The sequence below is a fragment of the Serratia sp. 2880STDY5682894 genome, assembly GCF_001537385.1.
GTDB lineage: Bacteria > Pseudomonadota > Gammaproteobacteria > Enterobacterales > Enterobacteriaceae > Serratia > Serratia nevei.
The window spans coordinates 276,828-383,986 of record NZ_FCJA01000005.1 but is presented as its reverse complement, the minus strand read 5'-3'; the positions used below and the strand labels follow the sequence as shown (position 1 = coordinate 383,986).

Below are 107,159 nucleotides of genomic sequence, written 5' to 3'. Positions count from 1 at the left end.
GAGTTAGGCGCTTTCGCTTGCTAACTCGAGGTGGCGTATATTACGCTTTCCTCTTTCAGAGTCAACCCTAATTTTCAGGATTTTTTCTCTGCGACCCCCCGGATACTCTGTGAAGTTGTTCACATGTTCCGTGTCGATGGAGGCGCATTATAGGGAGCCGGTTCAGAATGACAAGCGATAATATGCATTTTTTATCTGACCGCTCACTATTCATTCGTAACGCCTATTAAACCCGCTTTTTGATGGCTGCCGGCAGGTCCGCCAGGCTATTTAGCACCCAATCGGCCAGCTGCTCGCCCTGCTCCGTCACCGGCTTACCGGTACGCACCAGCACTTTGGTGCCGACGCCGGCTGCGATCGCCGCCTGCATATCTTCCGGTTTATCACCCACCATATAAGAAGCGGCCATATCGATGTTCAATTCCTGCTGCGCTTGTAGCAGCATGCCCGGCTGCGGTTTACGGCAGTCACACACCTGACGATACTCTTCTATTACTGCCTCCGGATGGTGCGGGCAGAAATAGATGCCGTCGAAGTCGACGTCGCGATCGGCCAGCGACCAGTCCATCCACTCGGTCAGGTACATAAATTGGTCTTCGCTGAACTTGCCGCGCGCAATACCGGACTGGTTGGTCACCATCACCAACGCGAAGCCCATCTTTTTGAGTTCGCGACAGGCGTCAATCACGCCGTCAATAAAGTGGAAGTTGTCGATTTCATGGACATAGCCATGGTCAACGTTAATCGTACCGTCACGATCGAGAAAAATTGCTGGAACGCTTTGTGTCACCGCTTTGCTCCTGAGGGCCTGTATACGCTGACAGTATCGCATGTTTTGCCCCGCACTGAGAACGCCGGAGAACGTCGTTGGCCGTTGACTTAGACGTCTAGACGCCTTAACATCTGATCCATACCTTGGTTCCACGCCGAGGTTTACTTTTATCTAGCCACGGGCAACCACGCTAAAATAAGAAGAATATGATTAAACTTTCTAACATCACTAAAGTGTTCCAGCAGGGTTCGCGCACTATTACCGCGCTCTCTGACGTGACCCTTCACGTCCCTGCCGGGCAAATCTATGGCGTTATCGGGTCTTCCGGTGCCGGCAAAAGCACGCTGATCCGCTGCGCCAACATGCTGGAGCGCCCAACGTCCGGCCAGGTCCTGGTCGATGGTCAGGATCTGACTTCGCTGTCGGAAAGCGAACTGACGCGCGCCCGTCGCCAAATCGGCATGATCTTCCAGCACTTCAACCTGCTCTCTTCCCGCACGGTGTTCGGCAACGTGGCGCTGCCGCTGGAGCTGGACAATACGCCGCGCGCCGAGATCAAAAAGCGCGTGACCGAACTGCTGGAGCTGGTCGGCCTGGCGGACAAGCACGACGCCTACCCGGCCAACCTGTCCGGCGGCCAGAAACAGCGCGTGGCGATCGCCCGTGCGCTGGCCAGCAATCCCAAAGTGCTGCTGTGCGACGAAGCCACCAGCGCGTTGGATCCGGCCACCACCCGTTCCATCCTGGAACTGCTGAAAGACATCAACCGCCGTCTGGGCCTGACCATTCTGCTCATCACCCACGAAATGGACGTGGTGAAACGCATCTGCGACCAGGTCGCGGTCATCAGCCAGGGGCAACTGATCGAAAAAGACAGCGTCAGCGAAGTGTTCTCACACCCGAAAACCCCGCTGGCCCAGCAGTTCATTCAGTCCACGCTGCATCTGGATATCCCGGACGACTACGCCGTGCGCCTGTCGCCGGAACGTCAGGGCGACCGCCAGCCGCTGCTGCGCCTGGAATTCACCGGCCAGTCGGTCGATGCGCCGCTGCTGTCTGAAGCCGCTCGCCGCTTCAACGTGAACAACAACATTATCAGCGCCCAGATGGATTATGCCGGCGGCGTGAAATTCGGCGTGATGCTGGCGGAGCTGCACGGCAGCGACGAAGACGCGCTGGCGACGATTAAGTTCCTGCAAGAAAATCAGGTAAAAGTAGAGGTTCTGGGTTATGTCTGAGGCAATGATGTGGTTGATGGCGCGTGGCGTGTGGGAAACCGTCATGATGACCTTTGTCTCCGGCTTCTTCGGTTTCGTGCTCGGCCTGCCGGTCGGCGTGCTGCTGTATGTCACCCGCCCGGGGCAAATCATCGCCAACAACTCGCTGTATAAAATCCTGTCCGGGCTGGTGAACATCTTCCGTTCCATCCCGTTCATTATCCTGCTGGTTTGGATGATTCCGTTTACCCGCATGATCGTCGGCACCTCTATCGGTCTGCAGGCGGCCATCGTGCCGTTGACCGTGGGTGCCGCACCGTTCATCGCGCGCATGGTGGAAAATGCCCTGCTGGAGATCCCGTCCGGTCTGGTGGAAGCGGCGCGCGCCATGGGTGCCACGCCGATGCAGATCATCAAGAAAGTGTTGCTGCCGGAAGCCCTGCCGGGCCTGGTCAACGCCGCAACCATCACGCTGATCACCCTGGTGGGCTACTCCGCCATGGGCGGCGCGGTCGGCGCCGGTGGTCTGGGCCAAATCGGTTACCAATACGGTTATATCGGTTATAACGCCACAGTGATGAATACCGTATTAGTATTACTGGTAGTTTTGGTTTATCTGATCCAGTTCTGCGGCGATCGCATCGTCAAAGCCGTTACCCATAAATAGTTTCACAGCATGTTAATGCGAGTCTAATGAGGAAGGGATATGTCGTTAAAATTTAAATCCATCGCGGCAATTGGCGCACTGATCGGTACTCTGGCTCTGGCGGGCTGTGGCCAGGATGAAAAGAATCCAAACCACATCAAGGTCGGTGTGATCGTCGGCGCTGAGCAGCAAGTAGCTGAAGTCGCTCAGAAAGTGGCGAAAGAGAAATACGGTCTGGACGTTGAGCTGGTGACCTTCAACGACTACGTGTTGCCTAACGAAGCGCTGAGCAAAGGCGATATCGATCTGAACGCCTTCCAGCACAAGCCATACCTGGATCAGCAAATCAAAGATCGCGGTTACAAGCTGGTGCCGGTCGGCAGCACCTTTGTTTACCCGATTGCCGGTTACTCCAAGAAAATCAAATCGCTGGACGAACTGAAAGACGGCTCTCAGATCGCACTGCCTAACGATCCGACCAACCTGGGCCGTTCGCTGCTGCTGCTGCAGAAAGTCGGCCTGATCAAACTGAAAGACGGCGTTGGCCTGCTGCCGACCGTGCTGGACGTGACCGAGAACCCGAAAAACCTGAAGCTGGTTGAGCTGGAAGCGCCTCAGCTGCCACGTTCCCTGGATGATCAGCAGATCGCGCTGGCGGTAATCAACACCACTTACGCCAGCCAGATCGGCCTGACGCCGGCGAAAGACGGTCTGTTCGTGGAAGACAAAGACTCGCCTTACGTCAACCTGCTGGTTGCGCGCGAAGATAACAAAGATGCGGAAAACGTGAAGAAATTCGTGCAGGCCTATCAGTCTGACGAAGTCGACGCCGCCGCCAACAAAATCTTCAACGGTGGTGCGGTGAAAGGCTGGTAAGCGCTTATTCGCCAATTTTATTCCTATAATTGCAAGACGGGCCAAGGCCCGTCTTGTTATTTCCGCCATAGATTGCTTCAATAGCGCCACTTTCATTAAGGCAGAGGAATCTCAATGCGTGTTTTACCTCTCTGTTTGTTAGCGCTCGCGCTGGCCGGATGTTCATCGCAACGTATCGCGCCGTCCTCAACAAACAGCACCAGCAAGCCGACCACCACCAGCCCGGCCAAGACCACGCCGGCCGCCCGCCCTGCTCCGGTAAAACTGTACAAAAGTGCAGAAGAGCTCGTGGGCAAACCGTTCCGCGATCTGGGTGAAGTGTCCGGCGAATCGTGCCAAACCACCGTACAAGACTCCCCACCGAATCTGGCCACCGCCCGTAAGCGCATGCAAATCCGCGCGTCTTACATGAAGGCCAACGCCGTGCTACTGCACGACTGCCAGATTGTCAGCGGCGTCGCCGGTTGTTACCAGCAGGCCGTCTGCCAGGGCTCGGCGCTTAACGTCTCGTCCAAATGACCGAATTCGTTTTCGAGCAGATCGGCGTGATCCGCTCGCCGTATAAAGAAAAATTCGCCGTTCCCCGCCAGCCGGGGCTGGTCGAAGACGGTGGTGGCGAACTGCTGCTGCTGCCGCCCTACAACCAGGCGGAGGCGGTACGCGGCCTCAGCGATTTCAGCCATCTGTGGGTGATGTTCATTTTCCATCAAACCCTGGAAGGCGGCTGGCGGCCGACGGTGCGACCGCCGCGTTTAGGCGGCAATGCCCGCATGGGCGTGTTCGCCACCCGCTCCACCTTCCGCCCCAACCCGCTCGGCATGTCCCTGATCGAACTGAAAGGCGTGCGGGTAAAAAACGGCGAAGTGGTGCTGGAGCTGGGCAGCCTCGATCTGGTCGACGGCACCCCGGTGGTGGACATCAAGCCTTATCTGCCGTTCGCCGAGAGCCAGCCGCAGGCCCGCGCCGGTTTTGCCCAGGCCGCGCCCACCGGCGACATGCCGGTGCGCTTCGCGCCACAGGCCGAACAGCAGCTGCAGCAACATCAGGCGCGTTACCCGCAATTAAGGCGTTTTATCAGCCAGGTGCTAGCGCAAGACCCCCGTCCCGCCTATCGTAAAGGAGAGGACGTCGAACGGGATTACGCCGTCTGGCTGTTGGATTTCAACGTGCGCTGGCGCGTCGTGGACGGTCATACCGAAGTGTTGGCGCTCGACCCGCGTTAAAATTCCGCCGCCTCTCTTTTGGCGACCCGCTCGCGCTGGTAAACTAAACCACTTTTGTCACTTTTGGCCGCCACTCTGGCAGCCCGATGCAATTTGCAGTTCTAACGGAACCAAAACACCATGCGTACTAGCCAATATCTGCTCTCCACTCTGAAGGAGACACCTGCCGACGCCGAAGTGATCAGCCACCAGCTGATGCTGCGCGCCGGGATGATCCGCAAGCTGGCCTCCGGTCTTTACACCTGGCTGCCGACCGGCCTGCGCGTTCTGAAAAAGGTTGAAAACATCGTTCGCGAAGAAATGAACAATGCTAATGCGATCGAAGTGTCTATGCCGGTGGTTCAGCCTGCCGACCTGTGGCAGGAAAGCGGCCGTTGGGAGCAATACGGCCCCGAGCTGCTGCGCTTTGTCGACCGCGGCGACCGTCCGTTCGTGCTGGGCCCGACGCATGAAGAAGTGATCACCGATCTGATCCGCAACGAGATCAGCTCGTACAAACAGCTGCCGCTGAACTTCTTCCAGATCCAGACCAAGTTCCGCGATGAAGTGCGCCCGCGTTTCGGCGTGATGCGTTCCCGTGAGTTCCTGATGAAGGATGCCTACTCCTTCCATACCTCACAGGAGTCTCTGCAGGAGACTTACGACGCGATGTACGAAGCGTACAGCAAAATCTTTAGCCGCATGGGCCTGGATTTCCGCCCGGTGCAGGCCGATACCGGCTCGATCGGCGGCAGCGCCTCGCACGAATTCCAGGTGCTGGCAGACAGCGGTGAAGACGATATCGTGTTCTCCACCGGTTCCGACTTCGCCGCCAACATCGAGCTGGCGGAAGCGGTCGCACCGGCGGCTCCACGCGCGGCGGCCGGCGAAGAATTGCGCCTGGTGGATACGCCAAACGCCAAAACCATCGTTGAGCTGGTCGAGCAGTTCCAGTTACCGGTGGAAAAAACCGTGAAGACGCTGATGGTGCGCGCCACCGAAGAGAGCGGCCACAAGCTGGTTGCCCTGCTGGTGCGCGGCGATCACGAGCTGAACGAAATCAAGGCCGAGAAGCTGGCGCAGGTTGCCGCGCCGCTGACCTTCGCCACCGAAGAAGAAATTCGCGCCATCGTCGGCGCCGGCCCGGGTTCACTCGGCCCGGTCAACCTGCCGATGCCGGTGGTTGCTGACCGCAGCGTAGCGGCGATGAGCGACTTTGGCGCCGGTGCCAACGTTGACGGCAAACACTACTTCGGCATCAACTGGGAGCGCGACTTGCCGCTGCCACAGGTGGCCGATATCCGTAACGTGGTGGAAGGCGACGCCAGCCCGGACGGTCAGGGCACGCTGCTGATCAAACGCGGCATCGAAGTGGGCCATATCTTCCAGCTCGGCACCAAGTACTCGGAAGCGATGAAAGCGACCGTGCAGGGCGAAGACGGCCGCAACCAGGTGCTGACCATGGGTTGCTACGGCATCGGGGTTACGCGCGTCGTGGCCGCCGCCATCGAGCAGAACCATGACGAACGCGGCATCATCTGGCCGGACGCCATCGCGCCGTTCCAGGTAGCGATCCTGCCGATGAACATGCACAAGTCGTTCCGCGTGCAGGCGCTGGCCGAAGAGCTGTACAACACCCTGCGCTCCCACGGCATCGACGTGATCCTCGATGACCGCAAAGAGCGTCCGGGCGTGATGTTCGCGGATATGGAGCTGATCGGCGTGCCGCACTCTATCGTTATCGGCGACCGCAACCTCGACAACGAAGAGATCGAGTACAAGAACCGCCGCGTCGGCGAGAAGCAAATGATCAAAACCGGCGAAATCGTTGATTTCCTGCTGGGCCAGATCAAACGCTAAGCGACGAACGTCAGAAAATAAAAAACCCGCTCAGGCGGGTTTTTTTATATCCGAAATTGCTTATTTGCTGCTGCAGTTCTTGCTGCGGTCGAACGCGATTTTACCGTCCGGCACCAGCGCTTTTTCGGTCAGACCTTCCTCCATCGACGGCTGCACGCTGAAGTGCGCGCTGAACGTCAGGAATACCGGCTCGCCGGCGGTCTTATATGCTTTGGCGTAACCTTGCTCCAGCGCGATGTTGTTGTCTACCGGGAAGGTTTTGCCGGTCGCGCAGTCCTTGAAGACGGCCGCGTCCGCCATATAGGTGTAGCTGCCTTTCAACGTCATCGGCGTTTTAGGCAACGGCTTCTCAACCGGATCCAGGCGGTAATTCAGCTTGGACTCGATCGGCACGCCGCTGCGATCCAGCATTTCCAGGCTCTTGCCCACCGGGCGGAAGTAGCGTTTTTCGCCGTTGCTGTCGGTCAGCACCAGTTTATCCGCCGTGCGCGCCCATTTACCGTAATCGGCAAAGGTCTGATCGCCGTCTTTGGTGCCGCGATAGGTTTCCTGCAGCACGAAGGTGCCGTCCTCATCCAGGAACAGCGCCGTATCCAGACCGCCGCAATCGGCGCAAGGCAACACCCCTTGATAGCTCTGCGGCATCGGCTGCAGCGGTTGTTCCTTCGGTTGATAATGATTGTTGCATCCCAACAACGAGAGTGCGCCTGCCGCGAGGAACAGGGCTACCGTAATTTTTTTCACAGTTATTCTCCTACTGTGTTCATGTATTCCTAAGTGCGAACCTTGCCACGCAGCGCCTTGGTGGCGCCTTTACGCGCCTTGCCTTCCAGGCGACGCAGTTTGGCCCCTTTCGTGGGCTTGGTCGCCTTGCGCGTTTTTTCCACCACCATCGCCTGCCGAATCAGCGCGGCCAGCCTGGCCAACGCCGCTTCGCGATTCAATTCCTGGCTGCGATACTCTTGCGCCTTGATAATCACCACGCCATCAGCGGTAATAAGATGATGATTCAGCGCCAGCAGCCGTTCCTTATAATACTCTGGCAGGCTGGATGCCCGGATGTCAAAGCGCAAATGGATCGCCGTTGAGGTTTTGTTCACGTGCTGGCCGCCCGCGCCCTGCGCGCGGATCGCCGTCAATTCCAGCTCATTATCCGGTATGGCTACGTTTCTTGACAGTTCAAGCACCGGTCACACCTGTGCCTGCTGCCACTCGGCAAACTGGATTTCCAGACTATTCTGAGCATCGGACAGCCAAATAGTTCCCTCTTGCAACGTCGCCTGCAGCGTCATGGTGCGACTGGCCAATGCCGTCAGGCGCGCCAGCTGTTCGTCGTCGAGGAAACGCACGCTCAGGTTCTTGTGGCCGGCCACCTTGCCCTGCATTCCCTGCCACCATACGTGCGCGGCGCGCTCGCCGTAAGCGTACAGCACCACGCGCGGTGACTGGTTGCAGGCCTTGCGAATACGCTTCTCGTCGGGCAATCCCATCTCGATCCACATTTCCAGGCCGTTGTGGTCGTTGCGCTGCCAGATCTCCGGCTCATCGTCGGCGCTCAGCCCTTTGGTGAACACCAACCGCTCGTTGGCATGGCAGATCCAGGCCAACAAACGCAGCATCATACGCTGCTCGTTTTCGGACGGGTGTTGCGCCAGCGTCAGCGTGGCGTCGTGGTAGAAGTGACGATCCATATCAGCGATATTGACCGCGGCTTTATAAATGGTTGCTTTCAGCGCCATGGGTGACCTCGTTATTATCCGGCGACAGTGTACTTGATCAGTGCCGAACGCCGCCAGCGCAGCCCGGCCCGGCGCAGAACGAAAGGCGTGCCAGGGTGCTGATAACTCCATAACAGCTGTGCTATAGTCGTCTAGGATAGGATAAAACTCCGAGAGCCTGCGCCTCATCGCGAGAGCGGTCTTGATGATGCAGAGGTTCTTAAGGGAGGAAACTGTGCAACAATACTGTGAGTTAGTACGCCGTACTTACGCCGAGATTGGCAGTGGAGATCTTGGCTACGTGCCTGATGCGCTGGCTTGTGCGTTAAAGGCATTGGACGATGTCGCAGCGAACGACGCGCTACCGTCCTCCGTTAGGGAACAGGCGGCCTTTGCCGCCGCTAACTTATTGGTGAGCGACTATGTTGATGAATGATGAGTACCAACCCATCAATTGCGATGACTACGACAACCTGGAACTCGCCTGTCAGCATAAACTTATTCTGAAGCTGGAGTTACGCGACGGAGAAGTGATCGAGGCCAAGGCGATCGACCTGCTGCAAAAGAAACGCGTTGAGTATCTGACCATCGAACAGAACGGCCAACAGCGCGACCTGCGCCTTGACCATATCAGCAGTTTCAGTCATCCGGAAATCGGTACCGTGGTCGTCAGTCTGTCGGACTGAGCAGCGGTAACCCCATCCCAACAGGGCAGCCCAACGGCTGCCCTCGTCATTTAAGGCTTCAGGCTGGCGTAAAAGGCCGCCAGATCGGCGATATCGTCATCCGACAGCCCCGACACATAGGCCTTCATCACCTCAGCCTGGCCGCCGTTGCGCTCCCCTTTCTTATACGCCTGCAGCGCGTGCTGCAGGTACATGGCGTTCTGCCCGGCCAGATTCGGGTACATCGGCACCGTCACCTTGCCCTGCGCGCCGTGGCACGCCGCGCAGGCGGCGGCTTTCGCCTGGCCGGCGGCCGCATCCCCCGCCGCCAACGCCGGCAGGCTGAACAGGCCGGTGGCCAACAGCGTGATCCCCACAAACTTCATCATTGCTCCTCGCTATTATGATTTTTTTCCCAGCGCAGCCGCCACGGGCGTTCGCCTTCCGGCACCTGCCCCGCTTCACAGACGAATACGCCCAGCGCGGCGATCAGCTGCTCATCATAATAAATCAACGGGATGCGTTCACGCTGCCAGGGCGGAATACCCAGCTCCTGCCACAGTTTTTTTATCGGCCGCGAATGGGCGCGCCCCACGATGCGCACCACACCCTGCACGCCGCCGAACCGAACGCTGACCTGTTGCGATGGCTGCGGTGCGCGCAGCACCAGCTCGCCCTCACCGGGAATCAACTGCCCCAGCCCGTCCGGCAACGTCAGCGGCTGGTCAGGCTGCCAGGGCAGATGCACATCGCGCAGCGCCGCCAGCGGCGGCAACAGGTGCAACCGGCCGCGGAAACGGCGAATCTGATAGGCGCCGAGCTGCAGCTGCGGTTCGGCATCCTCCCGGCTGAGCGCCACCTCTTCCCACAGGCGCTGAAGCTGCTCACGCGCCGGCATAGTGACGTTAAACAATGCGATCCAGCGCCGCAGCAAGGCGAAGCGCCGCACCGGCGAACAGTCCGTCAGGCCGTCAATCGCCAATGAGCGATCCGCCGCCAACAGGCTTTGCAGCGGTTCCGCCAGCAGTTCGTCCAGCAGTTGCTCCTGCTCGGCGCACAGGCCGGCGCTGCGCGACACCGCCGAGGCGAAGTGCGGCCAGCGTTGATTAAGCTGCGGCAGCACCTGCAAGCGCAGGAAATTGCGATCGAAGCGCGTGTCCTGATTGCTGTCGTCATCTATCCAGGTTAAGGCGTGGCGTTGCGCGTAGCTTTCCAGCGTCTGACGCGAACAACCCAACAGCGGCCGCAACAGCAGGTGCTCGCCCAACGCCGCGCGTGCCGCCATCGCCGACAGCCCCGCCGGCCCGCTGCCGCGCTTGAGCGCCAACAGGAAGGTTTCGCTTTGATCGTCGAGGTGTTGAGCGGTGAGCAGCGCTTCGCCCTCCGTCAGCGCGGCGCTGAAGACGGTATAGCGCGCCGCACGCGCCGCCGCTTCGATACCGCCCTGGCGGGCGTCCACCTGCACGTGCGTCACCGTCAGCGGGATCTGCCAGTCGGCACAGCGGCTGCGGCAATGCTCAACCCAGCGGTCGGCAAAGGCGCTCAGGCCGTGATGCACGTGCAGCGCACGCAGCTGCAGCGCCGGACGCTGGCGGCGCAAGGCCGCCAGCACATGCAGCAGTACGCTGGAATCCAGGCCGCCGCTGAACGCCACCAGCAGCCGCTGCTGCGCGCCCAACTGGTCTGCCACCCGCGTCGTTAATTGATCAGTATTCATCGGTAGGCTTTGTCACTTCTACATAGCTGCACGTTAACCCCGCCTACCGTCATCAATCAAGCATTAACCGTCCGGGCCTGGCGCCGCGTCAGCAACCACCAGCCGCCCAGCACCGCGATCACAGCCAGCGCGCATCCGGCCGCTCCCCAGCCGATCTGAGCGAAAATGCGGCCATACGCCTGCATCGCCGCCCCCTCGATGTGATCCTCGGCGGTCTGATTGGCGATAATGCCCGCCAGGTAGTTGGCGATCGAGCCGGTCGCCAGCATATAGATACCGGTCAGCACGCCGGTGGCGCCGGGGATATTCAGCCGGGTGATCTGCGCCATCGCCACCGGATCGATAAACAGTTCGGCGAAGCCCATCACCGCCAGGCCGGCGATCATCAGCCCCATCGATCCCGGCCCGTGCAGCCGCGTATTGAGCGCCATCAGCGTAAAGCCGACGCCGATCAACAGCAGACCGAAGGCGAACTTGCACCAGATGCGCAGCGTGCGATCGCCCGTGCCGTCGCCGCTCGCCAGCCATGCCAGCGCCACGCCGCCCAGCATCACCGCGCAGGCGTTAACCGACTGGAACAGCGCGGTCGGCACCGTCCAGCCGAACCAGCGCCGATCGACGAAGTGATCGATAAACAGGCTGATGGAGCTGCCGCCCTGCTGGGCGAAAGCCCAGAACAGCGTGCCCAGCAGCATCAGCACAACGATCTGCCACAGCCCCCGGCGCTGGCCGGCGTCCGCACGCAGCATAATGCGCGCCACCAGCACCACCGCCGCCACGCATACCAGCCCGAGCAAATAGCCGGCCCAGTCGTGCACAAACAGCAGCGTGAAGAACAGCGGCGATGCCAGCAGCGCCGCCAACAGCCAACCCCAGTGCGGCAAACCCAGGCTTTTGGCACGCATCAGCGGTGCATTCACGCCGCGGGTATGGCGGAAGTGGCGCCCGCCGAGCAGGAAGATCGCCAGGCCGGCGAACATGCCGATCCCGGCCAACGCAAAGCCGACGTGCCAGCCATAGCGCTCGGCCGCCAACCCGCAGGCGATCGGCGCCAAAATGGAACCGACGTTGCCAGCGGCGTACAGCAGCGAGAAGCCCCCTTCGCGGCGCGAGTCCTGCGCCGGATACAGCTCGCCCAGCAGGCAGCTGATATTGGATTTGAACAGGCCGTAGCCGCAGATGATGATGGCCAGCGCCAGATAGAGCGACTGGGCGGAGACCGCACTCAGGCCGAGCACGATATGCCCCAGCGTCATCAGCGCCGCGCCGGCAATCACCGCGACGCGATTGCCCAGCAGGCGGTCGGCGAGCCAGCCGCCCAAAATAGGAGTGACATAAACTAACGAAGCGTAAGCGCTGTAGAGATCGATGGCGTGGCTGTCGGTATAGCCGAGTTGGTGGGTCAGATAGAGAATCAGTAACGCACGCATGCCGTAAAAGCTGAAATATTCCCAAATTTGTATGGCTACGACATAGTAGATTGCGCGCGGCTGTGAGGGTGTTTTCATGGAGGTCTCCCATCAGTCGGTGAACGACAAAGGGGAAGCGCGAGCGCCTCCCCTGTTATTGGCTGCGGTTATTTCGCCTTCAGCACTTTCACCCGATAACGTCCGTCGGCCTGACGATAGGCGCCGTGAATGTCGGTTTCAAAGCCCGGATAATGCGCGCCGATTTCGCACAGCATCTGCAGGAACTCCAGCACCGGCCGGCTCTCCTCGGTCAGCATTTCGCCCGGCATCACCAGCGGCACGCCCGGTGGGTATGGGAGGATCATATTGGCGTTGACCTTGCCGACCATCTCTTCCAGATAGACTTCTTCCACTTCGCCGTGCAGCTCTTTCTGGAACGCCTGGTACGGGTTCATCACCATGGTTGGCAGCACTTCGAACGCGCGATACATCAGGTCCGGCAGGTTGTGTTGCTCCACCAGGCGGTGAATGTTCTGCGCCAGATCCTGAATGCGCATGTTTTCATAGAAATCAGGCGCTTCCTGATACAGCGAAGGCAGCATGTTTTTCACCCGCAGGTTCAGATCGAACGAGCGTTTGAAGTCGGTCATCGCGCGCAGCAGGCTGAGCGCCTTGGTTTTGTCGATGCCGATGCTGAACAGGAACAGCAGGTTGTACGGCCCGGTTTTCTCGACGATGATGCCGCGTTCGTCGAGGTATTTCGCCACGATGCTGGCCGGGATCCCGAACGGCTGCATCTCGCCTTCCTTGCTCATCCCCGGCGTCAGAATGGTGACCTTGATCGGGTCGAGATACATGTGTTCGTTATCGATGTTCTTGAAGCCGTGCCAGGCGCTGTCGGAACGCAGCGGCCAGCATTCCGGCTCATCGATATGCTCCGGCTGCCAGACGTCGAAGAACCAGCCGTCGGATTCGACTTTCAGGCGTTTGATCTCTTTGCGGAACTTGATCGCGCGCTCGATAGAGCCGTTGATCAGGCGCTTGCCGGCGTTGCCTTTCATCATCGCCGCAGCGGTTTCGGTCGACGCCACGATGCCATAGTGCGGCGAGGTGGTGGTGTGCATCATGTAGGCTTCGTTGAAGGTCTCTTCGTTGATGTCGCCCTTCACGTGAATCATCGAAGCCTGCGAGAAGGCCGCCAGCAGTTTGTGGGTGGACTGGGTTTCATAGATTACTTTGCCCTCCACGCGGCCGCCGCTCATGCCGCACTTGCCTTTATAGATCGGGTGGAAGTTGGTGTAAGGCACCCAGGCGGAATCGAAGTGGATAGATTTCACGTCCAGGGTGTTCTTGATAAAGTCGGTGTTGTACAGCAAGCCGTCATAGGTGGAGTTGGTGATCACCGCGTGCACCGGCCAGGTGGCGTTCGGGGTCTCCTTCACGCGTTTGGCGATGGTGGCGCGCTGGAACTCGCTCTGCGGAATACCGCCGAGGATGCCATAGGCGTTGCGGGTCGGACGGAAGTAGATCGGCGTGATGTCGCTCATCATCATCAGGTGAGTCAGCGACTTGTGGCAGTTACGGTCAATCAGCACCGTGCTGCCCGCCGGCGCCGAGTACATGCCGACGATCTTGTTGGCAGTGGAGGTGCCGTTGGTCACCATATAGCTGCGTTCGGCGTTGAATACGCGGGAAATGTACTCTTCCGCCTCTTTGTGCGGGCCGGAGTGATCCAGCAACGATCCCAGTTCGGACACCGAAATCGAGATATCCGACTTCATGGTGTTCGGGCCAAAGAAATCGTAGAAGATACTGCCCACCGGACTTTTCTGGAACGCGGTACCGCCCATGTGGCCCGGCGTACAGAAGGTGTATTTGCCTTCGCGCACGTATTTGAACAGCGCCTTGGTCAACGGCGGCAGGATGGTGTCGATATACTCGTCGGTATTCTGTTTGATCTTGGCGGCGATGTCGGTTGCCGCGCCGAGCGCATATTCGAAGAAGCGCACCTGCATGCGCAGATCGTTCAGGCTGACGTCCAGCGTCGAATAGGTGTTGGCGAACGCGTACAGCGGCATGTACTCGTTCAGCTGGCTGATCTCTTCGCACAGCTCCAGGTTGTATTTGTCCCAGTCGAAGATCACCCCGCACAGACGGGCGTTGTTCTCGATCAATTTCAGCAGGTCTTCGCGATCGTTAGGGTAAACGATGCGGAAATCCAGACTTTCCAGCGCCTGATGCAGTTCACGGATAGGCTCTTCTTTGAAGTAGACACCCATGTGATTCATGATGGCGATAACGTTCATATGCATTTCTCCTGGCAAAGCAAGCCCCTTCCCGTCGCGGCTGACAGGTCGGAAAGAAAGGGGCTGGGTAAATTCAGTCGGTCAGCGGACGCGAATCAGTGCGCTTTGGCCGTGGTGTTTTCATCGACCGCCGCTGCGTTGGCAGCCTGGCGGGTATTCATTTTCCGGGCGTAGAACATCAGGATAATCAGGCTGATGATAAAGGTGCCGGACAGTTCGAATGAGTTGGCGCCCATCAGCGCGATGAAGCAGAAGCCGCAGCCGCACACCGAAGCGATCAGGCTCAGCAGGTTGCGCACGTTGACCCCTTCGAAGCGGATCAGGTCTACGCAGGAGTAGAAGTAAGGCAGCATGGTCAGCAGCACCGCGATGCCGGTCAGCTCGCCGAACAGGTCGGACGCTTTACCGCCGGCGGAGCTCATCAGGGTGATCAGCACCATCAGCGCGGTCATTTTGCAACCGGCCAGCAGCAGGCCTTTCTTCGGAATGCCGTTTTTATCCAGCTCGCCGTACACTTTCGGGAAGTTGCCGTCGTTGGCGGCACGGACCCCGGCCTGGCCAACCAGCATCATCCACGAACCCAGTGACGTCAGGCAGGCGAAGGCGGTGAAGGCGGAAACCATCGGTGCGGCCCAGTTGCCCATAATCGCCGAGGCGCTGATGGCGAACGGCGCGCCGCTGGCGGCCATTTCAGACGCCGGGAACATACCGCTGATCACCTGGGTGGCAGCGATGTAGATAATGCCCGCCAGGCCGGTGCCGAGCATGGTTGCCAGCGGCACGGTGCGTTTCGGGTTTTTCACCATGCCGGTGCTGACCGCCGCGGATTCCACGCCGATAAACGCCCACAGGCACAGCAGGATACTTTTGATGACCGCATGGCTGTCGGTGGTGCCGGAGGTATTCCAGTTAGCCTGATAGGTGGCGACGTCAAACCAGTGCCAGCCGACGGTGGCCGTCACGATCACCGGGATCAGCACCAGCACCAGGCCCAGGGTGGTCAAACGGCTGACCCAGGTTCCGCCCAGCATGTTGACGAAGGTGAAGACCCACACGATGGCGATACAGGCGATGCCGGCAGGTACCGGGTTGTTCAGCGCCGGGAAGAAGGTGGAAAGATAAGAAACGGCGGTAATGCCGATGGCCAGGTTACCGATCCAGTTGGCATGGTAATAAAGCACGCCGGTCTGGAAACCGAAGGCCGGGGAAATTTCACCCGCGTAGGCGATAGGGCCGCCCTGCTGCGGGTTTTTGGTGGCGAGGCGGGCATACACATAGGCCAGCGACATCGCCCCGATAATCGAGATCACCCATCCCCAGATGGCGATAGATCCGAGACTCGCCAGGTTGGCGGGCAATAAGGCAATCCCGCTCCCCATCATATTACCGGCGACGACGCCGGTGCAGGCAATAAGCCCTATTTTCTTGGGTGAAGCCATGGTCAGTTTCTCCTGATTTACGTTTCTTATAAGCCACACCCATAAATAAAAGATTTTAATGAGCCGGCTTGATAGTCAGGATGCTAACCATCGGGGGGAATAAAGTCCTAAAGATAAAGTGAGATTACGCTCATGATCATACAAATGATAACCTGAGGTTTTTCATTAACACATCAAGATAAAAAGGTAAGCTAAAGAAAAGATAAACATCATTTAAAAACAACAACATGACAAGGTTAATGACGCATAACAAACGGCAAAAAAGAAATAATATCGCGCAGCAAAATAATACATTCACGCAACATGCCTTCACCAATAAATAACGCCGCCATGATTCCCGGAGAATAATGGCGGCGTGATATCGGTTAATTATTGGCGCTGATAGTTATTTAAATAAGGCACCACGTTGGTCAATGACGTTTGGAATACGCCATTGGTGATCCAATGCAATGTGTCTTCGCCGGGGCGAAGATTAAATGCGGTAATATAAGAATCCGCCGCCAAATGGTTCTGCCCCTGCATTTCATACACCTTGCCCAGCAGCACATAATTCAGCCACGACATTTGCAATTCAATCCCCAGATCGATCGCCCGGTGCGCCTCGTCAATGCGCCCCTGCGTCAATGCATCTACCGCCAGAACTTGCTGCATGATTGGCGTGTTTTTCAATTCGGGGATCGTCGCCAGATGGCTGATATCGGCGCGCAATTGCGCCAGGGCCTGGCTGTCGAACGGTTGATAAGAATTACGCAGCAGATCCACCAGCGCCTTTTCGGCCAGCAGGTAATGGAAGTTCGGCGCGCTTTTAATCAGCTCGCTCAGCTGGGCGCTGGCGCGGGTCAACGAATCGGCGTCGCCGTGGATCAGCAACTGGTGCGTCTGGTAGAAACGCTGCAGCAACGGCCCGTTGTCGGGCAGCAGCTGCGCCAGGCGCTGCTCCAGCTGTGGCGGCCAGGGCTGCTTCAGCGCAGCGGACAGGCTGGAAAGGAAGTCGGTCTGGATCTTCAGCTGGTTATCGGCGGTAATAAAGTAACGCTTGTCCAGCATGACTGAGCTGTCGGCGTTATCCACCAGCCGCACGGACAGGAAACACTGCTGGGCGCGGTAGTGGCGCTGATTGACGAACTCGATATACAGCGACTTGCCCGAGTTGCTGGGGCCGGAATAGTTGTAGTTGGTCTGGTCGTGTACCAGGAAGGTCGAGTAGGTGTTCAGCGAATCGGTGATCAGCTCGCTGACGCCCACCACATAAGAGAGCTGCGGCATCCAGTTGCTGCAGCTCTCGCCGCCCTGGATGCGAATATCGATATCGCGCGGGTTGAGCAGCACCGGCATGGTGGATACCGGCACGCGCTGCGACAGCGTGGCGATGCCGACAAACGCCACGCAGACGCTGAGCGCCGCCAGAAACGCCAACCACACCCAGAAGGTCGAGCGGCGATAAAAACGCGGCTTCTTTTCGCCGGGCGCAGCAGGCGGTGCGCTTGCCCGCCGCGGCGGTACGTACGGCGTCTCGTCTTCCTCGCTGCCGTCTTCCGGCTCATGCATGATCACCGCGATCTGCGGCGCCTGTGCGGGAGCGGGTTGCGTCTCCCCTTCTTCACACCAGATCACCGACGTCGCCAGCTTATACCCGCGCTTGGGCACGGTGATAATGTATTCCGGGCTGTCGCTGTCACCGTCTTTCAGGTATTTGCGCAGCTCTGAAATACATTGGGTCACCACATGGTTGGTGACGATATTGCGCTTCCAGACGTTGTCGATCAGCTCGTCGCGGCTCAGCACCACGTCGGGATGCCGGGCGAAATAGCACAGCATGTCGATCAGGCGCGGTTCCAGCGTTTTTTGGCGTCCGTCGCGGCTGATGGTGTTGTCGGCAGGGGTAACCAGCCACTCCCCGACGCGAAAAGCAGGCTCTTGCATGGCGGAAATAACTCTGTAGGCATGTAGGGCAAGGGCGCGATCATAGCATAACCGCCCCCGGCTGTGGCCGCCGGGAGGCGATTAAGCCGTTAACTCTCGTATAATTCTAACGGTAAACCATCGGGATCGCTGAAAAAGGTAAAACGAGATTGGGTATAAGGATCGACGCGTACCGGTTCGCAGGCGACGCCGGCCGCCTGCAGATGGGCGATGGCCTGGCCAATGTCGTCAACGCTGAACGCCAGATGGCGCAGGCCGCAGGCCTCCGGGCGGCTGACGCGGGCCGGCGGCGAAGGGAAAGAAAACAGCTCGATAGTGTATTGCCCGTTGAGCGCCAGGTCGGCTTTCCAGGAGCCGCGCTCCTCGCGGTAGACTTCGCTCAGCAGGGTAAATCCGAGAACGTCGCAGTAAAAATGCTTACTGGCGGCGTAGTCCGCGCCAATGATCGCGATATGGTGTACCTGACGTAACGCCAGCATGGCGGCCTCTCCTGTTCGGTCTGATGAGGCAAGGTATCCGGCGGCGGCGATGCCGTCAATGAGAACGCCCGGCATATCTTCCAAACCGCCGGGCGTGTTATGCATTACGGCTGCGGGGCCTTCAACACCTTCACCAGATAGCGTCCGTCCTCCGTCAGTTTGGCGCCGTGAATGTCGGTTTCAAAACCGGGATAGCGTTCGCCGATCGAGCACAGCATCAGCAGAAAGTCGAGCACTGCCCGGCTCTCTTCGGTGATCATTTCCCCCGGCATCACCAGCGGCACGCCCGGCGGATACGGCAGGATCATATTGGCCGCCACCTTGCCCACCAGCTGATCCAACTCACAGGTTTCCACGTTGCCGCGCACCTGCTCCTGGAACATCTGGTGCGGCGTCAGCTTCATTTCCGGCAGCACGTCGAACGCCCGCTGCATCAGGCGCGGCAGATCGTGCTGGCAGATCAGGCGGTGAATGCCGGCGGCCAGATCCTGAATGCGCATGTTGCGGTAGAAATCCGGATCCTCGGCGTACAGATCCGGCAGCATGTTCTTCACCCGCAGGTTGAGATCGTAGGCGCGCTTGAAATCGGTCAGGCCGCGCAGCAGGCTCATCGCCTTGGTTTTGTCGATGCCGATGCTAAACAGGAACAGCAGATTGTACGGCCCGGTCTTCTCCACCACAATGCCGCGCTCGTCGAGGTACTTCGCCACCAGCGCCGCCGGGATCCCCTCCTCCTCCAACGTGCCCAGCTCGTTCATGCCCGGCGTCAGGATCGTCACCTTGATCGGATCGAGGTACATGTGATCGCGATCGGTCTGGCCAAAACCGTGCCAGTTGTCGTCCGGATCCAATGGCCAGCATTGCGCCTCATCGATCTCTTCCGGCTGCCAAATGTCGAAGAACCAACTGTCGCTCTCCTCGCGCAGCCGCTGCACTTCACGGCGAAAATGCAGCGCACGCTCCACCGAACGGTTGATCAAGCGGCGCCCCGGGTTGCCGCGCAGCATGGCGGCGGCGGTCTCCATCGATGCCACGATGCCATAGTGCGGCGAAGTGGTGGTATGCATCATGTAGGCTTCGTTGAAGGTGCTCTCGTCGTAGTCGCCCTTGATATGAATCATCGAAGCCTGCGAGAAGGCCGCCAACAGCTTGTGCGTCGACTGGGTTTCGTAGAAAACCTTACCGGGCACCCGCTCGCCGCTCATGCCGCTTTTGCCGTCGTAAATCGGATGGAAGTTGGTGTAAGGCACCCAGGCAGAGTCGAAGTGGATCGATGGCACCTCCAGCATCTGCTTGATGTAGTCGGTGTTGTACAGCAGGCCGTCATAGGTGGAATTGGTGATCACCGCATGCACCGGCCAGGTGGCGTTCTCGGTCTCCTGCACCCGGGCGGCGATGCTTTCGCGGGTAAACTCGCGCTGCGGAATGCCGCCGAGGATGCCGTAGGCGTTGCGCAGCGGGCGCAGATAGATCGGCACGATATCGCTCATCATCAGCAGGTGACACAGCGATTTGTGGCAGTTGCGGTCGATCAGCACCGTGCTGCCGGCCGGCGCCGAATACATGCCGACGATCTTGTTGGCGGTGGAGGTGCCGTTGGTGACCAGATAGCTCTGCTCGGCGTTGAAGGTGCGCGCGATATACTCTTCGGCCTCCAGGTGCGGCCCGGTGTGATCCAGCAGCGAACCAAGCTCGGTAACCGAAATCGAGATGTCGGCCTTCAGGGTATTGGCGCCGAAGAAATCGTAGAACAGGCAGCCCACCGGGCTTTTTTGAAACGCGGTGCCGGCCATGTGGCCCGGCGTGCAGAAGGTGTACTTCCCTTCGCGCACATAGTTGAATAACGCCTTGGTCAGCGGCGGCGTAATGGTGTCGATGTATTCCGCGGTGTACTGCTGGATGCGCTGCGCGATATCGTCCGCCGCATTCAGGCCATACTCGAAGAAATAGAGCACCATGCGCATTTCATGCAGGCTGACGTCGAAGGTGGAGTGAGTATTGATAAAGGCGTACAGCGGCAGGTATTCGTTCAGCTCGTTGATCTCGCTGCACAGCTCCAGGCTGTAGTCGTCCCAGTCGAAGATCACCCCGCAGATGCGGGCGTTGGCTTCAATCAGCTTCAGCAGGTCGCCGCTGTTTTTGGGGTACACCAGCTGGAATCCCATGGCGGCCAGCGCCGCGTGGAGCTCGCGGATCGGCTCATCTTTATAGTAGACGCCCGTCGGGCCCATGATGGCGATGATATTCATCGGCAGCTCCTGTCAGTTAACGGCCAAGTCTCTATAACACCACGAAAATCCGGCGGTGTGTAGCCAAAAAAAAACCGCCCGAAGGCGGTTTCTTGCAGCGAAGCGCAGAACTCAGCAGTAGCCGTAGTTCATCAGACGCTGGTAGCGGCGGTTGAGCAACTCTTCGTCGTTCAGACCGTCCAGATCTTTCAGATCGGCCAGCAGCTGCGCTTTCAGCGCGGCCGCCATCGCCGGCACGTCACGGTGCGCGGAACCCAGCGGCTCCGGGATCACCGAGTCGATCAGCTTCAGCTCTTTCAGGCGCGGCGCGGTGATGCCCATCGCTTCTGCGGCCAGCGGCGCCTTGTCGGCGCTCTTCCACAGGATGGAAGCACAGCCTTCCGGCGAAATCACCGAGTAGGTGCTGTACTGCAGCATGTTCACCTTATCGCCCACGCCGATCGCCAGCGCGCCGCCGGAGCCGCCTTCGCCGATGACGGTGCAGATGACCGGTACGTTCAGACGCGACATCTCACGCAGGTTGCGCGCGATGGCTTCGGACTGGCCGCGCTCTTCCGCGCCCACGCCCGGATACGCGCCTGGGGTATCGATAAAGGTGATGATCGGCATCTTGAAGCGCGCGGCCATTTCCATCAGGCGCAAAGCCTTGCGGTAGCCTTCCGGCGCCGGCATGCCGAAGTTGCGGCGGATCTTCTCTTTGGTTTCACGGCCTTTCTGGTGCCCGATGATCATCACCGGGCGGCCATCCAGGCGCGCAATACCGCCGACGATCGCTTTGTCGTCGGCGTAAGCGCGATCGCCCGCCAACTCTTCGAAGTCGGTAAAGATGTGTTTGATATAATCCAGGGTATAAGGACGGCGCGGGTGGCGTGCCAATTGGGCAATCTGCCAAGCCCCAAGATCGGCAAAAATCTTGCGCGTCAGCTCAACGCTCTTTTCACGCAGGCGCTGAACCTCTTCGTCCAGATTAATATCTAATTTTTCGTCTTGACGGCTGACTGCAGTCAGCGAGTCAATTTTCGCTTCCAGCTCTGCAATCGGCTGTTCAAAATCAAGAAAATTCAGACTCATAGCATTCCTATTTTAGTCAAATTCCAAGTCCACCTGCTCATTGCCTACCAACGTCCGCAAGTCGATCAACAAGCGGTCGGTGGGCGTCACGCGCCAGGTTGCGCCAAAACGCAGCTTGGCTCGCGCATCTTCCCGTTGATAGTAGAGATGCACTGGAATCGTCCCCGATCGATGGGGTTCCAACGACTGACGGAGACGGTTCAAAAGCTGGTCATCAATTTGCCTGTCAGTCAGCGAGATAGCAAGCCCGCGAGCGTATTTTTCCCGGGCTTCACTGATGTCCATTACCTCGCGGGCCATCATTTTAAGCCCGCCGCTAAAGTCATCAAAGCTGACCTGTCCACTGGCGATAAGGATACGGTCTTTTTCCAACAAATGCTGGTATTTTTCTAACGCTTCGGTGAATAACATCACTTCCAGGCGGCCCGAACGGTCATCCAATGTACAGATACCGATGCGGTTGCCGCGCTTGGTCACCATCACCCGCGCGGCGACCACCAGCCCGACGGCGGTGGTCATTTTGCCCCGATCCGTCGGGTGCATGTCTTTCAAACGCTGGCCACCGGCGTAACGTTCGATTTCCTTCAGGTACTGGGTGATCGGGTGGCCGGTCAGGTACAGCCCCAGCGTCTCCCGTTCACCGTCCAGCACCACCTGCTCCGGCCAAGGGGCGATATTGGCGTAGGACTGCTCCACCTGCTCCGGCGCCTCCGCCAGCACGCCGAACATATCTACCTGGCCGATAGCTTCGGCTTTCGCATGCTGATCCGCCGCTTTCAACGCGTCGCCGAGCGAATTCATCAGCGCGGCGCGGTGCGGCCCGAGGCGATCGAACGCGCCGGACATGATCAGCTTTTCCAGAATGCGGCGGTTCAGTTTCTTGATGTCGGAGCGCGCACAGAGATCGAACAGGTCTTTGAAGTAACCCTGTTCGCCGCTGTTGCGCGCCTCGATGATGGCCTCGATCGGCCCTTCCCCCACGCCTTTGATGGCGCCGATGCCGTAAACGATCTCGCCGTCGTCGTTGACGTGGAAGTGATACAGGCCGCTGTTGATATCCGGCGGCAGGATCTTCAGCCCCATGCGCCAGCATTCGTCCACCAGCCCCACCACTTTGTCGGTGTTGTCCATATCGGCGGTCATCACCGCCGCCATAAACTCGGCCGGATAGTGCGCCTTCAGCCACAGCGTCTGATACGACACCAGCGCATAGGCGGCGGAGTGCGATTTGTTAAAGCCGTAACCGGCGAACTTCTCTACCAGGTCGAAGATTTTCACCGACAGTTCGCCGTCGATGCCGCGTGATTTTGCGCCGTCTTCAAAGCCGCCGCGCTGCTTGGCCATTTCGACCGGGTTCTTTTTACCCATCGCACGGCGCAGCATGTCCGCGCCGCCCAGGGTATAGCCGGCCAACACCTGGGCAATCTGCATCACCTGTTCCTGATACAAGATGATGCCGTAGGTCGGTTCCAGCACCGGCTTGAGCGACTCGTGCTGCCACTGGATATCCGGGTAGGAGATCTCTTCGCGGCCGTGCTTGCGGTCGATGAAGTTATCCACCATGCCCGACTGCAGCGGCCCCGGGCGGAACAGCGCCACCAGTGCGATCATGTCTTCGAAGCAGTCGGGCTTCAGACGTTTGATCAGGTCTTTCATGCCGCGCGATTCAAGCTGGAACACCGCCGTGGTTTCCGAGCGCTGCAGCATGTCGAAGCTTTTCTTGTCGTCGAGCGGAATGGCGGCGATATCGATCGGTTCCAGCCCGGTCTTGGCGCGCCGGGCGTTGATCATCTCCAGCGCCCAGTCGATGATGGTCAGGGTACGCAGACCGAGGAAGTCGAACTTCACCAGCCCAGCGTATTCCACATCGTTCTTGTCGAACTGGGTCACCGGATGGTGCCCTTCGGCGTCGCAGTACAGCGGCGCGAAGTCGGTGATTTTGGTCGGCGCGATCACCACGCCCCCGGCGTGTTTACCGGCGTTACGCGTCACCCCTTCCAGCTTGCGCGCCATGTCGATCAGCGCCTTGACCTCTTCGTCGGCCTCGTAAATTTCCGGCAGCTGCGGTTCGGCGGCGAAGGCTTTTTCCAGCGTCATGCCCGGATCCGGCGGCACCAGCTTGGAGATGCGATCAACGAAGCCGTACGGATGCCCCAGCACGCGGCCCACGTCGCGGATAACCGCTTTCGCCGCCATGGTACCGAAGGTGATGATCTGCGATACCGCTTCGCGGCCGTACATCTCCGCCACGTGCTCAATTACCTGGTCGCGCTTCTCCATGCAGAAATCGACGTCGAAGTCGGGCATCGAGACACGTTCCGGGTTCAGGAAGCGTTCGAACAGCAGGTCGAATTCCAACGGATCGAGGTCGGTGATTTTCAACGCATAGGCCACCAGCGAACCGGCACCGGAGCCGCGCCCCGGCCCCACCGGCACGTTGTTGTCCTTCGACCACTGAATAAACTCCATCACGATCAGGAAGTAGCCGGGGAACCCCATCTGGTTGATCACCTTCAGCTCGACGTCCAGACGCTCGTCGTATTCCGGGCGGCGCTGCGCGCGCACTTCAGGATCGGGGAACAGGAACTCGAGACGCTCTTCCAGCCCCTCTTTCGATTTGAGTACCAGGAAGTCCTCGGTGCTCATGTCGCCGGTCGGGAACTGCGGCAGGAAGTATTCGCCGAGGCGAATGGTGACGTTGCAGCGCTTGGCGATCTCGACGCTGTTCAGCAGCGCTTCGGGGATGTCGGCGAACAGCTCGCACATCTCGTCTTCGCTGCGCATGTATTGCTGCGGGCTGTAGTTGCGCGGCCGCTTGGGATCGTCCAGCGTAAAACCGTCGTGGATGGCGACGCGAATCTCATGGGCGTCGAAGTCGTCTTCCACCAGGAAGCGTACGTCGTTGGTGGCCACCACCGGCAAACCGCGTTCGGTGGCCAGCGCCACCGCCGCATGCAGGTAGTTCTCTTCGTCCGGGCGGCCGGTGCGGATCAGTTCCAGGTAGTAACAGTCCGGGAAGTGCTGCTGGTAGAAGTCCAGACACTGATCCACCTGCGCCTGGTTGCCGCGCAGCAGAAACTTGCCGACGTCGCCCTGACGCGCGCCGGAGAGCAGAATCAGCCCTTCACGATGTTCAATCAGCCAGTCGCGATCGATGGTCGGGCCGGCGGCCCCGTAGCCACGCTGATAGGCGCGGGAAATCAGCAGCGTCAGGTTCTGGTAGCCTTCGTTGTTGCTGGCCAGCACCGTCAGCTGAGCCAGCTCGTCGCCCAGCTCTTCGCTTTGCACATGAAAATCCGCGCCGATGATCGGTTTGATCCCGGCGCCGTGCGCGCTGCCGTAGAACTTCACCAACCCGCACAGGTTGGTGAAATCGGTGATTGCCAGAGCAGGCATGGCTAACGCGGCGGCTCTTTTCACCAGCGGCGCCGTCTTGGCCAATCCATCAATCATGGAGTAGTCACTGTGGACGCGCAGGTGAATAAAACGAGGTTCGGCCATCTCCAGATACCTGATTGAAGGGGCTCAGCAGGCTGAGCCCGGGTTAATGCTATCGTCGAGCCTGGTCAACCAGGCCCGCAGACTACAGCGCCAGCGCCCTTTTCACCGGCGCGAAGCTGCGGCGGTGATGCTCGGTGGCACCCAGCGCGGCCAGCCGCTCCAGGTGGAGGGCGGTCGGGTAGCCTTTATGCTGCGCGAAACCGTAGTCCGGGAACTCGCTGTCCAGCTCGGCCATTTCACGATCGCGCGTGACCTTTGCCAGAATGGAGGCCGCGCTGATCTCCGCCACGCGGCTGTCGCCCTTCACCACCGCCTGCGAACGCATCGGCAGCTTCGGGCAACGGTTACCGTCGATTAAAACCATGTCCGGCGCGATATGCAACCCGGCCACCGCGCGCTGCATCGCCAGCATGGTGGCGTGCAAAATGTTCAGCTGGTCGATTTCCGCCGGCTCGGCGCGCCCCAGGCTCCAGGAGAGCGCCTTGGCGACGATTTCGTCATACAACGCCAGGCGGCGTTTTTCACTGAGTTTCTTGGAGTCCGCCAGCCCGACGATCGGCTGCGCCGGATCGAGGATCACGGCGGCGGTAACCACCGCGCCAACCAACGGGCCGCGGCCCACTTCGTCCACACCGGCAATCAGCGTGGCAGCGGGATAGATAAAGGGTTCAATCATGCTTTCGCCAGCTCCAACACAGCCTGAGCGGCCTGTTCGTCCGCACCGCAACGGATGCTTTGGTGCAAAGTAAGGAAAGTCTGTTTCAGCGCTTCAGTTTGCGGGCTCTCTTCAAGCAGCGGCATCACGGCGGCGGCCAGTTTGTCCGGCACGCAGTCATGCTGCAGCAGCTCGGTGACGATCTCGCGCCCCGCCAGCAGATTCGGCAGCGAAACGTAAGGCGTTTTCACCAGCTTCTGCGCCAGCCAGAAAGTGAACGGCTTCATGCGATAGCCTACCACCATCGGGCACTTGGCCAGCATGCACTCCAGCGCCGCCGTGCCGGACGCCAGCAGCGCCGCGTCGCTGGCAATCATCGCCTCGCGCCCCTGGCCGTTCAGCAGGTGTACGGTCAGGTCCGGCGCCACTTCCGCCTTGATGCGCTCAAACTGCTCGCGCCGTTTGGCGTTAACCAGCGGCACCACCACTTCAAGCTCGGGATAACGCGTGCGCAGCAGCTGCGCTGTTTTGAGGAAGTCGGCGCTAAGCATCTCGACTTCGGCGCCGCGGCTGCCCGGCAACAAGGCCAGACAGCGCGCCTGCGGATCGATGCCAAGCTGAGCGCGCGCCGCCAGCCGATCGGGTTGCAGCGGCATGGCATCTGCCATGGTATGGCCGATAAACCGGCAAGGCACGTTGAAGCGATCGTAAAACGCTTTTTCGAAAGGGAGAAAGGCCAGCACCAGATCGGTGGCTTTGCCAATTTTGAAAACGCGCTTTTGCCGCCAGGCCCACACGGAAGGGCTGACGTAGTGAATGGTGCGGATGCCGCGCTGCTTGAGGCGGCCTTCCAGCGTGATGTTGAAGTCCGGCGCGTCGATGCCGACAAACACGTCCGGCCGCAGCTCGCCGAAGCGGCGGGTGAGATCCTTGCGGATCTTCAACAGGCGTGGCAAGCGCTCAAGCACTTCCACCACGCCCATGACCGCCAGCTCTTCCATTTCGTACCAGGCTTCGCACCCTTCGGCCTGCATCAGCGGGCCGGCGACGCCAACGAAACGCGCGTCGGGGATCTGCGCCTTGAGCGCGCGGATCAAACCGGCGCCGAGAATGTCACCGGAGGTTTCTCCGGCGACCAATCCGATAGTCAATGGACGATTCGACATAACTCAGCGAATGATGCCACGGGTGGAACGGGTGAAGAAATCGAGGTACAGCTGCACCACCGGCTGCTCTTTGGCCAGGGCTTCGATTTCCGCTTTCGCTTCATCCAGCGTTTTCTCGCTGCGATACAGGATCTTGTAGGCGTTACGGATCGCCTGCATTTCATCCTTGTCAAAACCGCGACGCTTCAGGCCAATAGCATTGACGCCGAACGGCGTCGCGTGGTTGCCCTGAGCGATGACGAAAGGAGGCACGTCCTGAGCGACGCCGGAACAACCGCCTACCATCACATGCGCACCGATAACGCAAAATTGGTGGATCGCCGTCATGCCGCCGATGATGGCGTGATCGTCGATTTCCACGTGCCCCGCCAGCGTGGCATTATTGGCCAACACGCAAGAATTGCCGACCACGCAGTCGTGGGCAACGTGCACGTTGACCATCAGCAGGTTATCGTTGCCCACTTTGGTCAAGCCGGTGCCCTGCGCGGTGCCGCGGTGAATGGTGACGCTTTCGCGGATGCGGTTGCGATCGCCCACTTCAACGCGCGTCGGTTCGCCCGCGTATTTCAGATCCTGATTCACTTCACCGATGGAGGCGAACTGATAAATCTGGTTATCGCAGCCGATCTTGGTAATGCCGTTCACCACCACGTGGGATTTCAGCACCGTGCCAGCGCCGATTTCCACCTGGGAGCCGACGTAGCAGAAAGGGCCGATATGCACGTTGGCGCCGATCACGGCGCCTTCTTCGACTATCGCGCTAGGATGGATAAAGGCGGTTTGGTCAATCACGGATTAAGCCTCCCGGCTGCGGGCACACATCATGGTTGCTTCGCAGACAATTTTACCGTCAACGGTCGCCACGCCTTTGAAGCGAGTCAGGCCGCGGCGAGTTTTCTCGAAGGTGACTTCCATGACCATCTGATCCCCTGGCACCACAGGACGCTTGAAGCGTGCTTCGTCGATACCGGCGAAGTAATACAGCTCGCCCGGCTCCAGTTTGCCGACGCTTTTAAACGCCAGGATACCGGTGGCCTGCGCCATGGCTTCCAGGATCAATACGCCTGGGAAAATCGGTTTGCCAGGGAAGTGGCCCTGGAAAAACGGTTCGTTCACCGATACGTTCTTCACCGCACGCAGATATTTGTGCTCTTCAAACTCGAGGACGCGGTCGACCAGCAAGAACGGGTAACGGTGAGGAAGCAGATCCAAAATTTCTGCAATATCCAGAGTATGAGTGTCAGTAGTCAAAATACTCTTCCTGTCTCTAAAAACTGATGGCATCAACAACACGGCCTGCGCTGACCCCAAAAGGAGATCATCATGCAGGCCGCAAATTAACATCTCTTTGCGCTTTTGGTCTCACGACCAACGCGTTTCGTTTTGTCCCCGCCAGGGCGGGCGGCAATGATTAGTCTTTTCCGACTTTACGTTCGACAGCTTTCAAGCGCTTGCTGATCTCATCGATATTCATCACCAACGCAGCGGTTTTACGCCAAACCTTGTTAGGCTGCAACGGAATGCCCGAAGAGTATACCCCAGGTTCGGTGATTGGTCGCATAACCATTCCCATTCCGGTAACAACAACCTTGTCGGCAATCTCCATGTGACCGTTGATCACGCTGGCACCGCCGATCTGGCAGTAGCGGCCGATTTTCAGGCTGCCGGCCATGATCACGCCGCCGGCGACGGCGGTATTGTCGCCAATCACGACGTTATGTGCAATCTGGCATTGGTTGTCGATGATAACACCATTCCCGATTTGGGTGTTATCCAAAGCGCCGCGGTCAATGGTGGTGCAAGCGCCGATTTCGACGCGATCGCCGATAATCACCGTACCCAACTGAGGGATTTTGATCCACTCGCCGCGCTCGTTCGCATAGCCGAAACCGTCCGCGCCGATCACGGTGCCGGACTGGATCAGGCAGCGCTGGCCGATTTCAACCGCATGATAAATCGTGACGTTCGCCCACAGACGCGTTCCCGCGCCGATGCGTGCGTGTTTGCCAATGAAGCAGCCCGGGCCGATAACCACGTTATCGCCCAGCACCGCACCCGACTCGATCACCGCGTTCGCCCCAATGGCGACGTTGTGCCCCAGCTGCGCCTCAGGCGAGATCACCGCGCTTGGCGCGATATCCTGCGCCGGTGCCGGCGTGGTGTCCATCAGCTGCGCCATGCGCGCGTAGGTCAGGTAAGGGTTCTTAACCACCAGCGCCGCAGCACGGCAGTGTGGTAAATCCGCTTCGGTAAGCACCACGGCGCTTGCCTGGCAGGAAGACAGCTGCTCTTGATAGCGGCTGTTTGACAAAAACGTGATTTGGCCAGGCTGTGCCGAATGCATAGAAGCAATGCCGGTGATGACGAGATCGCCATCACCGTGCAATTGTGCATCCAACTGCTGCGCTAAATCAGCCAGTCGAATTGAAAGCATGTGTTATTTAACCTGTTTCAGCACGTCAGCAGTGATATCTTTGGAAGAGTCTGCATAGGCAACGGCGTTGGCGTCGATCACCACGTCATAACCGCCTTTGCTGGCAACAGATTTCACAGCGTCCTGGATACGGCTCAGGATCTTGTTACGCTCTTCCATCTGGCGACGACGGTTGTCCTGCTCGAAAGCCTGCGCTTTCTGAGAGAACTGCTCGCGCTGTGCCATCACGTCTTTTTCCAACTTGCTGCGGTCGCTGGCTTTCATGGTAGCGCCGTCACGCTGCAGACGTTGCATTTTGGTCTGCAGGCTACGTTCCATGTTCTGGAGTTCGCTTGCACGGCCTTTAAACTCGTTTTCCAGCTGTTTAGCGACCGCTTCGCGGGCCGGCAGCTGTTGGAAAATGCTGGAGACGTTAACGACAGCGATCTTATCTGCTGCCTGAACGCCAGCTGAAGCAGCCATTGCTAAACCGAGGCCTGCGGCACACAACCACTTTTTCACTATAAACTCCTTACCATCACCCATTTGTGTCATATGACACTGAAGTACACAATTTGCCAGACTTATCCCACCAAACAATGAGAATCATCTCCCTCTGCCGGCGGGCGCCTGGCCATTGCGATTCTTAATAACTGTTATGCCCAGAGGCGAGACCCGTTACCAGGTCTTACCGATGTTAAACTGGAACTGTTCGGACTTGTCGCCTTCGTATTTCTTGATCGGATTGGCGTAAGAGAACACCAACGGCCCCAGCGGCGACATCCACTGCAGCGCGATACCGGCGGAGGAACGAATATTGCCCGCTTTACTGTAGTCAGGCACGCCGTACATCAGCGTTTCGTCAGTATTCTTCCACTTGGTATCCCACACGGTACCGGCATCGATGAACAGCGACGTCCGCACGGAGTTGGCGTATTTCTCGCTGATGAACGGCGTCGGGGTGATCAGCTCCAGGCTGGCCACCGCCATGGCGTTACCGCCCACCGCATCATCCGAGCTACAGATGCTCTGACGCGTGGTGGTGCTGCCGGCGTTGAACTGGCACTGGTACGAGTTGGAGTTGTAATACACCGCCTTCGGACCGATGGTGTTCGACTGGAAGCCACGCACGGTGCTTGAACCACCAGCATAGAAGTTCTCATAGAACGGCATTTCCTTGCCGCCCAGCCCATCCGCGTAACCCAGACGGCCACGGCCCAACAGCACCCAGGTGCGATCGTCGTTGATCGGCACGTACTGAACGCTGTCCAGCGTCACCTTGTAGTATTCGTTGTCCGAGCCCGGAATGGTGACCTTGCCGTTCAACGTGGTGCGGTTACCCGACGTCGGGAAGTAGCCGCGGTCCAGGTTGTTGTAGGTCCAGCCCAGGTTCAGGGTAAAGTCGTCCGTCGAGTAGCTGGCGCGGTCAGTCTTGTTCGCATCCACGCCCATCGAGTCGAGATAACGCCACATGGCGATCTGCGGCTGCATGTTCGACAGACCGTTGTGGACGTAGCCCAGGCCGGTACGCAACGAGTTGTTTTCGTTGATCGGGAAGCCCAGCGTGCCGTCGACACCGTAACTCTTGTTGGTGTAGTCCGACAGATCCGCATTATCCGCTTTAAAGTCGTTGTAGAACACGCGGCCGCCCAAGCTCACACCGTCAACGGTGAAGTACGGGTTAGTGACCGACAGTTCAGTATAGGTTTGGTAGTCGTTCTTGGTACCGCTGATGCCGACCGAGTAGCCGGTACCCAACCAGTTGTCCTGCTGCACGCCGGCCTGGAAGCTGACGCCGCTCTCGGTGCCGTAACCGACGCCGAAGTTAAAGGTACCGGTGTTGCGCTCTTTCACCTTGTAGGTCACGTCGACCTGATCGGCGGTGCCCGGCACGCGCTGGGTTTCCACGTCAACCGTTTCGAAGTAGCCCAGACGGTTCAGACGCTCTTTACCCTGCTCGACCTGCTCGTTACCCAGCCAGGCGCCTTCCATCTGGCGCATTTCGCGACGCAGTACGGAATCCTTGCTGGTGTCGTTGCCTTCGAACTTGATGCGACGCACGTAGAAGCGGTTGCCCGCGTCGACGTTGACGTGCAGCTTGACGGTTTTATCCGCGTCGTTGATCTCCGGCTGAGTGCCGACGCGCGGGTAGGCGTAACCATAACGGCCCAACATCGTTTTGATGTTGTCTTCCATTTTGGTCACCTTGCTGCCGTTATACAGCTCGCCCGGTTCGATCTTGGTGATCTGAGCAACTTCCGCCGAGTGGCCGGCCAGGTTGCCGTTCACGACAACATCGGAAAGCTTGTATTGATCGCCTTCGGTGATGTTGATGGTGATGTAGATGCCTTTTTTATCCGGCGTCAGGCTCACCTGGGTAGAATCGATGTTGAAGCGGGCATAGCCGCGATCCAGATAGAAGCTGCGCAGGGTTTCGAGATCGCCCGCCAGTTTTTGCTTCTGGTATTTGCGATCGCCGACCAGGTTCCACCACGGCACCTCATCACGCAGTTGGAAGCGCGAGATCAGTTCGTCGTTGGTGAAGGCATGGTTGCCGACGATGTTGATTTGTTGAATCTTGGCGGAGACCCCTTCCGTGAACACCAGCTTCAGGTCGACACGGTTGCGCGGAAGCGGCGTGACCACGGCTTTCACCGAGGCGCTGTATTTACCGACGCTGTAGTAGAAGTCTTCCAGCCCTTTTTCAATGCTGGAGATCGTGGTGCGGTCGAGCGCCTCGCCCACCCGGACGCCGGAGGCTTCCAGGTTCTGCTTGAGCATGTCATCCTTCACCGACTTGTTGCCGGAGAAGGTGATGCTGGCGATGGTAGGACGTTCCTTCACCTGCACGATCAACGTATTACCATCGCGCAGTACGCGCACGTCCTCGAAGTTGCCGGTGGCAAACAAGGCTCGGATGGTATTACTGATGTCATCGTCAGTGACGGTATCGCCGACGCGAACCGGCATGTTGAGTAACGCCGCACCGACGGCGACTCGCTGCAGGCCTTCGAAATGAATATCTTTCACTACGAACCCGTCTGCACCGTATACGGTGGCGCTGCCAAACAGCAGCGACGCTATGAGCAACTTTTTCATCGCCATCGTTGTTATGCGTTCTTCCTAACCTATCCCCGCCCCTAGAGGCGGGAAAAATCATTGAAAAGTGCAAGACCCATCAACAACACCAGCACGATCGAACCTATGCGGTAGCTGTAGTCCTGTACTCGCTCGGAAACCGGCCCACCCTTCAGCTTTTCTATCGCCAGGAAGAGGAGATGCCCACCATCTAACACCGGTAATGGGAACAGGTTGATGATCCCCAGGTTGACGCTAATCAACGCCAGGAACATCAGATAATACACGAACCCGACTCCGGCTGACGCCCCTGCTCCCTGTGCAATCGAGATCGGGCCACTCAGGTTGTTCAGCTTTACATCACCGGTTATTAATTTGCCCAGCATGTTAACCGTCAGCCGCATCAGCTGCCAGGTCTTGTCGCCGGCCTGATACAGCGCCGGGAACGGTCCATACTGGCGAATCGTCTTATACTCGTCCGGCAGCGGCAGCACCTTTGGAATGATGCCTGCAAAACCCACCGATTTGTCTTTTCCCACCGGCTTTGTATCCGGTATCAGCGTCAAAGACAAGGGGGCGCCGTTTCTTTCAATCTCCAAAACCAGCGGTTGCCCCGGGCCATCGTGGATACGCTTCACCAGCGTCTGCCAACGACCCAACGGCTGACCATCGACTTTAACGATCCTGTCCCCCGCTTGTAAACCCGCCTTTTGCGCCGCCGAGTCAGGCTGCACTTCCGCCAACACGGATTCAATCTGCGGGCCGCGCGGCATAATGCCCAGCGCGACAACGGGATCCTGCTTGTCCGGCTCAAAGTTCCACTGGCGCAAATCCAGGGTTTTGGTCACTACCTGCGAAGAGCCGAATGGCGCAACGCCGACTTCGGTTTGTGCATCGCCAATCTTCGCCACCAGCGCCAGACGAACTGACTCCCAATCAGGCGTTTCGATGCCGTCAACCGACTTTAGTTCCATGCCAGACGAAATTTCGGCCTTGGCGGCGATGGATTGCGGCGCGATTTCGCCGATCACCGGGCGGAAACTCGGCACGCCGATGATGAACACCAGCCAGTAGGCAAGGATAGCAAACAGGAAGTTGGCGATGGGGCCGGCGCTGATGATGGCCGCGCGCTGCCAGACGGTTTTGTTGTTGAAGGCCTGATGGCGCATTTCCGGCGCCACCGACTCCACGCGCTCGTCCAGCATCTTCACGTAGCCGCCGAGCGGAATCAAGGCAATGACATACTCGGTGCCCTGGCGATCGGTGCGGCGCCACAGCGCGCGACCGAAGCCGATGGAGAAACGTTCAACGCGCACGCCGCAACGGCGGGCAACCCAAAAGTGTCCGAACTCGTGCACGGTTATCAAGATACCGAGCGCAATCAGAAACGCCACCAGGTTCCAAAGCACGCTGACCATCATCCCTCACTTTCCGTCATCGACGGATTAAAACACCAACAGCATCAGGCAGGCAAACACCGGCACCGCCGCGGTCAGGCTGTCGATACGATCCAGTATGCCGCCATGACCGGGGATCAAATGACCGCTGTCCTTGATGCCCGCTTCGCGTTTGAACATGCTTTCGGTCAAATCGCCCAGTACCGAAGCCAGCGCGGCGAGCACCGAACAGGCCAACAGGGTGGTCGGCACCACATTCAGTGGCGCATAGCGGCCGAACAGCCAGGAGATTACCGCCGACGTCAACAACCCGCCGATCAGCCCTTCCCAGGTTTTGCCCGGTGAGACCTTCGGCGCCAACTTATGCTTGCCGAACAGCTTGCCGAACATGTAGGCGCCGGAATCCGCGCCCCACACCAGCAGCATCACGTACAGCAGCCACCAGGCGCCAGTAAACGGGTTTTGCTCGTAGCCGTACTGGCGCAGCGCCAGCATGCCCCAGAAGAACGGCACGATGGTCAGCAGGCCGAACAGCAGGCGCAGCGGGCGCGAGTTGCGCCAGATAGCGGCCGAGCCGGGGTAGAACAGCACCAGCAGCAGCGCCGCCAGCCACCAGACCAGCGACAGCCACAGCGAGCCGCTCACCTGCGGCACGGATTGATGGTACGCGGGAACGCTGAGCATCATCAGCGCCAGCAGAAAACCGCACAGTATCGCCAGCCAGATGCGCTGCGAACGGGAGGTAAAACCGGCCAGTTGGCCCCACTCCCAGGCTGCTAACATGCACACGACGAGCGTTACCAGAGCAAAGGCCAGCGGCGGCAACAGGAACAGCGCCGCGATAACGATCGGGATTAAAATCAGAGCAGTTATGAGGCGATACTTCAGCAAAAGTTCTCCCTAGGACGCATCGGCGCCGATAGGTGTTGTTCCCCCGAAGCGGCGCTCACGTTGTGCAAATGCATTCAGCGCACCTTCAAAGACAAGTTCATCGAAATCAGGCCAGAGCACATCCGTAAAGTAAAGTTCAGCATAGGCGATTTGCCACAGCAGGAAGTTACTGATGCGATGCTCGCCACCGGTGCGGATAACCAGATCCACCGGCGCCAGGTCGCTCATGCAAACCCGCTCGCTCAATAATTCCTCGCTGATCTGATCCGGGTGCAACTCTCCCACCCGTACCCGTTCGGCCAGCTCCCTTACTCCCTGAATGATATCCCAACGGCCGCCGTAGTTGGCAGCGATATTGAGCGTCAGGCCATCGTTATTTTCCGTCAGCGCTTCAGAGCGGCGGATCCGCTCCTGCAAACGCGAGCTGAACCGGCTGATATCGCCGATCACCCGCAACCTGACGTTATGTTTATGCAGGCTTTTTACTTCACTATCCAGAGCACGGACAAAAAGCTCCATCAGGGCGGAGACTTCCTGCACCGGACGGTTCCAGTTTTCGCTGCTGAAGGCATAAAGCGTGAGCGCATCTAAATGGTGGCTGGCGGCAAAACTGACCGCGCGGCGAACCGATTTCACCCCTGCTTTATGACCGAAGACACGTAACTTGCCCTGACGTTTGGCCCAGCGTCCGTTACCGTCCATGATGATGGCGACATGGCGCGGCCCCGGGGAAGATGGATTAGCCTCTTGTTGGTTTGCGGACGACATAACTCGTACTTATTTCCTCAATAGAAATATAACTGCCTTTCCGGAACATCAGGCCCTTACGCGCAAAAAAAGCCGTGTGCCCGACACGGCTTTCAGCCTGCCCTCGCGATGCCCGGCGCAGCCGGGTCGCCATTGACGCACAGGGCGCCAATCGGGCCATAATTCAACGGTATAACCGCTGACAGGTGGCGCAGACTATACCACCTCAGCGGAGCATGAACAAACGGCCCCGCTGCGGCATACGCGAATTACGAGCAAAATCGGATAATCGCCGTGCTCAACCGCGCAACGCGCGAACGCGCTCCTCGGCGGCGGCGCGCGCCTGGCGGTCAATGTCTAAGACCGCTTCGATGCACGTCGGTTCCTGCAGCGCGAGGCGCTCGACGACCTGCCGGTTGACCGCGGCAATGTCGGTAAAGCGAATCTGCTGCTGCAAAAATGCCGCCACGGCGATTTCATTCGCTGCGTTCAGTGCGGTGGTCGCCGCCTGGCCGGCGTCGAACGCTTCGATCGCCAAATACAGGCAAGGATAGCGCTCGCGCTCCGGTTCGGCGAAGGTCAGCGAACCGATGCGGCAGAAGTCCAGCGCTTCCACGCCGGAGTTTACGCGCTGCGGATACGCCATCGCATGGGCGATCGGCGTGCGCATATCCGGCGTACCCAGCTGCGCCAGCACGCTGCCGTCGGCATAGCGCACCATCGAGTGAATCACCGACTGCGGGTGCAGAATCACTTCCATTTGCTCGGCCGAGGCGTTAAACAGCCAGCGGGCCTCAATGTATTCCAGACCTTTGTTCATCATGGTGGCGGAGTCCACCGAGATCTTGCGGCCCATCGACCAGTTCGGGTGGGCACAGGCTTGATCCGGGGTCATCGCGGCGAACTGCTCCAGCGGCGTGGTGCGGAACGGGCCGCCTGAGCCGGTAAGCACGATGCGCGAAACGCCATGACTGTCCAGGGAAGAGTATCCCAACTGACGCTGAATGCTCTCAGGCAAACTCTGAAAAATCGCGTTGTGTTCGCTGTCGAGCGGCAGCAGCTGCGCCTGGCTTTGCCGCACTGCGTCCATAAACAGACGGCCGCAGGTGACCAGCGACTCCTTGTTGGCCAGCAACACCTGCTTGCCTGCGCGGATCGCCGCCAGCGTCGGCAGCAGCCCTGCGGCGCCGACAATGGCCGCCGTCACTTGATCGACGTCATCCAACGCCGCCAGTTCGCAGGCCGCTTGTTCCCCGGCCAAGACCTCGGTAGCGACGCCGTTTTCCGCCAGAATGGCGCGCAGCTCGCGAGCGGCGCTTTCCTCAGCCATCGCGGCGAAGGCGGGCCGGAATTCCATGCATTGCTGCGCCATGACCGCGACGTTGCGGCCGGCCACCAGTGCTTTGATCGCAAAACGGTCGGGATTCGCCCTGACCACGGCCAGGGTGCTGGTCCCTACCGAGCCGGTCGAGCCAAGAATGGTCAGTTGCTTCATGAGTTCACTCTGAATAACTGTCTGATGAGATCGGAGGTGCTCCAGTGTGGAACCTTGGACACCGCTTGTCCATGATCTTTCAGTACGATGAAACGGGATCTGCGCCACAAAAAACAAAGCGCCGCCCAGGCGACGCTTTTTTTCTGCGCGATGCTGATTAGAAATCCATCAGCTCTTTTTCTTTCTCTGCCAGCGCGGCATCGACCAGCTTGATGTAAGCGTCGGTCATTTTCTGAATCTCGTCTTGTGAACGACGTTCTTCGTCTTCGCTGATCTCTTTGTCTTTCAGCAGCGCCTTGACCTTGTCGTTAGCGTCGCGACGCACGTTACGCACCGCTACGCGGCCCTGCTCGGCTTCGCCGCGTACGATCTTGATCAGATCCTTACGACGTTCTTCGGTCAGCGGAGGCAGCGGAACGCGAATGTCAGAGCCGGCGGAAGACGGGTTGAGGCCCAGATCGGAGCTCATGATCGCTTTCTCAACGGCCTGGCTCAGGCTGCGGTCGAACACGTTGATTTTCAGCGTGCGGGAGTCTTCCACGGTCACGTTGGCCAGCTGGCGCAGCGGCGTAGCGGCGCCGTAGTATTCCACCATGATGCCGTCCAGAATGCTTGGAGAAGCGCGGCCGGTGCGGATCTTGCTGATTTGGTTTTTGAATGCTTCTACGCTTTTTTCCATGCGTGAATCAGCATCTTTTCTGATTTCATTAGTCACGTTGCAAACCCTTGGAAGCTGGTTACTTGGCAGGCGATACTCAAGTATAGCCCGTAATCGTACTCGGAGAGCGCGCGGCGCCTGGCGTCACGCGCACCGAAAAAGGGGTGTGAACAGCCTTATTTGCTGATCAGCGTACCTTCATTCTCACCCATCACCACGCGGCGCAGCGCGCCCGGCTTGTTCATGTTGAACACGCGGATCGGCAAGCCGTGATCGCGGGCCAGCGTAAACGCCGCCAGATCCATCACTTTCAGCTCGCGCTCCAGCACGTCCTGATAGGTTAATTGTTCATACAGCGTCGCATCCGGGTTTTTCACCGGATCGGCGGAGTATACGCCATCCACTTTGGTGGCTTTCAGCACCACGTCCGCTTCGATCTCGATACCGCGCAGGCAAGCGGCGGAATCGGTGGTGAAGAACGGGTTGCCGGTACCGGCGGAGAAGATCACCACGCGGTTGTTGCGCAGCAGGCTGATAGCCTCTGCCCAGCTGTAATTGTCACATACGCCGTTCAGCGGGATCGCCGACATCAGGCGGGCGTTCACATAGGCACGGTGCAGTGCATCACGCATAGCCAGGCCGTTCATCACGGTAGCCAGCATTCCCATGTGGTCGCCCACTACGCGGTTCATGCCGGCTTGCGCCAGGCCCGCGCCGCGGAACAGGTTCCCGCCGCCAATAACTACACCGACCTGAATTCCCAGTTCGACCAGCTCTTTCACTTCCTGAGCCATGCGATCCAAAACGCTGGCGTCGATACCAAAACCTTCTGCACCTTGCAGGGCTTCGCCACTCAGTTTAAGCAGAATACGCTGATATACGGGTTTTGCATTGGTTGCCATGGTGTTCTGTCCTAAGAAGCAGTATTAGTATTGGGGATTTCAGCCGATGAAATGCGCCTGAGGTGAGAATCACGCTGCAGGGCCTGCCACCGGTGTAATTCTGGCTGGATAGTATGGAACCGCCAGACGGCGGTTCCATCGACAGTCATTAAGACTGTTTGCTCATCGCGGCAACTTCAGCAGCGAAGTCGGTTTCGACTTTCTCGATGCCTTCGCCCACTTCGAAGCGAATGAAGTTGGTCACGTCAGCGTTGTGCTCTTTCAGCACCTGAGCAACGGATTTGCTCGGATCCATAACGAAAGGCTGACCGGTCAGAGAAACTTCGCCGGTGAATTTCTTCATGCGGCCTTCAACCATTTTCTCTGCGATTTCTTTCGGCTTGCCGGACTGCATGGCGATGTCCAGCTGAACCTGGTACTCTTTTTCTACCACTTCAGCAGACACGTCTTCTGGCTTCACGAACTCTGGCTTGCTTGCCGCAATGTGCATTGCGATTTGCTTAACCAGCTCTTCGTCAGCGCCTTTAGCCGCAACCAGTACGCCGATACGCGCGCCGTGCAGGTAGCTGCCCAGCACTTCGCCTTCCAGGGAAGCAACGCGACGAATGTTGATGTTTTCGCCGATTTTTGCCACCAGCGCTACGCGCTCTTCTTCGAACTGTGCTTTCAGCACGTCAACGTCAGTGATTTTGCCGGCCATAGCGGCATCCAGCACTTTGTCGGCGAACGCCTGGAAACCGGCGTCTTTTGCTACGAAGTCAGTCTGGCAGTTAACTTCCAGAATGATGCCGTAGTTGCCTTCGATCTTGGTTTTGATCACGCCGTCAGCAGCCACGTTGCCTGCTTTTTTAGCGGCTTTGATCGCACCGGACTTACGCATGTTTTCGATTGCCAGTTCGATGTCGCCGTTGGATTCAACCAGCGCCTTCTTGCAATCCATCATGCCAGCGCCGGTACGCTCGCGCAGTTCTTTTACCAGGGCAGCGGTAATATCAGCCATTTATTTTTCCTCGGTTATCTCGCGTGGAGACAGTTCTCATTCAGATAAGCAAAGGGGGCCTTTACAGGCCCCCCTAACCAACATATGTCAATACCTGGTTAATAAGGGCTCAGTGACGAGCTTGCCTTATTATTCAGCTTCTACGAAGCCTTCTTCCGCCTGAACGGCCAGATCTTGAGAACGACCTTCACGCACAGCGGCAGCAACGGCAGTCAGGTACAGGTTTACTGCACGGATTGCGTCGTCGTTACCAGGGATGATGAAGTCAACGCCGTCTGGGTTGGAGTTGGTATCAACGATAGAGAATACCGGGATACCCAGGTTGTTGGCTTCTTTGATCGCGATGTGCTCGTGATCGGCATCGATAACGAACAGTGCGTCTGGCAGACCGCCCATATCTTTGATACCGCCCAGGGAGTTTTCCAGCTTGGCCAGTTCACGAGTGCGCATCAGCGCTTCTTTCTTGGTCAGCTTGTCCAGGGTGCCGTCTTGAGACTGGATTTCCAGATCTTTCAAACGCTTGATGGACTGACGAACGGTTTTCCAGTTAGTCAGCATGCCGCCCAACCAGCGGTGGTTCACGAAGAACTGGTCACAGCTGTTAGCAGCGTCTTTTACCGCTTCGCTTGCTGCGCGCTTGGTACCAACGAACAGGATCTTGCCTTTACGGGAAGAGATCTTGCTCAGTTCAGCCAGAGCGGCGTTGAACATTGGTACAGTCTGCTCCAGGTTGATGATGTGAACCTTGTTACGAGCGCCGAAGATGAAAGGCTTCATTTTCGGGTTCCAGTAACGGGTCTGGTGACCGAAGTGAACACCAGCCTTGAGCATGTCGCGCATGGAAACAGTTGCCATGATTAAACCTCTATAGATTAATTGGGGTTATGCCTCCACGTATCCCATAACGCCGACCCTGGCGGCGACAAGTCACCTCAGGGCACCCCGGCGGATGTGCCGATACGTGTGTGTTATTTACACAAAATGAGTGCAGTTAAAGTATTTTCGGCCAATTCCTGCCAGGTCACAAGAACCAAGTCGCGGATCGCCGGCGCGCTTTATACCATAAACCCGCTGCAGACACCAACTTTTGTTGCTTTGCGCCGGGCATCGGGAAATGAAATTTGGCAGCCTCCGGCCGGGCTGATACCATAAGTCACTGCTTCTTATTGTCGACGATAACGACACCTGCGGACGAATTTCATGGCAATCTCAATTAAAACACCTGATGACATCCAAAAAATGCGCGTGGCCGGCCGCCTGGCCGCCGAAGTGCTGGAAATCATCGAGCCGCACGTCAAACCTGGCGTGACCACCGGCGAACTGGACCGTATCTGTCACGAGTACATCACCAACGAGCAGCAGGCCATTTCCGCCTGCCTCGGCTACCACGGCTTCCCGAAATCCGTGTGCATCTCGGTGAACGAAGTGGTGTGCCACGGCATCCCGAGCGATGACAAAACGCTGAAGGACGGCGACATCGTCAACATCGACGTGACCGTAATTAAAGACGGTTTCCACGGCGACACCTCGAAGATGTTCATCGTCGGCAAACCGACCATTCTGGGCGAGCGCCTGTGCCGCGTCACTCAGGAAAGCCTGTATCTGGCGCTGAAGATGGTCAAGCCGGGCATCCGCCTGCGCACCCTGGGCAAGGCTATCCAGCAATTCGTCGAGGCCGAGAAGTTCTCCGTGGTGCGCGAGTACTGCGGCCACGGCATCGGCGAAGTGTTCCACGAAGAGCCGCAGGTGCTGCACTATGATGCCGATGACGGCGGCGTGGTCCTGCAGGCGGGCATGGCCTTCACCATCGAACCGATGGTCAACGCCGGTGACTACCGCATCCGCACCATGAAAGACGGCTGGACGGTAAAAACCAAAGATCGCAGCTTGTCGGCGCAGTATGAGCATACTATTGTGGTCACTGATAACGGCTGCGAGATAATGACGTTGCGCAAGGATGACACCATCCCCAACATCATTACGCACGAGATGTAAGCACCGCGGCGAACGCCGCGTGCAGAATATCACCAGGCCGGCTTTTGCCGGCCTTTTTTATGGGCTGCGCACTATGTCTGACAATCTCCTTCAACAAGCGGCCCCGGCCGTGCCGATGCCGCCCGCCTCCCCCAGCACCTACGGCAACGACGAGCTCACCTGTCCGGTGCTGAAACAGCGGCTGGAGCAGTTCCAGCTGTGGCTGGCGGCAGCGTTCGACGCCGGTGCCAGCGCCGAAAGCCTAGTGGCGGCGCGCAGCGACTTCATCGATCGCCTGCTGCGCCGGCTGTGGACCTTCTACGGCTTCGAAGATATCCCGGAAACTGCGCTGGTGGCGGTCGGCGGCTACGGTCGCGGCGAGCTGCACCCGCTGTCGGACATCGACGTGTTGGTGCTCAGCCAGCGCCGGCTGACGGAACAACAGTCGCAGCGAGTCGGCGAATTCATCACCCTGCTGTGGGATCTCAAGCTGGAAGTGGGCCACAGCGTGCGCACCCTGGAAGAATGTCTGCTGGAGGGATTGGCGGACCTGACCGTGGCCACCAACCTGATCGAGTCGCGCATGATCTGCGGCGACGTCGCGCTGTTCCTGCAGATGCAAAAACATATCTTCAGCGACGGCTTCTGGCCCTCGCCGCAGTTTTTCCACGCCAAGGTCAACGAACAGCAGGAGCGCCACCAGCGCTACCACGGCACCAGCTATAACCTGGAGCCGGATATCAAAAGCAGCCCTGGCGGCCTGCGCGACATCCACACCCTGCTGTGGGTGGCGCGGCGCCACTTCGGCGCCACCTCGCTGGACGAAATGGTCGGCTTCGGTTTCCTCACCCAGGCCGAGCGCAACGAGCTGAACGAGTGCCAGAGCTTCCTGTGGCGCATCCGTTTCGCATTGCATCTGGTGCTGCCGCGTTACGACAACCGCCTGCTGTTCGATCGCCAGCTCAGCGTGGCGCAGCTGCTGCGCTATGAAGGCGAAGGCAACGAGCCGGTCGAACGCATGATGAAAGACTTCTACCGCATGACGCGGCGCGTCAGCGAGCTGAACCACATGCTGCTGCAGCTGTTCGACGAAGCCATCCTGGCGCTGGACGCCACCGAGAAGCCGCGCCCGCTGAACGACGATTTCCAGCTGCGTGGCGATCTGATCGATCTGCGCGACGAAACGCTGTTTATCCGCGAGCCGCAGGCCATCATGCGCATGTTCTACCTGATGGTGCGCAACCGCGAGATCAAGGGCATTTATTCCACCACCGTGCGCCAGCTGCGCCACGCACGCCGCCATCTGAAACAGCCGCTGTGCACCATTCCGGAAGCGCGCGATCTGTTTATGGCCATTCTGCGCCATCCCGGCGCGGTCTCGCGCGCGCTGGTGCCGATGCACCGTCACAGCGTGCTGTGGGCCTATATGCCGCAGTGGGGCAAGATCGTCGGCCAGATGCAGTTCGACCTGTTCCACGCCTATACCGTCGATGAACACACCATCCGCGTGCTGCAAAAGCTGGAGAGCTTCGCCGATGCGCAAACCCGGCCACGCCATCCGCTGTGCGTAGAGCTGTACCCTCGCCTGCCGCACCCGGAATTATTACTGTTAGCGGCGCTGTTCCACGATATCGCCAAAGGGCGCGGCGGCGATCACTCGATCCTCGGCGCGGAAGACGTGGTGGAGTTCGCCGAACTGCACGGCCTTAACTCGCGCGAAACCCAACTGGTGGCCTGGCTGGTTCGCTGGCACCTGCTGATGTCGGTCACCGCGCAGCGCCGCGATATCCAGGATCCGACGGTGATCCAGCAGTTCAGCAGCGAAGTGCAGAGCGAAACCCGCCTGCGTTACCTGGTGTGCCTGACGGTGGCGGATATCTGCGCCACCAACGAAACCCTGTGGAACAGTTGGAAACAGAGCCTGTTGCGCGAGCTGTACTTCGCCACCGAGAAGCAGCTGCGCCGCGGCATGCAGAACAGCCCGGATCTGCGCGAACGCGTGCGCCATCACCGCCTGCAGGCGCTGGCGCTGCTGCGCATGGACAACATCGACGAAGAGGCGCTGCACCGCATCTGGAGCCGCTGCCGCGCCGATTATTTCCTGCGCCACTCGCCGAATCAGCTGGCCTGGCACGCCCGTCACCTGCTGGCCCACGACTCCACCCAGCCGCTGGTGCTGGTCAGCCGGCAGGCGACGCGCGGCGGCACCGAGATATTTATCTGGAGCCCGGATCGCCCCTACCTGTTCGCCGCCGTCGCCGGCGAGATGGATCGCCGCAACCTGAGCGTGCACGACGCGCAGATCTTCACCAACCGCGACGGCATGGCGATGGACACCTTTATCGTGCTGGAGCCGGACGGCAGCCCGCTGGCGCAGGATCGCCACGCGGCGATCCGCCAGGCCTTGCTGCAGGCCATCACCCAGCGGGAGTACCAGCCGCCGCGCGTGCGCCGGCCTTCTTCCAAGCTGCGTCATTTCAGCGTGCCGACCGAGGTGACCTTCCTGCCGACCCACACCGATCGCCGCAGCTACCTGGAGCTGATCGCGCTTGACCAGCCCGGCCTGCTGGCGCGGGTGGGCGAAGTGTTCGCCGACCTGGGGCTGTCGCTGCACGGCGCGCGCATTACCACCATCGGCGAGCGGGTCGAGGACTTGTTTATCCTGGCCGACGGCGAGCGACGCGCGCTCGATCAGGAAACGCGCAGAAAGTTGGAGCAACGGTTGACAGAGGCCCTCACCCCAAACGATAAAATGTGATACAAGTAACTTTTTACCGACAACATCAGGAAAGAGAACAGCATGCAGCAATTACAGAACGTTATTGAAAGCGCCTTCGAGCGCCGTGCGGACATCACCCCGGCGAACGTAGACACCGTAACGCGCGAAGCGGTAAACCAGGTGATCGGCCTGCTGGACAGCGGCGCCTTGCGCGTCGCCGAGAAGATCGACGGTCAATGGGTCACCCATCAGTGGCTGAAGAAAGCCGTGCTGCTCTCTTTCCGCATCAACGACAACAAGGTGATGGACGGCGCGGAAACCCGCTACTACGACAAGGTGCCGATGAAGTTCGCCGACTACGACGAAGCGCGCTTCCAGAAGGAAGGTTTCCGCGTCGTGCCGCCGGCCACCGTGCGCCAGGGCGCGTTCATCGCGCGCAACACCGTGCTGATGCCGTCTTACGTTAACATCGGCGCCTACGTCGACGAAGGCACCATGGTCGACACCTGGGCCACCGTCGGTTCTTGCGCGCAGATCGGCAAAAACGTTCACCTGTCCGGCGGCGTCGGCATCGGCGGCGTGCTGGAGCCGCTGCAGGCCAACCCGACCATCATCGAAGACAACTGCTTCATCGGCGCGCGCTCCGAAGTGGTGGAAGGCGTGATCGTGGAAGAAGGCTCGGTGATTTCGATGGGCGTATACCTCGGCCAGAGCACTCGCATCTATGACCGCGAGACCGGCGAAATCCATTACGGCCGCGTACCGGCGGGTTCGGTGGTGGTTTCCGGCAACCTGCCTTCGAAAGACGGTTCTTACAGCCTGTACTGCGCGGTGATCGTCAAGAAAGTCGACGCCAAAACGCGCGGTAAAGTCGGCATTAATGAGTTATTGCGCACTATCGACTAAATTGAAATAGCGGGTGATTCACCCGCTATTTTTTTGTCTGCGTTTCGCTGGCAGTCACAGTCGCAGATCTCGCTTTCCGCCATAATTGCAGTCGTGGAATATAACGATCACATCTAAAGAGGGCGCAGTATGTACGATAACTTGAAGAGTTTGGGCATCAATCAACCGGAAGACGTCGATCGCTATAGCCTGCGTCAAGAGGCCAACAACGACATCCTCAAGATCTATTTCCGCAAGGACAAGGGCGAGTTCTTCGCCAAGAGCGTGAAGTTCAAGTACCCGCGCCAGCGTAAAACCGTGGTGGCGGACAACGCCGGCCAGGGCTACAAGGAAATTCACGAGATCAACCCGAACCTGCGCTACGTGATCGACGAACTGGATCAGCTGTGCCAGCGCGATCAGGTGGAAGTGGATCTGAAGCGTAAAATCCTCGACGACCTGCGCCATCTCGAAGGCGTGGTGTCGCACAAGATTGCCGAGATCGAAGCCGATCTGGAAAAACTCACCCGCGGCAAATAATGCGGATCGGTTGACCCGCATCATCGCCAAGGCGCCCTTTCGCGGCGCCTTTTTACTTTACGATTGCAGCAGCGTGCCCCACTGCTCGACCCACGGGCAGGCGGCCACTTCCGGCTCCGGCTGTTCCATCGCATCGATCTCCAGCACTTCGCTCACACGGGTGGCGCCCTGCTCTTGCAGCAGCGCGTCGAACGCGCGCCCGGCGCCGCAGAAGTTGTCATAGCTGCTGTCGCCGAGGGCGATCAGCCCATAGCGCAGCTCCGGCTGGTAGCCGACCTGATCGCGAATGGCGTGGAACAGCGGCGCGATGCTATCCGGCAGATCGCCCTGCCCGGTGGTGGAGGTGATCACCAGCGCGTAGTGCTGACGATAAAACTGCCAGGCCTCCAGCGTGCCCTCTTCGAACAGTTTGACCTCATGGCCCTGCTCGCTGAGGATGTTTTGCGCCTCTTCCGCCACCAGCAGCGAATTGCCGTAGACCGTTCCCACGAAGATACCAACCTGAGCCATGGCTCCTACTCCCTTCATTACCTTTAAAAATTGTCAGCTATCCTGACCGTTAGCCGCGCTAAACTCAACCCCGGCAAGTTCAGGGAATACCCCCGCCCAGCCGAACTGTGCCATCACCCCTTGCCAGTCTTCGTCCCAGCGCGCCGTCACCCGCAGCGGCTCGCCGGTCATCGGGTGCGTCAGCTGCAGATGACTGGCGTGCAGCATCAGGCGCGGGCAGCCGAAATGCTGCGCCATACCGCGGTTCTGCCGCAGATCGCCGTGCTTGCTGTCACCGATGATCGGATGGCGAAGATGCGCCATGTGGCGCCGCAGCTGGTGCTTGCGGCCGGTTTCCGGCTGCAGCTCCACCAGGCTGTAGCGCGCGCTGTCGTAGCGGCCGACGGCCACCGGCATCTCTACCTGCGCCAGCGGCCGGTAGTGCGTCACCGCCGGCTGCGGTCCCTTATCGGCATCGGCATGTTTATCGGCGATTTTGTCCAGCTCAGCCGTCAGCGGGTAGTCGAGGGTCGCCCCCTCCTGCACGTAGCCGCGCACCACCGCATGGTAGGTTTTCTGCACCTGATGCTGCTCGAACTGCTGCGACAGCAGGCGCGCCACCTCGCTGGAGAGCGCCATCAGCAGCACGCCGGAAGTCGGGCGATCGAGACGGTGCACGGTAAAGACGTGCTGCCCGAGCTGATCGCGCACCGTCTGCATCATAAAGCGAGTTTCATGACGGTCCAGCCAACTGCGGTGCACCAACCAGCCCGACGGCTTGTTCACCGCCACCAGGTGTTCATCCTGATACAAAATCTCAATCACATCGCTTTCCCAGGTAAATAGCCGTTTCGGGCGCGAGTATAACAGGCGTGCGGCTCAGCGCTAGTTCACCCATTCGATGGTCACCAGGCGCGTATCGGCGCGGCCGCGATCGTCCACCGCCCGAATGCGGTAGCGCCCGTTGTTGATCGGCCGCCAGTCGATCGGCTTTTTGCTGGCGCTGCTGCCGAGATAGATATCGTCGACGAACCAGTACACCGTCTTGCTGTCGGCGTCCGTCACCGCGTTGAAGGCGATTTTATCTCGCCCCTGCTGCGACTGGCGCAGGGTATAGGTGGTGTTTTTCAGCGGCGAAGTGATGCGCGGCGCGTTGCCGCCGACGGCGACGCCGTTGTCCTTGCAGCGGTTGACCGGCGGCGCCCGCTTCGGCAGCCCGGCCTGGGCGAACACGTTGGCCAAATCGGAAGGCCAGAACTCAAAGATTTCGGTGCGGGTCTGCGCCGCGTCATACGGCGGGCAGACGACCTCGCCGCTGTGAATATCCAGCACCACCGGCCGATAGACGCTGTCGACCTTGATCGGCGATTTGCCGGGAATAAACCAGGTCTTGCCCTTCTGCTGGCACCACGGCGTGGGCAGATCGCCGCTGGCGAGACAGATCTCCACCCGCCGCAGCCGTTGGGGGAACGGGTGCTTCGGTTCACGCAGGCCAGGATAGCTGGCGTTGACGCTGTCGATGATGTTGAAGAACAGCGGCGCTGCCGCCTCGGCGCCGACCAACGCATTGTTGCCGCGCCCGTCGAAGTTGCCTTCCCACACCACCAGCACGTAAGGGCCGAAAATCCCGACGCTCCAGGCGTCGCGAAAACCCCAGGAGGTGCCGGTCTTCCAGTACACCGGCAGTGAAGAAGAACGTTGCGCCAGCGTATCGCCCGGCCGCCGATGCTGGCGCAGCATATCCAGCGTAATGAAACTGGCCTCCTCGCTCAGCAGCCGAACCGGCGTCGATTCGGCCTCGTTCAGCTGCATACGCAGCGGCCGCAGCTCGCCACGGTTCGCCAACAGCGCATACAGCTTCGCCAACTCCTGCGCCGTCACCTCGCCGCCGCCCAGCACCAGCGACAACCCGTAGTGGCTCTCACTGGCCATATTGGCCACGCCGGTCAGACGCAAAAACTGATAAAAGGTCGGCTGGCGCAGCTGCGAGGCGACATACACTGCCGGGATGTTGCGGCTGAAATTCAGCGCATCGGTGGCGGTCACCGGGCCGAGAAAGCGCCGGTCGAAGTTTTCCGGCGCATAGGCGCCGAACGACGAAGGCACGTCTTTCAGGATGGTCATCGGATGCAGCACGCCCTGCTCCATGCCCAGCGCGTAGATAAACGGCTTCAGCGTCGAACCCGGTGAGCGCTTGGCGTTGGTACCGTTTACCTGCCCCTGGATCGGCCGATTGTAATAGTCCGCCGATCCCACCAGCGCACGCACCCCCATATCGCGGCTGTCCACCAGCAGCACCGCGGCGTTTTGGATGCCGCGGCTGCGGTTGCGGGCGATAAACGCGTTGACCTGCCGCTCGACCAGCCGCTGCAACCCGGCGTCCAGCGTGGTATCGACGCGCGTATCGCGCTGCACCAGTTGCTGCGTCTGCAGCCGTAACTGCTCGATAAAGTGCGGCGCGATATAGGGCACTTGCTCAGGCTGTCGCAGCGCCAGCGGCAGGCGGAACAGCGTTTGCTGGCTGGCGTCGGTGGGGTAAACCCGCTGCCAGCGCTGGAACAGACGGTTGCGCGCCTGCGTCAATGCAGCGCCGAGCACGCCGGTTTTCGGCTCCAGACGGTAGCTGGGCGACTGCGGCAGCACCGCCAGCGTCAGCGCCTCCGGCAGGGTCAAATCCTTCGGCGACTTGGCGAAATAGATCAGGCTGGCAGCGCCGATGCTTTCGATGTTGCGGCCGTAGGGGGCATAATTCAGGTAGGCTTCCAGGATATCGTGCTTGGAGTAGCTGAGCTCCAGCTGCACCGCGCGCAGCACCTGCAGCAGCTTGCCGCCCGGCGTGCGGGTGTTGAGATGCCAGCGCATGCGCGCCAGCTGCATGCTGATGGTCGACCCGCCCTGCATTTTGCCGCCGGCGACATAGCTGCGCCAGAAGCCACGCATCAGGCTAACGGGGTTAAAGCCGGGGTTGTAGTAGAACCAGCGGTCTTCGTGCAGCAGCAGCCCACGCACCGCCAGCGGCGACACCTGCTCCAGCGGGGTCCACAGCCGGTAGCGGTCGTCGTTGGCCAACGTGATACGCAGCAGCGCGCCGTGCCTGTCGTAATAGACGGAAGACTGCGGCAGCCCCTGCCACAGGGACGGATGCGGCCACAGCCGAATCGCGGTCAGCAGCAGCGCCAGTAAAAACGCCGCCATCAAGCCGTTTTGCAGCACGCGCCCGGTCAGGATCTTCATACGTTCTCACCACCCCGGCGCCAGACGCTGGCCTGGCGCCGGATCCGGCCTAGTCGTTGCCCGCCGGCACTACCACCAGCTTGCCGCCGCCGGCCGACATCGCCTGCACTTCACGGTCGTACATGGCTTCGCCGTAGGCCGGTGGAACAATAAAGCTGCCGGTATTGGTGGCCTTGATCTGATAGACGAACTCCTGCACCTCGGTGCCGGCGCTGCCGTAGATAATCACCCGATCTTCACGGATATCGCTGTAATCCGGCGCCCAGGTGGAGCCGGTAGCGGCCAGCGGCGACTGCCAACCGCCGCGGTCTTCGCTCTCCTCGCCGGCGTCGGCCGGTTCCGGCGGCGTCTGCTGCACCACTTCGAACCCGCCCGGCAGCAGATCGACGATCGCCAGGTTGCTCTGCCCCTCTTTCGAGTTGGCGCGCACCTTCAGATGGACGTTGATCTTCTGCCCCAGCGTCACCTGCGTTACCGGTTTGCCCTGTTCGTCGGTGTAATCGCGAACGATCTCAATCCCGCGCGACAGCGCTTTTTGCGGCGCATTCAGGTCGTAACCGGCCTGCGTCACCACATACCAGGCCGGCGCATTGCCGCCGTTGGTGAAGCGCACAGCGGTAGCATCGGCGTTGAACTGCCCCTGCACGAACAACCCCTGCAGCTCACTGATGCGCTGCGGCTCGCCGCCGGCTTTGCCTACCTGCACGATGCCCAAGGCATCCGCATTGGCGGATTGCGCCGCCACCTGGGCCGAATAGCTTTCCAGCGCCAGAATGCTCATCGCGGAAGAGTAGGTGGTGTAACGCTCTTCTTTCAGCGCCTTGACCATATTCTCCAGCACCTGCGGCGGGATCGACGCCACTTTCTCCGGGAAGTGACGGGTAATCAGATACAGCCGAGTCGCATCCTGCACCAGCGGATCGAAATAATTCTGCGTCCACCAGGCACTGTCATACGCCTTGCTCAGCTGCTGCCAGCTCGGTTGCAGCAACGCGGCGGCTTCGTCGTCCATCTTCAACAGACGGTAGGAAGAAGCCAGATACAGCGCGCTCAGATCGGTTTTCCACCCTTCGCCATAGCGTTTTTGCAGCGTATCCTGCACCGCCGCCAGCGAGTTGGTGGTCACTTCGCCCTGCAGCGTCAGCAGGTAAACCGCCCAGCTGCGCAGGCGCAGCAGATACAGATCGTCGAATCCGCTGGCCGCCAGCTCGCGCAATGCGCCGTTGGCCTCGTCCAGCATGCCTTCCGGCAGGGCGTAGCCCGCCGCTTTGGCTTCGAGCAGATACTGCACCACATAAGGCGTGACGAAAGGATCGGCATCCGGCGACGAACGCCAGGCGCCGATCGCCCCGCTGTCGTTCTGGCGCGCGCGCAGCACGCCAAGCAGGTTGCGCAGCTGCTTGCTGACTTCCGCCTGGCTCAGGCTGCTTTTCATCTCTGGGTGGCGGCTCTGCAGCATCAGCGGAATGGAGCGGCTGACGATCTGCTCGGAACAGTAATACGGGTAATCCGCCAGGTATTGCGCCAGCCCGCTGGTCAGCACCAGCGGCGAATTCGACACCGCCGCCCGGCGCTGCGCGAAAGCGTCGAACATCTGGCGCAGGCCATCGACATTCTGGCTGCTGCCGCTCATGCGCCCCATCACCGACTGGGTGCGGTACGGCGCCGCCGGCCGCACCGAGGTGCTGACGGTGCGGCGGCTGGCCTGGTCGCCGTAACGGGCGTCGAACACCAGCGGTGCATCGCCCAGCGCGGATTTGGCGCGCAGACGGAAAGTGATCACACCCTCGCGTTTTTCCGCCAGCGTCAGGCTTTGCGTCGCGTTGCCCACCACCTCCAACTGCGGCGGCGGCGTCAACAGAACGTTGATGGCCACCGACTGGCCGTTCAACCCTTCGAGGTTGTTGCTGACGCCCACGCTGACGTCGAACTCGTCGCCCGGCGCCACCATCGCCGGCACGTTCGGCGTCATGATGAAGTTGTCGCGCACCGTGGCGGCGGTTTGCGCCTTGCCGATTTTCTCCGGCGTCACCGAAATCGCCATCACGCGGATCTTGCCGTTAAAGTAGTCCGGCACCGGGTAGACGAACTGCTTCTCGCCGCTGACCTCGGTAATGCCGGACCAATAGGCCACCGGCTTGTCGCGTTTGCGCTTGAACGGGTTGAGGTTGAGATCCAGCCCTTCGCCCGCGTCGCCGCCCGGCGCCGCGGTCAGCGCCATCAGCTTGCTGAACTCCGGCAGGATCAGGTCGAGGATCTGCGAGCTGCTCACGTTCAGTTCACGCTTGCTGAAGAAGAACTCCAGCGGATCCTTCAGGCGGTAGCGCGCCACCTGCAGAATGCCCTCATCGACGGCAAACAGCGCCACCTGCTGCGGCGCGTCGGTCTTGACCGTCATCGTCAGGTTTTCACCCGGCTTGATGACTTCCGGCGCCGTCACCTCGAGGCTGTTTTGCCGCGCCTGGGTACTGATCTTGAACGGCATCACGCCATAGCTCAGCGGGCTCATGAAGATTTCACTGGAGTTGATGTCGCGCACGAACTGCACGTTGATGTAGCCGTTGCCCTCCATGCCGGCCGGCACGCGGATCTTCTGCACCGAGCTGGTGGTATCGGTGTGGAACCACTGCCAGGCGTAAACCTTGTCCTTCTCGATGGTGATCAAGCCGCTACCGGTATAAGGCGCGTTGATCGCCACCTCGATCTCCTCGCCCGGCTGATATTCCGCCTGGTTCAGTTTCAGCTTCAGTTCGGCGTTGCGATCCAGCGAACGGCTCAGGTTGGCGTTGCCGGCCACGCTGTAGGCGACGCGATTGAGCGTTTTGCCCTGCGCATCTTCAATCACCAGCACGAAGTCGCCCGGCTTATCGCTCGCCAGCCGCAGATCCGCGCTCTGCTCGCTCAGCGCCAGCGGCTGTTCCGACAGCTGCACTTCCTTCATCTTCGACTGGTATTTGTAAACGCCCGAATCCTGTTTGGTCAGCACCGAGATGTATTTCTGCTCGATCAACACCTGCTTCAGGTTCGGCATGGCGATCTGCTGCAGATTCGGATCGATGGCGATCACGTTCAGATGCCGCTCCGCGTCGCGGTTGATGTAGCCCAGATCGCCGTCCGCCTTCACCCCAATCAGGTAATCGTAAGGCGAAACCAGCGTGCGGGCGGTAGCCGCCACCGAGCGCCCGCCGCCGGCGACGAACGCCTCCGACAGCAGCTGCAGCTGATAGGTGGCGTCGGCGTAGGATTTCAGATCGAGCGGGATTTCGGCCGCGCCGTGCTCATCGGTGGTGCGATCTTCCAGCTCGGTTTCGAACCCATCGCTGTTTTGCCGGTTTTCATAGAACGCATAATCCGGGAAGCGATCGAAGCTCGGATACATCGGCCGCAGCGTCAGCCTGGTGGTCACACGGCGATCCTGCGCCGGGGTACCGAACAGGTTCTGCACATCGATGCTGGCCTTCAGCTCGGACGGTTTGACCCAGCCTTGCTGGCGATTCGGCGTCAGCGCCAGCTTCACTTTCAGCTGATCCGGCTCGAACTCCTTCACATTGACCGCGGTATGGCCGAGCAGCGTGGAGGTATCGTTGTTTTTGCCGATCAGATACAGATAGACGTTCCACTCGCCGGTGGGCGAGTTTTCATCGGTGGTATAGCTCAGCTCGTTGAAACCGCTGGCGCCCAGCGTCAGCGGCACGGTGGTCATCAGCTTGTCGCGCGGATCGCGGACTTCGGCGCGCACCGGCACGCCGGCCAGGCCAACGCGCCAGTCGGCGGCGCGGGTGATCAGGCCAATATTGAAAGTATCCCCCGGTCGATAAACGCCGCGATCGGAGAACAGGTAGCTGCCGAGCGTGCGCGGATCGGTCGGCGTTTGTTCACCGGCGACGTCGAAGCGCGAGAAGTCCAGCCCGCGATCGTTATAGCTGCCGGTCGGCAGGAAGGAGACATCCCCTTCCTTTTCCACCAGGAACATCACCGGCTGGCGCTCGTTGGTGTACACGTCGAGCGCCGGGAAACGCACGTGGCCGTCGGCCCCGGTGGTTTGGCTGAGCAGCGTCACGCCGTTTTTGGCCACTACCGACACGTTGGCGCCGCTGACCGGCGCGCCGCTTTGAATCGACTGCACGAAGACGTCGCGCGTCTTATCCTGCGAGCTCTTGGCGACGATGCCCAGATCGGTCACCACCACAAAGCGCGAATCGCCGACGTCGGGCTGATCATCCCCGGTGCTCTCGTCCGGTTCCTGTTCTGGTTCGGCGCCCGCCTCTTCCGCCGCCGGTTTCCGGTTCGGCTGCCATTCAGACAGCGTCAGCAGGAACACCCCGCGATGGGAACTGGCGTTGGTGGAGAGATAACGGGAGAGGTCGATGCCCTGATAGTTCACTTCCCCCGGCCGCTCGTTATTGAGCGCCGTCTGGTATTTGAAATGCTCGGTGAAATATTCGTCGTTGAGCCGGTTGAATTCCGCGGACGAATATTCCCGGCTTTTGAAGGAGACGATGTGTTGCAGCTGGCTCGGGATCACCCGCTTGATGTCCAGCCGCAGGCCCGCCACGTTGCGCGCCGCCACGCTGATCTGTTTGTCGCCGTTGACCGACAGCAGCGAGCCTGCGGACATGAACTGCAGCGATTTCGGGAACTCCGGCACTTCGACCACCCGATAAACCTTCTTCGGCATTTTGTAACCGCCGACGGAGACCAGTTGGTTGTCTATCTCGATCAGCACGAAGCGGTGCGCCGGAGCTTCAAAGCGGAAGCTGAACTGCGGCTGGTAGGCTTCTTCCGCCTCGTTAAGCGTCAAAGGCAATGCCGTCGCCTGCGCCAGCACGTTTTTACCGACGCTGTCGACCGTCCATTGATAGAAATCTTCGGCATCGTTGGCGGCCTCGGCGTCGCTCGGATCGTGCTGCGGCAGCAGCCAGGCTTTGGTGGCCCGCGCCAGCTCTTTATCCTTCACCGCATCGCTGAAACCGACCACCAGCGCACGCTGCCCTTGGCCGCCGTCGGTATCCACAACCTGTGCACTGGCGTCGCTCAGCGCCAGACTGTACAGCGTCGGGACTTTGACCCAGTTGCTTTTCGCCTCTTCGACCGCATTGCCGGCCGCCGTCGATTTGACGCCCTTGCCGACGGTCAGATGCACAGCGCCGCCCTGATCCAGCGCCTGCAGCGGCTCGGAATGCACCCAGGCGTTCAGTTTTTTCTCGTCATAGACCAGAGAGAAGTTCAACTTTTTCTCGGAGGAAGTGCTGCCTTCTTTCAACCCCAGCGAAATCTGTTTTTCAAAGCTGGCGACGTCGACCGGCGCGTTGAACTTCAGATTGAAAATCGCGCTGCGTTTCTGCGCATCTTGCGGATCGCGGTAATACTCAGCCTGCCCCAGGCGGTAATCGAACGCGGGCACGGTGAAGGCATAGCGGGTTTTGGCCAGTTTGATCTGCGGTGCCAGCAGGGTGGCGGGCTCAAGGGTCACGTCATACTTCGCGCCCATCGGCAGCGGCTTTTTCGGCGTGAACAGCAGCGTCGACTCATTGCTCCATGCCCACTGCCCTTCCGCCGTCGGCTTCAGAGTGATGCCGGCGCTCACGGTTTTACCCACTGCGGCGATCGGCGCGACCGACCCGCTGAAGGTCAGGCTCACCGTTTGCGGCGCCTGCCGGGCGGCGGCGTAATCTATCGGCTCGGGGTTGGCAAGCGATGCGCTGACCTCCTGAACCACCATCGGTGCAGGTTCGATAGGCTGAGGCCGGTTTTGCCACCAGTGCCAGCCGTAAAATGCGCCGCCTGCGGCGCCAGCCAACAGCAACAGGCCTAAACCGATCGCTTTCGGGTGTTTATCCACGCCGCTTTCGAGCCGCAAAAAACCGCGCGGCAGCGCAGCCCACCAGGCCGGCGCACGCCAGCTGAGGTTGCCGACCAGCGGTCTCAGCAACCGCCCCAACAGCGACAACGCCCCACCCAGCAGACGACAAACGCCCTTAACCAGGGTAAAAGGCAAACGCAGGATAAACCTTAATAAATCCATTATTGCAGCACCTCATCATCCTAATGCAGCCCCCGGTCAACCGCCGCGGTTCAACCGAGCCGAAAGACGCCGTCGGCTCTCCTGCCCGGCATCCGCGCGAGTACTCTACACTGCCGGGCGGCAAAAATCTGCGCGCCGCCGGCGAATTACGGCTCTTTATTCAACATCAAATCCAGCTGTTGCAGCAGCACCAGCAGCGGCAGGCTGCTCGGTTCACGATCTTTCAACGCCTCTTCGAAATAAGGCGTGATGGCGAAGCGCGTCGGCAGCGGCGCTTCGGCATCCAGCAACGCATACATGCGCGGCAAGAACACCCACTGCAGCCAGGCTTCGGCCGACATGCTATCGATGCAGAACGGCTCGGTGCTGGAGAAAGCCTCATGATCAGGCGGCGCGGCCTGCCACAGCGCCAGATCGCGCATGGATTGTTCAATCGCCTGCAAACTGCGGCGCACCTGGTTATGTATACTCATCTGCATTCCCGATCTCTTGTCATCATGGTATTCAGCGCGCTGGCTGAAAGGCGGCAAAGCATAGCATTTTTATAGCCCAAATTCGGCGCGCCTGAGACAGCTCACCGTTTTTATCTGGTGGCGTTCGCCGCCGCGCGGCACAATAGGCCCACCGAATTCACCACACAGATAAAGATTCATGTCCGTAATAACAGAGAAAAAAAACCACGCGACGCCCGGTAAGGCCATGCTGGCTTCGGTCACCGGTTATGCCATGGACGGGTTTGACCTCCTGATCCTCGGCTTTATGCTGCCGGCCATCAGCATCGAATTGGGATTAACCTCATCGGCCGCCGGCTCGCTGGTCACCTGGACGCTGATCGGCGCGGTGCTGGGCGGCGTGATTTTCGGCCACCTCAGCGATCGTTTCGGCCGTATCCGGGTGCTCACGATCACCATCCTGATGTTTTCCCTGTTCACCGGCCTGTGTGCCGTGGCGCAAGGGTATTGGGATCTGCTGGCCTATCGCACCCTGGCGGGCATCGGACTGGGCGGCGAATTCGGCATCGGCATGGCGCTGATCGCCGAAGCCTGGCCGGCGGAGAAGCGCAACCGCGCTTCGGCTTACGTCGGCATGGGCTGGCAATTGGGCGTGCTGGCGGCCGCCTTCCTGACGCCGCTGCTGCTGGAACACATCGGCTGGCGCGGCATGTTTTTGGTCGGCCTGCTGCCGGCGCTGGCGTCATTCCTGATCCGCCGTACCCTGGGCGAACCGGAAGCATTCGTGCGGCAGAAAGATGCCGGGCAACCGCTCTCCTTCCTGCAGCGTTTGCGCCTGCTGTTTAAGGATCGCGCCACCAGCAGGGCCAGCATCGGCATCTTCATTCTCTGTTCGGTGCAGAACTTCGGTTACTACGGCCTGATGATCTGGATGCCGACTTACCTGGCGAAAAACTTTGGCTTCTCGCTCACCAAGTCCGGCCTGTGGACGGCGGTGACGGTGGTCGGCATGACGTTCGGCATCTGGCTGTTTGGCATGCTGGCCGACCGCTTCGCCCGCTGGAAGATCTTCGTGCTTTATCAGATCGGTGCCGTGGTGATGGTGATCGGTTACGCCCAGTTGAGCGACCCGACGCTGATGCTGTTCGCCGGCGCCGTGATGGGCATGTTCGTCAACGGCATGATAGGCGGCTACGGCGCGTTGATTTCCGATACCTATCCGGTGCAGGCGCGCGCCACCGCGCAGAACATCCTGTTCAATCTGGGGCGCGGCGTCGGCGGCCTGGGGCCATTGGTGATCGGTGCGCTGGTGACGCAGGTGTCGTTTACCGCGGCCATCAGCCTGCTGGCGGCAATTTACCTGCTGGATATCTACGCCACGCTGTTCCTGCTGCCGAAAAAACAGAGCGCAGGCGATACGCTGGGCGCGATTGGTTAACGCTGAAGAGGGATTAAGGCGGGGCGCACGCGCAGCGGGATAAAACAAAAAGTTGGGGGCACTGCGTTAACAGTGCCCCCGGTTCGTTTTATAGCTATCCCGCTACACAGCGTGCTCCCTGCTCAATCCTTGAAAACTTTTCCTGCGGCCATCCTGACCAAGTGGTCCTTGCATCATCCTGCAGCATCGTCCTGACGCGGTTCCTCAGCCTTCCTGACCCGCCGACAGTCCTGTGCCGGCTCTCAATCTCCGTCCTGGAGGTGTCCCTGGTTTCTATCCTGAAACATCCTGGGCATCTCCTGACACCATCCTTCGCTCTTGCCTGAGCGCATCCCTTTCTTCTTCCTGAAGCTGCATCATCCTGATGCTTTCCTGCTCCGCCGGTTCCGTTCCGGTAACGATAAGATCGCTTAAATTCCCCGGAATCACAAGGGTTTGGGAGGTGTCTCACACTAAATTAAGACTAAGAGTTATCCTAAAGAAATTCTAACCAATTGATCTGGATAACAATAATCTCATAGCCTGGAGAAAGGCGGGAAAAATTAAGAGCGATCTCTCACAGGCCGTGTGAGAGATCTCTCACACGGGCGACGGCGAATCCGTCGCGATTCAGTCCAACACCGGGCGCAGCGCATCGAGGAAATTCCCCAGCGTCGCCGCCAGCAGGGTGCGCTTATCGCTGCCGAATTGTTCCAGCACCACGTTGCCGCTGACGTTGCACAACGACACCATCGTCATCTCGGATTCGGTGGTCGCCAGGAACAGCGTTGGCGACAGCTTGAGACGTTTTTGCGTCACCAGATGGCCGATCAGGTTCTCCTGCAGGCGGATAAAATCCTCTTCGCTCCAGACCTGCAGCAGGCTCAGGCGATGCTCGCCGAACTGCGCGCTCATGTCGCCGGCGTATTGCTGCGTGTAGAAGCGGTGCGCATCCGGCTGCAAACGCAGCTCCAGCGCGGTTTCTACCTTTTCCAGCGTCGCCGTCGGTTCGAAAGGCCGCGGCAACCACAGCACTTCGTCCTCGCGGTTCTCCACGATGCAGGGCGACGGCACGCCGTACAGCGCCTGGCTGGCCGGCGCGTGGCCGCGCTCTTGCTGCCACAACTCGACATAACGTTGAGTGAATTCACGCAGAGCGTGCGATACATCATGGTCCATATTCTTTCTCGCATACGTTAAACTGACGGCCATTGTACCTATCTCTGACCGAGGTGACAGCAGATGTCCTCATATCAAGACCACCAGGCCCTGTCGGGGCTGACGCTGGGCAAACCCACCGCCTACCGCGATCGCTACGACGCCACGCTGCTGCAGGCGGTGCCGCGCAGCATGAACCGCGAGCCGCTGGGCCTGTATCCCGATAATCTGCCCTTCCACGGCGCGGACATCTGGACGCTGTACGAGCTCTCCTGGCTGAACGCCAACGGCTTGCCGCAGGTGGCGGTCGGTGAAATCAGCCTCAACGCCGACAGCCTGAACCTGATCGAATCGAAAAGCTTCAAGCTGTACCTCAACAGCTTCAACCAAACCCCGTTCGCCGATTGGGAAACGGTGCGCAGCACCCTGCAGCGCGATCTGTCCGCCTGCGCCCAGGGCGAAGTCAGCGTCACCCTGTTCAGCATCGAGCAGTTGGAAGGCACGCCGATCGCCCGCCTGGCCGGCGACTGCATCGACCAGCAGGATATCCGCATCGACAATTATGAGTTCAATGCCGACTACCTGCTGAACGCCGCCGGAAAAGAGGTGGTGGAAGAGCGCTTGGTCAGCCACCTGCTGAAGTCCAATTGCCTGATCACCCATCAACCGGACTGGGGCTCGGTGCAGATAAGCTACCGCGGCGGCAAGATCGATCGCGAAGCGCTGCTGCGCTACCTGGTCTCCTTCCGCCACCACAACGAATTCCACGAGCAGTGCGTCGAGCGCATCTTTAACGATCTGATGCGCTATTGCCGGCCGCAAAGCCTGACGGTCTACGCTCGTTATACCCGCCGCGGCGGGCTGGATATCAACCCGTGGCGCAGCAACGTCGAATTCGCCCCCGAGCACGGCCGCCTGGCGCGCCAATAAGTGCGAAACATTGCTCAACAACTGAGCTAACGAGCGGTTTGTGTTGGTAAAAGCACAGGGACGGCGGTAAGGTTAAAACGAGGCTGCGGCCGGGCAGAGCGCCCGCTTCGCCGCAGCACGCCAACCATAACGAGATGCTGTTTTGCTGCGTATGGATTACTACCGCCCCGCACCGGGTGCAAAGGAGTTACCTTGATTACACACATCAGCCCGCTTGGCTCTATGGATTTATTGTCGCAGCTGGAAGTAGACATGCTGAAGCGCACCGCCAGCAGCGACCTGTACCGCCTGTTCCGCAACTGTTCGCTGGCCGTGTTGAACTCCGGCAGCCAAACCGACAACAGCAAGCAGCTGCTGTCGCGCTATGAAACCTTCGACATCAACGTGCTGCGCCGCGAGCGCGGGGTGAAGCTGGAGCTGGTCAATCCGCCGGAAGAGGCGTTCGTCGACGGCCGCATCATCCGCTCGCTGCAGGCCAACCTGTTCGCCGTGCTGCGCGACATCCTGTTCGTGCATGGCCAAATCGCCAGCGCCGGCCGCTTCCAGCACCTGAACCTGGAAAACTCGGCCCACATCACCAACCTGGTGTTCTCGATCCTGCGCAATGCACGCACGCTGCATCTGGATGAAGATCCCAATATGGTGGTGTGCTGGGGCGGCCACTCGATCAACGAAAACGAATACCTGTACGCGCGCAAGGTCGGCAGCCAGCTGGGCCTGCGCGAGCTGAACATCTGCACCGGCTGCGGGCCGGGCGCCATGGAAGCGCCGATGAAAGGCGCGGCGGTCGGTCACGCGCAGCAGCGTTACCGCAACAGCCGCTTCATCGGCATGACCGAGCCGTCGATCATCGCCGCCGAGCCGCCTAACCCGCTGGTCAACGAGCTGGTGATCATGCCGGACATCGAAAAACGCCTGGAAGCCTTCGTGCGTATCGCACACGGCATCATCATCTTCCCGGGCGGCGTCGGCACCGCCGAAGAGCTGCTGTACCTGCTGGGTATCCTGATGAACCCGGAGAACAGCGAACAGGTGCTGCCGCTGATCCTGACCGGGCCGAAAGAGAGCGCCGACTACTTCCGCGTGCTGGACGAGTTCATCATGAACACGCTGGGCGACGAAGCGCGCCGCCATTACACCATCATCATCGACGATCCGGCGGAAGTGGCGCGGCAGATGAAGCAAGCCATGCCGCTGGTGAAGGAAAACCGCCGCAACACCGGCGACGCCTACAGCTTCAACTGGTCGATCCGCATCGCGCCGGATCTGCAGCTGCCGTTCGAGCCGACCCATGAGAACATGGCGAACCTCAATCTGTATCCGAACCAGCCGCCGGAGCAATTGGCCGCCGCGCTGCGCCGCGCGTTCTCCGGCATTGTGGCCGGTAACGTGAAGGAAAATGGCATCCATGCCATCGAGCAGTTCGGCCCGTACAAGCTGCACGGTGAACCGCAGATGATGAAGCAGATGGACAGCCTGCTGCAGGGCTTTGTCGCCCAGCACCGCATGAAGCTGCCGGGCAGCGCCTATGTGCCCTGCTACGAAATCGTAGCCTGACCCTCAATCCCGGGCGGCGTAACAGCCGCCCTGTTTTTTCTGACCTTACCGCCCATGATGATACACCTACTGATTGTCGACGCCCTGAACCTCATCCGCCGCATTCACGCCGTGCAGGGCTCCCCTTGCGTCAACGCCTGCCGCCACGCGCTGCAGCAGCTGATCCAACACAGCCGCCCAACCCATGCAGTGGCGGTCTTCGACGAGGACGATCGCCGCGACAGCTGGCGCCACCAAATTCTGCCGGACTACAAGGCCGGGCGCTCGCCGATGCCGGAAAATCTGCAGCAGGAGATGCCGCAGCTGCGCGAGGCCTTCGCCGAATTGGGCGTCGCCAGCTGGCATTCTCCCGGCAACGAGGCGGACGATCTGGCTGCCACGCTGGCGGCGAAGGTCGCCGGCGGCGGCCACCAGGTGACCATCGTCTCCACCGACAAAGGCTACTGCCAGCTGCTGGCGCCGAACGTGCAGATCCGCGATTACTTCCAGAAACGCTGGCTGGACATGCCCTTCGTGCAGCAAGAATTCGGCGTACAGCCGCAGCAGCTGCCGGACTATTGGGGGCTGGCGGGGATCGGCAGCAGCAAGATCCCCGGCGTGGCCGGCATCGGGCCGAAAACCGCCGTGCTGCTGTTGCAGCAGTCGGGCAGCCTGGATGGGCTCTATCAGCACCTGGAGCAGGTGCCGGAGAAATGGCGCGGCAAGCTGGAGCAACACCGCGAGCTGGCCTACGTCAGCAAACAGGTCGCCACGCTGCGCACCGATCTGTCGCTGGACGGTAACCTGCAGCAGCTGCGCCTGCCGATACAATAAGGGCGCTGCAAGCAGCGCCCTTCATCAGGCTTAACGCGATTAATCGCGCTCGTCGCGCCGGCCCGGCACCGCCGACCACATGCGGCGCACGTGTACGGTGATCTCTTCGCGGTCGTGATACAGCTGCTTGGCGTGCACTTCGACGCTGATGCCGGCGGCGCCCAGCGCTTCGCGGATGCTCGTCAGGTTTTGCGACACTTCCTCATAGCGCTTTTTCATCGGCAGCTTGAGGTTAAAGATCGCTTCGCGGCACCAGCCTTTCACCAGCCACTGAATCATCAGGCTGGTCACCTTCGCCGGTTTCTCCACCATGTCGCACACCAACCAGTAGATCTTGCTGCTGTTCGGCTCGAACTTGAAGCCGTCGGCGCGGTGGTGCGTCACCTGGCCGGTTTCCATCAGGCTCGGCGCCATCGGGCCGTTATCCACCGAATGCACCATCATACTGCGTTTCACCAGCTGATAGGTCCAGCCGCCCGGGCAAGCGCCCAGATCGACCGCGTGCATGCCGCTGGCCAGGCGTTCGTCCCACTCGTCGGCGGGGATGAACACGTGGAACGCTTCTTCCAGCTTCAGCGTCGACCGGCTCGGCGCATCGGCCGGGAAGCGCAGACGCGGAATGCCCATGTAGAACGGCGAGTTGTTGTTGCTGTAGGAGTAACCGACGTAGCAGCAGCCCGGCGCGATGAAGAACACGTGCACCACCGGGCGAGTCGGGTTCTCGCGCGCCATCAGCACCTTCTGCTCGCGCATCGCGCCGCGCAGCGGCACCGTCAGCTTGCGGCAGAACTTCATCAGCTCTTTGCTTTCGTTGGTGTCCGGCACTTCCACCCGCAGCTCGCCGCCGCGATCCACCACGCCGATCAGCATGCCGACGATCGGCGATACCCGATCTTCCGGCGGCAGATCGCGCAGCAGCTCACCCACCACGATCATCTGGCGGGCGAAAATCAGTTCGCGGAACGGAATTTCCCGCGCCAGGCGGTCGGCATCGTCCGGCTGATAGCATTCGAACAGCACGTAACCGCTGTGCTCTTTTACCCGCGCAAAGCCGTAAATCTCCAGTTGGGCGGCTTTGTCGGTGATCTCCGCCGCACACTCTTTTTCAAAGCCGGGACGGCAGTACAACGCAATCTTATTCATGGCGCTCGGCCTTTTTCCTCAGACGCAAAGCGCCAATCAACATCAATATCCAGCCGATCAGGAAGCACACGCCGCCAACCGGCGTGATATAAACCCAGACCTTCAGGTGCGACAGCGCCAGGCAATAGAGGCTGCCGCTGAACAACACGGTGCCGAACGCCAACAGCGCTCCGCTCCAGTAAAACCACAGGCTCACGCGGCGCTGCATCGCGACCGCCAGCGCCAGGATGGCCAGGGTGTGGAATCCCTGATATTCCAGCCCGGTGCGGATCCAGGCCATTTCGTTGGCGCCGAGCGTACCGCTTAACACATGCGCGCCGAATGCGCCCAACGCGACAAACACAAAGCCGCTGATAGCGGCGAAAACCAGCATGGAACGGCTGCTCATCGTGATCTATCCCATTAAAAATCACCGGCCGCGGCAAGGCGGCGGCCGGCCTTATTGTTCGTAGCGGAAGCGGAACTTCTCTTGTTCGCTGGCGGCACGCGCCAGGATCCACTGCCGGAAGGCGGCTATTTTACCCAGTTCTGCCTGGCTGTCATGACATACCAGATAAAAAGCGTTTTTACTGACCAGCACATCGTTGAACGGGCACACCAGGCGACCGGCTTCAATCTCGGTTTGCGCCATCACGTTGTTCACCAGCGCCACGCCCTGGCCGTGTACCGCCGCCTGCACCACCATGGCGCTGTGGCTGAAGATAGGCCCCTGCTGCACGTTGATGTGCTGCAACCCCAGTTGGCGCGTATAGGCTAGCCAGTCGCGGCGCGAAACGTCGTGCAGCAGCGTATGATAAGCCAGATCCTCGGCGGTTTTCAGCGGATGATCGCCGGTCAGCAGGCTAGGCGAACACACCGGCAGCAGATATTCCGCATACAGGCGCTCGGCACGCAGCCCCGGCCAGTTGCCACGGCCGTAGAAAATCGCCACGTCAACGTCGTCCGCCAGCTTGTCTTCTTCGCGGTCCACCGCCTGGATGCGCACGTCGATCCCCGGATAAGCTGAGTTAAAGCCGGACAGGCGCGGCACCAGCCACTGAATGGCGAAGCTCGGCGGCAGACTGACGGTCAATGCCCCCTTGGCGCTGCGCGCCTGCAGCTTGCGCGTCGCCTCGTTGATCGAAGAGAAGATCTCCTTGATATCAAGGTAGTAACTTTGCCCCTCTTCGGTCAGCAGCAGCGAGCGGTTGCGCCGGCGAAACAGCTTCAGCCCGAGGAAGTCCTCCAGCGACTTGATCTGGTGGCTCACCGCGGCCTGGGTCACGAACAGCTCTTCCGCCGCCTTGGTGAAACTCAGGTGGCGAGCGGCCGCATCGAACACGCGCAGCGCATTGAGGGGAGGTAAGCGTTTAGACATTAAATTAGCTACTTTTGTGTAACATTAATCCGAATGATTCGGTGCCGAAAATCGGGCGGCTTTGCGTGGCAAGCCATCGGTAAACGCTAACGGCGTATTGCCATTAGTTTTTTTAATCCGAGCCATTATAATTTGTCCGTTGAGGATGCGCCAGCAAATACCTATAGTGGCGGCACTTCCCGGGCCGGAACGAAAAGGGAGTGGGTGTCGAGGACGCCGATGAACTTTTGGCTTGTGGTTGTGATGTTGTGTTTGCAAATTGTCCGGCGATTCCGGACATGGTAGCTAGGCTACTGTTTTTTCACTTCCTGTACATTTACCCTGTCTGTCCATAGTGATTTTATGCAGCACCGCAAAACTTGCGGTGCTTTTTTTTGCCTGACGGTTACTGGTTGCTTTCAACCATCTCTTTCACATCGGCGCGGTTGATCTGCTGCTCGACGCCGTTGGCGTCTTTATAGCTGATCATGCCGGTGTCGTTGTCCACTTTAGGCTTGCCGTCAGCGACAATGGTGCGTCCGTCATTGGTATGCATCACGTAGTTGCTGGAACAGGCGGCCAGGGTGAACGTAAGCATCAGAGCAGAGAGAACTGCGGCTGTTTTCTTCATTGAGGACTCCTTTGTAGTTTTAAATGCTGGTAAATACCTTTTATCTGTATAGATGCGATTAATTAGCGCACATTTAATAGCATAACAAACTTTCCCAATTTTGCCAGGCGATAAGTCCTAATAGGCAGGATCGCTTGTCTCCGGCGGCAAAATAGGACAGGATCACCCATCGACTCAAGCCAGTGACAATCAGGGTATGACGCCTTTTAACCCTAGCCTTTTTCGCCAACAGTTTCCCGCGCTCGCGCAGGACGGCATCTATCTGGACAGCGCCGCCACCGCGTTGAAACCGCAGGCGGTGATCGACGCCACGCAGCAATTTTATCGCGATGACGCCGCCACCGTGCACCGCAGCCAGCATCGGGCAGCGCAGGATCTGACCGCCCGTTTCGAACGAGCGCGCGTCCAGGTAGCGCAGCTGATCAATGCGCCGTCGGCCGACGACATCGTCTGGACGCGCGGCACCACCGAGGCGATCAACCTGGTGGCGCAGAGCTACCTGCGTCCGCGCCTGCAGCCGGGCGATGAAATCCTGGTAAGTGAAGCGGAACACCACGCCAACCTGATCCCCTGGCTGATGGTGGCAGAGCAAACCGGCGCGCGGGTGGTGAAACTGCCGATCGGCGCCGATCGGTTGCCGGATTTGACGCAGCTGCCCGCCCTGCTCAACGACAACACCCGCCTGTTGGCGCTGGGGCAAATGTCCAACGTCACCGGCGGCTGCCCGGATCTGGCGCCGGCGATCGCACAGGCGCATGCCGCCGGCGCACGCGTGATGATCGACGGCGCTCAGGGCGTGGTTCACGGCCCGGCCGACGTACAGCGGCTCGACATCGATTTCTACGCCTTCTCCGGCCACAAGCTGTATGGCCCGACCGGCATCGGCGCGCTGTACGGCAAAGCCGAGCTGCTGGCGCAGATGGCGCCGTGGCAAGGCGGCGGCAAGATGCTGACCCAGGCGTCGTTCGACGGTTTTACCCCGCAAAAACCGCCGCACTGCTTCGAAGCCGGCACGCCGAACATCGCCGGCGTGCTGGGGTTGGCCGCGGCGCTCACCTGGCTCAACGAGCAGGACATGGCGGCGGCGGAGCGCTACAGCCGCGAGCTGGCGGACCAGGCGGAACAGCGGTTGGCGCAGCTACCGGGCTTTCGCAGCTTCCGCAGCTCCGGCTCCAGCCTGCTGGCGTTCGATATCGCCGGCGTACACCACAGCGACATCGTCACGCTGTTGGCGGAGCAAGGCATTGCGCTGCGCGCCGGCCAACACTGCGCGCAGCCGCTGATGGCGGCGTTAGGCGTCAGCGGCACGCTGCGCGCATCGTTCGCCCCCTACAATACGCAACAGGACGTCGATACGCTGGTCAGCGCGTTGACTCACGCCCTCGATCTGCTGGCCGACTGACTTGATTCCCGGAGACGCTATGCTCGCCCCCCATCCTTTTGGCCGAGAGGTCACCGCCGAAGCGTTGATCGCCACCTTCAGCACGCTGAAACAGTGGGAAGACCGCTACCGCCAGCTGATTATGCTCGCGAAACGGCTGCCGCCGCTGCCGGAGGCCTTGCGCAGTGAAGAAATAGCGTTGAGCGGGTGTGAAAACCGCGTCTGGTTGGGGCACCAGTTGCTGGAAGACGGCACGCTGCACTTCTATGGCGACAGCGAAGGCCGCATCGTGCGCGGCCTGTTGGCGGTGCTGCTGACCGAAGTGGAAGGGAAAACGCCGCAGCAGATCGCCGCATTGGATCCGCTGGCGCTGTTCGACCGCCTGGCATTGCGCGCGCAACTGAGCGCCACCCGCGCCAGCGGCCTGGCGGCGTTGGCCGCCGCCGTAAAGGCCATCGCCGCCCGTTACGCCTGACGCGCCGCCTTCGCCACCATCTTTTTCAGCGCGTGCGACACGGCGACGAAGCCGAAGGTCGCGGTGACCATGGTCGCCGCGCCGAATCCCGCGCTGCAATCCATTCTTTTCGGCCCTTCCGCCGTGCTGCGCGAAGCGCACACCGAACCGTCCGGCTGCGGGTAAACCAGCGGCTCGCTGGAGAAGACGCAGTCGATGCCCAGCTTGCCCTTGCCGTTTTTCACCACGTTGAAATCGTGCTTCAGCCGCTCGCGCAGCTTGGCGGCCAGCGGATCCTGAATGGTTTTCGCCAGATCGGCCACTTCGATCTTGGTCGGGTCAATCTGCCCGCCGGCGCCGCCAGTGGTCACCACCGGGATCTTGAAGCGGCGGCAGTATGACAGCAACGCCGCCTTCGGCCGCACGCTGTCGATCGCGTCGATGACGTAGCTGAAGTTATGGTCCAGCAGCTCGGCGACATTGTCCGGGGTGATGAAATCGTCGATGCAGGTCACCCGGCATTCCGGGTTAATCGCCAGGATACGCTCCGCCATCACCTCGGTTTTCGATTGCCCGACGTGTTGGCGCAACGCGTGGATCTGGCGGTTGGTATTGGTGACGCAGACATCATCCATGTCGATCAGGGTGATGGCGCCGATGCCGGTGCGCGCCAGTGCCTCAGCCGCCCAGGAACCCACGCCGCCGATGCCGATCACGCAGACGTGCGCCTGCGCGAACACCGCCAACGCCTGCTGGCCGTACAACCGCGCCGTGCCGCCGAAACGCTGCAGATAGGCTTCCGAATAAGCTGTGCTCATAACGCTTTAATTACCTTCGTAATGCAAATGATAAGGGCCGGAAAATCCGGCCCTTGCGGGTCACTCTTTTCACGCCGTATGCGTTTACCGGGTGGCCAGCAACGAACCGCTGCCGTTTGACTGATTCGCGCTGAACAGCTGGCCACCGCCGTTGTTCTTCAGCACCCAGACGCGGCCATAGTGGTTGTAGTACCCCGCCGAGTGGCCGGCTTCCGGCCCGATGCCCTGATACATGTCAAAGTGCTGGCCCTTGATGGCGCCGCCCACGTCGAGCGCGACCATCAGGCGCATCTCGTATTTTCCCGTGAATTTACCCTTGTTGTCCAGCAGCGGCACTTCGGCCAGCAGCGTGGTGCCCGCCGGGATCAGCGAACGGTCGGAGGCCACCGAGGCTTTAGCGATCAGCGGCACCGCGCTGGCACCCTTCACCGGCGCAAAAGCTTCCGGGCGGAAGAACACGAACGACGGATTTTGCTCCAGCAGCTCACGCACCTCTGCGGCGCTGTGGGTATCCGCCCACTGACGGATCGCCTGCATCGACATGTCCGCCTTGGCCACTTCGCCGCGATCGATCAGCACCTTGCCGATGCTGCGATAGGCGTGGCCGTTCTTGCCGCCGTAGCCGAAGAACACCAGCGGCTGGCCGTTGCCGTAGTCGACGTAGCCACTGCCCTGGACTTCCATCATGAAGTTGTCCATCAGCGAGTTGGTGTAAGCGATGATATAGCGATCGTCAAGCGCGCCGGAATAGATGCCCGCGCGATCCGGCAAGTGGCCTCTGCCCTTCGGCGGCATGCGGTACAGCGGATAGCGGAACTCGCCCTGTTGGGTATAGCGCGCCTGCACCACCGGCGTGTAGTAGCCGGTAAACTGCACGTTGCCGTAATTGTCGACGCCTTCCATCTGGTAAGCGCTGAGGCCGTACTGGCTCAGCATGCGCGTGTCGGCGCCGGACGCCATCCAGCTTTGCACCGCCTGATAGGTGCTGTTGTTGCGGTTAAACAGCGAAGGCGATGCGTACTTGATCTCCATCAGCTGATCCGAGTAGTCCTTGGCGTTGACCGGCGAACCTTTGGCGTTGGGCTGATTGACCAGCTCCAGCGATTGATCCAGACGGCCGTCTTTATATTGCTGACCCCGATCGGTCGGCTTGGACGAACAGCCCGCCAACACCGCCACCATCAACCCGCCCAGCAGGTATTTGCCCCAACGTCCTTTCATCGCGCACACTCTCAAACTGATATGATCTACCGGCTGAACGATAACAAACGCTCATTGATAAAGGAATCGCTGCAAATAAAAAAAGCCGCACGGAGGATGGTGATGAAAAAGAAGGCAAATTGCGGGCAAATCCAGCAGAAAAACGGGTTTAGGCCAATAAAATGCAAAAAGGGTTTGCAACAAAACGCACGGAGAGTATAGTGCGCATCCATCGGACGCGGGGTGGAGCAGCCTGGTAGCTCGTCGGGCTCATAACCCGAAGGTCGTCGGTTCAAATCCGGCCCCCGCAACCAACCGATGCCGCATTGGCGGTATTTGCGTTTGGCTTCGATAACAAAGTATTATACGGACGCGGGGTGGAGCAGCCTGGTAGCTCGTCGGGCTCATAACCCGAAGGTCGTCGGTTCAAATCCGGCCCCCGCAACCAACCGAATGTCGTACCAGCGGCATAACATGAAACGGTGGTTTCGTAGTAATACAGCATCAAGACGGACGCGGGGTGGAGCAGCCTGGTAGCTCGTCGGGCTCATAACCCGAAGGTCGTCGGTTCAAATCCGGCCTCCGCAACCAACTCTTGATGACAACAGACAAGCACCCTGACGGGTGTTTTTTTGTATCTGCAATCCGCAAAAATAGCCGGACTCGCGCCCGGCCCTGCTTCTATCGGCTCGCCAGCGCGCCGCCGTTGGCGAAATAAGCCTTGATGCCCGCCAGAATCGACTCCGCCACCTGCTGCTGGAAATGGCTGGTGCGCAGCTTGCGCTCCTCTTCAATGTTGCTGATAAACGCCGTTTCCACCAGGATCGACGGGATATCCGGCGCCTTCAACACCGCAAAACCGGCTTGATCGACACGATTCTTGTGCAACCGGTTGATTTTCCCCATCCGATTCAACACTTCCTTGCCGAACTTCAGGCTGTCGTTGATGGTCGCGGTCTGGATCAGATCAAACATGGTGTGGTCGAGATAGCGGTCGCCACTCTTGCTGACGCCGCCAATTTGGTCCGACGCGTTCTGCGTCTGCGCCAGGAACTTGGCCGCCGAGCTGGTGGCGCCCTTGGTGGACAACGCGAACACCGATGAACCGCGCGCCGCGCGGCTGGTAAAGGCGTCGGCGTGAATCGAAACGAACAGATCCGCGCGCTGCTTGCGCGCCTTGGCGACGCGCACCTTGAGCGGGATAAACACGTCTTCGTTGCGCGTCATGAACACCTTCATGTTCGGCTCACGCTTGATCATGGCGCTCAGCTTGCGGGCAATCTGCAATACGATGTCTTTCTCGCGCGTCTTGTACTTGCCGATAGCGCCGGGATCTTCGCCGCCGTGGCCAGGATCCAGCATGATGACGATCGGCCGATCGCGCCCCGCCTTGCCGGCCTGCGGCGCTTCCGGCGGCAGCGTGCGCTCCAGATCGCCCTTGTTGTAATCTTCCAGTAACGCCAGTAGCGGATCATACTCCTCGCCGCCGCTGCCGGCCTTGGTCGGGTAGAGATCCATGACCAGACGGTTGCGATACTCCGGCACCGGCGCCAGCGTGAAAATATGCGGGCTGACGCTCTGCTTGAGCTCCAGCACCAGCCGCACGGTATTCTGATCGAACTGGCCGACGCGCGCCTGCTTGAGATAAGGGTCGTCGGCACGTACCTGCCCGGCGATGCCTTTCAGCACGCTGTTAAGGTGAACGCCTTCGATGTCCACCACCACGCGATCGGGATTGGTCAGGGCAAACTGCTTGTATTTCAGCTCGACGTTGGATTCCAGCGTGACGCGGGTATAGGTGGAGGATGGCCAGACGCGCACGGCGATCACGTGCGATGACGCGGCGAAGCCCGTACGACTCACACTCAGCAACCAGCTGGCGGCAACGCCCTGTAATAAACGACGGCGGCCCAGATTGTGATTAGAGTTTGGCATGCGGCTCCGGCAGTAATAGCTGTTTACAACAGATGAAAAAAACACCAATAAAATGGGGATGCCGAAAACTTTAACCAATCATTCCAGCCCTGTCATCAGAAAATCTTTTTATGGTTTTTCAATTTATTAACGATTTAGCACCCTTAGCGCACTCTTCGTGACGATTTCTCGCTTGCCATCGGCGCAATAAAAGAATAAAAATACAAAAATACCGTATAAATATGCAAAAGAGGTTTGTCGTGAAGGAACGTAGTACAGAGCTGGTGCAAGGATTCCGTCACTCAGTCCCCTATATCAATGCCCACCGCGGCAAGACGTTTGTCATCATGCTCGGCGGGGAAGCCATCGAACACGAGAATTTCTCCAATATCGTCAATGATATCGGGCTGCTGCATAGTCTGGGCATTCGCCTGGTGGTGGTTTACGGCGCACGGCCGCAGATCGACGCCAATCTGGCGCAGCACAACTATGAGCCGCTCTACCACAAACACACCCGCGTGACCGACGCCCATACGCTCGAGCTGGTTAAGCAGGCCGCCGGTTTGTTGCAGCTCGATATCACTGCCCGGCTGTCGATGAGCCTCAACAACACGCCGCTGCAAGGTGCGCATATCAACGTGGTCAGCGGCAACTTCATCATCGCGCAGCCGCTGGGCGTCGATGACGGCATCGACTACTGTCACAGCGGCCGCATTCGCCGCATCGATGAAGACGCAATCCACCGCCAGCTCGACAGCAACGCCATCGTGCTGATCGGCCCGGTCGCGGTTTCGGTCACCGGCGAGAGCTTCAACCTGACTTCGGAAGAAGTGGCTACCCAGTTGGCGATCAAGCTGAAAGCGGAAAAAATGATCGGTTTCTGCTCCTCGCAAGGTGTGACCGACGCGGAGGGTAACATCCTTTCCGAGCTGTTCCCCAACGACGCGCAAAAGCGCCTTGAAGAGCTCGAGGAAGGCGGCGACTACCATTCCGGCACCGTGCGCTTCCTGCGCGGCGCGGTAAAAGGCTGCCGCAGCGGCGTGCGCCGCAGCCACCTGATCAGCTACCAGGAAGACGGCGCGCTGGTGCAAGAGCTGTTCTCGCGCGACGGCATCGGCACCCAAATCGTGATGGAGAGCGCCGAACAGGTGCGCCGGGCGACGATCAACGACATCGGCGGCATCCTGGAACTGATCCGGCCGCTCGAACAGCAGGGTATTCTGGTGCGCCGTTCGCGTGAACAGCTGGAGATGGAGATCGACAAGTTCACCATTATCGAACGCGACAACCTGACCATCGCCTGCGCGGCGCTGTACCCGTTCTTAGAGGAAAAAATCGGTGAGATGGCCTGTGTCGCGGTACATCCCGATTACCGCAGTTCTTCGCGCGGCGAGATGCTGCTGCAGCGGGTGGAAAACCAGGCGCGTCAGATGGGGCTGAAGAAGCTGTTCGTGCTGACCACCCGCAGCATCCACTGGTTCCAGGAACGCGGATTCACCCCGGCGGAAGTCGACGTGCTGCCGATGCAAAAGCAGGCGCTGTATAACTATCAGCGCCGTTCCAAAATCCTGCTGGCCGATCTGTAATCCCCACGGCGCGGCCGTTGCCGCGCCCCTTCAACGCTTATTCCGTCGCCTGCAGCCGTTCAGCCAATCCGCTGCGACGCTGAGTCGGCATGCGAATGGCCCGCAGCAACACCGCCTCCGTGGCATACAGCGAGAGCTGCTTACGCGCGCGAGTGATCGCGGTATAGACCAGCTCACGCGTCAGCACCGGCAGAAAGTGATTCGGCAACACCAGGACCGTATGGTCAAACTCCGATCCCTGAGATTTGTGCACCGTCATGGCATAGGCGGTTTCATGCGCCGGCAAACGGCTCGGCTGCACCGACTTGATGCTGCCGTCCGGCAGTTGGAAATGCACGCGCAAATCGCCGTGCTCATCCGGCAGCGTAATGCCGATATCCCCATTGAACAGCCCCAGCGCGCTGTCGTTGCGGCCGATCATCACCGGCCGCCCCCGGTACCAGCGGCCGAGCATGCCCGGTTTGCGGTCGATCAGACCGGCACGCTGCAGCCCGAGCTCAATACGATCATTCAAGCCGGCGACGCCGAATGGCCCTTCACGCAGCGCGCACAGCACCTGAAAACGGCCAAAGGCCGCCAGCACCGCCGCCGCGTCCGCGCCTTCGGCGGTCAGCCGCAAATAGTCGCGATAGCCCGCCACGCAGGCATCCAACAGCGCCTGATACTCTTCGCTCGTCGCCAGCGCATAGCCCGTGACATCGCCGAAACTGCCATTTAATGCCGCCAGCGCGCGATCCCCCGCACCGGCGTTGACCGCCAACGCCAGCTGACCGATGCCGGAACGGGCATCGAAACGGTAGCTCTTGCGCAGCAGACACAGGCTGTCGCGCACCGCCGCTTCCGCATCGGCCTGCCGCCCTGCGAGCGAACAGCCGGTCAGGCGGCTCAGCTCTGCGGCACGCGCGTCGCTGTATCCCTGCTCGGCAAAGCGGCAAATATCTCCCAGCACCGCGCCGGCCTCCACCGAGGCCAGCTGATCGCGGTCGCCGAGGAAAATCACCCGCGCCCGATCGGGCAGCGCGGCAATCAGGCGCGCCATCATCGGCAGATCGACCATCGAGGCCTCATCCACCACCAGCACATCTAAATGCAGCCGGTTGCCACGGTGATAGCGCATGCGCTGACTGTTCGGTTGCGCCCCCAACAGACGGTGCAACGTCGCCGCCTCCGTCGGGAACAGCGCCTGCTGCGCCGGGGTCAGCGCCAACTGGCGGCTGGCGCTGCCAAGCGACTCCGTCAGGCGCGCCGCCGCCTTGCCGGTCGGTGCCGCCAGCTGAATGCGCAAGCGTGCGCCTTCATCCAGCTGCACCAGCGCCGCCAACAGCTTGGCGACGGTGGTGGTTTTACCGGTGCCAGGCCCGCCGGAAATGACCGCGATACGCCGCGTGGCGGCCACTGCGGCGGCGATCTTCTGCCAATCGGGCTCGTCACTCGCCGCGCCGAACAAGCGGTCGAGAATAATGCGCAGCTCAGCCTCCGGTACCGCCAACGACTCGCCTTCACCGCCGATAAACGCCGCCACTTCACCTTCGTTTTGCCACATGCGCTGCAGATACAGGCGCGGCCCGCGCAGCACCAGTGGCGTAGCGCTACTGCCGTCCCCGACCGCTGCGCTGGCCGCCAAACGCTGCTGCCAACGCGCGCTATCCGGTCGCCCGGCCGCCTCCCACACCGCCAGCGCCAACGCCGGCTGGCGCCCTTCAAACAGCGTGTCCGCCTGCAGCTGTTCCAGCATCAGACAGACGTGACCGGCCCCCGCCTCTGCGCTCAGGCAGGCGGCGGCCAGCAAAATATCGGGCTCGTCTTCGTTCGCCACCACGTGGGCGAACTGCACGTCCAGCGGGCGCAGCACGCCAAGCGCCACCGCCTGCTCCAGCAGTGCGATCATAATCCTTCCTCCGTCGCCGCAGCTTCGCCGCTGAACAAGCGATCCATCCCCTCCATCAGCTCAAACTCGGGGAGACAGGTGAAAATGCCGTTGCCCGGGTGCGCCGCATCCACGCCGCGCAGGAACAGATAAATCACCCCGCCAAAATGGCGCCGATAATCGTAATCCGGCAACCGATGACGCAGATAACGATGCAGCGCCAGCGTATACAGCTGGTATTGCAGATCGTAACGATGCTCCGCCATCGCCTGCTCCATCGCCGGCCGGGTATAGGCGCTACTGTCTTCCCCCAGCCAGTTGGACTTGTAGTCCAGCAGGTAGTATTTGCCCTGCCAGCAGAACACCAGGTCGATAAAGCCTTTCAGCATGCCCTGTACCTGATGAAAATCCAGCGCCGGACAGCGGGCGGAAAGCGGATCGTAACGCTTCACCAGGGCATCGAGCTCCTTCGCCTGCAACAGCCGGTTGATCGGCAAATAGAACTGCAGCTCGGCCTGCTTGTGCTGCGGCGTCAGCGCCGCCAGCGTCACGCCGCTGTCGGCGAGCGGCGTATTGAGCAATACCCGCATCCACGCCAGCAAAATCGGCTGCCAATGTTCGGCGAACCCGTGCTGTTGCAGCTGTGCCAGCAGCCACTGTTCGTCCAGCGGCTGAGTGAAGTCCAGCGTTTCGAACAGGCTGTGCAGGAAGGTGCCGGGCGTTGCGCCGCGCGGGAAGGTATGCGGTGTGAGCGCTGGCTCACTTTCTTCCCCGCGCTCGCCCGCGGCGTCGACATCCAGACGCGGCAGCAGATCTTGCATCAGGCTCGCGCCGTGCTGTTGCAAACCGGTATAGCTGGTCACTCGCCAAAAATCCTGGATCCGCCGGGTAAAACTTTTCGCTGCCAGCGCTTCAGCCAGCGCCGCCTGGGGCTGCCAGGGCGCCTCGTCCGGCGGTTCCACCAGCGACAACGCAATGCCGCCGCCCGCCAGTTGCTGCAGCCGCTCCTGCAGATACACAGCGTCGCCGGCCCGCCCGCCCTGCACCAGATAGCCCAATGCGCTGCGGTGCAGATCGGTCTCGCCCTGTTTCTTGCGCGTGCCCTGGAACAACGGCGCAATGCCGATGCTGCAGTGGTACACCGAGCGGGTCAGCGCCACGTACAGCAGACGCAGGTCTTCCGCCAACCGCTCCTCCTCCGCCCAGGCCTGGCTCTCTTCATTGGCGTCGAGATCCAGCAATGCCTGGAAGCTGTGGCGATCGTGATACAGCGCCTGTTGCTGCTGGCGGAAATTGCCGACGAACGGCAGCCACACCAGATCGAATTCCAGCCCCTTGGACTTGTGGATGGTGATCACCTGCACCAGATGCCGGTCGCTCTCCAGCCGCAGCTGTTGATTGTCGGACTTGCGATTAGGCTGGGCAATCTGCTGCGCCAACCAGCGAACCAGCGCATGCTCGCTGTCGAGCTGCGCCGCCGCCTCTTGCAACAGCTCCCCCAGGTGCAGCACGTCGGTCAAGCGACGCTCGCCGCCGGCGCTGGCCAGCAGGTTCTCCGCCAGCTGGCGCGCTTTCATCACCTCGCTCAGCATCGGCAACACGCCGCGGCGCAGCCAGAGCGTGCGGTAGTTGTCGAACTCGTTAACCAGCGCGTCCCAGGCGCGCTCATCACGGCTCAGGCCGTCCAGCGTCGGCGCGTCCAGCCCCATCAGCCCGGTAGCCATGGCGCTGCGCAGCGTGCGCTCCTGTTCCGGCGCCAACACCGCCTGCAACAACCACAGCAGGTCTTTGGCCTCCGGGGTGTCGAACACGCTGTCGCGGTTGGACAGATACACCGACGGAATGGACAGCGCGCTCAGCGCATCGCGCACCAACGCCGCCTCATTCCGGCTGCGCACCAGCACTGTGATATCGGAGGCTTGTACCGAACGAGGCTCCTTGCCGCCCTGCAACCATGCCTGGCCCTGCTGCCCGGCGCTGAGCCAGTCGCGAATTTGCGTGGCGCACAGGCGCGCCATCAACTGTTGGTAATCACTTACACCGGCGCCTTCCCCCTGCTGCAGCCAGAACTGCATCGCCGGTTGCGGCTTGCCGTGCAGGTCAAACGCCAACCCTTGGTTCTTTTCCGCCGCGCTGACCTCGATAAAGGGGATTTGGCCGAACAGGAAAGGCTTTTCTACCTGAGAAAACAGGTGATTGACGCTGGCGACCATCGACGGCGACGAGCGCCAGTTGGTCTCCAGCGTATAGTGGGCGCTCACCTCTGAACGCGCCCGCATGTAGGTAAAAATGTCGGCGCCGCGAAAGGCGTAAATCGCCTGCTTGGGATCGCCAATCAGCAGCAGGCCGCGATCGGGCCGGCCGACGTAAAGCTTTTGGAAAATACGGTATTGCTGCGGATCGGTATCCTGGAATTCATCGATCATCGCCACCGGGTAGCGCTGACGGATCGCCTGCGCCAGCTGTTCACCACCGCCGCTTTGCAGGGCGCCGTCCAGCCGGCTGAGCAGGTCGTCAAACCCCAGCTCGGCGCGCTGGCGCTTTTCCTGCTGAATGGAAGTGCGGATCTCGCTGAGCGCACGCGCCATGATCAGGTCGCGCAGCGTCAACGGCTCATCGAACAGCTCGTCGATCGCCGTGAACAGCACATGCCGCGGCGGCTCGCCTTTCTTGGTCTTCTCCAGCAGCACCGACTGGCGAAATTTATCCAGTTCCTTCGGCAGCTGATAGTCCTGAGTCTCCTGCCCGCTCCATTCGCCGACCTTGTTCAGCCAGTTCGGCAGGTGCTTGCTGCTGTAACTGCGCTTATCGACGCCGGACTGGGCGATCAACGCCTCCAGATCGCCCGCCGCCGCCCGCCATTGCGCCTTGATGGCGTCGATACGCGCGACGATCTGCTCGTGGCGCATCAGGACGGTTTCTTCGTCCTTCGGCGGGCGACGCAGCGCCGGCGCCTCACCGTGCAGATAGCCGGAAAGATCGGCCAGCAACGCTTCCGGGCCGCTCCACTCTTGGCTGACCGCACGCGCCACGCCCAGCGGCAACGGATAGCAGTGGCGACGCCAGAAGTCGGCACAGGCCTGCCGCCGCAGCGGCAGTTCGTCCTGCACCAGCGTTTGTTCAAACAGCATGCCAGACTCGAAGGCGTTGTGCGTCAGCATTCGTTGGCAAAAGCCGTGAATGGTGTAGATCGCCGCTTCGTCCATCTGCCGCTCCGCCGCCAGCAGCTGCGAGGCGGCGTCGGTCAAATCGTCAATTTCAGCCATCAGCGCCGAAAACAGCGGGTTGGCGCTGACACCCCGTACGCAGGCGATGCGTAATCCGTGAATATTGTCGCGGATACGCCCGCGCAGCTCCTCGGTGGCGGCCTCGGTAAAGGTCACCACCAGGATTTCTTCTACCGTCAGCGGACGAGGAAACGCCGCTTCACCGCCCAATCCCAGCAGCAAACGCAGGTACAGCGCGCCGATGGTAAAGGTTTTGCCGGTGCCCGCCGACGCTTCGATCAGGCGTTCGCCGAACAGCGGCAGCGTCAGCGGCTCCAGCCTCTGCGGGGCCGTTTCCGTCATGGCGTCGCCACTTTGCGCGGCAGGATCTGCTGCAATGCAGACGCGTTCGGATAGGTGACCCAGTCCTTAGGCGCCGCGTAATCCGCCTTGTCTTGCCCGCTGCCGCTCACCTGTGACAGCACCGCCAGCCCCTGTGGCTGGATCACCGCCTGGTGGAAATAATCCGCCAGCTTGGCCGGCGTCAGCTGCTGCACCTGCGCGATCAGCTTCTGACGGGTATCGAAGGCGAAATTGCCGCGATCGAAATCGTTGGCGAACCGGCTGGCCTCTTCGCTCAGGGTTTGCGGCCGCTGCTTCAGCTCATTGATGAGCGCCTGTTTGTACTGCTCAAAGTCCGCCTCGCTCATGTCGCGCAAGCGCTTCTCGGTTTTCGGGTAGAAATCCTGATAACGCTGGTACAGGTAGGCCGGCTGCTTGCTGTTGCTCTGCAACAGGAAGCCCACGCCCCACTGGCGCCCCACCGACATCGGGAAGGCAAAGACCGCATACCCCAATTGCTCCTGAGTGCGCAGTTGGCTATAGAACCACGGCTGAATAATCTGCCCCAGCAGCGAGCTGTAGGCCATGCCGGTCACTTCGTCGTAGCCGGTCGGCACATAGACCGCCGCCAGCGCCGAGTCAGTGCTGCTGCCCACCTGTTGCAGGTTGGCCAGCTGATTCTTGTCCACCACCACGTCTTCGCCGTGCCACCATTCGATGCCGGTACAGCCCAGGCGATGTTTCAGCGTCGACGCCAGCGTGTCGACCTGCTGCTTGCTCATGTTGCCCACCACCAATAGCTCTGGCGTGGCCTCGGCCAGCAGGCTATCGCGATAGGCCAGCACGTCTTTCAGCGTCAGCGTCTTCAGCACTTCGCGGCGCTCGCTGCGTTCGGAATACGGCACGCGGGAAACCATCTGCACCGGCTGAATGGCCAGCTCAAACGCCTTGCCCTTCTCGGCGGCGTCCAACTGTTCCAGATACCAGGATTTGGCCTGCGCCAGCTGATCTTCCGTCGGCGTGAAGCTGGAATAGCCCTCGATCAGCGCCGTCAGCAACTGCGGCAAACGCTGGGTAAAACCGTTGGCGTTAAACATCAGGCCGTTGTTCGGCGAGGTCGAGAAGCTCAGCCCGCCGACCGATGCCTGATAGCTCAGCTGATCCAGCGCGAGGCCGGCCAGATAATCCGTCAGCGAGAACAGCACCTGGTTACGCGCGGAATCCATGGTCTTGGCGTTGCGGAAAGCGACGGTGACGTCGGCCTTCGGCTCGTCGGCGAAGTAACGGCTCGGCATGTACAGCACGCGCAGGCCAGGTTTATCCACCACCATTTCCGGCTTTTTGAACTCGTGCGACGGCTTGGTCAGGGTAAAGTCATCTGGGATGTACGGATTGAGCGCCGGCAACGACAGGGAAATGCCGCTGCCCAGCTGCTGCCACTGCGTAAAGCGCTGCGGCGTGATTTTGTCGACCTGGTAAGGCGCGTTGACGAAATAGGCCGTCTTGTTGTGCGGCTCATCCGGGCTGACGAACCAGATGCGCGCGTTTTGCGGCGTCATGGCATCCAGACGTTCGGCGATCGCCTTAGGATCATAACGATCGGCCAGGTAAGGCGCGTCCAGCGCATGCTCAACCGGCACGCGCAGCATCGTGTCCACCAGCCATTCGATGTAGTCCATGTCACGCGTGATCGACGGATAACGGAAATCCAGGTTCAGAACATGCGAGATTTCATCGAAATAGCTTTGCTTGATACCTTCGCTGCGCAGCATTTTCAGGTAGTTGAAAATGGCGGCGACGACTTCGTCGCGCTGGGCCAGGCCTTTGTCGGTCAGGGAGACACTGATGGCGAAGACGCCGCCGTTGCGATCGACCATCGGGTCGGCGCCAGCATTGATGGCGTCCGCCAGCCCCTGCTTCTGCAACCAGTCAGACAGGGTGTTCTTGCTGCGGTTGCCGATCAGGTAGCTGATGTAGGTATCGGTTTTACTGCGAAACGCGGCGCTGTTGTTATCGATGCGGAACTCGACCTTCAGCTGCTTGCGCGGCTGCGCCGGCACATAGTGAATGATGATGCCCTGCTGTTCCTGCGTCACGGCCGGCACGGTGATCGGCGGCACGCTGGCGTCGTGATTCGGCACGCGGCCAAAGGTTTTCGCTGCAATATCAGCCAGCTGCGGCAGCGGCTGATTGCCGTACAAAACGCCCATCATCAGGTTGGCGGAGTAGTAGCGTTTATAGAAGCCGGTCAGCTCATCGTGCAACTTGCTGTCCGGCTTGTCTTTCAGCGTATCGAGATTACCGCCGGAGAAGCGCGCGCTCGGATGCGCCGGGTTAAGGGTTTCCGCGCCGACCTGCGCCATACGCATGCCGTCGCGCGAACGCGCCATCGTCAGTTCGGCGTTCACCGCGTTGCGCTCGCGATCGGCATTGCCCGGATCCAGCAGCGGCTCGGCAATGGCGTCGGCCATGCGATCGACCGCCGGCTCCAGCGCGTCATTTTCCACTTCCAGATAGAAGGCAGTGCGATAAGAGGCCGTGCTGGCGTTGTGGCTGCCGCCGTGCTTTTTCAGGAATTCGGACAGGTTCTCCGGCTCTGGGTAACGTTTGGAGCCCATCAGTACCATATGCTCCAGATAGTGCGCCAAGCCCAGTTGGCTGTTCGGATCTTCGAGTGACCCGACCGGCAATGCCAGCGCCGCCAGCGATTTCGGAGCCTGGGCATCGGACACCAGCAACACCGTCATGCCGTTAGCCAACTTGATCGCTTCATACTGACGTGGATCGTGTTCGCTCTTGTTGATCTTCTCCGCCAGCGGTTGCCATCCTTGCGCGGCCCAACTCAACGGTGCCCAACATATAGCCAATAATACCAGCCCGGCGATACGGGCCAACTGTCTGCGCATATCCAAAATAAACCCCTATTCTGACGTCGCTACGCCCACTCCCTGACGTTGGCGACGTGCATCAAAACCACATAACCAAATCTGTACTCGCCGGGTTCTTCGCCAATGTGGCGGCCCGAAGCACGGCGGGTATATGCCTGTACGTTATGTAAGACCGGGAATTACCCCAATGGTTGAATATAACCTTCGTTATTTTTACCACCTCCCGCCGCACAGCACCACCGGGGGATTGTTACCCCAGGTTATGCCGCGCCACCGGCAACAGATAACGCTCTGTTTCGGCCAGTATTTGCGCCAAGTATTCATTATCCAATTGGCGGAACACTCGCTGCACGTAGGGATCTTCCCCTTCTCCGGGAATGCGCTGATCGCCCTGCCAGGTCTGCAGCAGTTTGGCGCGTGCCTTAATTTGCGCTTCTTCCTCCCAGTCGATTTCCTGCGTTTCCGGCAGATAGCACTGGCTTAGCCACGCCCAGCCGCTCTTGTTCAGCAACAGCAGCGGCTGACTCAGACCGCGCTGATAGCCCGCCAGCAGTTCCGCCAGCTGCGCCTGTGCCTCTTCTGGCGCCAGCGCGGCAAAGCGCCAGGCGGAATTCTTGCGGCCATACATGCGGCTTTCACCGGTGCCGCCGGCGCAGCAGTACACCAGGTGCTCCAGCCACAGCAATATGCCGTCCACCGCCGACAGCGTAGCGGGCCGCCAGCGCAGCAGGCCGTCATCCTGCACCTGATGCAGCCAGCCGCTGAGACGTACGCCGGCGATATCGATATCCAGCTCCAGGCTATGGCTCTCTGCGCGTTCCGCACGCACCTGCTCGGCCAGTTCGCTCATCTCCTCCTGCTGCTTTTGCCAATAGATTTCGCCGAAGGCGCCATAGGGCAAGCCGCCGGCGGCGCGCACCCGCTGGAACAACCGTTCGGGATCGTCGCCGTCTACCAGCGTATTCAGCAGCTGGCTGTTGAACTGGTAACGGCTGAGGTTATCCAGCGTGAAGGGTTCTTCGTCGGGCAGCTCGGTCTCTTCCAGGATAAAACTGACGCCCAGCCGCAGTTGGAAAAACGCGCGAATCGGATGGCGGTAAAATCGCAGCAGCTCATCCAACGATATTTGCTGCAGCGCTTCGGCAGGCAGCGGCTGGTTGAACGCCGGATGCGCCGCACCACGCCCATCGGCGGCGGGCAGCCACTCGGCGGCATAGCTTTGCGCCTCCGAGCCCGGCAAGAAATTCTCGGCGGCGAACGGCATGCGCGCGTGCCACTTCAGCAAGTGCTCACCAACCCGCCGGGCGCTGTCGTCTGCGCTAAGTTCCTCATCTCCCGGCAGATAATAGCTTTGCTCCAGGTACTCCAGCAGCTCGGTGACCAGCACCGAAGGGTAGCGCGGGCTGTTGTCCTGAATGGAACGGCCGATGAAACTGATATACAGCCGCTGCTGAGCGGACAAAATCGCTTCCAGGAACAGATAGCGGTCGTCATCGCGACGGCTACGGTCGCCGCGTTTGACCTGCTGCGCCATCAGATCGAACCCCAGCGGCGGCAGCGTGCGCGGATACACGCCGTCGTTCATGCCTAGCAGGCACACCACCTTGAACGGAATGGAACGCATCGGCATCAGCGTACAGAAGTTGATTTGCCCGGCGAGGAAGCGCTGGCTGATGCGCTCCTGATCGAGGCGCGCCGCCAGATCGTCGCGCAGAATGGTCAACGGCACCTCGTCGGGATAGCGCGCCGCCAGGCCAAAATTGATGGCCTGCTGCCACTGCTGTTCGATCAGCGCCAGCACAACTTCGGTGTCGCTGTCCGCAGCGAAGAAGGCATCCAGCAGTTGCCGGCACAGCGGCAGCCACGCTTCGAGCGGGCGCGCTTCGCTCAAGATTTGCCGCCAGTGGCTGAGCTGCGCCAGCAGATCCGCCAACTGCCCCGCCAACTCGGCGACCAATCCGCTCGATTCGTCATAAGGTAAAATGCCCTGCCAATCGCCGGCATTGCTGTCCATCGCGTAGCCGAGCAGCATGCGCGTAATGCCGAAACGCCAGGTATGCTGGCCGGTGGCGGGCAGATCCAGTTCGCGCACGTTATCGTCGTCCAGGCCCCAGCGCACGCCGGATTCACCGACCCAATGACGCAACAGGCGCAGCCCCTCTTCGCCAATGGCGAAACGGGCGGCCAGGGCCGGCACCTCCAGCAGCGCCAGTACCTGTTCTGAGGTAAAGCGGCTTTGCGGCAGATCGAGCAGTGAAATGAACGCCTGCAGCGCCGGATGCGCCTGGCGCGCTTTACGGTCGGAAATGGCGAACGGCAGGTAGCGCTCGGCGGGGGCATTGCCGAACACCGCCTGAATGTAAGGCGTGTAGCTGTCGATATCCGCCACCATCACGATGATATCGCGCGGCGTCAACGACGGATCCTGCGCCAGCATGCTCAGCAACTGATCGTGCAAAACCTCTACTTCCCGCTGCGGGCTGTGGCAGGCATGCAGGCTGAGGGAGCGGTCGTTCTCATCAAGCGGACGTTTGCTGAAGCTGCTTTCCAGCGTTTCCGCGGTAATACCGATTACCGCATGGTCTTCCAGCTCCAGCATATCGCGCTGAACGGCGTGCAGCATGGTATCGGCCGGGATATCGACAAAGGCGTCGACCTCTTGCGCCCCTTCCATCTGCGACAGCAGATAGAGGTGATCGCGCCCCAGCTTGCCCCAGGAGGCCAACAGCGGGTTGCTGAGCTGCTGCTGGCCTTCGGCGTCAAACAGGCGCGCCGCGTCATCCGGCTCGCGGAACAGCCCCTGCTCACGAGCCTGGTGGTAGTGACGGCGCTTGCGGCTCTGCAAGCGAGCCAGGAAAGCGTAATCCTGAATGTCGCCCCAGTAATAGCGACAGGGGTTGGTGAACATCAGGTGGATATCGATATGCCGCCCCAGCGCCTGCAGCGCCTCCAAATAGACCGGCGGCAACGCCGAGATGCCGCAGATAAACACCCGCGGCGGCAAACCGGGCGGGCACGTTTTTGCCTGCTCCAGCGCGTGGATAAAGCGGCTGTACAGATTGGCACGGTGCCATTCCGGCTGCCCCAGCTCTTGCGTGTACTCCACCAATCGCGCCCAGAGCGGCGCCTGCCATTGCTGAGCTTCCGCCAGACCGTCGATATGCTCACCGCGCTGCCAGCTCTCCAGCCACTGCGGGCGATAAACCAAATACTGGTCGAACAGGTCGGCGACCCGGCCGGCCAACTGGTGGATCTTGCGCTTGTCGCCGTCATCGGTCAGATAGTGCTGCAGTGGCGCAAACGCCGGCTGGGTCAGCATCTCCGGCAACAACCACATCAGCTTCCAGGTCATGGCGTCCTTGCTGAAGGCGCTCTCTTTCGGGATATCCGGCAACACCCGGGTGAACATGTCCCAAATAAAGGTCGCCGGCAGCGGAAACGCAATATTGGCGGCGATGCCGAACTGTTCCGCCAGCTGCATCTGCAGCCATTGCGCCATGCCAGGGCTCTGCACCAGCACCACTTCCGGTTGAAAAGGATCGGCCAACGGATCTCTGGCTATCAGCGCGCTGGTCAGCGTTTTCAACAAATCCAGCTGATTGGAATGATAAACCGTGAACATCAAGGCTCCTTTAAAACAAAAGACATACCGGCTTAAAAGCGAGTGCAATACCAGCGGCTCAGCGTTGCCCACTGCCGCTGCGGCGTTTGGATCCTGACCGTCAATCGGCGGCAATCACTCTCGGCATCGTCAAGCGCCGTCTCGCGTCGCCACCCTTCCGGCAGCGGTTCAGCCTCGAGCCGCCCGGTGACGGCAAACGCCTCCAGCTGCTGATGCGCCAGCCCCCAGGCTTGCCGGTAGTGCCACTGGCGCTGAAACGACTGCAACAGCACCTGATGATACTGTAACAAGCCCAGCAGCGACACCGAGAACAGCAAGGCCGCCACCAACACTTCCGGCAGGCTGAAGCCGTTGCGGGATATCCGCCCAGCCCGAGTGTTAACCGTCACAGTCGGCCAGCCTTTTCTCGGGGCAAAAATCCAGCCGACCGCCCGGCTGTGCTTGCACCTTGCCAGCGGCCTCCGCGCCGTTAAAGGTGCCCCATTGATACAACCATAGCGGTTCACCGCCGCGCATCTCGCCAAGCCCGCGTACCGTCACAACGCCCGATCTGGCAGACAGCCGAGCGCAGGCCGTCAGCTCCGCGCGCTGCCTGCATAACCAGGCCGCCGCACTCAGCTCGGCGCGTGGCCAGTGCTGGTTCATGCCCCAACTCAGCGCCGAAGCGGCCTGATTGTAAGCCTGAAGGTAACGCTGCTGATCGGCAGCCAGTAACAGCGCGTTATCCAACTGCCGATGCTGAGCGTTAAGCAACATCAGCCCCAGCGCCAACAGCAACATCACCGCCGCCAGGGTGCTACCGCCTCGCTGGGTGCGCCGGTTCATGGCAGCGCCGCCATTTCGACGCTCCCGCTCAGGCTGCGCCCGATACGTGCATCGCTGGCGGAGCGCCCCGCCAGCGTCAGGCGAGCCAAGGTCGCGCCGTGATTGCCCCGCTCTATCGCCACATGAAACCGCTCAATACGCACCTCGTCATGGTCGAGTAGCCGCTCCCAGCCACCGCCATCGCATTGGCTCACGCCGCGCTGCCCTTCCAAGCCGCCATTGCGCAGCCGGTAACCGAAATAGCCTGCATCCTCGCCCGAAGTGAGCCATTGCCCGCTGCGAGCAATGTCGTAGGCGACGATAACGCAGCTGCCCGCCGCTTCTCCCGCAGCCTGGCCGATCAGCAGCGGCCGGCCGGCGCACTGCCCGGCGCAAAAACCGGCGCGGCGCAGATCTTTCTCAATGCCGAACGCCAACTGCCGCAGCGTTGACTCCAGCCGAAAGTGCTGGCCGACGGCCACGCTTTGCTGGCGCAACAGCGGGTAAGTTTTCGCCGCGCCGAGCGCGATTACGCTGCCGAAGACCAACGCCAACATCACCTCCGGCAAGGTAAAACCGCGTTCTGGAGTCAACATAGCGCCATGCCCCTGAGCCGCTGCCCTTCGCTGCACAAACGCAGCCGCCCACGGGCGGACAGCACCAGCCGCAGGCTGCCTGCGTCGTTGCTGAGAAGGATGTGCCCCGCCTGAGCGGTATTGCGCAAACCGTAAAACCCAATCTCTTTGCCGGTGTAGCCGCTCAGCGCAACGTCGCGATAAGACGGCGAGAAGGCAGAGCCTTCGGCGGAAGCGCAATCCGGCGGCGGCACGCCACCGCCCAAACACCAGGGCGTGCCGTTCTTGAACCACAGCAGCGTCGTGCGGTTACGCCAGTTGGCGTCCGCCTGCAAGCGCAGCAGAAACGCCAGCAGCTGTTGGGCCGTGTGTTCCAGCCGCAGCGCTTGCTGATGATAGCGCCATTGCCCGACGCCCCAGCCGGTCAGCATGGCGGCGATCAATATCGCCGCCAACAGCTCAATCAACGTCATGCCACGCTGGCGATCATCAATGTTCGAGAGAGTATTGTCGTTCATGCCGCCAGTGTAAGGGCCGTAACAACGAGGTAAAGCCGCATGCGCAAGCGCTGCGGCAAGCTGCGCAATGTTTCCTCTACGACGGCAGGCGGCGACAAAAAAATGCGGCGCGGTGCGCAATGCGGATAAAAAAAGGGGCGCAATCGCTGCGCCCCTGATGTGATGCGGTTAAGGTCAGATCGCGACCGGCGCCTTGATGGCCGGATGCGGATCGTAACCTTCGATCTCGAAGTCTTCGAAACGGTAATCGAACAGCGAAGCCGGCTTGCGTTTGATCACCAGTTTCGGCAACGGACGCGGTTCACGCGTCAGCTGCAGCTGAGTCTGTTCCATGTGGTTGCTGTACAGGTGGGTATCGCCGCCGGTCCAGACGAAATCGCCCACTTCCAGATCGCACTGCTGCGCCATCATGTGCACCAACAGCGCGTAGCTGGCGATGTTGAACGGCAGGCCGAGGAAGACATCGCAGGAGCGCTGGTACAGCTGGCAAGAGAGCTTGCCGTCCGCTACGTAGAACTGGAAGAACGCGTGGCACGGCGCCAACGCCATCTGATCCAGCTCGCCGACGTTCCAGGCGGAAACGATGATGCGGCGCGAATCCGGATCCTGCTTCAGCTGTTGGAGCACGTTGCTCAGCTGATCGATCTGACGGCCGTCCGCTGCGCCCCAGGCGCGCCACTGTTTGCCGTACACCGGGCCGAGATCGCCGTTTTCATCGGCCCACTCGTCCCAAATGGTGACCTTGTTGTCACGCAGGTAGGCGATGTTGGTATCGCCGTTCAGGAACCATAACAGCTCATGAATGATCGAACGCAGATGACATTTCTTGGTGGTCACCAACGGGAAACCTTCCTGCAAATTGAAACGCATCTGGTGGCCGAAAATCGACAACGTGCCAGTGCCGGTACGGTCGGCTTTAGGGGTGCCCTCGGCGAGCACCTTGTTCATCAAATCCAGATACTGTTTCATTTGTCCCTCACGACAGTTGTTGCTGCGGGCGACGACGGTACGCCCAAATCATCATAATAACACCGGCCACCACCATCGGGATGGACAGGATCTGCCCCATGCTGATCACGCCGTCGAACAAGCCAAGCTGGGCATCCGGCTGGCGGAACGCCTCAACGATGATGCGGAATGCGCCATAACCGATCAGGAACAGGCCCGATACGGCGCCCATCGGCCGCGGCTTGCGAATAAACAGGTTCAGAATGATAAACAGCACCACGCCTTCCAGCAGCAGTTCATACAGCTGCGACGGGTGGCGCGGCAGTACGCCGTACTGGTTCAGCAGCGGCAGCAGAGAAGGATCGGCGGCGGCGAGGGCCACGTCTTCGCTGCGCGAACTTGGGAACAGCATCGCCCAAGGGGTATCGGTGGTCACGCGGCCCCACAGTTCACCGTTGATGAAGTTGCCGAGGCGGCCGGCACCCAGACCGAATGGGATCAGTGGCGCGATAAAATCTGAAACCTGGAAGAAGGTGCGTTTGGTGCGGCGAGCGAACCAGAACATCACCAGAATCACCCCCATCAAGCCGCCGTGGAACGACATGCCGCCATCCCAGACCTTGAACAGATAGAGCGGGTTATCCAGGAACAGCGGCAAGTTGTAGAACAGCACATAGCCTACGCGGCCGCCGACGAATACGCCCAGGAAACCGGCGTAGAGCAGGTTTTCAACTTCGTCTTTGGTCCAGCCGCTGCCCGGCTTGTTGGCGCGGCGCACCGCCAGCCACATGGCAAAAACGAAGCCGACCAGGTACATCAGGCCGTACCAATGCAAAGAAACCGGGCCAATGGAGAAAATGACCGGATCAAATTTAGGAAACGCCAGATAGCTATTGCTCATCTATCACCACAACATGTCTGTTATTTTTCCCCATGCGGGGGCGGCAGGTGCCAAGCGGCGACGGAGATTATCCCGCGCCTTGCAAACGGCAGCGTTAGCCGCTGTGGTGTGCAAGGCAACGAGCATGCGCCGCGCTGAGGTTGCGCATCATAACATAGGCTTAGCGCGGTCCGGTCCGGCAGGGCGGGAAAAGTTCTGTAAAAAAATCACACCGCACGGCGGCTATCGGCCCCCACGGATCAGCCCGCCCATGCCGCGCCGCTCCATAAACGCCGCCACCAGATGGCGCACTTCGGTGGTCATCTGGGTGTTCAACACCCGCTGCGCCAGCACTTCGGCGTCGGCAAGGTCGATATGCCGCAGCAGGTATTTGATGCGCGCCACGCTGCGGCCGTTCATGCTCAGATTACGATAGCCCATACCCACCAGCAACAGCGCGCCCATGGGATCGCCGGCCAGCTCACCGCAGAGGCTAAGCTGCAACCCGGCTGCTTTCCCCTGCTCGGCAATCAATCTCAGCACCTGCAACATCGCGGGATGCAAACTGTCGTACAACGAGGCGACCCGGGTGTTGTTGCGATCCACCGCCAGCAGGTACTGCGTCAAGTCGTTAGTGCCGACCGAGATGAAATCAACGCGACCGGCCAGATGCGGGATCAGGAAAATCATCGACGGCACTTCCAGCATCACGCCGATTTTCGGTTTCGGGATCGCGTAGCCGAGCACTTCTTCCACCTCGCGCCCGGCGCGGTCAATCAGGCGCTTAGCCTCGTCGACCTCTTCCAGGCTGGTGACCATCGGCAGCAGAATGCCCAGGTTGCCGGTGCCGGCGTTGGCACGCAGCATCGCGCGCACCTGAATCAAAAAGATCTCCGGCTGATCCAAGGTAATACGGATGCCGCGCCAGCCCAGGCAAGGGTTCTCTTCGCTGATCGGCATATAAGGCAGTTGCTTGTCGGCGCCTATGTCCAGGGTGCGCAGCGTGACCGGCTTGCTCGGGTAAAGCTGCAGCATGCCCTGGTACTGCGCGACCTGCTCCTCTTCGGAAGGGAAGCCGCTTTGCAGCATGAACGGGATTTCGGTGCGGTATAGCCCCACGCCATCCACCCGGCCGCCCAACAGCTGTTCATGTTCCGGGCTGAGGCCGGCATTCAGCATCACCTGAATGCGCTCGCCGCTTTTCAACTGCGCCGGCTGCTCGACGTCGTCTTCCGCCAGCTTGCTCAGCTCCAGCTCTTCGCTGATCAGCCGTTGATATTCCTGCACCAGTACCGGCTCAGGATCGACCAGCAGTTCACCGCGATAACCGTCGACGATCAGCAGCCGCTGGCTGAGCAGAGAAGGCTGGATGTCGGCGCCCATCACCGTCGGCACCCCCATCGCCCGCACCAGAATCGCCGCATGCGAGTTAGCGGCACCGTCGCGCACCACCACGCCGACCAGACGATCCTGCGGCACTTCGGCCAGCAATGTCGCGGTCAGTTCATCCGCCACCAGCACAAAACGCGCCGGCCACTGGGTGGCACCCTGGGTGGTGTCGTCGAGGTGGAACAGCAGGCGCTGGCCCAGCGCGCGCAGGTCGCTGCCGCGCTCGCGCATGTAGGTGTCCTGCAGTTTGGCGAACTGCTCGGCAAAGGTTTCTATCACCTGTTTCACCGCCCACTCCGCCACCGAACCGTTGTCGATTTCGGCGAACAATTCTCGCTTGAGACGGGCGTCGTTTAACAGGTGAGAATAAAGATCGAAGATCGCCGCGCTCTCTTTTTGCGAACTGGCGGCAAAACGCTTGCTGAAGCGGCGAAACTCCGCGCCGGCCTCTTCCAGCGCCAGCGTCAGGCGCTCGCGCTCGCTGGCGGTGTCCAGCGTCGACGCGCGGTAAACCTGATCGAGCGAAGGCTGGCTGCTGTCCTGCCACCCTTCCGCCACCGCCACGCCGGGCGAGGCCGCCAGCGCGCGCACGCGCGTTTGGCGATACTGGCCGAAAATGGCGTTGAGCTGCGACTGTGACAGGATCCCGGCCATCTGCGTGGCCAGGGTGACCATGAAAGACTCTTCGCTTTCGTCGAACTGGCGCAGTTCGCGCTGCTGCACCACCAGCACGCCCAGCAGCTGGCGCCGATGAATGATCGGCACCCCGAGGAAGGATCGGAAACGATCCTCTTTCACCTGCGGAACGTATTTGAAACTGGGGTGGCTTTGGGCATCGGCCAGGTTGATAGGCTCGGCCCGGCGGCCGACCAACCCGACGACGCCCTCGTCAAACGCCAATGCGATAGTGCGCCCGCGCGGCTTTTTCAGCCCGCGCGTGGCCATCAGGTAGTAACAGCGGCGATCGTTGTCCGCCAGGTAGATGGAACACACTTCGGTGTCCATCGCCAGACAGGTTTCATTGACCAGCAGATCCAGCGCATCCGTCAGACTGGCCGCCGCGGCCACCTTCTCTACAATTTCTCGCAAGCGCGTGAGCATAGTCGGCTTAACTTAACCTCTCTTTCGGCGATAAGCGGGGGCCTGCCGCGGCGCCGCCTGCTCTTGCATCGGCATCACGGTCACGGCGAATTCTTTCATCACCCGGCGGTAGACGTCGCGTTTGAACGACACCACCTGGCGCACCGGATACCAGAAGCTCACCCAGCGCCAACCGTCGAACTCCGGCGTGCTGCTGCGCTGCATATTGATATCAGCGTCATTGCACAGTAGCTGCAACAAAAACCATTTTTGCTTTTGGCCGATACAAACCGGCTTTGTGTCCCAACGCACCAAACGTTTCGGCAATTTATAGCGCAACCAGTTGCGGGTCGAAGCCAGGATGCGCACATCCTTTTTACTCAGCCCCACTTCTTCGAACAGCTCACGGTACATCGCCTGCTCCGCAGTTTCGCCAGGGTTAATCCCACCTTGGGGAAACTGCCAGGAGTGCTGACCGTAACGGCGGGCCCATAAGACCTGCCCCTGACGATTACAGATTACGATACCAACATTCGGGCGGTAGCCATCATCATCGATCACCGGACTACCTCGATAAGCTTAAATTCGCATAGATGTCCTGATTGTTTCACACAAGCTACAGGCGGTAAACCACTGCTTTACGGCGCTGCGGACCGGATAACATTGGGATAACTCACAGATATAGGCAAAGTTATAAACATACCCCAGCCTTTCGGGCCGGTTTTATTCACTTTTTCTGTGGATAGGTGTGTGCAGAACTCGAGGGATAAGCCGGTACAACTCTTAAACCCCAAAATCCCCCACCGCCCCCAAAAACACACATTCACCTTAAAAACATATACTTAATTAATGCCACATCATTATGTACAGAGTAAAAATGTGATCTATGCACGGTAAGGATCTTACCCTGGCGAAAGATCCACCAACGCCGTTTTTATCCACAGATTATCCGAGCAAGTTACGCACAAAACGGACAAATTCGTAAAAAACCGCCCGAGTCAAGGCTGTAAATTGAACCAGTGATCGGTAAAAATTTGGGTTATCCCATAAATCTGTGGATAAATAGGTGTAAGATCCTGTTTATTGTCGGTGGCTTCAGGTGAACAAGCCCCGCCAGTGCATTGCCTCCCCCGCAAGGAAATGAAAAAAGTCATGTAAAATCATGCTACTATTATTCTTTTCCCCAGGCGATGACGGTTATCGTTCGTCGTGCATAATTGCAGTACGTTTTTCAACCAAATTCGACAGGCTTGATTTATGGCGTTTTTATCCCCTTTGCCGCCCCCGCCGGAAAATGAACGGCAGCTGTTCGAGCGTGCTCAGGCGCTGGCCGGCGCCAGCTTTGGCGAGCTGGCCGCCCGCGCGCAGCTGCCGATCCCCAAGGATCTGAAGCGCGATAAGGGCTGGGTGGGCATGCTGCTGGAGCTGTACCTCGGCGCCATGGCCGGCAGCAAACCGGAGCAGGACTTTCCCGAACTGGGCATCGAGCTGAAAACCATTCCTGTCGACGCCGCCGGCAAACCGCTGGAAACCACTTTTGTCTGCGTCGCCCCGCTCACCGGCAACAGCGGCGTCACCTGGGCCAGCAGCCACGTTCGCCACAAGTTGGCGCGCGTCTTGTGGATACCGGTAGAAGGCGAACGGCAGATCCCGCTGGCCGAACGCCGCGTCGGCTCGCCGCTGCTGTGGAGCCCGAGCGCCGCAGAAGAAGAGAGTCTGCGCCGCGATTGGGAAGAGTTGATGGATCTGATCGTACTCGGCCACGTAGAGCGCATCACCGCGCGCCACGGCGAAGTGTTGCAGCTGCGCCCCAAAGCCGCCAACAGTAAGGCGCTCACCGAAGCCATCGGCGAACAGGGGCAACCTATCATGACGCTGCCGCGCGGTTTCTATCTGAAAAAGAGTTTTACCGGCGCGCTGCTGGCAAGACATTTCTCAATCTAAGCGATTTCGTTTAACTCTGGTTTAGCTAACCCTGTCAGCGCCACGATAAACGCGTATAATTCACGCTTTGCATTTATTAAGTATTAAGGTGTGCCGGGCAATGTTCGAATGGATTATGGATCCCAATGCCTGGTTAGCGTTAGGTACGCTAACCATTCTTGAGATCGTACTGGGTATTGATAACATCATTTTTCTGTCGCTGGTGGTGGCCAAGCTGCCCAAAGCGCAACAGAACAAAGCTCGCCGGCTCGGTCTGGCCGCCGCCATGATTATGCGCCTGGCGCTGTTGGCCTCCATCGCCTGGGTGATCCGCTTGACGCACCCGCTGTTTACCGTGTGGGATCACGCCATTTCCGCCCGCGATCTGATCCTGCTGTTAGGGGGGCTGTTCCTGATCTGGAAAGCCAGCAAAGAGATCCACGAAACCATCGAAGGCACGGAAGAAGAGCACCACACCAAGGTGCACAGCTTCTTCGGCGCGATCGTGCAGATCATGCTGCTCGATATTATCTTCAGTCTGGACTCGGTGATTACCGCCGTGGGCCTTTCCGACCATCTGTTCATCATGATGGCGGCAGTAGTGATCGCCGTCGGTGTGATGATGTTCGCCGCCCGGCCGATCGGTGAGTTCGTCAATCGCCATCCGTCGGTGAAAATGCTGGCGCTGGCGTTCCTGATCCTGGTGGGCTTCACGCTGATGCTGGAAAGTTTCCAGGTGCACGTGCCGAAAGGCTACATCTACTTCGCCATGTTCTTCTCGATGTCGGTAGAAGCGCTCAATCTGATGCGCAGCAAGAAAAACCGCTCGCCGGAATAACCCTACCCGGAAGCCGCCATCGGCGGCTTCCATCGCTTCGTTGACCTCTCATTTCACTTTTTCTTATCAGATAAAGACTTATCTGAGACGCCCTTCGCCGAGAGTTTGCTAATCTTGAAATAACAACCTTTTCTGGATAATCGAGGATCCGCAGGATGAAAAAGTGGGTAATGGCAGTGTCTGCGCTGGTGATGGTGGCCGGCCTGGCGGGATGTTCCAGCGACTACGTGATGGCGACCAAAGACGGCAACATGATCCTGACGCAAGGTAAGCCAGAGATCGACAAAGATACTGGCCTCATCAGCTATAAAGACGAGAAAGGCAACCACCGCCAGATCAACGGCGATCAGGTTTCCCAGGTTATCGAACGCTAATCACCGCCCGCCGGCTATCGCCCGCGCGAGCGCGGTAGCCCTCATTCGTGTCCGCACGGAATCCGCTTCCCCCATCTTCACCGCTTGGTTATAGTCAGGAAAGGCGACATCGCCGCCCGACGGACTTTGCGCCGTCTTCTGACATTGGGCTCCTGTTTCACCGGGCCGCGCGGCCCGTCAGCGCTAACAAGAAAGGAAGGCCGTTAATGCAATACCACCGTATTCCCCACAGTTCTTTAGAAGTGAGCGTACTGGGACTGGGCACCATGACCTTTGGCGAACAGAACACCGAAGCCGACGCCCATGCGCAACTGGACTATGCATTGGCCGCAGGCGTGAACCTGATAGATACCGCCGAACTGTATCCGGTGCCGCCCCGCCCGGAAACCCAGGGCCTGACCGAGAGCTATATCGGCAGCTGGATCAAGGCACGCGGCAATCGCGAAAAAATCGTCCTGGCCAGCAAAGTCTCGGGCCCGGTGCGCGGCACCGACAGCAGCATCCGCCCGCAGCAGGCGCTCGATCGCAAGAACATCCGCGCCGCTCTCGACGCCAGCCTCAAGCGGCTGAACACCGATTATCTCGATCTTTACCAATTGCACTGGCCGCAGCGCGCCACCAACTGCTTTGGCAAACTCAACTATCAATACACCGATGACAAAGCTACGGTTACGCTGCTGGAAACGCTGGAGGCGCTGACCGAGCAGGTGCGCGCCGGCAAGATTCGCTATATCGGGGTTTCCAATGAAACGCCCTGGGGCGTGATGCGCTACCTGCAGCTGGCGGAGAAACACGAGCTGCCGCGCATCGTGTCGATTCAAAACCCGTACAGCCTGCTGAACCGCAGCTTTGAGATTGGCTTGGCTGAGATCAGCCAGCACGAAGGGGTGGAACTGCTGGCCTATTCCAGCCTGGCGTTCGGTACTCTGAGCGGCAAATACCTCAACGGCGCTAAACCGGCCGGTGCGCGCAATACGCTGTTCACCCGCTTCAACCGTTATTCAGGGCAGCAAACCCAGCTGGCGATCGCCGAGTACGTGGCGCTGGCCAAAAAACACGGTCTGGATCCTTCGCAGATGGCCTTGGCCTTCGTGCGTCAGCAACCGTTCGTCGCCAGCACCCTGCTGGGCGCCACCACGGTGGAGCAGTTGAAAATCAACATCGACAGCCTCGATGTGGTATTGGATGAGGACGTGCTGCAGGCGCTGGAAGAGATCCATACCCGGTTTACCATTCCGGCACCTTAATACAGCCGAGGCGCAGCCTGGCTGCGCCCCGTTTTTTACCGCCGCTGCGACCACCATAGCACGCTAATCGCCAGCGCAAACACCACGCCAAACCCTACGCCGACGCCCACCACCGGCACGCCCAGCTTCACCACCAGCGAATACAGCGCCAGCATCAGCAACATGGCGGCGTTTTCACCCAGGTTTTGCACCGCGATCGCATTGCCGGCGCCGACCGAATGCTTGCCCCGCTCCTGCAGCAACGCATTGAGCGGCACCACGAAGAAGCCCCCCAGCATGCCGATGATCGCCAGCAAGACATAGGCATTGAGCATGGTGGTTTGCAGCGCGAACACCGCGACCGCGACGCCGATCAGGATCCCGGCCGGCATGCAGCGTTTTACCGTCTTCAGCGTGACGAAGCGCGCGGCAGCGCCGGCCCCCACCACGATACCTACGGCCACCATGGCGTTCAGCAGCGTCGGCGTGGCGTTATCGGCGATACCGAGCGCCACCGGCACCCACAGCACCAGCAGAAAACGCAGCGTCACGCCGGCCCCCCAGAACAGGCTGGTGCCGATCAAGGAGAAACGCGTCTGCCCATCGCGCCATAACGTGACGCAGGCGGTAAAGAAGCTGTTCGTCATGGCCTGCGGGCGCCAGGAGGCCCCCGGGCGCGCCGCCGCCAGACGCGGAATATACAGGTTGGCGACCACCGCTCCCGCGTAAACCAAGGCGCAGGCCGCCAGCGCCGCGACCACATGCCAGTCCGCCAGAATACCGCCGGCCACCGAACCGGTCAGAATGGCGGCGATGGTCGAGGCCTCCATCAGGCCGTTAGCCTTGACCAGCTTCTCGCCGCTGGTGATCTCGCCCAGAATGCCGTATTTGGCCGGCGAATACGCAGCGGCCCCCACGCCGACCAGGCTGTAACCGAGAAACGGGTTGAACCCAAAGCAGATCACCAACGCCCCCGCCAGCTTCAGGGCGTTGGCGAACATCATCACCCGCCCTTTGGCGAAGCTGTCGGCCACCTGGCCGACAAACGGTGCCAGGATGATGTAGGTAGCAACAAAGGCCATCTGCAGGATCGGCTGGCTCCAGTCCGGATACAGCTGCTGCTTGATCAACGCCAGCGTGGCGAACAGCAGCGCATTGTCGCCGAACGCCGAGAGGAACTGCGCGCTGATGACGGCGATCATGCCGCGTGACAACAAAGGGGATTCGGTCGAAGGATTCATCAGGCACTCTCCGGCTGTTCGGCCATATGACGCAGGGTGACAAAATCGGGTTTGCCGCTGCCGAGCACCGGCAGCGTTTTCAACAGGCGAATATCACGCGGCACCGCCAGCTCCGGGCTGCCCAGCTCGCGCGCCACCCGCAGCAATGCCTCGCGGGTGATGGCGGGATCGGTGGTGAACAGCACCAGCGCCTCGCCTTTACTGCTGTCGCTTTTGGCGGTGGCGGCATGCAGTTTTTCCGGCGACAGCCGCTGCGCCAGCAATTCGACGCTCTCGAGCGACACCATCTCCCCCGCCAGCTTGGCGAAGCGCTTCACGCGGCCGCGAATGGTGCAGTAACCCTGCTCATCCAGGCTGACGATATCGCCAGTGTCGTACCAGCCCGGCTGCAGCACGCCGTTCTCATCTTCCGCCGCCGGCGGCTCCAGCTCGCCGGGGCGCTCAACCCGCAGATAGCCTTTCATGATATTCGGCCCCTTCAGCTGCAGGCGGCCGCCGTTATCGATGCCCGGCACCGCGATCAGGCGCGCCTCCATCTGCGGCATGATGCGGCCAACGGTGCCCACTTTCGTCGCCAGCGGCACGTTAATGGAGACCACCGGCGCGCACTCGGTCACGCCATAGCCTTCCAGGATGCGGATGCCGTATTTGTCCTGGTAGATCTGTTTGGTGCTGTCCGCCAGTTTTTCCGCGCCGGCCACCACGTAGCGCAGGCGGGCGAAATCATACGGATGCGCGAAGCGCGCATAGTTGTTGAGGAAGGTCGCCGTGCCGAACAGCACCGTGCAGTTGCGGTCATACACCAGCTCCGGCACCACGCGATAATGAAGTGGGCTGGGGTAGAGAAAAATGCGGCTGCCGGTGATCAGCGGCGTGAGCAGCCCCACCGTCAGACCGAACGAGTGGAACAGCGGCAGCGACGACATGAAGCGGTCGCGCGGCGTGAAGTCGGCGATGGTGCGAATTTGTTCTACGTTGGCCAGCAGGCTGGCGTGCGAATGCACCACGCCCTTGGGGTGGCCTTCGGAACCGGAAGTGAACAGGATCAGCGCCGCGTCTTCCGGGCGTTGCGGCAACGCCGCGCGCTGCGGCTGCAGCAAATGCCGCAAAATCCACAGCTTGTCCGCCAGCGTGACCGTATCTTTCAAATCTTCCAGATACACCCAGTTGGCCTGCGGCACCTGTTCCGGCAGGTGAGTCAGCTTGCCCTTTTCCAGAAACTGGCGCGAGGTGACGATGGTCTTGATGTCGGCGGCAGTCATCGCGCTGTTCAGACCGTTGGCGCCGGCGGTGTAGTTGAGCATCGCCGGGATACGGTTGCGCAGCGAAGCGCCGAAGATCGCCGCCGCGGTGATGGTGGCGTTCGGCAACAGCAGGCCGACGTGTTCCCCTTCGGCGGTAAAGCGCTGCAGAATACGGCTGACGCCCAGCGATTTCTTGATCAACGTCTGGTAACTGTCTTCTTTGAAAGCGATGTCTTCGATACAGGGCTTGCGGCGCCCGTAGCGGTGCTGCGCCGCCAGCAAGGCATGGAACAGCGTCTGCGGTTCACGCGTATCCATCCGCGCCCGCATCATGATCTGCATCAGCCGATCGCCCGCCAGCGCCCGGCGTTCACGCGCGCGCGGCGCTTCCGGCATCGGCAGCGTGGTCGGCGGCAAGATGCGGATGCTGATTCGCGGGAACCAGCGGATCTTGAATACCCCGGCCATGCGGCCGAACGGGCTGAATTCGGGGCCGTCGATCCGCACCGGCACCACGGTGGCGCCCGATTTGGCGGCGATAAACGCCGCGCCATCGTAGATTTTCATCAGCGCGCCGGTCACGGTGATACGCCCTTCAGGGAACACCACGATCGGCCGCCCCTGCTCGACCATCCGCACCAGCTGTTTGATGGCCATCGGCTTGGTGGGATCGAGCGAGACGAAATCGATGTAGGGCCGCAGCCAGCGCATAAACCAGCTCTCGCCGATGCTGGCGTAAACCGCAAACACCGGTTTAATCGGCAGAAACAGCGCCAGCAGCACGCCGTCGAGGAAAGAGACGTGGTTCGGCGTAATCAGCAGTTTTTGCCGCTCGAAGTGCTGGATATCCCCTTCGACCCGAACCCGAAACAGCAGGCGAAACAGCGCGCGCAGCAGTGAAAAGATCATGCCCTTCTCCCTTGGCCATGGAGGCGTAAATCGTTGTAGGGAAAAGAATACTATATGGCAGGCAAAAAAAAACCTACGCATCCGCGTAGGTTGGTGCAATTGAAAATGGCTTCAACATACAGAGTATGCTGATTTCTCACCAATCAATACCTCTGGGATCACCTACTCTAGAGAGATGGCGTGCAGGAAACTACCGGCGAATCGCAAGAGTTCTGCTCCAAATGCAACCAGCTGTAAATTTCCCGCGATCTGCTGTAATAACTCAATGAAACTTAAACCTTCCCGCAGCGGCGAAAAAAATAAATATAACAACGACGGCGAGCCGGTTATCCCGACGTGAAATCGTCATTCATCGCGCGCTGACCTCCACCAGGCAGCTCATGGCGTTCGGCCCCTGCGTCAACGATGAGGTGCCGATATCCAGCGTCAGCACGTTCGGGTTGCCCGCCTGTTCGACCGGCCGGCGCTGCGCGTCGTAACCCGGCTCGAACCAGGCGCCGGTCGCCATCAGCACCACGCCGCGCGTCACGCCGTCGGTGAGGGACGCCCCTGCCAGGCAGCTGCCGCGCGCATTGCTGACCAGCACTTCGCTACCCTCTGCCACGCCGCGCTGCGCCGCGTCTTCCGGATGCATATACAGGGTTTCGCGCCCGGCGGTCTTATTGCCCTGCGCCAGCGGCGCCGGATCCATCTGGCTGTGCAGACGATCGCTCGGCTGGATGGAGATCAAATGCAGCGGCCAGGTTTTGGCCTGCGGCGCGCCCAGCCACTCCACCGGCGGCCGCCACTGCGGATGCGGCGCGAAATCCTCGTAGCGATAACCGGCGATCCGCTCGCTGAACAGTTCGATCTTGCCGCTGGGCGTCTGCAGCGGACTAGCCTGCGGATCGGCGCGGAACGCGTCAAAAAAGACGAATTCCTTGGCCGGCGCGGGCAGTTCGACATAGCCCCGGTGCCAAAAATCCTCAAACTCGGGCCAGGCGACGCCGGCACGCCGCTGCGCCACGCCGCATTGCCGATAGATCTCTTCGATCCAGGCCCGCTCGTCGCGGTTTTCGGTAAAGCGTTCGCGATAACCCAGGCGCTCCGCCAGATCGGCGAAGATATCAAAATCGTTGCGCGCCTGATGCTGCGGCGCAATCGCCTGATGCATCGCCAGCACGTAGCGATCGCGCGAGGAGCCGCCGATATCGTTGCGCTCCAGCGAGCTGGTGACCGGCAACACGATATCCGCCATTTTGGCCGCCGCCGTCCACCAGATATCTTGTACGATCACCGTATCCGGCTTCTGCCAGCCTTCCACCAGCCGGTTCAGCTGCTGATGATGATGGAACGGGTTGCCGCCGGCCCAGTGCACCAGGTGGACATCCGGGTACTGGCGCGTCTCGCCGCAAAATTGATAGGCTTCGCCGGGGTGCAGCAGCATGTCGCAGATGCGCGCCACCGGGATCGCCAGCCCGGCCGGGTTATCCCCTACCGGCATGGTCGGCGCGGGGGTGTCCACGCGCGGGTTACCGACGCCGTTCATCGATCCGTGACCGAAGGAAAAGCCGCCGCCCGGCAGCCCCACCTGGCCCAGCATCGCCGACAGCGCGATCATCATCCAATAGGGTTGCTCACCGCGGTGCGCCCGCTGCACCGAGTAGGAACAGGTGATGAAGCTGCGCACGCCGATCAGCTGCCGCGCCAGCCGCGCGATGCGCGCCGCCGGAATGCCGGTAATGGCGCTGGCCCAGGCCGGCGTTTTTACCACGCCGTCGCTCACGCCGTTCAGGTAATCCGCCAGCTGTTGATAGCCTACGCAGTGGCTGTGCAGGAAGGCTTCGTCGTGCGCACCCAGCTGCTGGATTTCGTAAGCCAGCGCCAGCATCAGCGCCACGTCGGTATTCGGCCGGATCGGGATCCACTCCGCGTTGACGAACCCGGGGCAGTCGTCGCGCATCGGGCTGATGTTGACAACCGGCGTGCCCTTCTGCGCCAGCTTTTGCAGCCAGGGCTTGAGCGCATGCTCCGCCGCGCCGCCGGAAGAGACCTGGGCGTTTTTCAGCGCCAGCCCGCCAAACGCCACAAACAGCTCGCAATGCTCCACCACGCTCGGCCAGCTGGTGACGCGCCCGGTCAACGGCGAAAAAGTGCCGATCACATACGGCAGGAAAAACTGCGCCGCGCCCCAGCTGTAGTTGCCCTGCTGATCGACCCCGCCGCCGCCGCTGAAATAGAACCGCCGTACCAGCGAACGCGCATGATGCAAACGCCCGGCCGACGACCAGCCATAAGAGCCGGTAAACAGCCCGGAGGCACCGTAGCGATCGCGCACCCGGCGGTTCTCCTGCGCCACCAAATCGAGCGCCAGCTCCCAGTCCACCTCGACGAAGTCTTCCCTGCCGCGCAGCGTGCGGTCGCTGCCCTCGCGCTTTTGCAGCCACGAGCGGCGCACCGCCGGCTTGCGAATACGTTTGTCGGAGTAAACCATCGGTGCGATGGAATCGAGCAATGGCGAAGGATCGGGATCGTCGGCGAAGGGTTCACAGCGGATAAGCCGGCCGTCTTCAACCACGGCGGTATAAGCGCCCCAATGGGCGAGCTGCGGATAGCGTTTAATGGACATGGCGTTCTCGGCGCAAATCGGAATGCACAGACGTTACCTCAGCCCGCCGCCAGAGCCAACGTACAAATTGCGCTATCGTTCGGCAGCCGATGGTTATGCGTACAGACGCGAAGAGATTCTGCAACGGCCGCCACAAGTTGCGCACGAGACCGCTTGCAGCCCCGGTTTTTTTCCGCAAAACTGAGGGATGTAAGCGATTACCCAGGATGTGTTGACTGATATGGCTACGATAAAGGATGTTGCCAGGCTGGCGGGAGTTTCCGTGGCCACGGTATCCCGCGTGATAAATAATTCCCCCAAGGCCAGCGAAGGGTCGCGCACCGCGGTGCTGGCCGCCATGGAACAGCTGCAGTATCACCCTAACGCCAACGCTCGGGCGCTGGCGCAGCAATCCACCGAGACGCTGGGCCTGATCGTCTCCGACGTTTCCGACCCCTTCTTCGGCGCGATGGTCAAAGCGGTCGAGCAGGTGGCCTACGCCACCCACAATTTTCTGCTGATTGGCAACGGTTACCACGACGCCGAAAAAGAGCGCCAGGCGATTGAACAGCTGGTGCGGCACCGCTGCGAGGCGCTGGTGGTGCACGCCAAGAGACTGAGCGATCGGGAACTTTGCGGCTGGATGCAACAGATCCCGGGCATGGTGCTGATCAACCGCACGCTGCCGGGTTTTGAAACGCGCTGCGTGGCGCTCGACGATCGCTACGGCGCCTGGCTGGCGACCCGGCATCTGATCCAGCAAGGGCATCAGCGCATCGCCATCATCTGCTCCACCCACCAGATTTCCGACGCCACCGATCGCCTGCAGGGCTATCTCGACGCGCTGCAGGAGCACGGCATTGCGGTGGATGAAAAGCTGATCGCCTACGGCGAGCCGGACGAGATCGGCGGCGAACAGGCGATGACTGAATTGCTCGGCCGCGGCCGTTCGTTCTCCGCCGTTACCTGCTACAACGATCCGATGGCCGCCGGCGCGCTGTCGGTGCTGAGCGACAACAGCGTCGACGTGCCGGGGGAAATTTCGCTGATCGGTTTCGACGACGTGCTGATTTCGCGCTACCTGCGGCCGCGCCTGACCACCATTCGCTACCCGATCGTAGCGATGGCCACCCAGGCGGCGGAACTCGCCCTGGCCTTGGCCAATCGCCAACCGCTGCCGGAAATCACCAACATGTTCAGCCCGACGCTGGTGCGCCGCCACTCGGTCGCCACCCTCAACAACGCGCACGAACAGCCGTAATTCGCGCCGCCGCATGACGCTGTAAAGCGGGCGCAGCACGCCCGCCCGCTTATTAGATAAGCTCCAGCGCGATCAGTTCTTCGATGGTTTGCCGGCGGCGGATCAGGCGCGGCTCGCCGTTTTCGAACAGCACTTCAGGCAACAGCGGACGGCTGTTGTAGTTGGAGGACATCGATGCGCCGTAGGCGCCGGTGTCGTGGAACACCAGATAATCACCGATCTGAACCGGCGGCAGCTCGCGAGTTTCCACGCCGCCGCCCGCCTGCTGGGTGAACACGTCACCGGATTCGCACAGCGGCCCGGCGATCACCGTTTCGCGCAGCGGTTGCCCCGAGGTATCGCGCCCATCGGCCGGCAACAGCGAAATATGATGATAGCTGCCGTACATCGCCGGGCGCATCAAATCGTTAAAACCGGCGTCCACCAGCACGAAGTGGCGGCTGCCCATGTCTTTTACCGCCCGCACTTCGGCCACCAAGACGCCCGCTTCCGCCATCAGGAAACGCCCCGGTTCGATCTCCAGCTGCACCGGATGCCCCAGATGCGCGGCGATGCGTTCACGCGCCCGGTTCCACAAACCGAAATAGTGTTCGGTATCGATCGCCTCTTCGCCGTACTGGTACGGGATAGACAGGCCACCGCCGGCGGAAATGGCGCTGATGTCATGACCGAGATCGATCACCTGCTGCACCATCGCATCGCAGACCCGTTCCAGATGCTGGTAATCGACGCCGGAACCGATGTGCATGTGCACGCCGATCAGCTTCAGGCCGTAGCGGCGGATTTTCTCCACCGCCTGCGGCAGGTCGGCATACCAGATACCGTGCTTGCTGTTCTCGCCGCCGGTGTTGGTTTTCTGGCTATGGCCGTGGCCAAACCCCGGGTTAATGCGCAGCCACACCGGGTGCCCTGCGGAAACCTGGCCGAGCTGATCCAGCATGTCGATGGAACCGGCGTTGACCGGGATCTTCAATTCGCTGACGCGCGCCAGCGTGGCGTGATCCAACACGTCCGCAGTAAACACGATCTCGCTCGGTTCGCCGCCCGGCTGAAAACCGGCCCGCAGCGCCCGCTCGATCTCGCCCAGCGACACCGAATCCACCTTCACGCCCTGCTCGCGCATCAAGCGCAAAATATGAATGTTCGAACAGGCCTTCTGCGCGAAACGGACGGTATCGAAATGGCGCAGCTGAGCGATGCGCTGGCTGATGATGTCCGCATCATAGGCCCAGACCGGGCAGCCGAAACGCTGCGGCAAGGCCAACAGGTTAGCGGCGTTCAACGCGGTGGAGGTGTCGTGCAACGGGCGTGGCATGGCGATATTCCCAATTCGAAAATGACGGCAGATAACGCCATAGTGCCGCACGCTGAATCGGGTGGAAAATATCTATTTAGCCGTAGTCTATTCATTTATGATATGGCTTTCCCCTTAATCGAGCGGCCTCACCATGCACAGCATCTCTTTGCGGCAGATCGAAATTTTTCGGGCGGTGATGACCACCGGCAACCTGACCGAGGCGGCGGCCCTGCTGCAGACCTCGCAACCGACCGTCAGCCGCGAGCTGGCGCGCTTTGAGAAGCTGATCCGGCTGCAGCTGTTCGACCGGGTGCGCGGTCGCTTGTCCCCCACGGTGCAGGGCCTACGGTTGTTCGAAGAGGTGCAGCGCTCCTATTACGGCCTCGATCGCATCGTCAACGCCGCCGCCGGCATTCGCCAGTTTCAGCAGGCACAGCTGTCGATCGTGTGCCTACCGGTATTTTCTCAATCGCTGCTGCCGGCGGTGTGTCGGCCCTTTATCGAACGTTACCCGGAAGTCAGCTTCAGCGTCATCCCGCAAGAGTCGCCGCTGCTGGAAGAGTGGCTGTCTGCCCAGCGTCACGATCTCGGGCTGACGGAAACCACCCTGACGCCGGCGGGCACCGAGCGGGTGACGTTGATGACGTTGAACGAAGTCTGCGTGCTGCCGACGGGCCACCCGTTGCTGGTGAAAGATCGGCTGACGCCGCAGGACTTCGCCGGGCAGAACTTTATCAGCCTGTCGAGCACCGACAGCTATCGCCACCTGCTGGATGCGCTGTTCGGCGAACAGGGCGTCGAGCGCCGCATGGTGATGGAAACGCACAGCGCGGCGTCGGTGTGCGCCATGGTGAGGGCCGGCGTGGGGGTGTCGATCGTCAACCCGCTGACGGCGCTCGACTATGCCGGTAACGGTGTGCACGTGCGGCCGTTCAGCATCGACGTGCCGTTCACCGTCAGCCTGATCCGGCCGCTGCACCGCCCTTCATCGGCGCTGGTCACCGCCTTTATCGACCACCTTCATCAGCAGGCCGCCGCCTTTGCCGCCCGGCTGGCCGCCGCCGTCAGGCGCTGAAATCGGCGTGGGAATATTGCCGAAGCATCAGCGCAGCGTCGCCTGCCACTGCGGATCGGTGGCGAACCACTCCACCAGAAAGTCCAGCATGGTGCGCAAGGTGGCGGGCATCTGGCGGCGTGAGGTATAGATGCCGTAGATGCCCATCGACTGCGGCCGGTAATCCGGCAGCAGTTCGACCAGCTCGCCGCTGGCCAGCAGCGGCGCCGCCGAATAATAGGGCTGCATGGAAATGCCTGCCCCCTGCACCGTGCCGGCCATCAGCACCACCGACTCGTTGGCGCTCAGGTTGCCGCTGACCGCCACCGCCGATTTCACGCCCTGAGCATCGAAGTGCCACAGGCTTTTGCCGAAATAGGAGTAGGTCAGGCAGTTGTGCAACGCCAGGTCCTGCGGTTGACGCGGGGTGCCGTGCGCCGCCAGATACGCCGGCGCGGCGCACACCACCGATGCGCAGGTGGACAGCGGGCGGGCGATCAGGTTGGGATCCAGCTCGTTGGTGATGCGCAGCGCCAGATCGATGCGCTCTTCCACCAGGTTCACCGCCCGGTTGTTCATCTGCAGATCGACCGCCACCTGCGGGTGACGCTTCAGATACTGAGCGGCGGCCCCCACCAGCGCCGTTTGCCCGAGCGACTGCGAACAGGTGATGCGCAGCAGGCCGCGCAGCTCATCGCTCTGCCCTTCCTCCACCAGGTCGATCTCCCCCGCCAGCGCCAGCATTTGCCGGCAGCGTTCCAGAGTACGCTCCCCGGCGTCGGTCAGACTAAGCTTACGGGTAGTGCGGTGCAGTAAACGCGCCCCGGCCCATTGCTCCATCTGTGCCAGGTAGCGCGTCACCATCGCGCGCGACATCTCCAGCGTTTCCGCGGCGGCGATCATGCTGCCGCGATCGACGATGGTGACAAAAACCTCAGCGGCGGTAATGCGATCCATGATTAGTCCGATTTATGCAACGAATAATTGCTTATTATCCGGTTTTTCTATCGCTTTATGCAACCTAACATCATTACAACATTAACCGATACCCAAGGACCTCTGCCCATGTTTAAGAAATCACTGTTAACTCTGGCCTTCACCGGCGTCGCCACCCTCAGCACCTACGCCACCGCGGCCGATACCCTGACCATGGAAGTGTATAACCCGGGCGAGAAAAGCGTGTTCCCGGTGTCTTCCGAAATCATCAGCGGCAAACACGAAGTGGCGCTGATCGACGCTCAGTTCCAGCGTAACGATGCCGAAGCGCTGGTGAAAAAGATCAAGGCGACCGGCAAGAAACTGACCACCGTTTATATCAGCCACTCAGACCCGGATTTCTATTTCGGTCTGGACGTGATTAAAGCGGCCTTCCCGGAGGCGAAAATCATCGCTTCGCCAGGCACCATCAAGGACATCAACGCCACCAAAGACGGTAAAGTCGCCTATTGGGGCCCGATCCTGAAAGACAACGCGCCGAAAACCGTGATCGTGCCGCAGCCGCTGCAGGGCGACAGCTTCACCATCGACGGCCAGAAAGTGGAAGTGAAAGGCCTGAACGGCCCGACCCCCGATCGCACCTTCGTGTGGATCCCGGCGCTGAAGGCGGTCGTAGGCGGTGTCGCGGTCGCCGGTGACAACATCCACCCGTGGATCGCCGACAACCAGAGCGTGGAATCGCGCCAGCACTGGCAGCAGACGCTGAAAAACATCGAAGCGCTGAAGCCGCAGGTCGTCGTGCCGGGCCACTTCCTGCCGGGCGCAGCGCAAACGCTGGCATCGGTGCACTTTACCCAGAAATACCTGACCACGCTGGAAGCCGAACTGCCGAAAGCCAAGGATTCCGCCGCGCTGATTGAAGCGATGAAAAAGCACTACCCGACGCTGAAAGACGAGTCGAGCCTGGAACTGAGCGCGAAAGTGCTGAAAGGCGAGATGAAGTGGCCGCAATAAGCGCCCGTGCGTGATTGAACCAGCCCTGGCGCCGCGGTGAGCTGCCGCGCGCCAGGCGAGGAGTAAAGATGACCGAAACCACTCTGCATTACATTTTCGATCCGCTGTGCGGCTGGTGCTACGGCGCCGCGCCGCTGGTGAAAGCGGCTCAGAGCCTCCCCGGGCTGAAGGTCGTGCCGCACGCCGGCGGCATGATGACCGGCAACAACCGCCGCCAAATTACCGACGAATGGCGCAACTACGTCATTCCGCACGACAAACGCATCGCCGAGATGACGGGCCAGCCTTTTGGCGAAGCCTATTTCAACGGCCTGCTGCGCGACACCACGGCGGTGATGGATTCCGAGCCGCCGATCACCGCTATCCTGGCGGCGGAAAAGCTGGCGGGACGCGGGCTGGACATGCTGCACCGCATTCAGCAGGCACACTATCAGGAAGGCCGACGCATCGCCGACACGCCGGTGCTGGAAGCGTTGGCGAAAGAGCTGGGGTTGCCTTCGGCGGCGTTTATCGCCGAAATGCGTTTCAGCAGCGGCGCGCCGACCGCGCAACACATCGCGGAAAGCCGGGCGCTGCTGGCCAAAGTGCAAGGCCAGGGCTTCCCGACCTTTGCGCTACAGGACAGCGAAGGCCGCCTGCATCTGCTGCCGGCCGGCAACTATCTGGGTAATGTAGAAGCCTGGAAAAACCTGCTGGGCGCCGCCGCGCTGGCGTAACCAACCTTTCTCGCCCCGACTGCCGGGGCGGGTCATTCGACCCGTACGAACCGCCCTTCAGCCCGCACGTTGTGACCGAACCCGCAATCCCCGCGCGTGTGCATCTCCAACGTTTGCTCACCAAACGCCAAAGTGACGTCGCAGACCTGTGCGCTTTCCGAGTCATGCTGATGATAAACAGCTTTGCCGTGCTCGATCGGCAGTTCGGCGGTGAAGTCGCCCATGTTCGGGCCGTAATACAGCCCCATCTGCGGCATGGCGTAGCCGGAGAAATCGATCAGCCAGCGCTCGCCCTGCGGCTTCACCACCACT

At 60.4% G+C, this 107,159-nt stretch carries 87 protein-coding genes and 3 tRNA genes (1 of these 90 only partly in view); 30 read left to right on the top strand and 60 right to left on the bottom strand.

From position 1 onward, the window contains the following. Positions 1-226 precede the first annotated feature (226 nt). Positions 227-790 carry a D-glycero-beta-D-manno-heptose 1,7-bisphosphate 7-phosphatase gene (gene gmhB, locus AWX27_RS14350; protein WP_038874480.1) on the bottom strand — a complete coding sequence of 188 codons (564 nt, stop codon included), beginning with the start codon at positions 788-790 and terminating at the stop codon, positions 227-229. Between the two features lie 188 nt (positions 791-978). Between gmhB and metN the strand changes: the two genes are divergently transcribed. The 6 genes from metN (at position 979) to proS (ending at position 6,573) form a co-directional block, all read left to right on the top strand. Continuing rightward, positions 979-2,010, top strand: a complete 1,032-nt coding sequence (gene metN, locus AWX27_RS14345) for a methionine ABC transporter ATP-binding protein MetN (RefSeq protein ID WP_043139948.1) — start codon at positions 979-981, stop codon at positions 2,008-2,010. Continuing rightward, positions 2,003-2,656 (top strand): methionine ABC transporter permease MetI, encoded by a 654-nt coding sequence (locus AWX27_RS14340; RefSeq protein WP_004932010.1) that lies wholly within the window; start codon positions 2,003-2,005, stop codon positions 2,654-2,656. The genes metN and AWX27_RS14340 overlap by 8 nt, the downstream gene beginning before the upstream one ends. Positions 2,657-2,695: 39 nt before the next feature. Continuing rightward, positions 2,696-3,511 (top strand): MetQ/NlpA family lipoprotein, encoded by an 816-nt coding sequence (locus tag AWX27_RS14335; RefSeq protein WP_041036453.1) that lies wholly within the window; start codon positions 2,696-2,698, stop codon positions 3,509-3,511. 114 nt (positions 3,512-3,625) lie between these two features. Then, positions 3,626-4,030, top strand: coding sequence for an Rcs stress response system protein RcsF (gene rcsF, locus AWX27_RS14330; RefSeq protein WP_033649823.1), 405 nt, complete (start codon positions 3,626-3,628; stop codon positions 4,028-4,030). After that, positions 4,027-4,734: a tRNA (N6-threonylcarbamoyladenosine(37)-N6)-methyltransferase TrmO gene (gene tsaA, locus AWX27_RS14325; RefSeq protein ID WP_041036456.1), complete on the top strand. Its 708-nt coding sequence runs from the start codon at positions 4,027-4,029 to the stop codon at positions 4,732-4,734. The genes rcsF and tsaA overlap by 4 nt, the downstream gene beginning before the upstream one ends. 120 nt (positions 4,735-4,854) lie before the next feature. Continuing rightward, positions 4,855-6,573, top strand: coding sequence for a proline--tRNA ligase (gene proS / locus AWX27_RS14320; protein ID WP_041036458.1), 1,719 nt, complete (start codon positions 4,855-4,857; stop codon positions 6,571-6,573). 60 nt (positions 6,574-6,633) lie between these two features. Here the strand turns inward: proS and nlpE are convergent, their stop codons facing one another. From nlpE to AWX27_RS14305, 3 genes are read right to left on the bottom strand one after another with little or no spacing between them, the layout of a single operon-like run. Beyond that, the gene (nlpE, locus tag AWX27_RS14315) at positions 6,634-7,317 is read right to left on the bottom strand and encodes an envelope stress response activation lipoprotein NlpE (RefSeq protein WP_033649820.1); all 684 of its coding nucleotides are present in this window, start codon (positions 7,315-7,317) and stop codon (positions 6,634-6,636) included. A gap of 29 nt (positions 7,318-7,346) precedes the next feature. Then, on the bottom strand, positions 7,347-7,760 hold the full coding sequence (gene arfB / locus AWX27_RS14310) for an alternative ribosome rescue aminoacyl-tRNA hydrolase ArfB (RefSeq protein WP_028127523.1): 414 nt from the start codon (positions 7,758-7,760) through the stop codon (positions 7,347-7,349). Between the two features lie 3 nt (positions 7,761-7,763). Next, a complete protein-coding gene (locus AWX27_RS14305; RefSeq protein ID WP_060423089.1) occupies positions 7,764-8,312 on the bottom strand; it encodes a YaeQ family protein in 549 nt (182 codons plus the stop codon). 214 nt (positions 8,313-8,526) lie between these two features. Here AWX27_RS14305 and AWX27_RS14300 point away from each other — a divergent pair, with 214 nt between their 5' ends. Next, positions 8,527-8,727 carry a YaeP family protein gene (locus tag AWX27_RS14300; protein ID WP_004931993.1) on the top strand — a complete coding sequence of 67 codons (201 nt, stop codon included), beginning with the start codon at positions 8,527-8,529 and terminating at the stop codon, positions 8,725-8,727. Beyond that, positions 8,714-8,977 (top strand): Rho-binding antiterminator, encoded by a 264-nt coding sequence (gene rof / locus AWX27_RS14295; RefSeq protein WP_004931991.1) that lies wholly within the window; start codon positions 8,714-8,716, stop codon positions 8,975-8,977. The genes AWX27_RS14300 and rof overlap by 14 nt, the downstream gene beginning before the upstream one ends. Before the next feature lie 50 nt (positions 8,978-9,027). Here the strand turns inward: rof and AWX27_RS14290 are convergent, their stop codons facing one another. The 25 genes from AWX27_RS14290 to rpsB all read right to left on the bottom strand — a co-directional run bounded on the left by AWX27_RS14290 (position 9,028) and on the right by rpsB (position 40,307). Next, complete coding sequence (locus tag AWX27_RS14290; protein WP_033649818.1) at positions 9,028-9,342, bottom strand: c-type cytochrome; 315 nt, start codon at positions 9,340-9,342, stop codon at positions 9,028-9,030. Then, positions 9,342-10,673: a tRNA lysidine(34) synthetase TilS gene (gene tilS / locus AWX27_RS14285; RefSeq protein ID WP_060423086.1), complete on the bottom strand. Its 1,332-nt coding sequence runs from the start codon at positions 10,671-10,673 to the stop codon at positions 9,342-9,344. Before tilS ends, AWX27_RS14290 begins: the two co-directional genes overlap by 1 nt. A gap of 56 nt (positions 10,674-10,729) precedes the next feature. After that, positions 10,730-12,181 (bottom strand): dipeptide permease DtpD, encoded by a 1,452-nt coding sequence (gene dtpD, locus AWX27_RS14280; RefSeq protein WP_033635723.1) that lies wholly within the window; start codon positions 12,179-12,181, stop codon positions 10,730-10,732. Between the two features lie 68 nt (positions 12,182-12,249). After that, positions 12,250-14,388, bottom strand: coding sequence for a lysine decarboxylase CadA (gene cadA / locus AWX27_RS14275; protein ID WP_033649815.1), 2,139 nt, complete (start codon positions 14,386-14,388; stop codon positions 12,250-12,252). A gap of 95 nt (positions 14,389-14,483) precedes the next feature. Next, positions 14,484-15,827, bottom strand: a complete 1,344-nt coding sequence (gene cadB / locus AWX27_RS14270) for a cadaverine/lysine antiporter (RefSeq protein ID WP_060423084.1) — start codon at positions 15,825-15,827, stop codon at positions 14,484-14,486. A 369-nt stretch (positions 15,828-16,196) separates the two neighbouring features. After that, positions 16,197-17,750 (bottom strand): lysine decarboxylation/transport transcriptional activator CadC, encoded by a 1,554-nt coding sequence (gene cadC, locus AWX27_RS14265; RefSeq protein WP_060423081.1) that lies wholly within the window; start codon positions 17,748-17,750, stop codon positions 16,197-16,199. 89 nt (positions 17,751-17,839) lie between these two features. After that, a complete protein-coding gene (locus tag AWX27_RS14260) occupies positions 17,840-18,229 on the bottom strand; it encodes a VOC family protein (RefSeq protein ID WP_060423077.1) in 390 nt (129 codons plus the stop codon). Positions 18,230-18,333: 104 nt separating this feature from the next. Then, the gene (locus tag AWX27_RS14255; protein ID WP_060423075.1) at positions 18,334-20,478 is read right to left on the bottom strand and encodes a lysine decarboxylase LdcC; all 2,145 of its coding nucleotides are present in this window, start codon (positions 20,476-20,478) and stop codon (positions 18,334-18,336) included. A 111-nt stretch (positions 20,479-20,589) separates the two neighbouring features. After that, positions 20,590-21,549 carry an acetyl-CoA carboxylase carboxyl transferase subunit alpha gene (accA, locus tag AWX27_RS14250; RefSeq protein WP_004931972.1) on the bottom strand — a complete coding sequence of 320 codons (960 nt, stop codon included), beginning with the start codon at positions 21,547-21,549 and terminating at the stop codon, positions 20,590-20,592. A 12-nt stretch (positions 21,550-21,561) separates the two neighbouring features. Next, positions 21,562-25,050 (bottom strand): DNA polymerase III subunit alpha, encoded by a 3,489-nt coding sequence (dnaE, locus tag AWX27_RS14245; protein WP_019455764.1) that lies wholly within the window; start codon positions 25,048-25,050, stop codon positions 21,562-21,564. A gap of 82 nt (positions 25,051-25,132) precedes the next feature. Next, positions 25,133-25,726, bottom strand: coding sequence for a ribonuclease HII (gene rnhB, locus AWX27_RS14240; RefSeq protein ID WP_033654126.1), 594 nt, complete (start codon positions 25,724-25,726; stop codon positions 25,133-25,135). Then, positions 25,723-26,871, bottom strand: coding sequence for a lipid-A-disaccharide synthase (gene lpxB, locus AWX27_RS14235; RefSeq protein WP_033635734.1), 1,149 nt, complete (start codon positions 26,869-26,871; stop codon positions 25,723-25,725). Before lpxB ends, rnhB begins: the two co-directional genes overlap by 4 nt. 3 nt (positions 26,872-26,874) lie before the next feature. Then, a complete protein-coding gene (lpxA, locus tag AWX27_RS14230; RefSeq protein WP_060423073.1) occupies positions 26,875-27,663 on the bottom strand; it encodes an acyl-ACP--UDP-N-acetylglucosamine O-acyltransferase in 789 nt (262 codons plus the stop codon). A gap of 3 nt (positions 27,664-27,666) precedes the next feature. Then, positions 27,667-28,122 carry a 3-hydroxyacyl-ACP dehydratase FabZ gene (gene fabZ / locus AWX27_RS14225; protein WP_004931962.1) on the bottom strand — a complete coding sequence of 152 codons (456 nt, stop codon included), beginning with the start codon at positions 28,120-28,122 and terminating at the stop codon, positions 27,667-27,669. Positions 28,123-28,282: 160 nt separating this feature from the next. Beyond that, positions 28,283-29,305, bottom strand: a complete 1,023-nt coding sequence (gene lpxD, locus AWX27_RS14220; protein ID WP_048234602.1) for a UDP-3-O-(3-hydroxymyristoyl)glucosamine N-acyltransferase — start codon at positions 29,303-29,305, stop codon at positions 28,283-28,285. 3 nt (positions 29,306-29,308) lie between these two features. Beyond that, positions 29,309-29,806 (bottom strand): molecular chaperone Skp, encoded by a 498-nt coding sequence (gene skp, locus AWX27_RS14215; RefSeq protein WP_004931958.1) that lies wholly within the window; start codon positions 29,804-29,806, stop codon positions 29,309-29,311. Between the two features lie 156 nt (positions 29,807-29,962). Next, positions 29,963-32,389: an outer membrane protein assembly factor BamA gene (gene bamA / locus AWX27_RS14210; protein WP_060423070.1), complete on the bottom strand. Its 2,427-nt coding sequence runs from the start codon at positions 32,387-32,389 to the stop codon at positions 29,963-29,965. A 35-nt stretch (positions 32,390-32,424) separates the two neighbouring features. Then, a complete protein-coding gene (gene rseP, locus AWX27_RS14205; RefSeq protein WP_060423133.1) occupies positions 32,425-33,780 on the bottom strand; it encodes a sigma E protease regulator RseP in 1,356 nt (451 codons plus the stop codon). A 27-nt stretch (positions 33,781-33,807) separates the two neighbouring features. Further along, complete coding sequence (cdsA, locus tag AWX27_RS14200) at positions 33,808-34,650, bottom strand: phosphatidate cytidylyltransferase (RefSeq protein WP_047729987.1); 843 nt, start codon at positions 34,648-34,650, stop codon at positions 33,808-33,810. Between the two features lie 9 nt (positions 34,651-34,659). Further along, positions 34,660-35,418 carry a (2E,6E)-farnesyl-diphosphate-specific ditrans,polycis-undecaprenyl-diphosphate synthase gene (ispU, locus tag AWX27_RS14195; protein ID WP_049198255.1) on the bottom strand — a complete coding sequence of 253 codons (759 nt, stop codon included), beginning with the start codon at positions 35,416-35,418 and terminating at the stop codon, positions 34,660-34,662. Positions 35,419-35,695: 277 nt separating this feature from the next. Beyond that, positions 35,696-36,892: a 1-deoxy-D-xylulose-5-phosphate reductoisomerase gene (ispC, locus tag AWX27_RS14190; RefSeq protein WP_060423065.1), complete on the bottom strand. Its 1,197-nt coding sequence runs from the start codon at positions 36,890-36,892 to the stop codon at positions 35,696-35,698. Between the two features lie 157 nt (positions 36,893-37,049). Beyond that, positions 37,050-37,607, bottom strand: a complete 558-nt coding sequence (frr, locus tag AWX27_RS14185) for a ribosome recycling factor (protein ID WP_004931943.1) — start codon at positions 37,605-37,607, stop codon at positions 37,050-37,052. A 119-nt stretch (positions 37,608-37,726) separates the two neighbouring features. Continuing rightward, positions 37,727-38,452, bottom strand: coding sequence for a UMP kinase (gene pyrH / locus AWX27_RS14180; RefSeq protein ID WP_004931940.1), 726 nt, complete (start codon positions 38,450-38,452; stop codon positions 37,727-37,729). Between the two features lie 148 nt (positions 38,453-38,600). Continuing rightward, positions 38,601-39,452, bottom strand: a complete 852-nt coding sequence (gene tsf, locus AWX27_RS14175; protein ID WP_033635739.1) for a translation elongation factor Ts — start codon at positions 39,450-39,452, stop codon at positions 38,601-38,603. A gap of 129 nt (positions 39,453-39,581) precedes the next feature. Continuing rightward, positions 39,582-40,307, bottom strand: a complete 726-nt coding sequence (gene rpsB / locus AWX27_RS14170; RefSeq protein ID WP_016929891.1) for a 30S ribosomal protein S2 — start codon at positions 40,305-40,307, stop codon at positions 39,582-39,584. 345 nt (positions 40,308-40,652) lie between these two features. On the opposite strand from rpsB, the gene map reads away from it, so the two are divergent. From map to AWX27_RS14150, 4 genes are all read left to right on the top strand, one after another. Then, positions 40,653-41,447 carry a type I methionyl aminopeptidase gene (gene map / locus AWX27_RS14165; RefSeq protein WP_004931936.1) on the top strand — a complete coding sequence of 265 codons (795 nt, stop codon included), beginning with the start codon at positions 40,653-40,655 and terminating at the stop codon, positions 41,445-41,447. A 73-nt stretch (positions 41,448-41,520) separates the two neighbouring features. Beyond that, complete coding sequence (gene glnD / locus AWX27_RS14160) at positions 41,521-44,184, top strand: bifunctional uridylyltransferase/uridylyl-removing protein GlnD (protein WP_047730854.1); 2,664 nt, start codon at positions 41,521-41,523, stop codon at positions 44,182-44,184. Between the two features lie 42 nt (positions 44,185-44,226). Then, complete coding sequence (gene dapD, locus AWX27_RS14155) at positions 44,227-45,051, top strand: 2,3,4,5-tetrahydropyridine-2,6-dicarboxylate N-succinyltransferase (protein WP_004931932.1); 825 nt, start codon at positions 44,227-44,229, stop codon at positions 45,049-45,051. Between the two features lie 129 nt (positions 45,052-45,180). Further along, the gene (locus AWX27_RS14150) at positions 45,181-45,570 is read left to right on the top strand and encodes a DUF3461 family protein (protein WP_004931929.1); all 390 of its coding nucleotides are present in this window, start codon (positions 45,181-45,183) and stop codon (positions 45,568-45,570) included. A 57-nt stretch (positions 45,571-45,627) separates the two neighbouring features. Here AWX27_RS14150 and AWX27_RS14145 read toward each other — a convergent pair whose 3' ends face one another. The 5 genes from AWX27_RS14145 to AWX27_RS14125 all read right to left on the bottom strand — a co-directional run bounded on the left by AWX27_RS14145 (position 45,628) and on the right by AWX27_RS14125 (position 55,791). Continuing rightward, positions 45,628-46,080 carry a flavodoxin gene (locus AWX27_RS14145; protein WP_033654121.1) on the bottom strand — a complete coding sequence of 151 codons (453 nt, stop codon included), beginning with the start codon at positions 46,078-46,080 and terminating at the stop codon, positions 45,628-45,630. Positions 46,081-46,113: 33 nt separating this feature from the next. Continuing rightward, positions 46,114-46,884 (bottom strand): tRNA pseudouridine(65) synthase TruC, encoded by a 771-nt coding sequence (gene truC, locus AWX27_RS14140; RefSeq protein WP_060423062.1) that lies wholly within the window; start codon positions 46,882-46,884, stop codon positions 46,114-46,116. A gap of 60 nt (positions 46,885-46,944) precedes the next feature. Beyond that, the gene (gene pbpC, locus AWX27_RS14135; RefSeq protein ID WP_060423059.1) at positions 46,945-49,293 is read right to left on the bottom strand and encodes a penicillin-binding protein 1C; all 2,349 of its coding nucleotides are present in this window, start codon (positions 49,291-49,293) and stop codon (positions 46,945-46,947) included. A gap of 49 nt (positions 49,294-49,342) precedes the next feature. Next, positions 49,343-55,318, bottom strand: coding sequence for an alpha-2-macroglobulin (locus AWX27_RS14130; protein ID WP_060423056.1), 5,976 nt, complete (start codon positions 55,316-55,318; stop codon positions 49,343-49,345). Between the two features lie 146 nt (positions 55,319-55,464). Further along, entirely contained in the window at positions 55,465-55,791 is a 327-nt protein-coding gene (locus AWX27_RS14125; protein WP_033638567.1) for a YqcC family protein, read from the bottom strand. Between the two features lie 178 nt (positions 55,792-55,969). Here AWX27_RS14125 and AWX27_RS14120 point away from each other — a divergent pair, with 178 nt between their 5' ends. Beyond that, positions 55,970-57,208: an MFS transporter gene (locus tag AWX27_RS14120; protein WP_060423053.1), complete on the top strand. Its 1,239-nt coding sequence runs from the start codon at positions 55,970-55,972 to the stop codon at positions 57,206-57,208. Between the two features lie 609 nt (positions 57,209-57,817). Here the strand turns inward: AWX27_RS14120 and syd are convergent. Then, a complete protein-coding gene (syd, locus tag AWX27_RS14115) occupies positions 57,818-58,366 on the bottom strand; it encodes a SecY-interacting protein (RefSeq protein WP_060423049.1) in 549 nt (182 codons plus the stop codon). A gap of 63 nt (positions 58,367-58,429) precedes the next feature. Here syd and queF point away from each other — a divergent pair, with 63 nt between their 5' ends. The 3 genes from queF (at position 58,430) to xni (ending at position 61,645) form a co-directional block, all read left to right on the top strand. Continuing rightward, positions 58,430-59,275, top strand: coding sequence for an NADPH-dependent 7-cyano-7-deazaguanine reductase QueF (queF, locus tag AWX27_RS14110; protein WP_060423045.1), 846 nt, complete (start codon positions 58,430-58,432; stop codon positions 59,273-59,275). Between the two features lie 192 nt (positions 59,276-59,467). Further along, positions 59,468-60,832: a nucleotide 5'-monophosphate nucleosidase PpnN gene (gene ppnN, locus AWX27_RS14105; protein WP_038878760.1), complete on the top strand. Its 1,365-nt coding sequence runs from the start codon at positions 59,468-59,470 to the stop codon at positions 60,830-60,832. A 54-nt stretch (positions 60,833-60,886) separates the two neighbouring features. Beyond that, positions 60,887-61,645 carry a flap endonuclease Xni gene (gene xni, locus AWX27_RS14100; protein WP_038878759.1) on the top strand — a complete coding sequence of 253 codons (759 nt, stop codon included), beginning with the start codon at positions 60,887-60,889 and terminating at the stop codon, positions 61,643-61,645. 39 nt (positions 61,646-61,684) lie between these two features. On the opposite strand, the gene rlmM is transcribed toward xni, so the two are convergent. The 4 genes from rlmM to AWX27_RS14080 all read right to left on the bottom strand — a co-directional run bounded on the left by rlmM (position 61,685) and on the right by AWX27_RS14080 (position 64,755). Beyond that, positions 61,685-62,788, bottom strand: coding sequence for a 23S rRNA (cytidine(2498)-2'-O)-methyltransferase RlmM (gene rlmM, locus AWX27_RS14095; RefSeq protein WP_047729979.1), 1,104 nt, complete (start codon positions 62,786-62,788; stop codon positions 61,685-61,687). Continuing rightward, positions 62,781-63,176, bottom strand: a complete 396-nt coding sequence (locus AWX27_RS14090) for a DUF423 domain-containing protein (protein WP_004931896.1) — start codon at positions 63,174-63,176, stop codon at positions 62,781-62,783. The genes rlmM and AWX27_RS14090 overlap by 8 nt, the downstream gene beginning before the upstream one ends. A 51-nt stretch (positions 63,177-63,227) precedes the next feature. After that, a complete protein-coding gene (locus AWX27_RS14085) occupies positions 63,228-64,145 on the bottom strand; it encodes a transcriptional regulator GcvA (protein ID WP_025304049.1) in 918 nt (305 codons plus the stop codon). Positions 64,146-64,530: 385 nt separating this feature from the next. Further along, on the bottom strand, positions 64,531-64,755 hold the full coding sequence (locus AWX27_RS14080; RefSeq protein ID WP_025304050.1) for a YgdI/YgdR family lipoprotein: 225 nt from the start codon (positions 64,753-64,755) through the stop codon (positions 64,531-64,533). 196 nt (positions 64,756-64,951) lie between these two features. Between AWX27_RS14080 and csdA the strand changes: the two genes are divergently transcribed. Next, on the top strand, positions 64,952-66,157 hold the full coding sequence (csdA, locus tag AWX27_RS14075) for a cysteine desulfurase CsdA (protein WP_060423041.1): 1,206 nt from the start codon (positions 64,952-64,954) through the stop codon (positions 66,155-66,157). A gap of 19 nt (positions 66,158-66,176) precedes the next feature. After that, entirely contained in the window at positions 66,177-66,611 is a 435-nt protein-coding gene (gene csdE / locus AWX27_RS14070; RefSeq protein WP_038878734.1) for a cysteine desulfurase sulfur acceptor subunit CsdE, read from the top strand. Here the strand turns inward: csdE and tcdA are convergent. Next, positions 66,602-67,408: a tRNA cyclic N6-threonylcarbamoyladenosine(37) synthase TcdA gene (gene tcdA, locus AWX27_RS14065; protein ID WP_004931886.1), complete on the bottom strand. Its 807-nt coding sequence runs from the start codon at positions 67,406-67,408 to the stop codon at positions 66,602-66,604. The genes csdE and tcdA overlap by 10 nt on opposite strands. An 84-nt stretch (positions 67,409-67,492) precedes the next feature. Beyond that, the gene (mltA, locus tag AWX27_RS14060) at positions 67,493-68,629 is read right to left on the bottom strand and encodes a murein transglycosylase A (RefSeq protein ID WP_060423038.1); all 1,137 of its coding nucleotides are present in this window, start codon (positions 68,627-68,629) and stop codon (positions 67,493-67,495) included. Between the two features lie 216 nt (positions 68,630-68,845). Between mltA and AWX27_RS14055 the strand changes: the two genes are divergently transcribed. The 3 genes from AWX27_RS14055 to AWX27_RS14045 all read left to right on the top strand — a co-directional run bounded on the left by AWX27_RS14055 (position 68,846) and on the right by AWX27_RS14045 (position 69,199). After that, a tRNA-Met gene (locus tag AWX27_RS14055) sits at positions 68,846-68,922 on the top strand. A 57-nt stretch (positions 68,923-68,979) separates the two neighbouring features. Then, positions 68,980-69,056: transfer RNA gene (locus AWX27_RS14050), tRNA-Met, on the top strand. 66 nt (positions 69,057-69,122) lie between these two features. Further along, positions 69,123-69,199, top strand: a tRNA-Met gene (locus AWX27_RS14045). Positions 69,200-69,289: 90 nt separating this feature from the next. Here the strand turns inward: AWX27_RS14045 and amiC are convergent. Continuing rightward, the gene (gene amiC / locus AWX27_RS14040; protein WP_047729977.1) at positions 69,290-70,543 is read right to left on the bottom strand and encodes an N-acetylmuramoyl-L-alanine amidase AmiC; all 1,254 of its coding nucleotides are present in this window, start codon (positions 70,541-70,543) and stop codon (positions 69,290-69,292) included. A gap of 221 nt (positions 70,544-70,764) precedes the next feature. Between amiC and argA the strand changes: the two genes are divergently transcribed. Further along, positions 70,765-72,108 carry an amino-acid N-acetyltransferase gene (gene argA, locus AWX27_RS14035; RefSeq protein WP_195892969.1) on the top strand — a complete coding sequence of 448 codons (1,344 nt, stop codon included), beginning with the start codon at positions 70,765-70,767 and terminating at the stop codon, positions 72,106-72,108. Positions 72,109-72,145: 37 nt separating this feature from the next. Here argA and recD read toward each other — a convergent pair whose 3' ends face one another. From recD to rppH, 12 genes are all read right to left on the bottom strand, one after another. Then, complete coding sequence (gene recD, locus AWX27_RS14030; protein ID WP_060423028.1) at positions 72,146-73,996, bottom strand: exodeoxyribonuclease V subunit alpha; 1,851 nt, start codon at positions 73,994-73,996, stop codon at positions 72,146-72,148. Beyond that, positions 73,993-77,544 carry an exodeoxyribonuclease V subunit beta gene (gene recB, locus AWX27_RS14025; protein ID WP_060423024.1) on the bottom strand — a complete coding sequence of 1,184 codons (3,552 nt, stop codon included), beginning with the start codon at positions 77,542-77,544 and terminating at the stop codon, positions 73,993-73,995. Before recB ends, recD begins: the two co-directional genes overlap by 4 nt. Further along, positions 77,541-80,429, bottom strand: coding sequence for a pitrilysin (gene ptrA / locus AWX27_RS14020; RefSeq protein WP_060423128.1), 2,889 nt, complete (start codon positions 80,427-80,429; stop codon positions 77,541-77,543). Before ptrA ends, recB begins: the two co-directional genes overlap by 4 nt. A 232-nt stretch (positions 80,430-80,661) precedes the next feature. Continuing rightward, positions 80,662-84,033 carry an exodeoxyribonuclease V subunit gamma gene (gene recC, locus AWX27_RS14015; RefSeq protein ID WP_060423021.1) on the bottom strand — a complete coding sequence of 1,124 codons (3,372 nt, stop codon included), beginning with the start codon at positions 84,031-84,033 and terminating at the stop codon, positions 80,662-80,664. A gap of 32 nt (positions 84,034-84,065) precedes the next feature. Next, positions 84,066-84,422, bottom strand: coding sequence for a prepilin-type N-terminal cleavage/methylation domain-containing protein (locus tag AWX27_RS14010; protein WP_060423018.1), 357 nt, complete (start codon positions 84,420-84,422; stop codon positions 84,066-84,068). After that, positions 84,412-84,858 (bottom strand): YgdB family protein, encoded by a 447-nt coding sequence (locus AWX27_RS14005; protein ID WP_060423015.1) that lies wholly within the window; start codon positions 84,856-84,858, stop codon positions 84,412-84,414. Before AWX27_RS14005 ends, AWX27_RS14010 begins: the two co-directional genes overlap by 11 nt. After that, positions 84,855-85,433: a prepilin peptidase-dependent protein gene (locus tag AWX27_RS14000; RefSeq protein WP_060423012.1), complete on the bottom strand. Its 579-nt coding sequence runs from the start codon at positions 85,431-85,433 to the stop codon at positions 84,855-84,857. Before AWX27_RS14000 ends, AWX27_RS14005 begins: the two co-directional genes overlap by 4 nt. Continuing rightward, on the bottom strand, positions 85,427-85,930 hold the full coding sequence (locus tag AWX27_RS13995; protein WP_060423010.1) for a prepilin peptidase-dependent protein: 504 nt from the start codon (positions 85,928-85,930) through the stop codon (positions 85,427-85,429). The genes AWX27_RS14000 and AWX27_RS13995 overlap by 7 nt, the downstream gene beginning before the upstream one ends. A 174-nt stretch (positions 85,931-86,104) precedes the next feature. Beyond that, entirely contained in the window at positions 86,105-86,899 is a 795-nt protein-coding gene (gene thyA, locus AWX27_RS13990) for a thymidylate synthase (protein ID WP_016929918.1), read from the bottom strand. Between the two features lie 7 nt (positions 86,900-86,906). Continuing rightward, the gene (lgt, locus tag AWX27_RS13985; RefSeq protein ID WP_015378920.1) at positions 86,907-87,779 is read right to left on the bottom strand and encodes a prolipoprotein diacylglyceryl transferase; all 873 of its coding nucleotides are present in this window, start codon (positions 87,777-87,779) and stop codon (positions 86,907-86,909) included. Positions 87,780-88,001: 222 nt separating this feature from the next. Then, the gene (gene ptsP / locus AWX27_RS13980; RefSeq protein ID WP_038878700.1) at positions 88,002-90,248 is read right to left on the bottom strand and encodes a phosphoenolpyruvate--protein phosphotransferase; all 2,247 of its coding nucleotides are present in this window, start codon (positions 90,246-90,248) and stop codon (positions 88,002-88,004) included. A gap of 12 nt (positions 90,249-90,260) precedes the next feature. Next, a complete protein-coding gene (gene rppH / locus AWX27_RS13975) occupies positions 90,261-90,788 on the bottom strand; it encodes an RNA pyrophosphohydrolase (protein ID WP_004931849.1) in 528 nt (175 codons plus the stop codon). 696 nt (positions 90,789-91,484) lie between these two features. Between rppH and mutH the strand changes: the two genes are divergently transcribed. The 4 genes from mutH to AWX27_RS13955 all read left to right on the top strand — a co-directional run bounded on the left by mutH (position 91,485) and on the right by AWX27_RS13955 (position 94,609). Then, a complete protein-coding gene (gene mutH / locus AWX27_RS13970; RefSeq protein ID WP_038878695.1) occupies positions 91,485-92,171 on the top strand; it encodes a DNA mismatch repair endonuclease MutH in 687 nt (228 codons plus the stop codon). 100 nt (positions 92,172-92,271) lie between these two features. Further along, positions 92,272-92,988 (top strand): TerC family protein, encoded by a 717-nt coding sequence (locus AWX27_RS13965; protein ID WP_049273516.1) that lies wholly within the window; start codon positions 92,272-92,274, stop codon positions 92,986-92,988. Between the two features lie 155 nt (positions 92,989-93,143). Continuing rightward, complete coding sequence (locus tag AWX27_RS13960) at positions 93,144-93,362, top strand: YgdI/YgdR family lipoprotein (RefSeq protein ID WP_038878690.1); 219 nt, start codon at positions 93,144-93,146, stop codon at positions 93,360-93,362. 206 nt (positions 93,363-93,568) lie between these two features. After that, positions 93,569-94,609, top strand: coding sequence for an NADP(H)-dependent aldo-keto reductase (locus AWX27_RS13955; protein ID WP_060423007.1), 1,041 nt, complete (start codon positions 93,569-93,571; stop codon positions 94,607-94,609). A 35-nt stretch (positions 94,610-94,644) separates the two neighbouring features. Here the strand turns inward: AWX27_RS13955 and lplT are convergent, their stop codons facing one another. The 3 genes from lplT to AWX27_RS13940 all read right to left on the bottom strand — a co-directional run bounded on the left by lplT (position 94,645) and on the right by AWX27_RS13940 (position 100,590). Next, complete coding sequence (gene lplT, locus AWX27_RS13950; protein WP_060423003.1) at positions 94,645-95,829, bottom strand: lysophospholipid transporter LplT; 1,185 nt, start codon at positions 95,827-95,829, stop codon at positions 94,645-94,647. Beyond that, positions 95,829-97,982, bottom strand: a complete 2,154-nt coding sequence (aas, locus tag AWX27_RS13945) for a bifunctional acyl-ACP--phospholipid O-acyltransferase/long-chain-fatty-acid--ACP ligase (RefSeq protein WP_060422999.1) — start codon at positions 97,980-97,982, stop codon at positions 95,829-95,831. Before aas ends, lplT begins: the two co-directional genes overlap by 1 nt. 349 nt (positions 97,983-98,331) lie before the next feature. Then, positions 98,332-100,590, bottom strand: coding sequence for a molybdopterin guanine dinucleotide-containing S/N-oxide reductase (locus AWX27_RS13940; RefSeq protein ID WP_060422996.1), 2,259 nt, complete (start codon positions 100,588-100,590; stop codon positions 98,332-98,334). A 220-nt stretch (positions 100,591-100,810) separates the two neighbouring features. On the opposite strand from AWX27_RS13940, the gene galR reads away from it, so the two are divergent. After that, positions 100,811-101,830 (top strand): HTH-type transcriptional regulator GalR, encoded by a 1,020-nt coding sequence (galR, locus tag AWX27_RS13935; RefSeq protein WP_060422992.1) that lies wholly within the window; start codon positions 100,811-100,813, stop codon positions 101,828-101,830. Between the two features lie 52 nt (positions 101,831-101,882). Here galR and lysA read toward each other — a convergent pair whose 3' ends face one another. Next, a complete protein-coding gene (gene lysA / locus AWX27_RS13930; protein ID WP_049202160.1) occupies positions 101,883-103,145 on the bottom strand; it encodes a diaminopimelate decarboxylase in 1,263 nt (420 codons plus the stop codon). A gap of 133 nt (positions 103,146-103,278) precedes the next feature. On the opposite strand from lysA, the gene AWX27_RS13925 reads away from it, so the two are divergent. Then, entirely contained in the window at positions 103,279-104,202 is a 924-nt protein-coding gene (locus tag AWX27_RS13925; RefSeq protein WP_060422988.1) for a LysR family transcriptional regulator, read from the top strand. A gap of 27 nt (positions 104,203-104,229) precedes the next feature. Here AWX27_RS13925 and AWX27_RS13920 read toward each other — a convergent pair whose 3' ends face one another. After that, positions 104,230-105,138, bottom strand: a complete 909-nt coding sequence (locus AWX27_RS13920) for a LysR family transcriptional regulator (protein WP_060422984.1) — start codon at positions 105,136-105,138, stop codon at positions 104,230-104,232. A 108-nt stretch (positions 105,139-105,246) separates the two neighbouring features. Here AWX27_RS13920 and AWX27_RS13915 point away from each other — a divergent pair, with 108 nt between their 5' ends. Then, positions 105,247-106,131: an MBL fold metallo-hydrolase gene (locus AWX27_RS13915; protein WP_033635778.1), complete on the top strand. Its 885-nt coding sequence runs from the start codon at positions 105,247-105,249 to the stop codon at positions 106,129-106,131. Positions 106,132-106,199: 68 nt separating this feature from the next. After that, complete coding sequence (locus AWX27_RS13910) at positions 106,200-106,847, top strand: DsbA family protein (protein ID WP_038878652.1); 648 nt, start codon at positions 106,200-106,202, stop codon at positions 106,845-106,847. Between the two features lie 32 nt (positions 106,848-106,879). Here the strand turns inward: AWX27_RS13910 and AWX27_RS13905 are convergent, their stop codons facing one another. Further along, positions 106,880-107,159, bottom strand: partial view of a hypothetical protein gene (locus AWX27_RS13905; protein WP_060422980.1) — the 3' portion only. The gene runs 428 nt beyond the window's last position; 280 of the gene's 708 nt are visible here — the last part of the coding sequence; the start codon falls outside the window, past its right edge; its stop codon occupies positions 106,880-106,882.

Bases quoted from the DNA above. Each gene is read 5' to 3' on its own strand.
- metN (WP_043139948.1), top strand. From the start codon at position 979: ATGATTAAACTTTCTAACATCACTAAAGTGTTCCAGCAGGGTTCGCGC.
- AWX27_RS14340 (WP_004932010.1), top strand. From the start codon at position 2,003: ATGTCTGAGGCAATGATGTGGTTGATGGCGCGTGGCGTGTGGGAAACC.
- AWX27_RS14335 (WP_041036453.1), top strand. From the start codon at position 2,696: ATGTCGTTAAAATTTAAATCCATCGCGGCAATTGGCGCACTGATCGGT.
- rcsF (WP_033649823.1), top strand. From the start codon at position 3,626: ATGCGTGTTTTACCTCTCTGTTTGTTAGCGCTCGCGCTGGCCGGATGT.
- tsaA (WP_041036456.1), top strand. From the start codon at position 4,027: ATGACCGAATTCGTTTTCGAGCAGATCGGCGTGATCCGCTCGCCGTAT.
- proS (WP_041036458.1), top strand. From the start codon at position 4,855: ATGCGTACTAGCCAATATCTGCTCTCCACTCTGAAGGAGACACCTGCC.
- AWX27_RS14305 (WP_060423089.1), bottom strand. From the start codon at position 8,312: ATGGCGCTGAAAGCAACCATTTATAAAGCCGCGGTCAATATCGCTGAT.
- rof (WP_004931991.1), top strand. From the start codon at position 8,714: ATGTTGATGAATGATGAGTACCAACCCATCAATTGCGATGACTACGAC.
- AWX27_RS14290 (WP_033649818.1), bottom strand. From the start codon at position 9,342: ATGAAGTTTGTGGGGATCACGCTGTTGGCCACCGGCCTGTTCAGCCTG.
- tilS (WP_060423086.1), bottom strand. From the start codon at position 10,673: ATGAATACTGATCAATTAACGACGCGGGTGGCAGACCAGTTGGGCGCG.
- dtpD (WP_033635723.1), bottom strand. From the start codon at position 12,181: ATGAAAACACCCTCACAGCCGCGCGCAATCTACTATGTCGTAGCCATA.
- cadA (WP_033649815.1), bottom strand. From the start codon at position 14,388: ATGAACGTTATCGCCATCATGAATCACATGGGTGTCTACTTCAAAGAA.
- cadB (WP_060423084.1), bottom strand. From the start codon at position 15,827: ATGGCTTCACCCAAGAAAATAGGGCTTATTGCCTGCACCGGCGTCGTC.
- cadC (WP_060423081.1), bottom strand. From the start codon at position 17,750: ATGCAAGAGCCTGCTTTTCGCGTCGGGGAGTGGCTGGTTACCCCTGCC.
- AWX27_RS14260 (WP_060423077.1), bottom strand. From the start codon at position 18,229: ATGCTGGCGTTACGTCAGGTACACCATATCGCGATCATTGGCGCGGAC.
- AWX27_RS14255 (WP_060423075.1), bottom strand. From the start codon at position 20,478: ATGAATATCATCGCCATCATGGGCCCGACGGGCGTCTACTATAAAGAT.
- accA (WP_004931972.1), bottom strand. From the start codon at position 21,549: ATGAGTCTGAATTTTCTTGATTTTGAACAGCCGATTGCAGAGCTGGAA.
- dnaE (WP_019455764.1), bottom strand. From the start codon at position 25,050: ATGGCCGAACCTCGTTTTATTCACCTGCGCGTCCACAGTGACTACTCC.
- rnhB (WP_033654126.1), bottom strand. From the start codon at position 25,726: ATGATTGAACCCTTTATCTATCCCGCTGCCACGCTGATTGCCGGTGTG.
- lpxB (WP_033635734.1), bottom strand. From the start codon at position 26,871: ATGTCGAATCGTCCATTGACTATCGGATTGGTCGCCGGAGAAACCTCC.
- lpxD (WP_048234602.1), bottom strand. From the start codon at position 29,305: ATGCTTTCAATTCGACTGGCTGATTTAGCGCAGCAGTTGGATGCACAA.
- bamA (WP_060423070.1), bottom strand. From the start codon at position 32,389: ATGGCGATGAAAAAGTTGCTCATAGCGTCGCTGCTGTTTGGCAGCGCC.
- rseP (WP_060423133.1), bottom strand. From the start codon at position 33,780: ATGGTCAGCGTGCTTTGGAACCTGGTGGCGTTTCTGATTGCGCTCGGT.
- ispU (WP_049198255.1), bottom strand. From the start codon at position 35,418: ATGTCGTCCGCAAACCAACAAGAGGCTAATCCATCTTCCCCGGGGCCG.
- ispC (WP_060423065.1), bottom strand. From the start codon at position 36,892: ATGAAGCAACTGACCATTCTTGGCTCGACCGGCTCGGTAGGGACCAGC.
- pyrH (WP_004931940.1), bottom strand. From the start codon at position 38,452: ATGGCAACCAATGCAAAACCCGTATATCAGCGTATTCTGCTTAAACTG.
- tsf (WP_033635739.1), bottom strand. From the start codon at position 39,452: ATGGCTGATATTACCGCTGCCCTGGTAAAAGAACTGCGCGAGCGTACC.
- rpsB (WP_016929891.1), bottom strand. From the start codon at position 40,307: ATGGCAACTGTTTCCATGCGCGACATGCTCAAGGCTGGTGTTCACTTC.
- map (WP_004931936.1), top strand. From the start codon at position 40,653: ATGGCAATCTCAATTAAAACACCTGATGACATCCAAAAAATGCGCGTG.
- glnD (WP_047730854.1), top strand. From the start codon at position 41,521: ATGTCTGACAATCTCCTTCAACAAGCGGCCCCGGCCGTGCCGATGCCG.
- dapD (WP_004931932.1), top strand. From the start codon at position 44,227: ATGCAGCAATTACAGAACGTTATTGAAAGCGCCTTCGAGCGCCGTGCG.
- AWX27_RS14150 (WP_004931929.1), top strand. From the start codon at position 45,181: ATGTACGATAACTTGAAGAGTTTGGGCATCAATCAACCGGAAGACGTC.
- AWX27_RS14145 (WP_033654121.1), bottom strand. From the start codon at position 46,080: ATGGCTCAGGTTGGTATCTTCGTGGGAACGGTCTACGGCAATTCGCTG.
- pbpC (WP_060423059.1), bottom strand. From the start codon at position 49,293: ATGAAGATCCTGACCGGGCGCGTGCTGCAAAACGGCTTGATGGCGGCG.
- AWX27_RS14130 (WP_060423056.1), bottom strand. From the start codon at position 55,318: ATGGATTTATTAAGGTTTATCCTGCGTTTGCCTTTTACCCTGGTTAAG.
- AWX27_RS14125 (WP_033638567.1), bottom strand. From the start codon at position 55,791: ATGAGTATACATAACCAGGTGCGCCGCAGTTTGCAGGCGATTGAACAA.
- AWX27_RS14120 (WP_060423053.1), top strand. From the start codon at position 55,970: ATGTCCGTAATAACAGAGAAAAAAAACCACGCGACGCCCGGTAAGGCC.
- syd (WP_060423049.1), bottom strand. From the start codon at position 58,366: ATGGACCATGATGTATCGCACGCTCTGCGTGAATTCACTCAACGTTAT.
- queF (WP_060423045.1), top strand. From the start codon at position 58,430: ATGTCCTCATATCAAGACCACCAGGCCCTGTCGGGGCTGACGCTGGGC.
- xni (WP_038878759.1), top strand. From the start codon at position 60,887: ATGATGATACACCTACTGATTGTCGACGCCCTGAACCTCATCCGCCGC.
- rlmM (WP_047729979.1), bottom strand. From the start codon at position 62,788: ATGAATAAGATTGCGTTGTACTGCCGTCCCGGCTTTGAAAAAGAGTGT.
- AWX27_RS14090 (WP_004931896.1), bottom strand. From the start codon at position 63,176: ATGAGCAGCCGTTCCATGCTGGTTTTCGCCGCTATCAGCGGCTTTGTG.
- AWX27_RS14085 (WP_025304049.1), bottom strand. From the start codon at position 64,145: ATGTCTAAACGCTTACCTCCCCTCAATGCGCTGCGCGTGTTCGATGCG.
- AWX27_RS14080 (WP_025304050.1), bottom strand. From the start codon at position 64,755: ATGAAGAAAACAGCCGCAGTTCTCTCTGCTCTGATGCTTACGTTCACC.
- csdA (WP_060423041.1), top strand. From the start codon at position 64,952: ATGACGCCTTTTAACCCTAGCCTTTTTCGCCAACAGTTTCCCGCGCTC.
- csdE (WP_038878734.1), top strand. From the start codon at position 66,177: ATGCTCGCCCCCCATCCTTTTGGCCGAGAGGTCACCGCCGAAGCGTTG.
- tcdA (WP_004931886.1), bottom strand. From the start codon at position 67,408: ATGAGCACAGCTTATTCGGAAGCCTATCTGCAGCGTTTCGGCGGCACG.
- mltA (WP_060423038.1), bottom strand. From the start codon at position 68,629: ATGAAAGGACGTTGGGGCAAATACCTGCTGGGCGGGTTGATGGTGGCG.
- amiC (WP_047729977.1), bottom strand. From the start codon at position 70,543: ATGCCAAACTCTAATCACAATCTGGGCCGCCGTCGTTTATTACAGGGC.
- argA (WP_195892969.1), top strand. From the start codon at position 70,765: ATGCAAAAGAGGTTTGTCGTGAAGGAACGTAGTACAGAGCTGGTGCAA.
- recD (WP_060423028.1), bottom strand. From the start codon at position 73,996: ATGATCGCACTGCTGGAGCAGGCGGTGGCGCTTGGCGTGCTGCGCCCG.
- recB (WP_060423024.1), bottom strand. From the start codon at position 77,544: ATGACGGAAACGGCCCCGCAGAGGCTGGAGCCGCTGACGCTGCCGCTG.
- ptrA (WP_060423128.1), bottom strand. From the start codon at position 80,429: ATGCGCAGACAGTTGGCCCGTATCGCCGGGCTGGTATTATTGGCTATA.
- recC (WP_060423021.1), bottom strand. From the start codon at position 84,033: ATGTTCACGGTTTATCATTCCAATCAGCTGGATTTGTTGAAAACGCTG.
- AWX27_RS14005 (WP_060423015.1), bottom strand. From the start codon at position 84,858: ATGAACCGGCGCACCCAGCGAGGCGGTAGCACCCTGGCGGCGGTGATG.
- AWX27_RS14000 (WP_060423012.1), bottom strand. From the start codon at position 85,433: ATGTTGACTCCAGAACGCGGTTTTACCTTGCCGGAGGTGATGTTGGCG.
- AWX27_RS13995 (WP_060423010.1), bottom strand. From the start codon at position 85,930: ATGAACGACAATACTCTCTCGAACATTGATGATCGCCAGCGTGGCATG.
- thyA (WP_016929918.1), bottom strand. From the start codon at position 86,899: ATGAAACAGTATCTGGATTTGATGAACAAGGTGCTCGCCGAGGGCACC.
- lgt (WP_015378920.1), bottom strand. From the start codon at position 87,779: ATGAGCAATAGCTATCTGGCGTTTCCTAAATTTGATCCGGTCATTTTC.
- ptsP (WP_038878700.1), bottom strand. From the start codon at position 90,248: ATGCTCACGCGCTTGCGAGAAATTGTAGAGAAGGTGGCCGCGGCGGCC.
- mutH (WP_038878695.1), top strand. From the start codon at position 91,485: ATGGCGTTTTTATCCCCTTTGCCGCCCCCGCCGGAAAATGAACGGCAG.
- AWX27_RS13965 (WP_049273516.1), top strand. From the start codon at position 92,272: ATGTTCGAATGGATTATGGATCCCAATGCCTGGTTAGCGTTAGGTACG.
- AWX27_RS13960 (WP_038878690.1), top strand. From the start codon at position 93,144: ATGAAAAAGTGGGTAATGGCAGTGTCTGCGCTGGTGATGGTGGCCGGC.
- AWX27_RS13955 (WP_060423007.1), top strand. From the start codon at position 93,569: ATGCAATACCACCGTATTCCCCACAGTTCTTTAGAAGTGAGCGTACTG.
- lplT (WP_060423003.1), bottom strand. From the start codon at position 95,829: ATGAATCCTTCGACCGAATCCCCTTTGTTGTCACGCGGCATGATCGCC.
- aas (WP_060422999.1), bottom strand. From the start codon at position 97,982: ATGATCTTTTCACTGCTGCGCGCGCTGTTTCGCCTGCTGTTTCGGGTT.
- AWX27_RS13940 (WP_060422996.1), bottom strand. From the start codon at position 100,590: ATGTCCATTAAACGCTATCCGCAGCTCGCCCATTGGGGCGCTTATACC.
- galR (WP_060422992.1), top strand. From the start codon at position 100,811: ATGGCTACGATAAAGGATGTTGCCAGGCTGGCGGGAGTTTCCGTGGCC.
- lysA (WP_049202160.1), bottom strand. From the start codon at position 103,145: ATGCCACGCCCGTTGCACGACACCTCCACCGCGTTGAACGCCGCTAAC.
- AWX27_RS13925 (WP_060422988.1), top strand. From the start codon at position 103,279: ATGCACAGCATCTCTTTGCGGCAGATCGAAATTTTTCGGGCGGTGATG.
- AWX27_RS13920 (WP_060422984.1), bottom strand. From the start codon at position 105,138: ATGGATCGCATTACCGCCGCTGAGGTTTTTGTCACCATCGTCGATCGC.
- AWX27_RS13915 (WP_033635778.1), top strand. From the start codon at position 105,247: ATGTTTAAGAAATCACTGTTAACTCTGGCCTTCACCGGCGTCGCCACC.
- AWX27_RS13910 (WP_038878652.1), top strand. From the start codon at position 106,200: ATGACCGAAACCACTCTGCATTACATTTTCGATCCGCTGTGCGGCTGG.